Annotated in this window: 106 protein-coding genes and 1 tRNA gene (1 of these 107 running past the window's edge); 53 read left to right on the plus strand and 54 right to left on the minus strand. The window is 70.7% G+C overall.

What is annotated here, in order from left to right:
- Window positions 1-130 precede the first annotated feature (130 nt).
- From AB0959_RS10050 to bldG, 4 genes are all read right to left on the minus strand, one after another.
- Entirely contained in the window at window positions 131-724 is a 594-nt protein-coding gene (locus AB0959_RS10050; protein WP_366825849.1) for a small secreted protein, read from the minus strand.
- 203 nt (window positions 725-927) lie between these two features.
- On the minus strand, window positions 928-3,333 hold the full coding sequence (locus AB0959_RS10055) for a sodium-translocating pyrophosphatase (RefSeq protein ID WP_366825850.1): 2,406 nt from the start codon (window positions 3,331-3,333) through the stop codon (window positions 928-930).
- 364 nt (window positions 3,334-3,697) lie between these two features.
- Complete coding sequence (locus tag AB0959_RS10060; protein ID WP_366825851.1) at window positions 3,698-4,129, minus strand: ATP-binding protein; 432 nt, start codon at window positions 4,127-4,129, stop codon at window positions 3,698-3,700.
- Window positions 4,130-4,235: 106 nt separating this feature from the next.
- Entirely contained in the window at window positions 4,236-4,577 is a 342-nt protein-coding gene (bldG, locus tag AB0959_RS10065; RefSeq protein WP_005475923.1) for an anti-sigma factor antagonist BldG, read from the minus strand.
- A gap of 80 nt (window positions 4,578-4,657) precedes the next feature.
- Between bldG and AB0959_RS10070 the strand changes: the two genes are divergently transcribed.
- Window positions 4,658-7,111 carry a DEAD/DEAH box helicase gene (locus tag AB0959_RS10070; RefSeq protein WP_366825852.1) on the plus strand — a complete coding sequence of 818 codons (2,454 nt, stop codon included), beginning with the start codon at window positions 4,658-4,660 and terminating at the stop codon, window positions 7,109-7,111.
- Here AB0959_RS10070 and AB0959_RS10075 read toward each other — a convergent pair.
- The 7 genes from AB0959_RS10075 to ssd all read right to left on the minus strand — a co-directional run bounded on the left by AB0959_RS10075 (window position 7,077) and on the right by ssd (window position 12,262).
- Window positions 7,077-7,547, minus strand: coding sequence for an Rv3654c family TadE-like protein (locus AB0959_RS10075; RefSeq protein ID WP_366825977.1), 471 nt, complete (start codon window positions 7,545-7,547; stop codon window positions 7,077-7,079). The genes AB0959_RS10070 and AB0959_RS10075 overlap by 35 nt on opposite strands.
- Before the next feature lie 23 nt (window positions 7,548-7,570).
- Window positions 7,571-7,969, minus strand: a complete 399-nt coding sequence (locus AB0959_RS10080; RefSeq protein WP_366825978.1) for a TadE family type IV pilus minor pilin — start codon at window positions 7,967-7,969, stop codon at window positions 7,571-7,573.
- 10 nt (window positions 7,970-7,979) lie between these two features.
- Entirely contained in the window at window positions 7,980-8,216 is a 237-nt protein-coding gene (locus tag AB0959_RS10085; protein WP_366825853.1) for a DUF4244 domain-containing protein, read from the minus strand.
- Between the two features lie 104 nt (window positions 8,217-8,320).
- A complete protein-coding gene (locus AB0959_RS10090) occupies window positions 8,321-9,130 on the minus strand; it encodes a type II secretion system F family protein (protein WP_366825854.1) in 810 nt (269 codons plus the stop codon).
- Window positions 9,127-9,987 carry a type II secretion system F family protein gene (locus AB0959_RS10095; RefSeq protein WP_366825855.1) on the minus strand — a complete coding sequence of 287 codons (861 nt, stop codon included), beginning with the start codon at window positions 9,985-9,987 and terminating at the stop codon, window positions 9,127-9,129. The genes AB0959_RS10090 and AB0959_RS10095 overlap by 4 nt, the downstream gene beginning before the upstream one ends.
- Complete coding sequence (locus AB0959_RS10100; RefSeq protein ID WP_366825857.1) at window positions 9,984-11,171, minus strand: TadA family conjugal transfer-associated ATPase; 1,188 nt, start codon at window positions 11,169-11,171, stop codon at window positions 9,984-9,986. Before AB0959_RS10100 ends, AB0959_RS10095 begins: the two co-directional genes overlap by 4 nt.
- The gene (gene ssd, locus AB0959_RS10105) at window positions 11,168-12,262 is read right to left on the minus strand and encodes a septum site-determining protein Ssd (protein WP_366825859.1); all 1,095 of its coding nucleotides are present in this window, start codon (window positions 12,260-12,262) and stop codon (window positions 11,168-11,170) included. The genes AB0959_RS10100 and ssd overlap by 4 nt, the downstream gene beginning before the upstream one ends.
- Window positions 12,263-12,856: 594 nt before the next feature.
- On the opposite strand from ssd, the gene AB0959_RS10110 reads away from it, so the two are divergent.
- On the plus strand, window positions 12,857-13,681 hold the full coding sequence (locus AB0959_RS10110) for an HAD-IB family hydrolase (protein ID WP_366825860.1): 825 nt from the start codon (window positions 12,857-12,859) through the stop codon (window positions 13,679-13,681).
- A gap of 415 nt (window positions 13,682-14,096) precedes the next feature.
- Here AB0959_RS10110 and AB0959_RS10115 read toward each other — a convergent pair whose 3' ends face one another.
- Window positions 14,097-14,921 carry an oxidoreductase gene (locus tag AB0959_RS10115; protein WP_366825861.1) on the minus strand — a complete coding sequence of 275 codons (825 nt, stop codon included), beginning with the start codon at window positions 14,919-14,921 and terminating at the stop codon, window positions 14,097-14,099.
- Window positions 14,922-14,973: 52 nt separating this feature from the next.
- Window positions 14,974-16,272 carry a hypothetical protein gene (locus AB0959_RS10120; RefSeq protein WP_366825863.1) on the minus strand — a complete coding sequence of 433 codons (1,299 nt, stop codon included), beginning with the start codon at window positions 16,270-16,272 and terminating at the stop codon, window positions 14,974-14,976.
- 341 nt (window positions 16,273-16,613) lie between these two features.
- Here AB0959_RS10120 and AB0959_RS10125 point away from each other — a divergent pair, with 341 nt between their 5' ends.
- The 6 genes from AB0959_RS10125 (at window position 16,614) to AB0959_RS10150 (ending at window position 24,908) form a co-directional block, all read left to right on the plus strand.
- Window positions 16,614-18,974: a SulP family inorganic anion transporter gene (locus AB0959_RS10125; RefSeq protein WP_366825864.1), complete on the plus strand. Its 2,361-nt coding sequence runs from the start codon at window positions 16,614-16,616 to the stop codon at window positions 18,972-18,974.
- Between the two features lie 301 nt (window positions 18,975-19,275).
- Complete coding sequence (gene acs / locus AB0959_RS10130) at window positions 19,276-21,231, plus strand: acetate--CoA ligase (protein WP_366825865.1); 1,956 nt, start codon at window positions 19,276-19,278, stop codon at window positions 21,229-21,231.
- A gap of 249 nt (window positions 21,232-21,480) precedes the next feature.
- On the plus strand, window positions 21,481-22,887 hold the full coding sequence (gene nhaA / locus AB0959_RS10135) for a Na+/H+ antiporter NhaA (protein WP_366825866.1): 1,407 nt from the start codon (window positions 21,481-21,483) through the stop codon (window positions 22,885-22,887).
- Window positions 22,888-23,025: 138 nt separating this feature from the next.
- Complete coding sequence (locus tag AB0959_RS10140; RefSeq protein ID WP_366825867.1) at window positions 23,026-23,505, plus strand: phage holin family protein; 480 nt, start codon at window positions 23,026-23,028, stop codon at window positions 23,503-23,505.
- A 143-nt stretch (window positions 23,506-23,648) separates the two neighbouring features.
- Window positions 23,649-24,602 carry an alpha/beta hydrolase gene (locus AB0959_RS10145; protein WP_366825868.1) on the plus strand — a complete coding sequence of 318 codons (954 nt, stop codon included), beginning with the start codon at window positions 23,649-23,651 and terminating at the stop codon, window positions 24,600-24,602.
- A 126-nt stretch (window positions 24,603-24,728) separates the two neighbouring features.
- Complete coding sequence (locus AB0959_RS10150) at window positions 24,729-24,908, plus strand: hypothetical protein (protein WP_366825869.1); 180 nt, start codon at window positions 24,729-24,731, stop codon at window positions 24,906-24,908.
- 117 nt (window positions 24,909-25,025) lie between these two features.
- Here AB0959_RS10150 and AB0959_RS10155 read toward each other — a convergent pair whose 3' ends face one another.
- The 3 genes from AB0959_RS10155 to nth all read right to left on the minus strand — a co-directional run bounded on the left by AB0959_RS10155 (window position 25,026) and on the right by nth (window position 28,194).
- On the minus strand, window positions 25,026-26,225 hold the full coding sequence (locus AB0959_RS10155) for a MarP family serine protease (protein ID WP_366825870.1): 1,200 nt from the start codon (window positions 26,223-26,225) through the stop codon (window positions 25,026-25,028).
- A gap of 129 nt (window positions 26,226-26,354) precedes the next feature.
- Window positions 26,355-27,017 carry a CoA pyrophosphatase gene (locus AB0959_RS10160; protein ID WP_366825979.1) on the minus strand — a complete coding sequence of 221 codons (663 nt, stop codon included), beginning with the start codon at window positions 27,015-27,017 and terminating at the stop codon, window positions 26,355-26,357.
- Window positions 27,018-27,213: 196 nt separating this feature from the next.
- Complete coding sequence (gene nth / locus AB0959_RS10165) at window positions 27,214-28,194, minus strand: endonuclease III (protein WP_366825871.1); 981 nt, start codon at window positions 28,192-28,194, stop codon at window positions 27,214-27,216.
- Window positions 28,195-28,535: 341 nt separating this feature from the next.
- On the opposite strand from nth, the gene AB0959_RS10170 reads away from it, so the two are divergent.
- Together AB0959_RS10170 and AB0959_RS10175 are read left to right on the plus strand one after the other, a co-directional pair.
- The gene (locus AB0959_RS10170) at window positions 28,536-29,210 is read left to right on the plus strand and encodes a Crp/Fnr family transcriptional regulator (RefSeq protein ID WP_054215949.1); all 675 of its coding nucleotides are present in this window, start codon (window positions 28,536-28,538) and stop codon (window positions 29,208-29,210) included.
- Window positions 29,211-29,336: 126 nt separating this feature from the next.
- A complete protein-coding gene (locus tag AB0959_RS10175; protein WP_366825872.1) occupies window positions 29,337-30,164 on the plus strand; it encodes a nucleotidyltransferase domain-containing protein in 828 nt (275 codons plus the stop codon).
- Window positions 30,165-30,251: 87 nt separating this feature from the next.
- Here the strand turns inward: AB0959_RS10175 and AB0959_RS10180 are convergent, their stop codons facing one another.
- The 4 genes from AB0959_RS10180 to AB0959_RS10195 all read right to left on the minus strand — a co-directional run bounded on the left by AB0959_RS10180 (window position 30,252) and on the right by AB0959_RS10195 (window position 32,855).
- Window positions 30,252-31,082, minus strand: a complete 831-nt coding sequence (locus AB0959_RS10180) for an MBL fold metallo-hydrolase (RefSeq protein WP_366825873.1) — start codon at window positions 31,080-31,082, stop codon at window positions 30,252-30,254.
- Between the two features lie 25 nt (window positions 31,083-31,107).
- On the minus strand, window positions 31,108-31,989 hold the full coding sequence (locus AB0959_RS10185; RefSeq protein ID WP_366825874.1) for an NUDIX hydrolase: 882 nt from the start codon (window positions 31,987-31,989) through the stop codon (window positions 31,108-31,110).
- A 240-nt stretch (window positions 31,990-32,229) separates the two neighbouring features.
- Complete coding sequence (locus AB0959_RS10190; RefSeq protein WP_366825875.1) at window positions 32,230-32,697, minus strand: RidA family protein; 468 nt, start codon at window positions 32,695-32,697, stop codon at window positions 32,230-32,232.
- Window positions 32,694-32,855, minus strand: coding sequence for a DUF4177 domain-containing protein (locus AB0959_RS10195; RefSeq protein ID WP_366825876.1), 162 nt, complete (start codon window positions 32,853-32,855; stop codon window positions 32,694-32,696). The genes AB0959_RS10190 and AB0959_RS10195 overlap by 4 nt, the downstream gene beginning before the upstream one ends.
- 106 nt (window positions 32,856-32,961) lie before the next feature.
- On the opposite strand from AB0959_RS10195, the gene AB0959_RS10200 reads away from it, so the two are divergent.
- Both AB0959_RS10200 and AB0959_RS10205 read left to right on the plus strand, forming a co-directional pair.
- Complete coding sequence (locus tag AB0959_RS10200) at window positions 32,962-33,939, plus strand: ArsA-related P-loop ATPase (RefSeq protein ID WP_366825877.1); 978 nt, start codon at window positions 32,962-32,964, stop codon at window positions 33,937-33,939.
- Window positions 33,936-35,588 (plus strand): ArsA-related P-loop ATPase, encoded by a 1,653-nt coding sequence (locus tag AB0959_RS10205; protein WP_366825878.1) that lies wholly within the window; start codon window positions 33,936-33,938, stop codon window positions 35,586-35,588. Before AB0959_RS10200 ends, AB0959_RS10205 begins: the two co-directional genes overlap by 4 nt.
- Before the next feature lie 188 nt (window positions 35,589-35,776).
- Here AB0959_RS10205 and wblA read toward each other — a convergent pair whose 3' ends face one another.
- Window positions 35,777-36,115, minus strand: coding sequence for a transcriptional regulator WblA (wblA, locus tag AB0959_RS10210; RefSeq protein WP_194238732.1), 339 nt, complete (start codon window positions 36,113-36,115; stop codon window positions 35,777-35,779).
- A gap of 408 nt (window positions 36,116-36,523) precedes the next feature.
- Between wblA and AB0959_RS10215 the strand changes: the two genes are divergently transcribed.
- Window positions 36,524-38,791 carry a transglycosylase domain-containing protein gene (locus AB0959_RS10215; protein ID WP_366825879.1) on the plus strand — a complete coding sequence of 756 codons (2,268 nt, stop codon included), beginning with the start codon at window positions 36,524-36,526 and terminating at the stop codon, window positions 38,789-38,791.
- A gap of 197 nt (window positions 38,792-38,988) precedes the next feature.
- Here AB0959_RS10215 and AB0959_RS10220 read toward each other — a convergent pair whose 3' ends face one another.
- Window positions 38,989-39,456: a GatB/YqeY domain-containing protein gene (locus tag AB0959_RS10220; protein WP_366825880.1), complete on the minus strand. Its 468-nt coding sequence runs from the start codon at window positions 39,454-39,456 to the stop codon at window positions 38,989-38,991.
- A 133-nt stretch (window positions 39,457-39,589) separates the two neighbouring features.
- On the opposite strand from AB0959_RS10220, the gene AB0959_RS10225 reads away from it, so the two are divergent.
- From AB0959_RS10225 to AB0959_RS10235, 3 genes are all read left to right on the plus strand, one after another.
- Window positions 39,590-40,516, plus strand: coding sequence for a metallophosphoesterase (locus tag AB0959_RS10225; RefSeq protein WP_366825881.1), 927 nt, complete (start codon window positions 39,590-39,592; stop codon window positions 40,514-40,516).
- An 85-nt stretch (window positions 40,517-40,601) separates the two neighbouring features.
- The gene (locus tag AB0959_RS10230) at window positions 40,602-41,402 is read left to right on the plus strand and encodes a Pr6Pr family membrane protein (RefSeq protein ID WP_366825883.1); all 801 of its coding nucleotides are present in this window, start codon (window positions 40,602-40,604) and stop codon (window positions 41,400-41,402) included.
- A 91-nt stretch (window positions 41,403-41,493) separates the two neighbouring features.
- Window positions 41,494-41,567 (plus strand) — tRNA-Pro (locus AB0959_RS10235).
- A 104-nt stretch (window positions 41,568-41,671) separates the two neighbouring features.
- Here AB0959_RS10235 and AB0959_RS10240 read toward each other — a convergent pair.
- Window positions 41,672-42,379: an alpha/beta hydrolase gene (locus AB0959_RS10240; RefSeq protein ID WP_366825884.1), complete on the minus strand. Its 708-nt coding sequence runs from the start codon at window positions 42,377-42,379 to the stop codon at window positions 41,672-41,674.
- A gap of 126 nt (window positions 42,380-42,505) precedes the next feature.
- Between AB0959_RS10240 and AB0959_RS10245 the strand changes: the two genes are divergently transcribed.
- From AB0959_RS10245 to AB0959_RS10255, 3 genes are all read left to right on the plus strand, one after another.
- Window positions 42,506-43,075: a helix-turn-helix domain-containing protein gene (locus AB0959_RS10245; protein ID WP_366825885.1), complete on the plus strand. Its 570-nt coding sequence runs from the start codon at window positions 42,506-42,508 to the stop codon at window positions 43,073-43,075.
- Between the two features lie 219 nt (window positions 43,076-43,294).
- Window positions 43,295-43,798 (plus strand): NUDIX hydrolase, encoded by a 504-nt coding sequence (locus AB0959_RS10250; protein WP_366825886.1) that lies wholly within the window; start codon window positions 43,295-43,297, stop codon window positions 43,796-43,798.
- 93 nt (window positions 43,799-43,891) lie between these two features.
- Entirely contained in the window at window positions 43,892-44,230 is a 339-nt protein-coding gene (locus AB0959_RS10255; RefSeq protein ID WP_366825887.1) for a hypothetical protein, read from the plus strand.
- A gap of 23 nt (window positions 44,231-44,253) precedes the next feature.
- Here AB0959_RS10255 and AB0959_RS10260 read toward each other — a convergent pair whose 3' ends face one another.
- Window positions 44,254-44,841: an ATP-binding protein gene (locus tag AB0959_RS10260; RefSeq protein WP_366825888.1), complete on the minus strand. Its 588-nt coding sequence runs from the start codon at window positions 44,839-44,841 to the stop codon at window positions 44,254-44,256.
- A gap of 179 nt (window positions 44,842-45,020) precedes the next feature.
- Here AB0959_RS10260 and AB0959_RS10265 point away from each other — a divergent pair, with 179 nt between their 5' ends.
- From AB0959_RS10265 to AB0959_RS10290, 6 genes are all read left to right on the plus strand, one after another.
- Window positions 45,021-45,938, plus strand: coding sequence for a helix-turn-helix transcriptional regulator (locus AB0959_RS10265; protein WP_366825889.1), 918 nt, complete (start codon window positions 45,021-45,023; stop codon window positions 45,936-45,938).
- On the plus strand, window positions 45,898-46,017 hold the full coding sequence (locus tag AB0959_RS10270) for a DUF397 domain-containing protein (RefSeq protein WP_366825980.1): 120 nt from the start codon (window positions 45,898-45,900) through the stop codon (window positions 46,015-46,017). The genes AB0959_RS10265 and AB0959_RS10270 overlap by 41 nt, the downstream gene beginning before the upstream one ends.
- A 276-nt stretch (window positions 46,018-46,293) precedes the next feature.
- On the plus strand, window positions 46,294-47,193 hold the full coding sequence (locus AB0959_RS10275; RefSeq protein WP_366825890.1) for a hypothetical protein: 900 nt from the start codon (window positions 46,294-46,296) through the stop codon (window positions 47,191-47,193).
- Window positions 47,194-47,306: 113 nt separating this feature from the next.
- Window positions 47,307-47,714 carry an NUDIX domain-containing protein gene (locus tag AB0959_RS10280; protein WP_366825892.1) on the plus strand — a complete coding sequence of 136 codons (408 nt, stop codon included), beginning with the start codon at window positions 47,307-47,309 and terminating at the stop codon, window positions 47,712-47,714.
- 110 nt (window positions 47,715-47,824) lie between these two features.
- Window positions 47,825-48,436 carry a TetR/AcrR family transcriptional regulator gene (locus AB0959_RS10285; RefSeq protein WP_366825893.1) on the plus strand — a complete coding sequence of 204 codons (612 nt, stop codon included), beginning with the start codon at window positions 47,825-47,827 and terminating at the stop codon, window positions 48,434-48,436.
- A complete protein-coding gene (locus AB0959_RS10290; RefSeq protein WP_366825894.1) occupies window positions 48,433-48,795 on the plus strand; it encodes a DoxX family protein in 363 nt (120 codons plus the stop codon). Before AB0959_RS10285 ends, AB0959_RS10290 begins: the two co-directional genes overlap by 4 nt.
- A gap of 107 nt (window positions 48,796-48,902) precedes the next feature.
- On the opposite strand, the gene AB0959_RS10295 is transcribed toward AB0959_RS10290, so the two are convergent.
- Window positions 48,903-49,331, minus strand: a complete 429-nt coding sequence (locus AB0959_RS10295; protein WP_366825895.1) for an ATP-binding protein — start codon at window positions 49,329-49,331, stop codon at window positions 48,903-48,905.
- A 153-nt stretch (window positions 49,332-49,484) separates the two neighbouring features.
- Between AB0959_RS10295 and AB0959_RS10300 the strand changes: the two genes are divergently transcribed.
- From AB0959_RS10300 to AB0959_RS10310, 3 genes are all read left to right on the plus strand, one after another.
- Entirely contained in the window at window positions 49,485-50,600 is a 1,116-nt protein-coding gene (locus tag AB0959_RS10300) for a substrate-binding domain-containing protein (RefSeq protein ID WP_366825896.1), read from the plus strand.
- Window positions 50,601-50,811: 211 nt separating this feature from the next.
- The gene (locus AB0959_RS10305; RefSeq protein ID WP_366825981.1) at window positions 50,812-51,957 is read left to right on the plus strand and encodes a sugar ABC transporter permease; all 1,146 of its coding nucleotides are present in this window, start codon (window positions 50,812-50,814) and stop codon (window positions 51,955-51,957) included.
- Between the two features lie 492 nt (window positions 51,958-52,449).
- Window positions 52,450-56,607 carry an AAA family ATPase gene (locus AB0959_RS10310; protein ID WP_366825897.1) on the plus strand — a complete coding sequence of 1,386 codons (4,158 nt, stop codon included), beginning with the start codon at window positions 52,450-52,452 and terminating at the stop codon, window positions 56,605-56,607.
- Between the two features lie 262 nt (window positions 56,608-56,869).
- Here the strand turns inward: AB0959_RS10310 and AB0959_RS10315 are convergent, their stop codons facing one another.
- The 3 genes from AB0959_RS10315 to AB0959_RS10325 all read right to left on the minus strand — a co-directional run bounded on the left by AB0959_RS10315 (window position 56,870) and on the right by AB0959_RS10325 (window position 61,960).
- Window positions 56,870-57,673 (minus strand): glycosyltransferase, encoded by an 804-nt coding sequence (locus tag AB0959_RS10315; protein ID WP_366825898.1) that lies wholly within the window; start codon window positions 57,671-57,673, stop codon window positions 56,870-56,872.
- Between the two features lie 78 nt (window positions 57,674-57,751).
- Entirely contained in the window at window positions 57,752-58,972 is a 1,221-nt protein-coding gene (locus tag AB0959_RS10320) for an amidohydrolase family protein (RefSeq protein ID WP_366825899.1), read from the minus strand.
- A 267-nt stretch (window positions 58,973-59,239) separates the two neighbouring features.
- On the minus strand, window positions 59,240-61,960 hold the full coding sequence (locus AB0959_RS10325; protein WP_366825900.1) for an FG-GAP-like repeat-containing protein: 2,721 nt from the start codon (window positions 61,958-61,960) through the stop codon (window positions 59,240-59,242).
- A gap of 300 nt (window positions 61,961-62,260) precedes the next feature.
- Between AB0959_RS10325 and AB0959_RS10330 the strand changes: the two genes are divergently transcribed.
- Window positions 62,261-62,980 carry a DUF4142 domain-containing protein gene (locus tag AB0959_RS10330; protein WP_366825901.1) on the plus strand — a complete coding sequence of 240 codons (720 nt, stop codon included), beginning with the start codon at window positions 62,261-62,263 and terminating at the stop codon, window positions 62,978-62,980.
- A 218-nt stretch (window positions 62,981-63,198) separates the two neighbouring features.
- On the opposite strand, the gene AB0959_RS10335 is transcribed toward AB0959_RS10330, so the two are convergent.
- Window positions 63,199-64,374 (minus strand): helix-turn-helix domain-containing protein, encoded by a 1,176-nt coding sequence (locus tag AB0959_RS10335; RefSeq protein ID WP_366825902.1) that lies wholly within the window; start codon window positions 64,372-64,374, stop codon window positions 63,199-63,201.
- Between the two features lie 361 nt (window positions 64,375-64,735).
- On the opposite strand from AB0959_RS10335, the gene AB0959_RS10340 reads away from it, so the two are divergent.
- Both AB0959_RS10340 and AB0959_RS10345 read left to right on the plus strand, forming a co-directional pair.
- Entirely contained in the window at window positions 64,736-65,662 is a 927-nt protein-coding gene (locus AB0959_RS10340) for a dienelactone hydrolase family protein (RefSeq protein WP_366825903.1), read from the plus strand.
- A 123-nt stretch (window positions 65,663-65,785) separates the two neighbouring features.
- The gene (locus tag AB0959_RS10345) at window positions 65,786-67,882 is read left to right on the plus strand and encodes an NAD-binding protein (RefSeq protein WP_366825982.1); all 2,097 of its coding nucleotides are present in this window, start codon (window positions 65,786-65,788) and stop codon (window positions 67,880-67,882) included.
- Window positions 67,883-68,101: 219 nt separating this feature from the next.
- Here the strand turns inward: AB0959_RS10345 and AB0959_RS10350 are convergent, their stop codons facing one another.
- Window positions 68,102-69,925, minus strand: coding sequence for a prolyl oligopeptidase family serine peptidase (locus tag AB0959_RS10350; protein WP_366825904.1), 1,824 nt, complete (start codon window positions 69,923-69,925; stop codon window positions 68,102-68,104).
- 116 nt (window positions 69,926-70,041) lie between these two features.
- On the opposite strand from AB0959_RS10350, the gene AB0959_RS10355 reads away from it, so the two are divergent.
- Window positions 70,042-70,467 (plus strand): nuclear transport factor 2 family protein, encoded by a 426-nt coding sequence (locus tag AB0959_RS10355; protein ID WP_366825905.1) that lies wholly within the window; start codon window positions 70,042-70,044, stop codon window positions 70,465-70,467.
- 44 nt (window positions 70,468-70,511) lie between these two features.
- Window positions 70,512-71,321 carry an SURF1 family protein gene (locus tag AB0959_RS10360; protein WP_366825906.1) on the plus strand — a complete coding sequence of 270 codons (810 nt, stop codon included), beginning with the start codon at window positions 70,512-70,514 and terminating at the stop codon, window positions 71,319-71,321.
- Window positions 71,322-71,400: 79 nt separating this feature from the next.
- Here AB0959_RS10360 and AB0959_RS10365 read toward each other — a convergent pair whose 3' ends face one another.
- From AB0959_RS10365 to AB0959_RS10380, 4 genes are all read right to left on the minus strand, one after another.
- A complete protein-coding gene (locus tag AB0959_RS10365) occupies window positions 71,401-72,636 on the minus strand; it encodes a hypothetical protein (protein ID WP_366825907.1) in 1,236 nt (411 codons plus the stop codon).
- Window positions 72,633-73,229 (minus strand): SigE family RNA polymerase sigma factor, encoded by a 597-nt coding sequence (locus AB0959_RS10370; RefSeq protein ID WP_366825908.1) that lies wholly within the window; start codon window positions 73,227-73,229, stop codon window positions 72,633-72,635. Before AB0959_RS10370 ends, AB0959_RS10365 begins: the two co-directional genes overlap by 4 nt.
- A gap of 475 nt (window positions 73,230-73,704) precedes the next feature.
- Window positions 73,705-74,778 (minus strand): aspartate-semialdehyde dehydrogenase, encoded by a 1,074-nt coding sequence (locus AB0959_RS10375; RefSeq protein ID WP_366825909.1) that lies wholly within the window; start codon window positions 74,776-74,778, stop codon window positions 73,705-73,707.
- On the minus strand, window positions 74,778-76,070 hold the full coding sequence (locus tag AB0959_RS10380) for an aspartate kinase (protein WP_366825910.1): 1,293 nt from the start codon (window positions 76,068-76,070) through the stop codon (window positions 74,778-74,780). The genes AB0959_RS10375 and AB0959_RS10380 overlap by 1 nt, the downstream gene beginning before the upstream one ends.
- Window positions 76,071-76,434: 364 nt before the next feature.
- Between AB0959_RS10380 and AB0959_RS10385 the strand changes: the two genes are divergently transcribed.
- Together AB0959_RS10385 and AB0959_RS10390 are read left to right on the plus strand one after the other, a co-directional pair.
- Window positions 76,435-77,130, plus strand: a complete 696-nt coding sequence (locus tag AB0959_RS10385) for a response regulator transcription factor (RefSeq protein ID WP_366825911.1) — start codon at window positions 76,435-76,437, stop codon at window positions 77,128-77,130.
- Complete coding sequence (locus AB0959_RS10390) at window positions 77,127-78,530, plus strand: HAMP domain-containing sensor histidine kinase (RefSeq protein ID WP_366825912.1); 1,404 nt, start codon at window positions 77,127-77,129, stop codon at window positions 78,528-78,530. The genes AB0959_RS10385 and AB0959_RS10390 overlap by 4 nt, the downstream gene beginning before the upstream one ends.
- 3 nt (window positions 78,531-78,533) lie before the next feature.
- Here AB0959_RS10390 and AB0959_RS10395 read toward each other — a convergent pair whose 3' ends face one another.
- Window positions 78,534-79,037 carry an SgcJ/EcaC family oxidoreductase gene (locus AB0959_RS10395; protein ID WP_366825913.1) on the minus strand — a complete coding sequence of 168 codons (504 nt, stop codon included), beginning with the start codon at window positions 79,035-79,037 and terminating at the stop codon, window positions 78,534-78,536.
- A gap of 468 nt (window positions 79,038-79,505) precedes the next feature.
- Here AB0959_RS10395 and AB0959_RS10400 point away from each other — a divergent pair, with 468 nt between their 5' ends.
- Window positions 79,506-79,637, plus strand: coding sequence for a hypothetical protein (locus AB0959_RS10400; protein ID WP_366825914.1), 132 nt, complete (start codon window positions 79,506-79,508; stop codon window positions 79,635-79,637).
- Window positions 79,638-79,670: 33 nt separating this feature from the next.
- Window positions 79,671-80,408, plus strand: coding sequence for a sulfite exporter TauE/SafE family protein (locus tag AB0959_RS10405; protein WP_366825915.1), 738 nt, complete (start codon window positions 79,671-79,673; stop codon window positions 80,406-80,408).
- Between the two features lie 99 nt (window positions 80,409-80,507).
- Here the strand turns inward: AB0959_RS10405 and AB0959_RS10410 are convergent, their stop codons facing one another.
- The 3 genes from AB0959_RS10410 to AB0959_RS10420 all read right to left on the minus strand — a co-directional run bounded on the left by AB0959_RS10410 (window position 80,508) and on the right by AB0959_RS10420 (window position 82,257).
- On the minus strand, window positions 80,508-81,170 hold the full coding sequence (locus AB0959_RS10410) for a DUF5063 domain-containing protein (protein WP_366825916.1): 663 nt from the start codon (window positions 81,168-81,170) through the stop codon (window positions 80,508-80,510).
- Window positions 81,163-81,762 carry a recombination mediator RecR gene (gene recR / locus AB0959_RS10415; RefSeq protein WP_131563726.1) on the minus strand — a complete coding sequence of 200 codons (600 nt, stop codon included), beginning with the start codon at window positions 81,760-81,762 and terminating at the stop codon, window positions 81,163-81,165. Before recR ends, AB0959_RS10410 begins: the two co-directional genes overlap by 8 nt.
- 153 nt (window positions 81,763-81,915) lie before the next feature.
- Window positions 81,916-82,257 carry a YbaB/EbfC family nucleoid-associated protein gene (locus AB0959_RS10420; RefSeq protein WP_322723206.1) on the minus strand — a complete coding sequence of 114 codons (342 nt, stop codon included), beginning with the start codon at window positions 82,255-82,257 and terminating at the stop codon, window positions 81,916-81,918.
- Window positions 82,258-82,567: 310 nt separating this feature from the next.
- Between AB0959_RS10420 and AB0959_RS10425 the strand changes: the two genes are divergently transcribed.
- Window positions 82,568-83,323 carry an SLATT domain-containing protein gene (locus AB0959_RS10425; RefSeq protein WP_366825917.1) on the plus strand — a complete coding sequence of 252 codons (756 nt, stop codon included), beginning with the start codon at window positions 82,568-82,570 and terminating at the stop codon, window positions 83,321-83,323.
- 209 nt (window positions 83,324-83,532) lie between these two features.
- Here AB0959_RS10425 and AB0959_RS10430 read toward each other — a convergent pair whose 3' ends face one another.
- The 8 genes from AB0959_RS10430 to AB0959_RS10465 form a co-directional block, all read right to left on the minus strand.
- Window positions 83,533-84,195 (minus strand): response regulator transcription factor, encoded by a 663-nt coding sequence (locus AB0959_RS10430; protein ID WP_366825918.1) that lies wholly within the window; start codon window positions 84,193-84,195, stop codon window positions 83,533-83,535.
- Window positions 84,192-85,430 (minus strand): histidine kinase, encoded by a 1,239-nt coding sequence (locus AB0959_RS10435; RefSeq protein ID WP_366825919.1) that lies wholly within the window; start codon window positions 85,428-85,430, stop codon window positions 84,192-84,194. Before AB0959_RS10435 ends, AB0959_RS10430 begins: the two co-directional genes overlap by 4 nt.
- Before the next feature lie 13 nt (window positions 85,431-85,443).
- The gene (locus tag AB0959_RS10440; RefSeq protein WP_366825983.1) at window positions 85,444-86,478 is read right to left on the minus strand and encodes a DUF418 domain-containing protein; all 1,035 of its coding nucleotides are present in this window, start codon (window positions 86,476-86,478) and stop codon (window positions 85,444-85,446) included.
- A gap of 328 nt (window positions 86,479-86,806) precedes the next feature.
- A complete protein-coding gene (locus tag AB0959_RS10445; protein ID WP_366825920.1) occupies window positions 86,807-88,243 on the minus strand; it encodes a M28 family metallopeptidase in 1,437 nt (478 codons plus the stop codon).
- 100 nt (window positions 88,244-88,343) lie between these two features.
- Window positions 88,344-90,305: a protein kinase gene (locus tag AB0959_RS10450; protein WP_366825921.1), complete on the minus strand. Its 1,962-nt coding sequence runs from the start codon at window positions 90,303-90,305 to the stop codon at window positions 88,344-88,346.
- Window positions 90,306-90,537: 232 nt separating this feature from the next.
- A complete protein-coding gene (locus tag AB0959_RS10455) occupies window positions 90,538-91,329 on the minus strand; it encodes a hypothetical protein (RefSeq protein WP_366825922.1) in 792 nt (263 codons plus the stop codon).
- A 17-nt stretch (window positions 91,330-91,346) separates the two neighbouring features.
- Window positions 91,347-91,877 (minus strand): sigma-70 family RNA polymerase sigma factor, encoded by a 531-nt coding sequence (locus AB0959_RS10460; RefSeq protein ID WP_366825923.1) that lies wholly within the window; start codon window positions 91,875-91,877, stop codon window positions 91,347-91,349.
- A gap of 105 nt (window positions 91,878-91,982) precedes the next feature.
- Entirely contained in the window at window positions 91,983-92,750 is a 768-nt protein-coding gene (locus tag AB0959_RS10465; protein ID WP_366825924.1) for a hypothetical protein, read from the minus strand.
- Window positions 92,751-93,020: 270 nt separating this feature from the next.
- On the opposite strand from AB0959_RS10465, the gene AB0959_RS10470 reads away from it, so the two are divergent.
- The 3 genes from AB0959_RS10470 to AB0959_RS10480 all read left to right on the plus strand — a co-directional run bounded on the left by AB0959_RS10470 (window position 93,021) and on the right by AB0959_RS10480 (window position 96,232).
- A complete protein-coding gene (locus tag AB0959_RS10470; protein ID WP_366825925.1) occupies window positions 93,021-94,376 on the plus strand; it encodes an aspartate aminotransferase family protein in 1,356 nt (451 codons plus the stop codon).
- Between the two features lie 277 nt (window positions 94,377-94,653).
- Entirely contained in the window at window positions 94,654-95,370 is a 717-nt protein-coding gene (locus AB0959_RS10475; RefSeq protein ID WP_366825926.1) for a hypothetical protein, read from the plus strand.
- A 70-nt stretch (window positions 95,371-95,440) separates the two neighbouring features.
- Window positions 95,441-96,232, plus strand: coding sequence for a hypothetical protein (locus AB0959_RS10480; protein WP_366825927.1), 792 nt, complete (start codon window positions 95,441-95,443; stop codon window positions 96,230-96,232).
- Between the two features lie 136 nt (window positions 96,233-96,368).
- Here the strand turns inward: AB0959_RS10480 and AB0959_RS10485 are convergent, their stop codons facing one another.
- Window positions 96,369-97,058, minus strand: coding sequence for a response regulator transcription factor (locus tag AB0959_RS10485; protein ID WP_366825928.1), 690 nt, complete (start codon window positions 97,056-97,058; stop codon window positions 96,369-96,371).
- A gap of 237 nt (window positions 97,059-97,295) precedes the next feature.
- Here AB0959_RS10485 and AB0959_RS10490 point away from each other — a divergent pair, with 237 nt between their 5' ends.
- From AB0959_RS10490 to AB0959_RS10500, 3 genes are all read left to right on the plus strand, one after another.
- Window positions 97,296-98,000: a GntR family transcriptional regulator gene (locus AB0959_RS10490; RefSeq protein WP_366825929.1), complete on the plus strand. Its 705-nt coding sequence runs from the start codon at window positions 97,296-97,298 to the stop codon at window positions 97,998-98,000.
- A complete protein-coding gene (locus AB0959_RS10495; protein WP_366825930.1) occupies window positions 97,997-100,441 on the plus strand; it encodes a dolichyl-phosphate beta-glucosyltransferase in 2,445 nt (814 codons plus the stop codon). The genes AB0959_RS10490 and AB0959_RS10495 overlap by 4 nt, the downstream gene beginning before the upstream one ends.
- 119 nt (window positions 100,442-100,560) lie before the next feature.
- The gene (locus AB0959_RS10500) at window positions 100,561-101,211 is read left to right on the plus strand and encodes a hypothetical protein (protein WP_366825931.1); all 651 of its coding nucleotides are present in this window, start codon (window positions 100,561-100,563) and stop codon (window positions 101,209-101,211) included.
- A 24-nt stretch (window positions 101,212-101,235) separates the two neighbouring features.
- Here the strand turns inward: AB0959_RS10500 and AB0959_RS10505 are convergent, their stop codons facing one another.
- Entirely contained in the window at window positions 101,236-101,526 is a 291-nt protein-coding gene (locus AB0959_RS10505) for a DUF3303 family protein (RefSeq protein WP_366825932.1), read from the minus strand.
- Between the two features lie 160 nt (window positions 101,527-101,686).
- On the opposite strand from AB0959_RS10505, the gene AB0959_RS10510 reads away from it, so the two are divergent.
- A complete protein-coding gene (locus AB0959_RS10510) occupies window positions 101,687-102,232 on the plus strand; it encodes a hypothetical protein (protein ID WP_366825933.1) in 546 nt (181 codons plus the stop codon).
- Window positions 102,233-102,276: 44 nt separating this feature from the next.
- Window positions 102,277-102,648: a peptidase inhibitor family I36 protein gene (locus AB0959_RS10515; protein ID WP_366825934.1), complete on the plus strand. Its 372-nt coding sequence runs from the start codon at window positions 102,277-102,279 to the stop codon at window positions 102,646-102,648.
- Window positions 102,649-102,703: 55 nt separating this feature from the next.
- Here the strand turns inward: AB0959_RS10515 and AB0959_RS10520 are convergent, their stop codons facing one another.
- The 4 genes from AB0959_RS10520 to AB0959_RS10535 all read right to left on the minus strand — a co-directional run bounded on the left by AB0959_RS10520 (window position 102,704) and on the right by AB0959_RS10535 (window position 104,749).
- A complete protein-coding gene (locus AB0959_RS10520; RefSeq protein WP_366825935.1) occupies window positions 102,704-103,117 on the minus strand; it encodes a hypothetical protein in 414 nt (137 codons plus the stop codon).
- Window positions 103,114-103,377: a hypothetical protein gene (locus tag AB0959_RS10525; protein WP_366825936.1), complete on the minus strand. Its 264-nt coding sequence runs from the start codon at window positions 103,375-103,377 to the stop codon at window positions 103,114-103,116. The genes AB0959_RS10520 and AB0959_RS10525 overlap by 4 nt, the downstream gene beginning before the upstream one ends.
- A gap of 117 nt (window positions 103,378-103,494) precedes the next feature.
- Window positions 103,495-104,124 carry a hypothetical protein gene (locus AB0959_RS10530; RefSeq protein WP_366825937.1) on the minus strand — a complete coding sequence of 210 codons (630 nt, stop codon included), beginning with the start codon at window positions 104,122-104,124 and terminating at the stop codon, window positions 103,495-103,497.
- Window positions 104,125-104,353: 229 nt separating this feature from the next.
- Complete coding sequence (locus AB0959_RS10535; RefSeq protein ID WP_366825938.1) at window positions 104,354-104,749, minus strand: hypothetical protein; 396 nt, start codon at window positions 104,747-104,749, stop codon at window positions 104,354-104,356.
- A 124-nt stretch (window positions 104,750-104,873) separates the two neighbouring features.
- Here AB0959_RS10535 and AB0959_RS10540 point away from each other — a divergent pair, with 124 nt between their 5' ends.
- From AB0959_RS10540 to AB0959_RS10555, 4 genes are all read left to right on the plus strand, one after another.
- Window positions 104,874-105,710 (plus strand): helix-turn-helix transcriptional regulator, encoded by an 837-nt coding sequence (locus AB0959_RS10540; RefSeq protein WP_366825939.1) that lies wholly within the window; start codon window positions 104,874-104,876, stop codon window positions 105,708-105,710.
- On the plus strand, window positions 105,707-105,904 hold the full coding sequence (locus AB0959_RS10545) for a DUF397 domain-containing protein (protein WP_366825940.1): 198 nt from the start codon (window positions 105,707-105,709) through the stop codon (window positions 105,902-105,904). Before AB0959_RS10540 ends, AB0959_RS10545 begins: the two co-directional genes overlap by 4 nt.
- A gap of 125 nt (window positions 105,905-106,029) precedes the next feature.
- A complete protein-coding gene (locus AB0959_RS10550; RefSeq protein ID WP_366825941.1) occupies window positions 106,030-106,632 on the plus strand; it encodes a TetR/AcrR family transcriptional regulator in 603 nt (200 codons plus the stop codon).
- An 83-nt stretch (window positions 106,633-106,715) separates the two neighbouring features.
- On the plus strand, window positions 106,716-107,219 hold the full coding sequence (locus tag AB0959_RS10555) for a hypothetical protein (RefSeq protein ID WP_366825942.1): 504 nt from the start codon (window positions 106,716-106,718) through the stop codon (window positions 107,217-107,219).
- Window positions 107,220-107,374: 155 nt separating this feature from the next.
- Here the strand turns inward: AB0959_RS10555 and AB0959_RS10560 are convergent, their stop codons facing one another.
- A complete protein-coding gene (locus AB0959_RS10560; protein ID WP_366825943.1) occupies window positions 107,375-107,842 on the minus strand; it encodes an SRPBCC family protein in 468 nt (155 codons plus the stop codon).
- A 40-nt stretch (window positions 107,843-107,882) separates the two neighbouring features.
- Window positions 107,883-108,920, minus strand: coding sequence for a LacI family DNA-binding transcriptional regulator (locus AB0959_RS10565; protein ID WP_366825944.1), 1,038 nt, complete (start codon window positions 108,918-108,920; stop codon window positions 107,883-107,885).
- A gap of 234 nt (window positions 108,921-109,154) precedes the next feature.
- Here AB0959_RS10565 and AB0959_RS10570 point away from each other — a divergent pair, with 234 nt between their 5' ends.
- The 3 genes from AB0959_RS10570 to AB0959_RS10580 all read left to right on the plus strand — a co-directional run.
- The gene (locus tag AB0959_RS10570) at window positions 109,155-111,125 is read left to right on the plus strand and encodes a beta-L-arabinofuranosidase domain-containing protein (RefSeq protein WP_366825945.1); all 1,971 of its coding nucleotides are present in this window, start codon (window positions 109,155-109,157) and stop codon (window positions 111,123-111,125) included.
- Window positions 111,126-111,219: 94 nt separating this feature from the next.
- Window positions 111,220-112,470 carry an extracellular solute-binding protein gene (locus AB0959_RS10575; RefSeq protein ID WP_366825946.1) on the plus strand — a complete coding sequence of 417 codons (1,251 nt, stop codon included), beginning with the start codon at window positions 111,220-111,222 and terminating at the stop codon, window positions 112,468-112,470.
- A gap of 11 nt (window positions 112,471-112,481) precedes the next feature.
- Window positions 112,482-112,886, plus strand: partial view of a sugar ABC transporter permease gene (locus AB0959_RS10580; RefSeq protein WP_366825947.1) — the beginning only. 570 nt of this gene lie beyond the right edge of the window; only the first 405 of its 975 coding nucleotides appear in the window; it begins with the start codon at window positions 112,482-112,484; its stop codon lies beyond the right edge, outside the window.

A 112,886-nucleotide genomic window follows, 5' to 3' on the forward strand; every position in this document is an offset into this window, starting at 1 on the left:
CGTCCACCTCGGGACGGCTGGGCGTCCACCTGGGAACGGCGCGTGCCGAAGGTCCGGCACGCGCGCGTACCGGACCATCATGAGGTTGGCGAAAGATCGCCCTCCCTGAGGGCGCCCTCTCCCTGGAACGTCAGCTCTTCGTCGCCGAGGACGAGCCGGCGGCGGTCTTGCAGCTCTGCTGCTTGGCCATCGCCTTGCCCACGTCGCCCTCCTCCAGCTTGGCGAGCGCGTCGCTGCCGCTCTTGCTCAGCTTCTCCAGCTCCACGGCGACACCCTTGAGGCCCTCGGCGAACTTCGCCTGGTCCTTGACGTCGAGGGCGTCCGACTTCTTCTTCAGATCGGCGTAGGCGGTGGAGAGGGTGTTGAGCTCCGAGACCGCGGCCCGCATCTTGGTCTTGCCGTTCTCGACGTCCGGCGCCCCGGCCTTCTGCACGGCGGTCGACATCGCCTTGTAGGCGTCGGAGATGTCCTGGAAGGCCTGGGAGTCCACCTTCTGCACGGCCTCCGGCGCGCTGTCGTCCGAGGTCTCCTGCTGGATCGAGGCATTGGCGGCCGTGATCTTCTTCGTCTGCGGCTGCACGGCGTCGCAGACCTGCTTGGCCCAGGAGTTCAGCTTTTCGCTGTTGTCGTCGCTGCTGCTGCATCCCGACAGCGCCAGTACCAGTACCGCACCGCCGGACAGTGCGGCCGTGAGCTTCTTGTTCACCGGATTGGTCCCTTCCATGGCTCTCGGCCCCGGAACATACACGCCGAACGAGCGACACCCCTATTCCGTATGACCGTAATCACACTGATTAGAGTGATTTACACCGGGCGAGAGAAGGCTCACGAACAGGGCGCGCACACGGCAGAGCGGGCGGACGACGCGCCAACACGCGCCATCCGCCCGCCCGTTGGCCGGCGCGAAGCCGACCCTCGTACCGCCGCCTACGAAACCACCGCGGGATCCACCGACTTGGCAACCCGCTCGGAGTTGTCCTCGTCACCCACAGCGATACCGCGCCGCTTGGACACGTACACCGAGCCGACGATCACGACGAGCGCCAGCACCGCGATGAGCACGCGGAGCCCGACGCTCTTGTCCTCGCCGTAGCTGAACTTGACGACCGCGGGCGCGATGAGCAGCGCCACCAGGTTCATCACCTTCAGCAACGGGTTGATCGCGGGACCCGCGGTGTCCTTGAACGGGTCGCCCACGGTGTCGCCGATGACGGTCGCCGCGTGGGCCTCACTGCCCTTGCCGCCGTGGTGGCCGTCCTCGACGAGCTTCTTGGCGTTGTCCCAGGCGCCGCCGGAGTTGGCGAGGAACACCGCCATCAGCGTGCCCGTGCCGATCGCACCCGCGAGGTAGGCCCCGAGGGCGCCGACGCCGAGCGTGAAGCCGATCGCGATGGGCGCCATGACGGCGAGCAGACCCGGTGTGGCCAGCTCCCGCAGGGCGTCCTTGGTGCAGATGTCGACGACCCGGCCGTACTCGGGCTTCTCGGTGTAGTCCATGATCCCGGGCTTCTCGCGGAACTGCCGCCGCACCTCGTACACGACCGCACCGGCGGACCGCGAGACGGCGTTGATCGCCAGCCCCGAGAAGAGGAAGACGACCGCGGCGCCCGCGATGAGCCCGACGAGGTTGTTGGGCTGCGAGATGTCCATCATCAGGTTCATCGGCGCGCCCGCCCCGGAGACCTTCTCGCCCACGTCGTTCGCGGCCGAGAGGATCGCGTCGCGGTACGACCCGAAGAGCGCCGACGCCGCGAGCACGGCCGTGGCGATGGCGATGCCCTTGGTGATGGCCTTGGTGGTGTTGCCGACGGCGTCCAGGTCGGTGAGCACCTGCGCGCCCGCGCCCTGGACGTCGCCGGACATCTCGGCGATGCCCTGCGCGTTGTCGGAGACCGGCCCGAAGGTGTCCATGGCGACGATGACGCCGACCGTGGTGAGCAGACCGGTGCCGGCCAGCGCCACCGCGAACAGGGCGAGCATGATCGACGTACCGCCGAGCAGGAACGCCCCGTACACGCCGAGGCCGATCAGAAGGGCCGTGTAGACGGCCGATTCGAGACCGATGGAGATACCGGCGAGGACGACGGTGGCCGGGCCGGTCAGCGAGGTCTTGCCGATGTCCCGCACCGGGCGGCGGGTGGTCTCGGTGAAGTAGCCGGTCAGCTGCTGGATCAGCGCGGCCAGCACGATGCCGATGGCCACCGCGACGAGCGCGAGGATCCGCGGATCGCCGCCCTTGCCGAGGATCGCCTCGTCCGTGACCCCGTCCAGGTCGGCGTACGACGAGGGCAGGTAGACGAACACCGCGATCGCGACCAGCGCCAGCGAGATCACCGCGGAGATGAAGAAACCGCGGTTGATGGCGCTCATCCCGCTGCGGTCGGTGCGCCGCGGGGCCACGGCGAAGATGCCGATCATCGCGGTGAGCACACCGATCGCGGGCACGAGCAGCGGGAAGGCGAGCCCGGAGTCACCGAACGCCGCCTTGCCGAGGATCAGCGCGGCGACGAGGGTCACGGCGTACGACTCGAAGAGATCGGCCGCCATGCCCGCGCAGTCGCCGACGTTGTCGCCCACGTTGTCGGCGATGGTCGCGGCATTGCGCGGGTCGTCCTCCGGAATGCCCTGCTCGACCTTGCCGACCAGGTCGGCGCCGACGTCGGCGGCCTTGGTGAAGATGCCGCCGCCGACACGCATGAACATCGCGATGAGCGCCGCACCGAGACCGAAGCCCTCCAGGACCTTCGGTGCGTCGGCCGCGTACACCAGCACCACACAGGAGGCGCCCAGCAGACCGAGCCCCACCGTGAACATGCCGACGACGCCGCCCGTGCGGAAAGCGATCTTCATTGCTTTGTGCGAGACGGCGGTGAGATCCTTTTCCGGCTCTCCAGGCGCCGGGGTCGCCTCACGCGCCGCGGCGGCGACCCGCACATTGCTGCGTACGGCCAGCCACATCCCGATATAACCGGTGGCCGCCGAGAACGCGGCGCCGATCAAGAAGAACACCGATCGGCCGATCCGCTGATTCCAGTCGTCCGCGGGCAACAGCATGAGCAGGAAGAACACGACGGCGGCGAATACGCCGAGCGTGCGCAGCTGCCGGGCCAGATAGGCGTTGGCACCCTCCTGGACCGCTGCCGCGATCTTCTTCATGCTGTCGGTGCCTTCGCCTGCCGCGAGCACCTGGCGCACCAGGACTCCGGCGACCGCGAGCGCGGCCAGCGCGACGATCCCGATGACCATCACGATGAGCCGATTGTCGTCGGTCAGTACTGCGGCTGCGAAGGTTGTGGGGTGATCAATCTGCTGAGGGGTAGAAAGCCCCGCCATTCGTCCTCCTTGACGCTTGGGCTGAGCTCAAGATGTGGACGGATTCTAGGGATCTGAACCTGATCAAAACAGTACGCGGCCATCGGAATTAGCCTTCACATGCCCATCAGCAAATGATCGCCGGGGAAGCACAGAACCCGAAAGCGGTAATGCCTCAAAAGCGTTGACCTTGATCAAATGACCGCATGTATGATCGCCCGATTGATCGTGAATTCCTTCACTAATTCAGATGCATCGTCGGAAAGTCATCGCCGAATGATCGGCAGAACGACGAAGGGCCCTGCTCAGCAGGGCCCTTCGAAGAGATGTGAGGACGGAGGCGCTACGGCGGTGCTCCAGTGGAGCTTGCGACGGGACGCGACCGTCAGCCGACCGCGACCGGCGGAGCGGTGGGCCAGCTCATACGGATCTGGCCGCCGTGCTCGTCCGCGGTGACCTCCACGTCGTCGACGAGGCCGCTGATGACCGCGAGGCCCATCTCGTCCTCCTCGGCCTCCACGTCGGCGTCCTCGTGGGCCCCGTGCGTCGTGCCGCCCGGCACGGCACGCGGCGCCTCGTCGCCGACCTCGATGGAGAACTGTTTCTCCTCCTCGATCAGCAGCACCCGCACCGGCGCCGAGATGCCACCGTTCTGATGCAGTCCGACGGCCCGGGTGCAGGCCTCACCGACGGCAAGCCTCACCTCGTCGAGGACGGCCTCGTCCACCCCGGCCTTGCGTGCGACGGAAGCGGCCACCAGGCGGGCGGTCCTGACATGTCCTGGGACCGCGCTGAAGCGGAGTTCAACGGTGGCCATGCATCCCCCTCGGAACTACGGGCGTGCTGTCAGGGGGGCCGGGCCGTCGCGGGCCCGGTCCCCCTCCTGTTGTCTCAGCCGTCATGGGCACACGCCCACCGACGGATCAGTCCGTCGCCGCAACCGCTTCGTCCACCGAGGTGTGGATCGGGAACACCTTGGTGAGACCCGTGATACGGAAGATCTTCAGAATGCGCTCCTGGTTGCACACGAGGCGCAGCGAGCCCTCATGGGCCCGAACGCGCTTCAGGCCGCCCACCAGCACGCCGAGCCCGGTGGAGTCGAGGAAGTCGACGCCCTCCATGTCGACGACGAGGTGGAAACTCCCGTCGTTCACCAGCTCGACCAGCTGCTCGCGCAGCTTGGGCGCGGTATATACGTCGATTTCGCCACCGACCTCGACGACCGTACGATCGCCGACGGTACGGGTCGACAGGGACAGGTCCACGGATCCTCCAGCACCTTGCTAATCGAGCGGTCGTCCCTCGGGACACCTCGGCGGAGCCCCAGGACGGTTCGCCAGCCGCAATGGCATTCAATCACTTACCGGCAGGCGTGCACGACGCCTTCAGACCATTGTCCGTCACGCCAGTGACACACTCGGTGCCGATGGCCAAGAATCACCGATCCGATCGATCCCCGACGGACGCCGCCCTCCGGCCCGCACCAGGGGCGGTACTGGACCGTCTCGCCTCCGTGCCGGGCCGGGCTTCGCGCATCACTCATACGGAGCACTTGCCCCCGCGCGAGGGCCGCCATGCCGTCTGGCCCGACCGGATCCGCACGGAAGTCATCTCGGCCGTACAGACCAAGGGCATCGAACACCCCTGGGCCCACCAGGCACGCGCCGCCGAACACGCGCTGGACGGCGATTCGGTGGTCGTCGCCACGGGAACCGCCTCCGGCAAGTCGCTCGCCTATCTCGTGCCGGTCCTCTCCGGCCTTCTGGACGGCTCCGAGGCGCCCAACGGCCGTGGAGCAACCGCCCTTTACCTGGCCCCGACGAAAGCGCTTGCGGCGGATCAGTGCCGATCGGTGAAGGAAATTTCACATCCGCTCGGTACTTCGGTCCGCCCCGCCGTCTACGACGGCGACACGCCCGTCGAGGAACGCGAGTGGATCCGTCAGTACGCCAACTACGTCCTCACCAACCCCGACATGCTGCACCGCGGCATCCTGCCCTCCCACCCCCGCTGGTCGGCCTTCCTGAAGGCCCTGAAGTACGTCGTGATCGACGAGTGCCACACCTACCGCGGCGTCTTCGGGTCCCACGTCGCCCACGTACTGCGCCGCCTGCGCAGGCTGTGCGCCCGCTACGGCGCCTCGCCCGTCTTCCTGCTGGCCTCGGCGACGGCCGCCGAGCCCTCGGTCGCCGCGTCCCGGCTCACCGGCGTGCCGGTGGTCGAGGTGGCGGACGACGCCTCACCTCGCGGGGAACTGGTGTTCGCCCTCTGGGAGCCCCCGCTCACCGAACTGCACGGCGAGAAGGGCGCTCCCGTCCGCCGTACCGCCACCGCCGAGACCGCGGACCTCCTGACCGACCTGGCCGTCCAGGGCGTCCGCTCGGTCGCCTTCGTACGCTCCCGGCGCGGCGCCGAACTGATCTCCGTGATCGCCCAGGAACGCCTCGCCGAGGTCGACCGCACCCTCGCCCGGCGCGTCGCCGCGTACCGCGGGGGCTACCTCCCCGAGGAACGGCGCGCCCTGGAGCGCGCCCTCCACTCGGGCGAGCTCCTCGGCCTCGCCGCCACCACCGCCCTGGAGCTGGGCATCGACGTCTCCGGCCTGGACGCCGTGGTGATCGCCGGCTACCCGGGCACACGGGCCTCCCTGTGGCAGCAGGCGGGCCGGGCCGGCCGCTCGGGGGAAGGCGCCCTGGCCGTCCTGGTGGCCCGCGACGACCCGCTGGACACGTTCCTCGTGCACCACCCGGAGGCCCTGTTCGACCAGCCGGTCGAGTCGACGGTCCTCGACCCTGACAACCCGTACGTCCTCGCCCCGCACCTGTGCGCGGCCGCCGCCGAGATCCCCCTGACGGACGACGACCTTGCGCTGTTCGGCCCCGCCGCCGAGGACCTGCTGCCGCAGCTGGAGGCCGCGAAGCTGCTCCGGCGCCGCACCAGGGCCTGGCACTGGACGCGCCGCGAGCGGGCCGCCGACCTCGCGGACATCCGCGGCCAGGGCGGACGGCCGGTCCAGATCGTCGAGGCCGGCACCGGGCGGCTGCTCGGCACGGTCGACGCGGGCGCCGCGCACACGACCGTCCACGAGGGCGCGGTGCACCTGCACCAGGGCCGTACGTACCTGGTGCGCGAACTGGACCTGGACGACTCCGTGGCGCTGGTCCAGGAGGCCAACCCGCCGTATTCGACGGTCGCCCGCGACACCACGTCGATCTCCGTACTGGAGACGGACACCGAGGTCCCCTGGGGCTCCGGACGCCTGTGCTACGGCTCCGTCGAGGTCACCAACCAGGTCGTCTCCTTCCTGCGCCGAAAGCTGATCACCGGTGAAGTGCTCGGTGAGACGAAACTCGACCTCCCTCCTCGTACGCTGCGCACCCGTGCCGTGTGGTGGACGGTCACCGAGGACCAGCTCGACGCGGCCCGGATCAACCCGGAGATCCTCGGCGGCGCCCTCCACGCCGCCGAGCACGCCTCGATCGGCCTGCTGCCCCTCTTCGCGACCTGCGACCGCTGGGACATCGGCGGTGTCTCGATCCCGCTGCACCCCGACACGCTCCTGCCGACGGTCTTCGTCTACGACGGCCATCCGGGTGGCGCGGGCTTCGCCGAGCGCGCCTTCCACACGGCCCGCACCTGGCTCACCGCCACCCGCGAGGCCATCGCCTCCTGCGAGTGCGACGCCGGCTGCCCGTCCTGCATCCAGTCCCCCAAATGCGGCAACGGCAACGATCCCCTGCACAAGCGGGGAGCCGTACGGCTCCTCACGGAGCTGCTGCGGGAGGCTCCGGGGGGCTGAGTGCCGCGGTCTCGGGGGCTCTGGGTGCCGCTGGTGCCGAGGGGTGCGGCGCCGTCTGCCCGGATGCGTCCGGTCCCGCCGGTCCGGCTCTCGATCTGACCTCCGCGCTGAACGGTCCCTTCCCCGACGCCGCCGTGACGTCCGAGATCTCGCCCTCGATCGCGCACCGCACGAGCCAGGTGCCCTGGGCCCGGGCAACGCGCTCCGCCGTGGCGCAGGCCGCGTCCGTCCCCTCCGCCCAGTGGTCGGCTGCCGCGAGCGCCGCGAGGTCGGCCGCCCCGGCCGCACGGTGCCGGATCACGACGGCCTGGCCCATGGCCAGCAAGGCCCCGAAGATCACACACAGCACGGCGATGGCACCTACGGCCCAGACGGTGGCGGATCCTCGGTCGGAGCGATGGTCTGTCCGGCGCGATCTGTTCGTGCCCCGCGCCAACGCCCCTCGGCGTCCTGTGCCCGTCACCCCCTCGCCCCCACTGTCTCCTCCGCGAGCGCCACGGCCTCATGCCTCAGGTCGAGGCTGAGTGCGTCCGGCCCCGGTGGGTTCGCCGCGACCACCACGTGCACCAGGTCGCCCTCTCGGCTCACGGTGACCCGTGCCCCGTCGGGCGCCAGCCGGCGGGCCATCGCCACGACCGCGCCGGGTGGATCCTGGCGAGCCGCCGCCCGGGCGCCCGCTCTCGCCGCGTCCACGCACTGGATCTGCGCACACGCGGCGAGCAGTGCCCACACCAACGCCATCGCGAACAGCACCAGCACCGGCAGGGCGACCGCCGCCTCGGCGCTCACGAAGCCACGGTCGCCGCTCCGTTCGGCTCCCGCGCGCGACGGCTCCCTGCCACCACCGCCCGGTCGCACGGCCCACCGCTCAAGCCCCACCGTCGAGCGCCCTCTGCACGATGTCCTGCAACTCCGTCTGCACCTGACCGCTGGTCACCACCTTGTAGAGCACCGCGGCGAAGGCCACCGCCGCGATGATCCCCACCGCGTACTCGGAGGTCACCATCCCCGCGTCCCTCGGCGCCCGGCGCACCCTGCGCGCCAGGGCGCTCATCCGTCCTCGTACCGCCTCTGCCACGCGTACCGCCCATGCCACCTTGTGCATCTCAACCCCCGTAAGGATCCGTTCCGTTCATCGCCTGTAATGCCGCATTGCCGTACTGCCGTACTGCCGTAGTGCCGCTCGTGCTGTCGTCCCCGGTCACCCCGTCATCCGGCGCCCCCTTCCAGCAGCCCGTCCGCGAGCCCGATCACCACCGGGAGCACCCCGATCGCGATGAACGCGGGCAGGAAGCACAGCCCCACGGGTGCGGTGACCATGACGGCCGCCCGACGGGCCCGCTCGGTCGCGGCGCGTGCCCCTGCGGCGCGGGCCTCTGCCGCCAGTCGGGCCACCGGGGCGGCGGCGGGGACGCCCGACTCGTCGGCCCGTTCCAGGAGCCGTGCCAAGGGGCCCGCCCCGGGGAGCCCGGCCAGCGCCCGCCATGCCTCGGCGGGTTCGCCCCCGAGCCGCGCCTCCGCCGCACCGCGGGCCAGGCGTTCCCCGACGGGTCCTCCCAGGGCTTCGCCCACGGCGCGTGCTGCCGCGACCGGGCCGGCTCCGGCGGTGATGCAGGCGGCCAGCAGGTCGGCGGCGAGCGGGAGCCGGCGCGCCACCTGAGCCGGGTCGTACTCCTCGTCCGACGGTTTCCCCGTCGACCCGCTGACCCGCTCCCGCTGCCGCCGCCACCTCCACCGCCAGAGCCCGCAGCCGACCGCCAGCCCCAGCAACAGCCCCACGAGGCCTCCCACCAGCACCCACCCGGCGCAGACAGCCCCCACGACCGGCAGCCACCCACGTACGGCTTCCCGTACCGCCGTTCGCCGGGCCGACGGCACAGCCTCCAGGAGCACTACCGCTGCCAGCCGTCTGCGCAGCCTGCGTTCGCGGCGAACGGTGTCCAGGGACCGGAACAGCCACCACGCTCCCAACGCGCCGCACACGAGCGCCCCCAGCCTGTGGAGAACTTCCGTGCTCATGCCTCCTCCGCTCCCCGTACGATCCGCAGCGCCCACCACAGGCCGGCGCCCTCCAGCACCCCGCCGACCAGCAGGCAGCCCAGCCCGGCGGCGCTGTGCAGCACCACGTGCAGCGGGTCGGCGCCCAGCGCGGTGCCCAGCAGCAGGCCGAGCACCGGAAGCCCGGCAAGCATCACGGCCGTGGACCTGGCGCCCGCCAACTGGGCTCGCAGGTCGGCCCGTTGGTCCCGCTCCGCACGCAGGGCGCCTTCCAGCCGGTCGAGTCCGGCCGCCAGGCCCGCGCCCCGGTCCACGGCCACCTGCCAGCACGCGGCGAGTCCGAGCAGGCCGTCGGCGCCCGGTTGCCGTGCCACGTCAGCGAGCGCGCCCGGCACGTCCCCGCCGAACCGCGCGGCCGCCAGCACGACCGCCTGCGCCTCGCCGAGCCCGCCCGAGTCCCGGGCGGCCCGCAGCAACGCCTCACCCGGCTGCCGGCCGGCGCGGACCTCTCCGGCGAGCGCCCCGCAGAGCGCGATCACGGCGTCACCGCACCGCTCGCGCGCCCGCTGTGCCTCGCGGGCCCGGCGCGCCCGGCGCAACAGCGGCACCCCGAGTGCCCCGGCGAGCACCGGCAGCACGGACGCGCCCAGCACGCCGATCACCACTCCGAGCGCCGGCGCCCACCACTCGACCGGCAGCCGCCGCACGCGCAGGGCCGCCCTCTCCCAGGGCGGCGGCCCCACCGCGCCTCCACCGGCGAGCAGTAACTGCGCCCGCCGTGTCCCTGCGCCCGGCCCGCCGAGGAGCCAGGCCGCCGCTCCGGCACACACGGCGGCCACCCCGGTCAGCCCGGCGTGCAACTCGTCGACCCCCGTCACAGCGCTCCGCTCCCTTCCTTGATCAGCTCCCGCAGCCGCTCCCAGCCCCGCTCGTACGTGAACGCCTCGGCGCCCCACCGCAGCGCGGGCACCGTCACCACCAGCCCCGAGGAAGCCCGCTCCAGCACGTGCACCTCGGCGATCCTGCGCCGCCCGTCGCGGTCGCGGACGAGATGAAGGACCACCGACAGCGCGGCCGCCAACTGGCTGTGCAGGGCCGCCCGGTCGAGCCCCGCGGCCGTGCCGAGCGCCTCCAGCCGTGCGGGCACCTGGGCCGCCGCGTTGGCGTGCAGAGTCCCGCAGCCGCCCTCGTGCCCCGTGTTCAGAGCGGCCAGCAAGGACACGACCTCGGGCCCGCGCACCTCGCCGACGACCAGCCGGTCGGGCCGCATCCGCAGCGCCTGCCGCACCAGGTCCTGGAGCTCGACGAGCCCCACGCCCTCCTGGTTGGCCGGTCTGCCTTCCAGCCGGACCACGTGCGGGTGATCGGGCCGCAACTCCGCCGAGTCCTCGGCCAGCACGATCCGCTCCCCCGGGTCGACCAGGCCCAGCAGCGCACTCAGCAACGTCGTCTTGCCCGTTCCGGTGCCGCCGCTGATCACGTACGACAGGCGGGAGGTGATCAGCGCCCGCAGCACCCGGTCACCGCCCGGAGGTACCGTCCCGGCCCTCACGAGTTCGCCGAGGGTGAACGCCCGCGGTCGTGCCACCCGGAGGGACAGGCAGGTCGAACCCACGGACACCGGTGGGATCACCGCGTGCAGGCGTGTGCCGTCCGGAAGGCGTGCGTCGACCCAGGGGCGCGCGTCGTCGAGCCTGCGGCCGGCCACCGCGGCCAGACGCTGCGCGAGGCGCCGTACCGCCACCGCGTCCGGGAAGGAGACCTCCGTCAGCTCCAGGCCGCCACCCCTGTCCACCCACACCCGGTCGGGTGCCGACACCAGGACGTCGGTGACCGAGGGGTCGGTCAGCAGCGGTTCCAGTGGCCCGCTGCCGATCAGCTCGGAGCGCAACCGCTCGGCGGCGCCCAGGACTTCGGCGTCACCGAGTACCCGGCCCCGCTCCCGCAGGGCCTGTGCCACGCGCGCCGGTGTCGGTTCCGAGCCGCTCTCGGCGAGCCACTGCCGCACACCGTCCAGCAGCTCGCAGTCGGTCCCGGGCGCCGGATCCCATCCGCCGCTCATGCGGCCTCACCCCTGGCCCGTGCCCGCTCCCAGAACGTCGTGCAGAAACGCGCGAGTGGTCCGCGCGCGACTCCTCCAGGGGGTGCCGCGCCGTCCACAAGCCCCGATTCGGCGGGCACTTCGCCCGCCAGGGGCAGCCCGAGGAGCCGTGCCACCTCGCGGTCGTCCAGGCCGGGTGCGTACGGGCCCCGCACGGCCACCCGCAGATCGCGCAGGACCATCCCGAAAGCGGACGCCACCCGTGCGGCCGCGGCGACCGCGCGCAGCTCGGCGGGGACCACCAGCAAGCCGAGATCGATCTGGGCGAGGGCCTCGGCGACGCCTTCGTCGATCCGGCGCGGCAGATCGACGACCACCGCACCACCGCGCCGCCGGCCGGCCGCCAGGACCGCTCGTACGGCCTGGGCCGGAATCGCGACGGCGTCGCCGCGGTCCCAGCTGAGCACTCCGAGGGAGTGCAGTTCGGGCAGCGACTCCTCCAGGGCTCCGCCGCCGACCCGGCCGCGCGAGGCGGCGAACGCCGGCCAGCGCAGTCCCTCGGCCGCCTCGCCGCCCAGGAGGACGTCGAGACCACCGCCCAGCGGATCCGCGTCCACCAGGAGGGTGCGCCTGCCCTGCCGCGCGGACGTGACCGCCAGCGCGCAGGCCAGGGTGGACGCTCCGGCGCCGCCCCGGCCGCCGATCACACCCACGGTGAGGGCGGGCCTGCCCACGCCCTCGGCCACGTCGGCGATGCGGTCGACGAGCCACTGCTCGCCGTCCGGCAGCACCAGCACATGGTCGGCGCCGATCTCGACGGCCCGCCGCCAGACCCCGGAATCGTCCTGGTCCCGGCCGACCAGCACCACCCCTCGTCTGCGCGCGGCACCGCGCACACGCCGTGCCGCGTCGTCGCCGACGAGGACGAGCGGTGCCGCCTCCCAGCTGCCCCTGCCCCGCGGCACCCCGTGGTGGACCTCGGGTCTGGCACCCGCGGCCGCGCACAGGCGCAGCAGGTCGTCCAGCAGTTCCGCGTCCTCGGTGACGATCAACGGCCTGCCCTGCCGCCCTTCGGCGGCGGGCGGCAGCTCGTTCGTGATGGCTCCCGCCACGATCTCCAGCCCCCTTCGCTGCTCCTCGCGCGGAGCCCGCGAGGTCGTCTGCCGCCTCGCGTTTCCCGCCCGTGGTGAAGTCCCGTGTGAAGAACCGGCAACCGGCCTCCATATGCAAGGCCGATAGGAACCGGCCAAACGCGCATCAACAAACCGATCCGGCCAGGAACTCACCTGATCGGTGCGCGCTGGAATCACGGTGCAGCGATCCCGGAAATCGTGTGGATCTTGGTCGATTACTGTGGACAACGCGGGGGTTGTGAATATCGCCGTCACCCAAACAGGCGACACCTGCGCGACTTCCACAGCGCAGCGCCGCGGCTACACAGGGTGACGGATCATGCGTGCGGACCGAGAAGCCGCTGCGCGGACGCGAGGTCGGCGGCCGATCATGAAAGAGGGAAGAAAACGCATCCGGACATGCGACGACCCCCGCCGGGGGGGAGAGCGGGGGTCGTCCCCACGGCCGACTCGGGGGGGGAGGAGTCGGGCCGGGTTAGCACGGTCGCGAACGATCCGTGACTTCCATGGTGTACCCGAGAGCCCTCTCAGGCAAACCCACGCGCCCCACACTAGCCCGAATGGTGGGCGCATATGCTCAGGCTCGTGGAAAACCACTCCTTGCCTCGCACAGCGGCCTTCTTTGACCTGGACAAGACGGTCATTGCGAAGTCGAGCACGCTCACGTTCAGCAAGTCGTTCTACCAAGGCGGTCTGATCAACCGCAGAGCCGTCTTGCGTACCGCATATGCCCAGTTCGTCTTCCTGGCGGGCGGCGCCGACCATGACCAGATGGAGCGCATGCGTGAGTACCTGTCCGCACTGTGCCGCGGCTGGAACGTCCAACAAGTGAAGGAGATCGTCGCCGAGACCCTTCACGACCTGATCGATCCGATCATCTACGACGAGGCCGCCTCCCTGATCGAGGAGCACCACACCGCCGGGCGCGACGTCGTCATCGTCTCCACGTCCGGCGCGGAGGTGGTCGAGCCGATCGGGGAACTCCTGGGCGCGGACCGCGTCGTGGCGACCCGCATGATCGTGGGCGACGACGGCTGCTTCACGGGCGAAGTGGAGTACTACGCGTACGGCCCCACCAAGGCCGAGGCGATCAGGGAGCTGGCCGAGTCCGAGGGGTACGACCTGGAGCGCTGCTACGCCTACAGCGATTCCGCCACGGATCTGCCGATGCTGCAGACGGTCGGCCATCCGCACGCCGTGAATCCGGACCGCTCCCTGCGGCGGGAGGCCCTCGCGCGCGGGTGGCCGATTCTGGACTTCCACCACCCGGTGCGACTGAAGCAGCGGCTGTCGGTACCGCCGCGTCCCGCCCTGGTCGCGGCCGCCGCCATAGGCGCCGCGGCGGCCACCGCCGGACTCGTCTGGTACGCGAGCCGGCGCCGGCCCGCCGCCATGTGATCTCCGGCGGCCACCCCGACGCCCGATTAACACCCGTTAACGACTCTTTGAACCCAAAAGTAAAGAAGCGCATCCGGGGGTTCCGCTTGCCCGGGTCCTGGAGTACAAAGGATTCAACGGCCCGCGAGACCAAAGGAACATCCGAAAGGATCACCTTTATAACGCATTTTGGCCCCACGGACCGAGCATGGACATTGGGCACCCACGCGACGTCGACCCGTCGATTACGGGCCAGCCGCACCAGGTGACGGGCAACAGTTCCCGACCTGATGGGCAATATATCGAGGACGCCTGGTAACCCGGTGAACATGCCAGCGGCGGTACGAACCCTCGTACCGCCGCAACCCTGTTCAAGGCCCTCTTCAGGAGGGCCTTTTCTTCTGCCGACGCTCGCGCGCGGAGCTACGCCGCCCCGCTACGCCGCCCCGCGCTGCAGCGCCTCGCACACCGCCGTCGACTCGCGGGCACCGAGCTCCACCGCCCTGCCGCAGTGGGCGATCCAGGCGGCCATGCCCTCGGGGGTGCCGGACACGTACCCCTCCAGGGCCGCGACGTAGGCGGCGCGTCCGAGTTCCGCGTGGCCGACCTCCGCCGGGCAGACGGACTTGGGGTCGAGTCCGCTGCCGACCAGGACGATGCGCTCGGCCGTGCGCGCGACGAGACCGTTGTGGGAGCCGAAGGGGCGCAGGGCGAGCAGCTCGCCGTGGACGACGGCCGCGGTCACCAGGGCGGGCGCCGAACTCCCGGCGATGATCAGCTCGGCGAGTCCTTCGAGTCGGCCGGAGACCTCGGCGGCGTCGGGCAGCTCCAGTTCGACGAGCGGTTCGTCGACCGGTTCACCGTCCTGACGCGGACGCCCCACGCGCGCGTCGTCGCCGGCCGCCGCCACCAGGTGCAGCCGGGCCAGCACCCGTAGCGGCGACTGCCGCCAGATGGACAGCAGCTGGCCCGCCTCGGCGGTCAGCCTGAGGGCGGCGCCCATCAGCCGGGCCTCGTCGTCACCGCTGAAGTCCGTGCGGCGGCGCACCTCTTCGAGAGCCCAGTCGGCACCGGACAGCGCGGCGGAACCGCGTGCGCCGCGCAGTGCCGCCTCGGCGGTGATCTCGTTGCTGCGGCGGCGCATGATCCGGTGCCCGTAGACCCGGTCCACGGCCTTGCGCACGGACTCCACGGACTCGGCCACACCCGGGAGCTCCCCCAGGGCGGCGAGCGGATCTGCGGTCGCGCCTGTCGTACTCATGAGTACGACACTACGCGCCCGCTTCCGCACGCCCGCCACCCCCGCCGGACGACTACTGGCCGGCCGCCGGCGCGCCGGGCACGCCCCTCGGGGCGGGGGCGGGTCCGCCCGTGAGGAAGGCGGTCCAGCCCTGCGCCGGGGCCTCACCGACCCTGAGGGTGCGCAGTCTGTCGAGGGTCTCGGGGTCCTGGGCGTCCAGCCAGTCGGCGAGCTGCCGGAAGGAGACGCAGCGCACCTCGGCCTTCGTGCAGACCGTCTTGACGGTCTCCTCGACGGATCGCATGTAGGCACCGCCGTTCCACGACTCGAAGTGGTTGCCGATGATCAGGGGCGCGCGGTTGCCGTGGTAGGCGCGCTCGAAGCCCCTCAGCAGGCCGTCACGGAACTGTCTGCCCCAGTAGGCGTGCCTGGACGGGGCGCCGGCGCGGGCCCCGGACTGGTTCGCGTAGAAGTTGTAGTCCATGGTCAGCGTCTCGAACGCACGGCCGGGGACGGGGACCAGCTGCATCGACAGCTCCCACAGGCCGCTCTTCCTCGCGGGCCAGACCTGGTCGGCGACGCCACTGGTGTCGTAGCGGAAGCCCAGCTCGCGGGCCGCCCTCATGAAGTTCTCCTGCCCTTCGAGGCAGGGTGTACGGCCGCCCACGAGTTCCCTGTCGTAGTCGAAGGGCAGCGGTTCCTCCTCCACCAGGCCCGTGTTGGTCTTCCAGGACTTCACGAAAGCCTTGGCCTGGGCGATCTCGCTCTTCCAGTCGGCGACCGACCACTCGCCCACCCCGCCCCCGGGGCCGCAGAAGTGGCCGTTGAAGTGGGTCCCGATCTCGTTGCCCTCCAGCCACGCGCCGCGCAGCTGGGCCACGGTGTCCCTGATGCCACGGATGTCGTTGAAGCCGATGTCCGAGCGTCCGGGCTCGTGCCGCGGCGGCCGGTACAAGTCACGCTTCGCCCCCGGCAGCATGTACACGCCGCTCAGGAAGTACGTCATCGTCGCGTTGTTGGCCTTGGCCACCTCTCGGAAGTGGGAAAAGAGCCTCTGGCTGTCCTCGCCCGCGCCGTCCCACGAGAAGACCACGAACTGCGGTGGCTTCCGGCCCGCTTCCAGCCGCTGCGGTCCGGGCCGGCCGGGCCGGGCGGGCTGTGGACCCGTGTACGCGGTGGAGCCGTCTCCGATCAGCCGTACGGCACGCTTGGGCGCCGGGGCCGGAACGGCCTGCTTCTCGCTGTACGCGCCTTCCTTCGACCCCCTGTCACCCGTGCGTGCGCCGGTGTCGCCGGTCGAGCAACCGGCGAGGGCCGTGGAGCAGGCCGCGGCGAGTGCGACACCCGCGGCGATCCTGAGGGTGGCAACCATCGCGGGCCCACCTTCTTCCTTCCGTCGGGGCAACGCCGTGAGGGAGTTCCGCCGCGCCGGGCAAACAGGCACGCCGACTCCCCCGGGCAGACAAAGTCGCACGACGACCGAAAAGAATTTGTATGACAAGCCGATGAAAATCCGCATTCACTCGACAGAGTGATCAACTCACCCATTTGCCGCTTTTAACACCACTCCTCCTTTACTCTGCATTACGATTCGTTTACTGAGTGTTGAGATATCCCGCCGCTGCACGCCGTGACCCACGGCCGCGACCCGACCCCGCCAAGAGCGGGGACCACCTGTTCCGCGACCGCGCCGCCCCGGAGGAGACGGGAACCATGTCAGCCTGCGTCCCCACCCGCGCCGAAGACCCGACTCGGGCCAAGAGCGCCCATCCGCCCCACAGCCCCCCGCCGTCCCCACGACGCCCCTTCCGCATCGCGGGCGCCGACCTCTCCGCCTCACTCGCGGTCTTCCTGATCGCGCTGCCCCTGTCCCTCGGTATCGCCCTCGCCACGGGCGCGCCCCTCCAGGCCGGCCTGGTGGCCGCCGCCGTCGGCGGACTCGTCGCCGGGCGACTCGGTGGCTCGCCGCTCCAGGTCAGCGGCCCCGCCGCCGGGCTCACCGTCGTCACCGCCGAGCTCATCCACCACTACGGCTGGCGGGCCACCTGCGCCATCACCGTCCTCGCCGGACTCGCCCAGCTCGGCCTGGGCTGTCTGCGTGTGGCCCGCACGGCGCTCGCCGTCAGCCCCGCGATCGTGCACGGCATGCTCGCCGGCATCGGCATGACCATCGCCGTCGCCCAGCTGCACATCGTGCTCGGCGGCACCCCCCAGAGCGCCGTCCTCGACAACCTCCGCGCGCTGCCCGCACAGTTGGCGGCCCTGCGTCCGGCCGCCGTGTCGATGAGCGTGCTGACCCTCGCCCTGCTGTTCGCGTGGCCGCGGCTGCCCGGGCGCGCAGGCCGGGCGCTGCGCAGAGTCCCGGCCGCGCTCGTCGCCGTCGCCGTGGCCACCGCGACCGCCTCCGTGGCCGGGCTGAGCCTGCCCAAGGTCGACCTGCCGTCCTGGCGCAGCCACGCCCTGGCCGGCATGCCCGAAGGGCCGGTGCTCGGCCTGGTAGCCGCCGTCCTCACCATCACGCTGGTGTGCAGCGTGCAGTCCCTGCTCGGCGCCGTCGCCGTGGACAAGCTGGCGGCGGGGCGACCGGGCGTGGCGCGCTCGGACCTGAACCGTGAGCTGCTCGGGCAGGGCGCGGCCAACATCGTCTCGGGAGCGCTCGGCGGCCTGCCCGTCGCCGGGGTCGCCGTGCGGAGTTCGGCGAACGTGCAGGCCGGCGCGGTCAGCCGGAACTCCACGATGCTGCACGGCGTTTGGGTGGTAGTAGCCGCGCTGCTGATGGTCCCCGTGCTCGAGCTGATCCCCCTCGCGTCGCTCGCCGCCCTGGTGATGGCCGTCGGTATCCAGATGGTGTCCCTGCACCACATCCGCACGGTCACCCGCCACCGAGAGGTGCTGGTGTACGCCGTCACCACGCTCGGCGTCGTCCTCCTGGGCGTCCTGGAGGGCGTGATCCTGGGCATCGCCGTGGCCGTAGGCGTCTCGATGCACCGCCTCGCCCGCACCCGCATCACGCACGACGAGAGAGGGGGAGTCCATTACGTACAGGTCCGGGGCCAGTTGACGTTCCTCGCGGTTCCCCGCCTCAGCCGGGCCCTGCACCTCGTGCCCCAGGGGACGGCAGCCGTCGTGGAGTTGGACGGTTCGTTCATGGACCACGCGGCGTTCGAGACGCTGCAGGACTGGCAGAAGACGCACACCGCGCAGGGCGGCGCCGCCGAGATCACCGGGCGTGCTGGCACCCGTATCGCGGAACCCACCGATGTCTCCGGATGCCGGTGCGGCCCCTGGACGCCGTGGCGCAACCACCACTGCGAGGACCCGGAGTCCAAGGAGCCGGGTGACCGGCAGGGGGACGACGGCGACGGTTCCGCCCGGCCCAGCGGGCACCAGTTGGCGCGCGGCATCAGCGCCTTCCAGCGGCACACCGCCCCACTGGTGCGCGGTGAGCTGGCCCGGCTCGCACGCGAGGGACAGCAGCCCGCGCAGCTGTTCCTGACCTGCGCGGACTCGCGGCTCGTCACGTCGATGATCACATCCAGTGGTCCCGGCGACCTCTTCGTCGTCCGCAATGTGGGGAACCTCGTGCCCCTGCCCGGCGAGGAGAGCGGAGACGACTCGGTGGCCGCGGCGATCGAGTACGCGGTGGACGTACTGAAGGTGCGGTCCATCACGGTCTGCGGGCACTCCGGCTGCGGTGCGATGCAGGCCCTGCTGAACACGGAGCCCGGGGGCACCCGGACGCCGCTCAAGCGGTGGCTGCGGCACGGACGGCCCAGCCTGGAGCGCGCCTCGGACATGGGCCGGCCCGGCGCGCGGCTGGCCGGACGGGCCCCGGCCGACGCGGTGGAGCAGCTCTGCCTGACCAATGTGGTCCAGCAGCTGGAGCACCTCCGGGCGCACGAGTCCGTGGCGCGAGCCCTCAGTAAGGGGGCGCTGGAGCTGCACGGGATGTACTTCCACGTGGGCGAGGCGCAGGCGTATCTGCTGACCGGAGCAGACGGGGCGGAGGTGTTCGAGCACGTCGGCGCGTTCGAGAACGTGAGCCTGATGGAGGACCTGCACCGTTCCGCGTAACTCCAGGAGGACACCGCGAGGAGAAAGGGTGCGCGGCCCCGGCACGACGGACCGCGCACCGCTTGTCGCCCGCCTCGGCAGGGCACCCCGGCAGCCGTCGTTTCTCCGGCCCCGCGCAGGCAAGGCTCGCCCGGGCGGGTGAACCCCGCACACGCGCCGTCCGTGAGCATGGGTGGCACCCGTAAGGGAGCCACCCACCCACAGGTCTAAACCAATCGGCCGACGGCCCTTGTCATCAGGGGTCCCGGTCTGATGAGCTGTGGCCCGGGACACAACGGACACCCTGGGAAAGGGAGATGTCGTGAGCAACGAATCCTTGGCCAACCTGCTGAAGGAAGAGCGCAGGTTCGCGCCTCCCGCCGACCTGGCCGCGAACGCCAACGTCACCGCGGAGGCGTACGAACAGGCCAAGGCTGACAGGCTCGGCTTCTGGGCCGAGCAGGCACGCCGGCTGACCTGGGACAAGGAGCCCGCCGAGACCCTGGACTGGTCGAACCCGCCATTCGCCAAGTGGTTCCAGGACGGCAGGCTCAACGTCGCGTACAACTGCGTGGACCGGCACGTCGAGGCCGGACACGGCGACCGCGTCGCCATCCACTTCGAGGGCGAGCCCGGCGACGGCCGCGCCATCACCTACGCCGAACTCAAGGACGAGGTCTCCAAGGCCGCGAACGCGCTGCTGGAGCTGGGAGTCCAGGCGGGCGACCGGGTCGCCGTCTACATGCCGATGATCCCCGAGACCGCGATCGCGATGCTCGCCTGCGCCCGCATCGGCGCCGCGCACTCCGTGGTCTTCGGCGGCTTCTCCGCGGACGCGCTCGCGACCCGTATCCAGGACGCCGACGCGCGTGTCGTCATCACCTCCGACGGCGGCTACCGCCGCGGCAAGCCCTCCGCTCTCAAGCCCGCCGTCGACGACGCCGTCGACCGCGTGGACAACGTGGAGCACGTCCTCGTCGTCCGCCGCACCGGCCAGGAGGTCGCCTGGAACGACGACCGCGACGTGTGGTGGCACGAGATCGTGGAGCGCCAGTCCTCCGCGCACACCCCCGAGGCCTTCGACGCCGAGCACCCGCTGTTCATCCTCTACACCTCGGGCACGACGGGTAAGCCGAAGGGCATCCTGCACACCTCCGGCGGCTACCTCACCCAGACGGCCTACACCCACCACGCCGTCTTCGACCTCAAGCCCGAGACCGACGTGTACTGGTGCACGGCCGACGTCGGCTGGGTGACCGGCCACTCGTACATCGTGTACGGGCCGCTGGCGAACGGCGCGACGCAGGTCATGTACGAGGGCACCCCGGACACCCCGCACCAGGGCCGCTTCTGGGAGATCGTGCAGAAGTACGGCGTCACGATCCTCTACACGGCGCCGACGGCGATCCGTACGTTCATGAAGTGGGGCGACGACATCCCCGCGAAGTTCGACCTGTCCTCGCTGCGCGTCCTGGGCTCGGTCGGTGAGCCGATCAACCCCGAGGCGTGGATCTGGTACCGCAAGAACATCGGCGGGGACAGGACGCCGATCGTGGACACCTGGTGGCAGACCGAGACCGGCGCGATGATGATCTCGCCGCTGCCGGGCGTGACCGAGACCAAGCCCGGTTCCGCGCAGACGCCGCTGCCCGGCATCTCCGCGACCGTGGTGGACGACGAGGCGCACGAGGTGCCGAACGGCGGCGGTGGCTACCTGGTCCTCACCGAGCCGTGGCCGTCGATGCTGCGCACCATCTGGGGCGACGACCAGCGGTTCCTCGACACGTACTGGTCGCGGTTCGCGGGCAAGTACTTCGCCGGTGACGGCGCCAAGAAGGACGACGACGGCGACATCTGGCTCCTCGGGCGCGTCGACGACGTGATGCTCGTGTCGGGCCACAACATCTCGACCACCGAGGTGGAGTCGGCTCTCGTGTCCCACCCGTCGGTCGCGGAGGCCGCCGTGGTCGGCGCGGCCGACGAGACCACCGGGCAGGCCATCGTGGCGTTCGTGATCCTGCGCGGCACGGCCGCGGAGACCGAGGACCTGGTGGGCGAGCTGCGCAACCACGTGGGCGCGGCCCTCGGCCCCATCGCCAAGCCCAAGCGGGTCCTGCCGGTGGCCGAGCTGCCCAAGACCCGCTCCGGGAAGATCATGCGGCGCCTGCTGCGCGACGTGGCGGAGAACCGGCAGCTCGGTGACGTGACGACGCTGACGGACTCGACGGTGATGGACCTGATCCAGGCCAAGCTGCCGGCGGCGCCGAGCGAGGACTGAGTACGGGTTCGTACAGGTCCGATTCGTAACGTCCCGAGGGGGCACCCGGCATCACATCGGGTGTCCCCTTGGCGTCCCGCCCATCAGTCGTCACGTCGGTCCACCCGGAATGCGAGCTTCACGGAAAGGATCCCGCCACACCTTAGGTAAGCTAAGAACCCCGTCAACAACGCGACAAGATCCTCAAGGTGCGCCGGGAAGTCTGGTCGGCATGCGCTTCGCCGTGCCCACCGACCGGAGGTTCCCGCCATGTCCGCCCCCCGCCCCGTCACCAGCACCCGCAAGTTCCTCGGGCGCCTGTCGCTACCGGAGCGGAACTTCGTCGCGGACGCGCTGCGGACGGAGACGGTCGGCGGTGTGCTGCTTCTCGCGGCGGCGGTCACCGCGCTGATCTGGGCCAACGTGCCCGCCCTGCACGACAGTTACGAAAGTGTGCGCGACTTCCATCTGGGGCCGGGCGCAGTGGGCCTGCACCTCTCGATCGAGCACTGGGCCGCCGACGGACTGCTCGCGGTCTTCTTCTTCGTCGCCGGCATCGAACTCAAGCGCGAGCTGGTGGCCGGTGACCTGCGGGACCCGAAGGCGGCTCTGCTCCCCGTCGTCGCCGCGCTCTGCGGAATGGCCGTACCCGCCCTCGTCTACACACTCACGAACGTCACCGGCGGCGGCTCACTCGTCGGCTGGGCCGTGCCCACCGCCACCGACATCGCCTTCGCACTCGCCGTTCTCGCGGTCATCGGGACCTCGCTGCCCTCCGCCCTGCGGGCCTTCCTGCTCACCCTCGCCGTCGTCGACGACCTGTTCGCGATCCTGATCATCGCCGTCTTCTTCACCTCCGACATCGACTTCGTCGCGCTCGCCGGTGCCTTCGTCGGCCTCGCCGTCTTCTGGCTGCTCCTCAGGAAGGGCATACGCGGCTGGTACGTGTACGTTCCGCTCGCGCTCGTCATCTGGGGGCTGATGTACAACAGCGGCATCCACGCCACGATCGCCGGTGTCGCGATGGGACTGATGCTGCGCTGCACGCGGCGCGAGGGCGAGGCCCACTCTCCCGGCGAGCACGTCGAGCACCTCGTACGGCCTCTGTCGGCGGGGCTCGCCGTGCCGTTGTTCGCCCTGTTCAGCGCGGGTGTCGCGGTCTCGGGAGGCACGCTCGGCGAAGTGTTCACCCGGCCCGAGACCCTCGGTGTCGTCCTCGGGCTCGTCGTCGGCAAGGCGATCGGCATCTTCGGGGGCACCTGGCTGACGGCCCGTTTCACCAGGGCCTCGCTCAGTGAGGACCTCTCCTGGCCGGACGTCTTCGCGGTCTCCTCGCTGGCCGGCATCGGCTTCACCGTCTCGCTGCTCATCGGTGAACTCGCCTTCGACGGCGATCCGGACCTCACCGACAAGGTCAAGGCCGCCGTGCTCACCGGCTCCCTGACAGCGGCCGTCCTGGCGACCGTGCTGCTGAAGATACGGAACGCCAAGTACCGGGCCCTGTACGAGGCGGAGGAGCGCGACGAGGACCTCGACGGCATCCCCGACATCTACGAACAGGACAACCCCGCGTACCACCTGCGCATGGCCGAGATCTACGAACGCAAGGCCGCCGAACACCGGAGGCTTGCCGAAGTGGCGGGCAGGGCAAGCGAGGGGGACGACGGTCCGGCATGATCTGACAGGACCGTACAAACCGCAGGCCCCCTCCCCGGGACCGTGCGAAGGACCGCGCGCGACGAACGGCCCGGTCCGCATGACGGCCCCACGGTCCCGGGGAGGCCGAGGACGCAGAAGAGGAAGAGGGAGACTTCGATGAGCGCACCCGACGGCAGCCCGGTCGGCGCCGAACGCAGCATCGGCCAGCTGTTCGCCACGGCGACCACCGAGATGTCCGCGCTGGTGCACGACGAGATCGCGCTGGCCAAGGCCCAGCTCAGGCGGGACGTCAAGCGCGGTGCGGTGGGCGGCGGGGCGTTCGCGGCGGCCGGGGCGGTGCTGATCTTCTCCCTGCCGATGCTGAACTTCGCCCTCGCGTACGGCATCCGGACCTGGAGCGACTGGAACCTCGCTGTCTGCTTCCTGCTGTCGTTCGCGGCCAACGTGCTCGTCGCCGGACTTCTCGCGCTGATGGGGGTCTCCTTCTCCAAGAAGGCCAAGAAGGGGAAGGGCCCGCAGAAGGTCGCCTCCTCCATGAAGGAGACGGCGGGCGTCCTGCAGAACGCCAAGCCGCACCCCCGTCAGCCCAGCCCGTCCGACGGCCCGGTCGATGCTGTGGCACGCTCGTCCTCATGACGGACCCCGCCACTTCTTCGGACACTCCGGCATCCTCGGCGTCTTCCGACTCGCCGACCTCGCCGACTTCACCGACCACTGGGGCCTCGTCGGTCTCACCGGCTTCGCCGGTCTCGCCGGTCTCGCCGGTCTCGCCGGTCTCGTTGACCACTGCGGCCTCCGGGACTTCGGCGGCGCCGCCCCCCTCGGTCGTACGGCCGGACGTGCCCGGCGCGAAGGTGGCGCACCGGGACGTCGCCGCCAACGGGGCGCGCTTCCACATCGCCGAGCTGGGTGACGGACCGCTGGTCCTGCTGCTGCACGGTTTCCCGCAGTTCTGGTGGACCTGGCGGCACCAGCTGGTCGCGCTCGCCGACGCCGGTTACCGGGCCGTGGCGATGGACCTGCGGGGCGTCGGCGGCAGCGACCGTACGCCCCGGGGCTACGACCCCGCCAACCTCGCGCTCGACATCACCGGAGTCGTGCGGTCCCTCGGCGAGCCCGACGCCGCTCTGGTCGGCCACGACCTCGGCGGTTACCTGGCGTGGACGGCGGCCGTGATGCGCCCCAAGCTCGTACGACGGCTCGCGGTCGCCTCGATGCCGCACCCCAGGCGCTGGCGCTCGGCCATGCTGCGGGACGCCAAGCAGACGGCCGCGGGCTCCTACATCTGGGGCTTCCAGCGGCCCTGGATCCCCGAGCGGCAGCTCACCGCCGACGACGGGGCCCTGGTGGGCCGGCTGATGCGGGACTGGTCGGGGCCGCGGCTGCCGGACGACGAGGCCGTGGAGACGTACCAGCGCGCGATGTGCGTCCCCTCGACGGCGCACTGCTCGATCGAGCCGTACCGCTGGATGGTCCGCTCGATGGCCCGCCCGGACGGCATCCAGTTCAACCGCCGTATGAAGCGCCCGGTCCGCGTGCCCACCCTGCATCTGCACGGCTCGCTGGACCCGGTGATGCGCACCCGCAGCGCGGCCGGTTCCGGAGAGTACGTGGAGGCCCCGTACCGCTGGCGTCTCTTCGACGGTCTGGGACACTTCCCGCACGAGGAGGACCCGGTCGCGTTCTCGACCGAACTGATCAACTGGCTGAAGGATCCCGAACCCGACCGGTGACAGTCCGAAGGCGCCCCGCGCCCGGTGCGAACACCTGTCCTACGAACGGCCACATGCCTGACGCATAGGCCAATTGGGGGCCTCGGGAGCGGTTATCGACCTTGGGGCGGGGGCACACGTCGGGGTATGGGCTGGACGCACGACTACAGTGACGCAGCACGCAACCGCCGCTCGGCCGCGGGCCTGAACTCCCACCAGAGGGGTGCCCCGCAACTTGCGGGTTCCGATCCCCGGCTGGGCATCCCGCGCATTCTGCGCCGCCGGGCCCGCTGGGTCTCGGCGCGGCTGCGTCATACGCGCCCCTGACCCGTCCCACCGCCGTTCGCGCCGCTCCAGCCGGCCGCCGGTTCCGTGACCGGCCGCCGGCTCGGTGACCGGCTGCCGGCTCGGTGACCAGCGACCGCTCAGTGACTGGCTCAGTGCCTAGAGGGCGCAGCTGTCGCTGTCCACCTGCTGGTTGGCCGTACGGCCCTTGGTGATGTCCTCCTGGACCTCGTCCACGGTCAGCGCGTACCCCGTGGCGGGGTCGTCGAGGGACTTCGCGAAGACCACGCCGTAGACCTTGCCGTCGGGCGTGAGCAGCGGGCCGCCGGAGTTGCCCTGGCGGACGGTCGCGTAGAGCGAGTACACGTCGCGGTTGACGGTGCCGCGGTGGTAGATGTCCGGGCCGTTGGCGTCGATGCGGCCCCGTACACGCGCGGGGCGCACGTCGTACGCCCCGTTCTCGGGGAAGCCCGCCACGATCGCGCTGTCGCTGCTGTTGGCGTCCTTGGCCGAGAACTTCAGCACGGGCGCGTTCAGGTTGGGCACGTCCAGTACGGCGATGTCGCGCTCCCAGTCGTAGAGGACGACCGTGGCGTCGTACCTGCGGCCCTCGCCCCCTATCTGGACGGTGGGCTCGTCGACGCCGCCGACCACGTGGGCGTTGGTCATCACGCGGCGCTGGCCGAAGACGAATCCGGTGCCCTCGAGGACCTTGCCGCAGCTCTCGGCGGTGCCCATGACCTTGACGATGGACCTCTTGGCCTGCTGGGCGACCGGGCTGTTCGCCAGCTTCGGGTCGGGCGGCTCGACATCGGTGATCTTCTCGTTCGAGAACGGGCTGAAGACCTGCGGGAAGCCGTTCTGCGCGAGGACCGAGGAGAAGTCGGCGAACCACGTGTTGGCCTGGTCCGGGAGGGCATTCGACACGCCGTGGAGCACCTTGGAGCCCCGCACCTCCTTGCCGAGCGTGGGCAGCGTCGTCTGGGCGAGCGCGGAACCGATCAGCCAGGCGACCAGGAGCATCGCCACCACGTTGACGAGGGCGCCGCCGGTGGCGTCGAGGGCGCGGGCCGGGGACCAGGTGATGTACCGGCGGAGCTTGCTGCCCCAGTGCGTGGTCAGCGCCTGGCCGACGGACGCGCAGACGATGACGACGATCACCGCCACGACGGCGGCGGTCGTGCCCACCTCCGCGTCGTTGGTCAGCGCGTCCCAGATGACCGGGAGCAGATAGACCGCGACGAGGCCGCCGCCGAGGAAGCCGATCACCGAGAGGATGCCGACGACGAAGCCCTGGCGGTAGCCCACGATCGCGAACCACACGGCGGCGACCAGCAACAGGATGTCCAGCACGTTCACTGCTTCAAGCCTCGCCTCGTCACCTTGCGCGCCTCGCGTTCGCCGATCCCCGGGCGGGGGACGGGCCCACCGCACAACAACACACGGGCGCGGCGTCCCCCGGAAAAACACACCACGGGTGCCACCCTGTCATGCGCGCCAGTCGAGCGGGACCTGCTTGTCCCGGTCCCAAGGTCGCTCCCAGCCCGCGAAGTGCAGCAGACGGTCGATGATTCCGGCCGTGAATCCCCACACCAGGGCCGATTCGACCAGAAATGCCGGGCCTCTGTGGCCGCTGGGGTGGACGGTGGTGGCGCGGTTGGCGGGGTCCGTGAGATCCGCCACGGGGACGGTGAAGACGCGGGCGGTCTCGTTCGGATCGACGACTCCCACCGGGCTCGGCACCCGCCACCAGCCCAGAACAGGAGTGACCACGAAGCCGCTCACGGGGATGTACAGCGCGGGCAGCACGCCGAACAGCTGGACGCCGCTCGGGTCCAGCCCCGTCTCCTCCTCGGCCTCGCGGAGAGCGGCCCGCAGCGGCCCTTCGGCCTTCGGGTCGCCGTCCTCGGGGTCGAGGGCACCGCCGGGGAAGGAGGGCTGGCCCGCGTGCGACCGCAGTGAGCTCGCCCGCTCCATGAGCAGCAGTTCGGGCCCGCGCTCACCCTCGCCGAACAGGATGAGCACGGCGGACTGCCGGCCCGCTCCGTCCGCGGGCGGCAGGAACCTGCTGAGCTGCGGCGGCTCCACCGTCTCGACAGCGTGGACCACCGGGTCCAGCCAGCCAGGGAGGCCGTCCTTGCTCAGCACCAGCTGTCCGGTGTGCGTTTTGCTCGTTGTCGTGTTGCTCGTTGCCGTGTCGCTCGTGTGCGTGCTGCTCGCGCGCGTCATCGCCACCCCCGTCGCTCTGCCGATCCCAACGCACACGTGACCGCGGATCGTTCCGCGGGTCCCTCGTGTGGGTGGCGTGCCCTACGGGCACCGTCCAGGGTTCCTGCCGTACGGGCCGTCATCCGGCCCCCAGCGCCGGTGCCGGGATGCCGCCCGCGTCCAGGTACGCCTGCGGGGGCTTGAGGCGCTGGCCGGGGAAGCCGCCCTTCTCGTACTTCAGGAGCTTCCTCGCCTTCTCCGGGTCCGTCTCGCCCTCGCCGTAGGCCGGGCAGAGCGGTGCGATGGGGCAGGCGCCGCACGCGGGCTTGCGGGCGTGGCAGATACGGCGGCCGTGGAAGATCACGTGGTGCGAGAGCATCGTCCAGTCGCTCTTCGGGAAGAGCGCGCCGACGGCTGCCTCGATCTTGTCCGGGTCGGTCTCCTCGGTCCACCGCCAGCGCCGGACGAGCCGCTGGAAGTGCGTGTCCACGGTGATCCCGGGCCGCCCGAAGGCGTTGCCGAGCACCACGAAGGCGGTCTTCCGGCCGACGCCGGGCAGCTTGACCAGGTCCTCCAGCCGCCCGGGCACCTCTCCGCCGAAATCCTCCACGAGGGATTTCGACAGCCCCATGACCGACTTGGTCTTGGCTCGGAAGAAGCCGCACGGCCGCAGGATCTCCTCGACCTCCTCGGGGTTGGCCGCGGCCAGGTCCTCCGGGGTCGGGTACTTCGCGAAGAGCGCCGGCGTCGTCTGGTTCACGCGCAGATCGGTGGTCTGGGCCGACAGGACCGTGGCCACGATCAGCTGGAAGGAGTTCTCGAAGTCCAGCTCCGGGTGGGCGTACGGGTAGACCTCGGCGAGTTCGCGGTTGACGCGGCGGGCGCGGCGCACGAGCGCGGTGCGCGACTCGTTCTTCGGTGGCTTCTTGGCGCCGCCGGTCCTGCCGCCCGGCGCTTCCCCGGTGGAGGTCTTCTTCGGGGCGGCGGCTTCCTTGGCGGCGGCTTCCTTCGCGGCGGCGGCCTTCTTCGCGGCGGAGGCCTTCTTCCTGGCCGGAGCGGCCTTCTTCGCGGCGGCTCTGCGGACGACCTTCTCGGCAGCCTCCTCAGCAGCGGCGGCCATCGCGCCCGGCCCCGCCTTTGTCGCCTTTGCCGTTTTCTCCGTTGCCGCGGGACCTTGTTCGCCCACAGCGGAATCGCGACGTACAACCACCCGCCCAGCCCCCTTGGCCTGTGCTCTCACCGGCGATTTGGATACCCGGCCAGCCTAAAGCCCGGCACCGACATCCGCCCCGGACCCACAAGATCGGCCGCCAATTGGACCCCTGCCGGGCATGGGGGCACACCTGTGCGGCATCCTTGTGACAGATCACACTGTTTGGACCGTCCGGCAAAATGGGGAGCACGGTCCCCTGGTACCACGGGGAGCAAGATCCCCTGAGCAGGTCGACAAGGAGAGAACTCGTGGACGACGTTCTGCGGCGCAATCCGCTCTTCGCGGCGCTCGACGACGAGCAGGCCGCGGAGCTCCGCGCCTCCATGAGTGAGGTGACCCTCGCGCGCGGTGACGCCCTGTTCCATGAGGGCGACCCGGGTGACCGCCTGTACGTGGTCACCGAGGGCAAGGTCAAGCTCCACCGCACGTCCCCCGACGGCCGCGAGAACATGCTGGCCGTCGTCGGACCCGGTGAGCTCATCGGCGAACTGTCGCTGTTCGACCCGGGCCCGCGTACGGCGACGGCCACCGCACTCACCGAGGTCAAGCTGCTCGGCCTCGGCCACGGCGACCTCCAGCCCTGGCTGAACGCCCGCCCGGAGGTGGCCGGAGCCCTGCTGCGCGCGGTCGCCCGCCGACTGCGCAAGACCAACGACCAGATGTCCGACCTGGTGTTCTCGGACGTCCCCGGCCGCGTGGCCCGTGCGCTCCTGGACCTCTCGCGCCGCTTCGGCGTGCAGTCCGAGGAGGGCATCCACGTCGTGCACGACCTCACGCAGGAGGAGCTCGCGCAGCTGGTCGGCGCTTCGCGCGAGACGGTCAACAAGGCTCTCGCCGACTTCGCCGGCCGTGGCTGGCTGCGCCTGGAGGCCCGCGCGGTGATCCTCCTGGACGTCGAGCGCCTCGCCAAGCGTTCCCGCTGACCTCCGGTATCCGGACGGGGTCCCGCCTCTTCGAGGGTGGGGCCCCGTTCTGGTTCCAGCGGCGGACAGGGGTCGTACGGCGAAAATCACCTGTCCGCCAGCCCCCACCAGAGGCACAGTGGGCACATGGCCGAAACAGAGCGCCCCAGAGGACTCGACAGCCAGGGCTGCATCGAGCGGGAGGGGTCGCTCGGGCGGACCCCCACCGCGTTCCGTCCCGTGGTCGCCACCGCACGCGACCGGATCCTCGACACCTTCGGCGCCCGCCTGCACAGCGCGTACCTCTACGGTTCGATCCCGCGCGGCACCGCACGGGTGGGACGCAGCGACCTCGACCTGCTCCTGGCCCTCCACCAGGAACCCGCGGACGCGGACCGCGCGGCGGCCCGCGCCCTCGACGAGGCGCTCGACAAGGAGTTCCCGCAGATCAACGGCTCCGGCACCCTGCTCGTCAGCCGTACGCAGGTGCTGAGCGACCTGGAGCGCTACGACCTCGGCTGGTTCGTCGCCTGCCTGTGCACGCCTCTCCTGGGCGAGGACCTCGCCGAGTTCCTCCCGCGCTACCGCCCGGACTCCCTCCTCGCGCGCGAGACCAACGGCGACCTCGCGCTGTACCTGGAGCGGTGGCGCAGGCGGATCGAGGAGGTGACCGGGGACGCGGCCGGAGAGGATGCCCGCCGCGCCCTGGTCCGCGGCGCCTCCCGCCACCTGGTCCGCACCGGATTCACCCTGGTCATGCCCCGCTGGAACGGCTGGACCAGCGACCTCCACGAGATGGCCGACGTGTTCGGGCAGTACTACCCGGAGCGTGCAGGGCAGATGCGGTCGGCGGCGATCGCGGCGTACGAGCCGAGCGCCGATCCGGCCGTCGTGCGTTCGTACGTGGACGACATCGGGCCATGGCTCACCGAGGAGTACGCGCGCGTGCACGGCGTCAAGGCACCGCGCCCCTGAACCCCACTCTCCGCAGCTCTGCTCGGCTCTCGGCGGCTCTCGGCGGCTCTCCGCGGCTCTCGGCGGCTCTCCGAAGGATTGCTGCCCTCAGATCAGCCCGTGCTCCGACAGGTAGTCCAGCTGCGCCCGCACCGACAGCTCGGCCGCCGGCCACAGCGACCGGTCCACGTCCGCGTACACGTGGGCCACGATCTCACCCGCCGTGCGGTAGCCGTCCTCGACCGCCGTCTCGACCTGGGCGAGCCGGTTGGCGCGATGGGCGAGGTAGAACTCCACGGCACCCTGGGCGTCGTCGAGGACGGGACCGTGGCCCGGGAGGACGGTGTGCACGCCGTCGTCGGTGGTCAGCGACCGGAGCCGCCGCAGGGAGTCGAGATAGTCCCCGAGACGGCCGTCAGGGTGGGCCACGACCGTCGTTCCGCGCCCCAGGATGGTGTCACCCGTCAGAACGGCCTGATCGGCCGGGAGATGGAAGCACAGCGAGTCGGCGGTGTGCCCGGGGGTGGAGACGACCCGCAGCTCCAGTCCGCCGACGGTCACCACGTCGCCCGCGCCCAGGCCCTCGTCCCCGAGCCGCAGCGCCGGGTCCAGTGCGCGCACCTTGGTCCCCGTCAGCTCGGCGAACCGCGACGCGCCCTCCGCGTGGTCGGGGTGCCCGTGGGTGAGCAGTGTCAGCGCGATCCGTTTTCCGGCCTTCTCCGCCGTGTCGACGACGTTCCGCAGATGCCCGTCGTCCAGTGGCCCGGGGTCCACGACGACCGCCTGCGCGGAGTCGGGTTCGGACAGGATCCAGGTGTTCGTGCCGTCGAGGGTCATCGCGGACGCGTTGGGCGCGAGCACGTTGACCGCCCGCGGGGTGGCGAGGCCTGAGAGGACCCCGCCCCTGGGCTGGCCGGGAAGCGCGGCGGCGTCCGTCATGCGAAAGCCTCTTCCAGGACGTTGCTCATGCGGAGGTTCCCCCCGTCGGGATGTGCTTGGTGAACTCGTCGTGACCGGGCCAGGACAGGACGATCTCGCCGTCCTCCAGGCGTGCCTCGGCCAGGACCGGGGTCATGTCACGGCCGGGCGCGGCGGCCAGCGCATCCGCGGCCGTGGCGTACGGGGCGAGCTGGCGCAGGGTCGCGATGGTGGGCGGCATCATCAGCAGCTCGCCCTTGTCGTAGCCCTCGGCCGCGTCCCGGGGACGGATCCACACGGTGCGGTCGGCCTCCGTGGAGGCGTTGCGCGTGCGCTGCCCCTCGGGGAGGGCGGCCACGAAGAACCAGGTGTCGTAGCGGCGGGGCTCGAACTCCGGGGTGATCCACCGGGTCCACACGCCGAGGAGGTCCGAGCGGAGCACCAGTCCCCTGCGCTCCAGGAACTCCGCGAAGGACAGGTCACGGGCGGCCACGGCGGCGCGGTCCGCCTCCCAGTCCTCCCCCGTCGTGTCGCCGACCACGGAATCGGCGGTCGGGCCCGCGAGGAGGACGCCTGCCTCCTCGTACGTCTCCCGTACGGCCGCGCAGACGACGGCCTGGGCGCCGGTCTCGTCGACCCCCAGCCGGTCCGCCCACCACGCGCGCGTGGGGCCCGCCCAGCGGATGTGGCGCTCGTCGTCGCGGGGGTCCACGCCACCGCCCGGGTACGCGTACGCGCCTCCGGCGAAGGCCATGGAGGCGCGTCTGCGCAGCATGTGCACCACGGGGGTGCCGGCGGTGTCCTTGAGCAGGATGACCGTGGCCGCCCTCTTCGGGACGACCGGGGTGAGGGTGCCCTCCGCCAGCGCGCGGATGCGTTCCGGCCACTCCGGCGGGTACCACTGACCGTTCGCCTGAACGTTCGCCATGGCCGGAGGCTATCCCGTAGTGCGCTGATGTTCGAGAGGCAACAATCGGTTGCTCCAGAGACCCGGGTTAAGGACTGATGCTCCTGGTCACGCGTCTCCCGCTGCGGACGCTCACGCCCGGCACGCACCCGCCACGAACGCTCACGCCCGGAACACACCCGCCACGAACCCTCACGCCCGGAACACATCCACCACGAACGACGGCGCCGCGCCCGGCAGGGCTGCCGCCGGAGCCGGCGGTCAGCCCTCGGTCAGCTCCACCTGGATCTCGACCTCCACCGGCGCGTCCAGCGGGAGCACGGCCACGCCGACGGCGCTGCGGGCGTGGACGCCCTTGTCGCCGAGGACCGCGCCGAGCAGTTCGCTGGCGCCGTTCAGGACGGCGGGCTGGCCCGTGAAGTCGGCGGCCGAGGCGACGAAGCCCACGACCTTCACCACGCGCGCCACGCGGTCGAGGTCACCGGCGACGGACTTGACCGCGGCGAGCGCGTTGAGCGCACAGGTGCGGGCCAGTTCCCTGGCCTCCTCCGGGGTGACCTCGGCACCGACCTTGCCGGTGACCGGCAGCTTGCCGTCCACCATGGGCAGCTGGCCGGCCGTGTACACGTACACGCCCGACCGCACGGCGGGCTGGTACGCGGCGAGCGGCGGGACGACCTCCGGCAGCGTCAGTCCGAGCTCGGCCAGCTTCGCCTCGACGGCGCTCACGCCTGCTTCTCCCGCTTCAGGTAGGCCACGAGCTGCTCGGGGTTGTTCGGCCCGGGCACGACCTGGACGAGCTCCCAGCCGTCCTCGCCCCAGGTGTCCAGAATCTGCTTCGTGGCATGGACGAGCAGCGGCACGGTTGCGTATTCCCACTTAGGCATGTGGTCGACTCTAGCCGCTGCGCCGTACGGCTCATGCGGCCGACCGCAGCCACGTTATCCACAGCCTCCCGCGTAGCCCGGACACGGACTGGTTAGGCTCGAAGGCGTGAGCAGGCTCCAGGTCGTCAGCGGCAAGGGCGGTACCGGCAAGACCACGGTCGCCGCAGGACTCGCGCTCGCCCTCGCGACCGAGGGCAAGCGCACTCTCCTCGTCGAGGTGGAGGGCAGACAGGGCATCGCGCAGGTCTTCGAGACGGAAGCGCTGCCGTACGAGGAACGGAAGATCGCCGTGGCCCCGGGCGGTGGTGAGGTGTACGCGCTCGCCATCGATCCCGAACTGGCCCTTCTGGACTACCTCCAGATGTTCTACAAACTGGGCGGCGCGGGTCGTGCCCTGAAGAAGCTCGGCGCCATCGACTTCGCCACCACCATCGCGCCGGGCCTCAGGGACGTGCTCCTGACCGGCAAGGCGTGCGAGGCGGTGCGCCGCAAGGACAAGAACGGCCGCTTCGCATACGACTACGTGGTGATGGACGCGCCGCCCACGGGCCGCATCACCCGCTTCCTGAACGTGAACGACGAGGTGGCGGGCCTGGCCAAGATCGGCCCGATACACAATCAGGCCCAGGCCGTGATGCGCGTCCTGAAGTCCCGCGAGACCGCCGTGCACCTGGTGACGCTCCTGGAGGAGATGCCCGTCCAGGAGACCGCGGACGGCATCGCGGAGCTGCGCTCGGCCCGGCTGCCGGTGGGCCGGATCATCGTGAACATGGTGCGTCCCGCCGTGCTCGACGGCGGGGACCTGGAGTTCCTTCAGGGCGCGTCCCGTCCCTCCCTCGCCAGGTCGCTCTCTGCGGCCGGGCTCGGCGGAGCGCGGCGCGGCGGCAACGCCGAGCGGCTCGTGGAGCCGCTGCTGGAGCAGGCCGCCGAGTACGCCGAGCGCCACACCCTGGAGCACGAGCAGCGGGCCGTGCTGCGGGAGCTGGGCCTGCCACTGCACGAACTCCCGCTGCTCGCCGAGGGCATGGATTTGGCGGGCCTGTACGAACTGGCCACGGAACTGCGTCAGCAAGGGATCTCATGAGTCCGGACCCGGCCTCCACGCACAGCTCGGCCTCCACGCACGACTCGGCACACCCGCACGACCCTCACGACCCTCACGACCCGCACGACCCGCACGACCCGCACGACCCGCATCGAGCGATCGACTCCACGCGCGCCCTGGCGGTCGATCCGCTGATCGACGACCCGAAGACCCGCATCGTGGTGTGCTGCGGCTCGGGGGGCGTCGGCAAGACGACCACCGCGGCGGCCCTGGGCCTGCGTGCCGCCGAGCGCGGCCGCAAGGTCGTGGTGCTCACCATCGACCCGGCCCGCAGGCTGGCGCAGTCCATGGGCATCGACTCGCTGGACAACGTGCCGCGCCGGGTGAAGGGCATCGCCGACACCTCCGGCGGCGAACTGCACGCCATGATGCTCGACATGAAGCGCACCTTCGACGAGATCGTCGAGGCGCACGCGGACCCCGAGCGGGCGGCCGCCATCCTGGGCAACCCCTTCTACCAGTCGCTCTCGGCGGGCTTCGCGGGCACGCAGGAGTACATGGCGATGGAGAAGCTGGGGCAGCTGCGCGCGCGGGACGAGTGGGACCTGATCGTCGTCGACACGCCGCCGTCGCGCTCCGCGCTGGACTTCCTGGACGCCCCGAAGCGGCTCGGGTCCTTCCTGGACGGGAAGCTGATCCGGGTGCTGCTGGCGCCGGCGAAGGTGGGCGGGCGCGCGGGGATGAAGTTCCTGAACGTCGGGATGTCGATGATGACGGGCGCCCTGGGCAAGCTCCTGGGGGGCCAGCTCCTGAAGGACGTTCAGACCTTCGTGGCCGCCATGGACTCGATGTTCGGCGGGTTCCGCACGCGCGCGGACGCCACGTACAAGCTGCTGCAGGCGCCCGGTACGGCGTTCCTGGTGGTGGCGGCTCCGGAGCGGGACGCGCTGCGCGAGGCCGCGTACTTCGTGGAGCGCCTGGCCGCCGAGGACATGCCGCTGGCCGGTCTGGTGCTCAACCGGGTCCATGGCAGCGGCGCCGCCCAGCTGTCCGCCGAGCGCGCGCTCGCCGCCGCGGAGAACCTCGACCTCGCCGTCGACCCCGCGGATCGCCCAGACCTCACGGATCACCCGGATCGTCCAGACCTCACGGATCGTCCAGACCTCACGGATCATCCGGACCCCGCGGATCACCCGGACCTCGCCGCGCCGGAGCCGGCGACAGCCGGTACGAGCACGGCCGATTCCGCCGACCCCGCCGATCCGGCCGATCCCGTCGCCGCGGAAAATCTTGCCGATCCCCGCATTGTCGATCAGGTTGACGGGAAAGTAGGACTTCGTAACTCTCCCGACACGTACGGCAGTTCAGAATCTCCCGCATCCGAGGGTCACGAATCCGAGGTTCCCGCACCCGAAGCAGGCTCCCCCGCCGCAGACCGGGCCACCGCGGACCGGACGGACCGGACCGTCGACCAACTCGCCGCAGGCCTTTTGAGGTTGCACGCCGAGCGCATGCAGCTGCTCTCGCGCGAGCAGCGCACACGCGACCGCTTCACCGCGCTCCACCCCGAGGTGGCCGTGGCCGAAGTGGCCGCGCTGCCCGGCGACGTCCATGACCTCGCGGGACTGCGGGACATCGGGGACCGACTCGCGGCCATACGGCCCGAGCTTCCCACCACCGGCGCCTGAGCGTCCGGCACACGTCGGCACATACGCCCGGTACACACCGGTACACAACCGCTTCGGAGACCTACGGACGGTTCGGAGACCTACGGAGACCTGGGGCACCCGGAAGCCGGCACACCTGCCCGACGCGCCGGCACCACAAGGGCGCCCTCAGTGAATCCGGCAGCGAACTCAGCCCGCTCTCGGCTCGCTCAGCTCACCGCCGCGTAGTTCTCGTACACCTCTTCCTCGTCGAGGGGCAGCAGGCCCGCACCGCGCTCGTACTCCGTACGCGCGGTCTCCAGCAGCCTGCGCCACGACGTGACGGTCGGACGCCTGCGCAGCAGTGCGCGGCGCTCGCGCTCCGTCATGCCTCCCCACACGCCGAACTCGACGCGGTTGTCGAGCGCGTCGGCCAGGCATTCCGTGCGTACCGGACATCCGGTGCACACCGCCTTGGCCCTGTTCTGCGCTGCTCCCTGAACGAACAGTTCATCCGGATCGGTAGTGCGGCAGGCAGCCTGCGCACTCCAGTCGGTTACCCAGCCCATACCGGCGCCGTCCTCTCCCGAATCGAGGCTCCCCCACGGCGGCAGCGGCATATTCACCGCCGCCAGTTGAGGACGTTACGGAAGGTGGGCACAGCGCAACACCCCCTTCGGGCCCAATCTTGAATGGCCCGAACGGACTATGGGTAAGCGGCAGATCACCCGCGGGAGTGACCTGAGGACATACGTGACTTTCCCGCCAGAACGGGACAGTTGCACTGCGACACAACGGACGCCAGGTAACGCATGAGGCGGATTCGGACACGCCCCCGGAAAAAAATGGGGAGAACGTCGCAACGATTCGGGTTCGCCAGACGTACTTGATACGTGGGCCTATTGCTGTGACAGCCGAGAGCAGCTTAGGCCAAGGCATATACGCGTGTCCGGCGAATGAGAACGTAGGCTGCCCTCATGCCAAACAAGCGCTCGGGCGGTGGCCTGTCCTCAACGCAGGCGGCCGCCAAGTTCCTCGGTGTCAGCGTGCTCGCAGGGGCCGTCATGGCGGGCATCGCGCTGCCCGCGGTCGGCGCCCTCGGGCTGTCCGCGAAGGGGTCGGTCGAGGGGTTCGACGAGCTCCCGGCCAATCTGAAGCGCCCACCGCTGAGCCAGCGCACGACGATCCTCGACAGCGACGGCGGCCAGATCGCCACGGTCTACTCGCGTGACCGCACGGTGGTCGAGCTCAAGGACATCGCACCCTCCATGCAGAAGGCGATCGTCGCGATCGAGGACTCGCGCTTCTACCAGCACGGCGCCGTCGACCTGAAGGGCATCCTCCGCGCCCTCAACAAGAACGCGCAGAGCGGTGGTGTCGAGGAGGGCGCGTCCACGCTGACGCAGCAGCTCGTGAAGAACGTCGAGGTGGAGGAGGCCGGCGACGACCCGACGAAGGTCGCGCAGGCCACCCAGCAGACCCTCGGCCGCAAGATCCGCGAGCTGAAGTACGCGATCCAGCTCGAGGAAGAGCTCGGCAAGAAGCAGATCCTGGAGAACTACCTCAACATCACGTTCTTCGGTCAGCAGGCGTACGGCGTCGAGGCCGCCGCCCGGCGCTACTTCTCCAAGTCCGCGAAGGACCTGGACCTCGAGGAGTCCGCGCTCCTCGCCGGCATCGTCCAGTCGCCGACGCGCTACGACCCGATCAACGACGAGGCCGAGGCCAAGAAGCGGCGCAACGTGGTGCTGCAGCGCATGGCCGAGGTCGGCGACATCACCCGGGCGCAGGCGGACAAGGCCCAGAAGGCCCCCCTCGGACTCGACGTCAGCAAGCCGAAGAACGGCTGCATCACGGCGGTCAAGGGCGCCGGATTCTTCTGTGACTACGTGCGCCAGGTGTTCCTGAACACCCCGGTCTTCGGCAAGACCAAGGAGGCCCGGGCCAAGATCTGGAACCAGGGCGGCCTGACGATCCGGACGACGATGGACCCGCAGGCCCAGAAGTCGGTCCAGAACTCGATCAAGGAGCACGTCAACCAGAGCGACAGCGTGGCGACCGCCGCCTCGATCGTCCAGCCCGGCACCGGCAAGATCCTCGCGATGGGCCAGTCCCGCCCGTACGGCATCGACGTCAAGGACAACGAGACGACGCTCAATCTCTCGGTCGACAAGGACATGGGCGGCGGCGCCGGCTACCAGCCCGGTTCGACGTTCAAGCCGATCGTCGCCGCGGCCGCCATCGAGGGTGGCACGCCCGCGACGAAGCGGTTCTCGTCGCCGTACGAGATGGCCTACCCGAGCCCGATCTCGGCCTGCGGCGGCAAGAACTGGGTGAACACCGACGGCGCCAAGCTCACCAACGAGAACAGGGCGGAGGTCGGCCCGTACGGCATGAAGGAGGCGACCGCGAAGTCGGTCAACACCTACTACGTGCAGCTGATCTCCGACATCGGCATCTGCCCGGTCACGAAGATGGCCAAGGAGATGGGCGTGAACCGGGCGGACGGCGGCAAGATGGGCCAGAACCCGTCGATCGCCCTCGGCACCCAGGAGATGTCGCCGCTGACGATGGCGAACGCGTACGCGACCTTCGCCTCACGCGGCATGTACTGCACGCCGGTCGCCATCGAGTCGATCAAGCAGCGCGTCGGCGGGAAGACGAAGTCCCTCCAGGTCCCGAAGTCGACCTGCCACCGCGCGATGTCGGAGACCACCGCCGACACGATCAACACCCTCCTCAAGGGCGTGGTCGAGGACGGTACGGGTACGCAGGCGGGCCTCGGCAGCCGCCCCAGCGCCGGTAAGACCGGTACGACGGACTACCGCTACGCGGCCTGGTTCGTGGGCTACACGCCGAACATGGCGGGCGCCGTCTGGGTCGGCGACCCGGCGCACAAGCGGCGCATGGTCGACATCACCATCGGCGGCGTCTACCGCTCCAAGGTGTACGGCGGTGAGGTTCCCGGCCCGATCTGGCGCGACATGATGTCCGGAGCCTTGCAGGGCTGGGAAGCGCCCAACTTCAACCTGATCAACATCCCCGACGAGCGCAAGCGCGACCGTGACCGCAACAGGGATGACAACAACAACGGAAACGACAAGGGCAACGGCGACAGCGGCGGCCTGGTCGACGGCGGCACCGGCGGTGACTTCCCCACCCCGTCCTTCTCCATCCCGGAGAACCTCTTCCAGGGCCAGGGGAACGGCGGCGGCAACGGGAACGGCGGCGGGTTCGGCCGATAGGCCAACCGGCCGGCGGCTCGTCGGTCCCGATACGGCGGTGGGGCGCCCCTTGCGACAAGGGGCGCCCCACCGCCGTATGGACCGGGCCTCACGGGCACGGGCTCATGGGCACGGGCTCATGGGAACGGGCTCATGGGAACGGGCTCATGGGCACGAACCCACGAACTCATGGGTGGGCCGCCGCCCGGAAGCGCTGCTCAGCCGCCCGCGAGGAGCTGCTTGACCACCGCGGCGACGCGGCCGCCCTCGGCCTGACCGGCCACCTTCGGGTTGACGATCTTCATGACCTGGCCCATGGCGCGCGGCCCCTCGGCACCAGCCGCCTTCGCCTCCTCGACGGCCTGGGCGACGATCTGCTGGAGCTCCTCGTCCGAGAGCTGCTTGGGCAGGTACGTGGCGAGGACCTCGCCCTCCGCCTTCTCCCGCTCGGCCTGCTCGGCCCGGCCACCGTGCGCGAAGGCGTCCGCGGCCTCACGCCGCTTCTTCGCCTCCTTGGTGATCACCTTCAGGACCTCGTCGTCGGAGAGCTGGCGCTTCTCCTTGCCCGCGACCTCCTCCTTGGTGATCGCGGCGAGCGTCAGCCGGAGCGTCGAGGAGCGCAGCTCGTCGCGCTCCTTGATCGCGGCGTTGAGGTCTTCCTGCAGCTTCGACTTGAGCGTGGTCATGGGGTTGATTGTCGCAGGCTCGCGGGGACAAGTGCTCACTGATTTCAGTTGGGGCCACCCGCGACCGGCCGTGATGGTCCACGGTTGTCCACAGGCTGCGCGACGTGTCGTGCGCGTCTGACACGATGGACGTATGCGAGCGCGATACGGAGTACCTCTGAGGATCGCGGCGGTCGGCGCCGCCGGTCTGGTCTATGCGGCGGGGATCGAGCCCCGCTCCTTCCGGCTGCGCCGGGTGACGGTGCCGGTGCTGCCGTCCGGCATGCGGCCGCTGCGCATACTCCAGATCTCCGACATCCACATGGTGAGCGGACAGCGCAAGAAGCAGCGCTGGCTGCGTTCGCTGGCCGGGCTGCGCCCCGACTTCGTCCTCAACACCGGGGACAACCTCTCCGACCCGGAGGGCATCCCCGAGGTACTCGACGCACTGGGCCCGCTGATGGAGTTCCCGGGGGCGTACGTCTTCGGGTCGAACGACTACTACGGCCCGAAGCTCCGCAACCCCGCCCGCTACCTGCTGGAGAAGGCCCAGGGCCGGCACGGCCTGAACGGCAACCCGCCGGCGGTGGGCGTCATCCACAACCCCTGGGAGGAGCTGCGCGACGGCTTCGACACGGCGGGCTGGCTGAACCTCACGAACACGCGCGGGACGCTGAAGATCGACGGCATGCCGGTGGAGCTGACCGGCCTTGACGACCCGCACATCAAGCGGGACCGGTACGCGCGTGTGGCGGGCGGCCCCTCGGAGTCGGCCGACTTCTCGATGGGCGTCGTGCACGCCCCGTACCTGCGCTCCCTGGACGCGTTCACCGCGGACGGCTACCCCCTCGTCCTCGCCGGCCACACGCACGGCGGCCAGCTCTGCATCCCCTTCTACGGCGCGCTCGTGACCAACTGCGACCTGGACACGGACCGTGTGAAGGGCCTGTCCACGCACACGGTGGACGAGCGGACGGCGTACCTGCACGTGTCGGCGGGCTGCGGCGCGGGCCGCTACACGCCCGTACGGTTCGCCTGCCCTCCTGAGGCATCGCTGCTGACGCTGGTGGAACGGAACTAGGGACGGCCCTTGGGCGTCCCCTGGCGTCCCCCAAACGGAGTGCCCCATTTAGCCGGTTTCGTTCCACGCGACCTAGCGTGAACGCATGACCGCACCGATGCCCCGGGACATCCCCGACCTGCCCGCGATACCGGGCATACCCGCGCCGCTGCAGTCCTTCGTCCCCGCCAGCGCGGTACTGACACCCACCCGCCGCCCGATGGCAGCCGCCTTCCGCATGGCGGTGGCACTGACGGCGGCAACGGGAGTGGGCATCGAGCTGTTCCGGGGCAGCCCGCTCCACGTCCTGAGCTACTTCATGATCCAGACCGGCGTCCTGGTGGCGGTGGTCTTCACCCTCTCGGCCTCGCGGGCAGGCAGGGCCCGCCGCCCCCTGCCTCCCCTGGTGACGGGCGGGACCTTGCTGTACGCCGTGATCGCGGCCCTCGTGCACCACGTGATCCTCACCAGGGGCTCGAGCGCGTTCGTCATGACGGGAGCGACCCCGAGCACGGGAACCGGTACAGCGACAGACAAGATCGCCGCACTCGCGGACTGGCCCGTACCGGCCAACCCGCTCCTCCACACGGTGCTCCCCCTCGCGGTGGCCGCGGACTGGCTGCTCCTCACCCGCCCGGCTCCCCTGCGCCCGGCCCACGCGGCGACCTGGCTGCTCTACCCCCTGGCCTACCTGACCTTCACGCTGACGCGCGGCGCGCTGCCCGACGGCTCGCCGGCGTCGTACCTCTACCCGTTCCTGGACGTGGACCAGTACGGCTACAAGAGCGTCCTCGCCAACGCGCTCCTCATCGGCCTCGCCTCCTACGCCCTGGGCCTCCTCCTGGTCGCCCTCGACCACCTCCGCCCCAACCCGGTCCGCCACCGCCACGGCCGCCTGGACTGGTGAGACCACCACGCCTGCCTCCCCTAAAACCGGATTTCGTCTCCGGCCACCAGTGGGCTAAAGTAAACGACGTCGCCGCGACACGCAGCGACATCGGGGTGTAGCGCAGCTTGGCAGCGCGCTTCGTTCGGGACGAAGAGGTCGTGGGTTCAAATCCCGCCACCCCGACAGAGAATCACCAGGTCGGGCAGGTACTCATGCGAGTACCTGCCCGACCTGTTTGCTTCCGCCCTCACTGGAGCCGAAAGTGGCCGTGGTGGTGGCGGGGAGGGTCAGCGGGTGGCCTTGGCGGCCTCGATGATGAGGTCGGCCACGGCGTCGGGCTGCGAGATGGCTACCGCGTGCGACGCCTCCGTGCGTACGACGTGCGATCCGGCGCGCTCGGCCATGAACTCCTGCGCCTGGCTGGGGATGGCATTGTCCTGAGTCGCGATCACTGCCCACGACGGCAGCGTGCGCCAGGCCGGCCGGCCGGAGAGCTCCGCCGTCAGGGCCTGCACGCGCACCGAGCGCTGGGTGACCGCGAGGAGGTCGGTGACCTCGGCAGGCAGGTCACCGGCGATGACGTCCCGGTAGTGCTCAGGCAGGATGCGCAGCTCCGGTTCGCCCTCGTGCTCGGTGGCGATGGTGGTGTCCGGGCCCATCTTGGCGCCCGGGAAGCGAGAGGCGTTCTCCAGGCAGCTCTCGCCCTCGTCGGGCTGGAAGGCGGCCACGTAGACCAGGGCCTCGACGTTCGACGCGTCGCGGGCGGCGCGGGTGATGATCGCGCCGGCGTAGGAGTGGCCGACCAGGACGACCGGGCCGTCCACGGTCTTGGCGACGGTGGCCGCGTAGTGGGCGTCGGACTCCAGGCCGCGGAGCGGGTTCGAGACGGCGAGGGTGGTGTAGCCCTGTGCCTGGAGCTTGGCGATGACGCCCTTCCACATGCCGGAGTCACCGAAGGCGCCGTGGACCAAAACAATCGTGGGGGTGGTACTCATGGGTTCCGTACCTCTCGGAGAGAATGATCGGTCTTTCTGCGAGAAAGACTAGTCGTTCTCCCTGAGGGGCGGCAACGTGACGAGGGCGACCGCCCAGAACGACTGGTCTTTCTCTACGATGGGTGTATGACGACCGCCTCGGAGCTCCACCCCAAGGACCGGCTGCTGCGCACCGCGTCCCGCCTGTTCTACGCGGAGGGCATCCACGCTGTCGGTGTCGAACGCCTCATCACCGAGGCCCAGGTCACGCGCGCCACCTTCTACCGGCACTACCCCAGCAAGGACGACCTGGTCTCCGCTTACCTCACGACGACCGCCGAGGGGATCCGGGACGCCGTCGGCCGTGCGCGAGACGGGAAGTCACCGCGCGAGGCGATCCGTGCGGTGATGGCCGTCCTCGGCGACGCGACCCTCGAAGACGGCTTCCGCGGCTGCCAGTTCCTCAACGCGGCCGCCGAGTACCCCGACCGCACCCATCCGGTGCGCGCGGTCATCGACGACCAGCGCACCTGGCTGTTCGAGGTGTTCCGCGAACTCTCCACCGACCTGGGCCATTCGGACCCCGAGCACGCCGCGCGCCTACTCGTCCTGCTGCACGACGGCGCGTTCCAGGCAGCAGAACTCGGCGACCCGGCGGTCGTCCGCGAAACACTGCGCCGAGCTGTCGACGAGGTGTTCCCGGTTGAGGAGGTCTGACCGAGGCACTGGCATTGGTCGTCAAGCCACTCTCTCTGCCTGACACCACCGCCTGACGCCAACAGCCCGGTACGGTGGCGGTTCAGTACGGGCGCCGGCCGCGTGCTGGTGGGCGCGGACGATCCTAAGTCCACACAGCTCGCGATGATCAACGGTGGCGCCCCCTTCTCCGCCCCGGCACGGCTACCGGCGAACTGGCCATCACGTACGGTCTGCGGCATGACGGCAGAGGATTCGAAGGCCCCAGCGCCCCGGGTGCAGCTGGTCATTGGCATCATCCGCAGAGGCAACGAGGTCCTGCTCGTGCGAGAGAGCCTAGGTACCGACGGCGAGATGCTCTGGTCCCTCCCCGGTGGCGGGGTCGAGGACGGCGAGCTCATGCACGAAGCCCTCCGGCGCGAGCTGCAGGAAGAGACCGGGCTGGTGGTGGGCGACCCGGTACGGACCGCATTCCTCATGCACATCGACTCCGAACAGCACCCTTCGGCGCTGGCCGCCGCCTTCGAGATCGACGAGTGGTCGGGGGACATCGCCCCGGAGGACGACGACATCAAACAGGCCGCCTTTTTTCCCTTGCCCGAGGCCCTGAAGCTGCTCGGCGAGCTGGACAGCGCAACGCAGCGGGAGCCCATCGTCGGCTATCTGACCGGGGCCATCGCTCCGGGGACCACCTGGCTGTACCGCAACCGGGGCAAGCAAGAGACGCTCGTCGCCCGATGGTGACGCCGGACAGTGGCCACCATATGAAGATCACGATCTACAGCCGGAGTACTGAGGTCGTCCTGGCCTCGGCGGACAGCGCGATGCACAACCGTGATGACTGACCCCTCCGCCGACTGGGGCGGGCAGCAGGAATACACGGACGTATTCCTGCGGTCCGCCCGCCGGGCTGTCCAGGATCTCTGCGAACGACGGGGCAGTGAACTGGAGTCACTCACCTGCGAAGTCGTGTCCGGCGCTACGGGCGACATGGTCGTCGTCGCCACCACAGTGGTGCTCTTTCGCGGTCGCCGCTGCGTCTTCCGCCGAGGAATCTGGCCGCCGAGCCACCCCGCCGCCACCCGAGCCGCCATCTACGCATCCGTCCTGGAAGAGCGCCTGATGACCCGAGTGGTCCCCCGGCTCGGCGCCGACGCGTCGCCAGTCGACCTCTGAGGCGCGCACTGCCGAGTGTCGACTCAAGGGCGTTCCGTCATGGCGTTCTCCGCCCCGGGGCACCGCCGGGCCTGCGCGGAGAATGCTGGTGAGGTGATGGACACTTCCGCCCACACCGTTTTGCCCAGCGGGTGACGCGGCACCGAACCCCAGCGCACAGCCAGGGCATCCACCAGGAGCAGCCCTCGGCCCGACTCGCCCTCAGGGGTCGGCGCCGGCGGGGCCTCGGGGGGCCGTTTCGCGGAGGCCGCGTCCGCGACCTCGACGCGAACCAGGCCCGCCGCCGTATCGAGAGCGAGTCGGAGGCCGAAGTCCCGTCCTGGCACACGGCCGTGCCGCACAGCGTTCGCGGCGAGTTCGGCGACGACGAGGGCGACCGCGCACGACACGTCCGACGCCGGCGGATACCCCCACTCCTCCATGCGACGTACGGAGAGCCTCCGGGCCAGTCGCGCACCCTGCGGAGAGGGGGCGAACTGCGCTACAAGAGGCGCCAGTTCGCTTTGTACGTCGGCAAGAGCACCTGCACCCGCCCCCGCATCCACCTCCACCGCCAGGGGCGCGGCGCCACGCCCCGGTTCGTCCGCCGGGACGGTCGTTTCTGTCAGCACGGGGTGTTCCGTCCTTGTCCGTCGAGCACTGAGATGTCGCACGATGTGCACGATCCATCACTTTCCGCACTCAAGAGTCGCCTGATCGCCCTACGCTCGACAGGTGACACAGCCTTACTTTTCATCCCGTAAGGAACGGAAGTGACGCTTTGGCCAACGGAATTGACCCCAGTACGTCAATGGCGGCCCTGTTCGGTGCACGGGTGCGCAGGCTCCGTACGGCGGCCGGACTGACCCAGGCAGAGCTCGGCGACAGAACGCACGTGGTGAGCACGCGGATCACGCAGATCGAGCGGGCGTCCGGAGCCAAGCCGACGCTGGAACTGGCTCGTGCGCTGGACGCGGCACTGGGGGCGGATGATCTGCTGGTCGAGTTGTGGCCATACGTGTACCGGGAGGCGTTTCCGGACTGGTCGCGGAAGTTCATGGAGTACTCGGAGCGGGCGGTGGCCATCCGCGAGTACGCGTCCCACGTGGTGCCGGGCTTGCTGCAGACAGAGAATTACGCACGGGCCGTACTGAGCGTCGGTCGAACGCTCGGTAGCCAGGAGCAGTTGGAGGAGCGGGTCTCCCTTCGCCTGGGACGACAGGAGCGGCTCGTTACTCCCGGTCGGCCCGAGCTGTGGGTGGTCCTCGACGAGGCGGTGCTCCGGCGTCCGGTCGGCGGCCAGACCGTGATGGGTGAGCAGTTGGCGCGGCTGATCGGGACAGTGACGGTAGCTCACATCACCGTGCAGGTACTGCCGTTCCACCGGGGCGAGCACGATGCCATGGGTGGTTCGCTCACGGTGCTCACCATGCCGGACGGCTCGGAGATCGCCTACACCGAAGGCGCGCACTACGGCCAACTCATCGAGGATCCGGACGAGGTCAGGAGTTTCACGCTGGCCTACGATCGGCTGCGGGCGGCAGCTCTGCCCCCGCTCATGTCGCTCGACATGATCCGATCCGTGATGGAGGACAACCACCGTGGAGCGAAGGTCCCATCCCGATCTGAACGGCGTCGTCTGGCGCAAGAGCAGCTACAGCAATCAGGAGGGCGGCAACTGCGTGGAGGTGGCCGACGGGTTCCGGGCAACCGTCGTCCCCGTCCGTGACAGCAAGGTCCCGCACGGTCCGGCGCTGTGTTTCGAAGCCGGCTCCTGGGCCGCGTTCATAGGCGAGTTGAAGGCCTGACACCACCGTCCGGTTTCCTGGTCCTCCAGGCTCACCGGGCCCTTGTCCGCGAGGGTCCGGCGGGCCACTGACCTCCTCAAAGAACCGGGGGAAAGAACTACCCGCCCACCCACCCTCCCCGGCCAGAAAGCCCTCGTCACCCGTCCGAGTGACCAGCTTGCAGGCGTGGGATGCGGGCGGTTACGTTCACCGCGACAACCCCAGACAGACGACGGCCCCCGCCGGGACTGGCATCCCGAACGAGGGCCTGACCGATCAGGAAGAGAACGCTTCCCGATGGCTGACCCGCAGTCTAACGCGCCCCTGCGCGCCGACGCCGGAGCTCCGACCTCCGGCGTGATCCACGTACGCACCCGCCTCACCGCCGACTTCACCGTGATCTCCAACGACCTCGCGCAACGGCGCGGCAGCGCGGTTACGGTGGGTGTCGCGGCGTACATCTCCTCCCTGCCCGACGGCTACCCCGTGACCATCGCCGCCCTGTGCGAGCACTTCAGCGAGGGCGAGATCCTCATCTCGCGGGCGCTCAGAGAACTCGAAGCGGCCGGACACCTGGAGCGCCGACGCGAGCGGACGCCCACCGGGCAGGTCCGCACCCGGACGTACTTCTACGACGTGCCCGGCGGCGGTTCCGACCCCGATCCGGACAGCCCGCCCGAGCCGCCCGAGCCGCCCACACCGCGGCGGTCCCGGAAGCGGCCCGCCGCTGCGGCCGTCACGCCCGCGACGGCGACCGTGCCGGAAACGGCGCAGGCCCCCGCCCCGACCAAGGCGGAGTCACTGACCGAGCTCACCGAGACCGACCCACAGGCCATCGCCGTACTCGCCGCCCTGCGCCGGGTGGACCCCCGCCTTGTCCTGTCCGAGCAGGAGGCTGCCCGCCTCGCCCCGGGCGTCACCCGGTGGCTCGCGGCAGGCCTTCTACCCACACAGATCACGGACCACCTCACCGCGAGACTCCCGGGCCAACTCCTGACCCGCCCGGCCGGCATCCTCGCCTACCGGCTCAAGGAGACTCCCCTGGCCACACCGAGGAGAAGCGCGGAACTCCCAGCGGGTCCGGCCGTCGTACCCATGCGGAACTGCGACGGCTGCGACCGGGGATTCCGCTCGGCCGAACCCGGCCGCTGCCGGGACTGCCGACGGCGCGAGCAGCGCCTCTCCGACGCCGCCTGAGCCGATGGCTGGGCGTGCGGTCCATCCGCAGGTGGGAGGCTGCTTCACCCGAGCTTCCCAAGCTCAGTGTGCGGACGGCTGACGCAGGCGATGCCCTCCGATACGTTCCCGCCATGATGAATGGCAGCGGGGTGCCGGAGAAGGTGGCGTGGGTCCTGGTTCGGGACGACCTGGTGTTGGTGACGCGTAGTCACGGCAGAGATCGCTTCTACTTCCCGGGCGGTCATCGTGAGCCGGGCGAGTCCGACAGCCAGACCCTGGTGCGGGAGATCGACGAGGAACTGCAAGCGGTGATCAGCCCCGGCTCCATGGTGCACTTCGGCACTTTCGAGATCGGCGAGGGCCATCCCGAGCACGGCCCCTTCCGGATGATCTGTTACACCGCCGATCACCGCGGTGAGCTGACTCCGTCGCGGGAGATCGCCGAGAAGGCGTGGTTCCGCTACGCCGATCGGAAGCGGGTCTCGGTCATCGACGCGATGGTCTTCGACGCGCTTCACGAGGCCGGGCGGCTTTCCTGAACCCTGTGACCGCTGTACAGCAGCGGAGTGCAGCAACTGCCACGACTGCCCGTTGACCAACTGCGCCCATCCGGCGCGTGCTTGTGATCGGGTCCAGTCCGCGCTAGGTTGTGAACGTGTTCAGTGAACGTGTTCAGTCTCGCGCCGAGCGCCGGCGGATCTCGCGGGAGAAGGTGCTCGCGGCGGCGGAGCGGCTCTTCCGTGAGCAGGGTTTTGACGCGACGACCGTCCGGCAGATCGCCGCCGAGGCCGGGCTCAGCTCGGGCAGTGTGATGGCGGTGGGCGACAAGCAGGGGCTGCTCGTGGCGATCTTCGACGGCTGGATCGACGCCGTGCACCAAGAGCGCGACCGAGGCCGATCCGAGCAGCCGTCGGCCGACGCGGTCGACGCGGTCGACCACGTCATCGGGCTGATCGAACCGTTCCTCGAATACTTCGCGCGCGACCTCGAGCTGTCGCGCGAGTACGCGGCGACGATCGTGCGTGGCCGACACGAGTCCGCGATCTTCCTGAACCTCGGACTGACCCTGATCGGCGAGATCCAGCAGTTGCTCTCCCGAGCGGGGCACGACGAGGACCAGGCGGGCGGGGCAGCCCGAGCGATCTACTTCGCCTACCTCGGCATCCTGATGACGATGTCGAACGGCGCGCTTCCCGAGGACGTCGGACGCCAGCAGTTTCGCGACGTCGTCAGCCTCATCGTGAACCGACCGGAGAAATGATGTTCCACGTCCCCAGCCTTTGGTGGCCCACGGCGCTGCTGGCCCTCGCCCTGCTTGTCGACGCACTGCTGTCGATCCGTCCGCCGGCCTTCATCCAGGGCTGCCTCGACGGGGTGGGCCTGCCCCGCGAATGGTGGTGGACCCTCGTCGTGATCAAGCTGCTCGCCGCGGCGGGCCTTGTCGCCGGCCTGGCGTACGACGGGATCGGTCTCGCGGCGAACGTCGGGGTCGTCGCCTACTTCCTGTGCGCCGTCTACGCCCACATACGGGCGCGGTTCCTCCGGCAGGAGTTCTGGCTGAACTGCCTGGGGATGCTCTCATTCGCGGTCGCCGTCCTGACCGTCTCGTACGCCGCATGAGAACCGCGGTGAAAAACGACGGTGAACGTCCGCAAGGTCACCGTCCCGGGAGCGGCTCGTCGAAGAGGCCCAGCTCCTGAGGGGTCGGGGCCTCGAAGAGCTGCGCGTTACCCCTCGAGCAGCTGTCGGGTGATCGGGACAGTTCCGCACTCGCCCCGTCCGTTGCGGGCTTCGAGGCGGCGACCCAGTTCGTCGATCGGCGCCCGCAGGTAGTGCAGTTCGACGGGAATGCCGAGGCCCCGGGCCCGGAGGCGTTTCTCGTCCCGCTCGGAGCGTCCCCAGAACCCGAACTCCAGGATCACCGTCTGTCCGAGCCGCAACAACTGCTGCGCGTGGGCCCAGAATCGCCTCTCGAGGCGGTCGCGTGTCCCCTCGTCGAACAGGTCGATGCCGAGATCCGCCATCCATTCGTCCGGGCACAGACGCACTGCCGGGATCTCACGTGCCAGCCGCTTCGCCAGCGTCGTCTTTCCAGAGCCAGGAAGTCCGCACAGCAGGATCAGTCTGGGCTCGTGTCCCGCGTCGGCGTCGCGCATGGCGGCATCCTGTCGTGGCCGAGGCCGCTCGACCAGCGTTCGTTCCGCCCGGTGGGAGGTGGCCGTCGGTGAGGGGTGTCCTACGCGGTGCCCTACGCTTGGCATTAAGTGTCTTTTATGGGGCAAAGCAGGACAGATCCTAAGGGGCCGAAGATGCGTCTCGGTGCCGGCCTTCCAGCCGTGAAACATAGGTCCCTCACCCGTGTGGCCGTGGCGGTCGCGGTGGCCGGCGGGCTCGTGCTGTCCGCGGCCTGTGGTGGGGACAGCAAGGGCGGGGGCGGCGACAGCCTCACCGTCGGTGTGCTGCTCCCGGGGGGCGGGGCCGGCCGCTTCGGGCAGTTCGACAGGCCCCTGATCGAGAAGAAGCTGAAGGAGTTGTGCCCGGACTGCCCGGCGGCGACCGTGGGGGCCACGCCCGACCCGGCGGTCCAGCGTCAGCAGCTCGAAGCCATGATCACCAAGGGTGTGGACGTCCTGATCCTCGCCGCCATCGACGCCGAGGGGCTGCGCCCGTCGGTCGTGGCCGCAGAACGGGCCGGTATCCCGGTCGTCGCCTATGACCGGCTCGCGGAGGGACCGATCTCCGGTTACGTCACCTTCGACGGTGCGAAGGTCGGCAGGCTCCAGGGCGAGGCGCTTCTGAAGGCCCTGGGCTCGAAGGCACGGGACGACCAGATCGTCATGATGAACGGCGCCACGATCGATCCCAACGCGGGCTGGTTCAAGAGGGGGTCGCTCTCCGTCCTCGACGGCAAGGTGAAGATCGGCAGGTCGTACGACACCGTCGGATGGCGGCCGGAGAACGCCTTCGTCAACATGACCGGCGCCATCGCCGCCCTGGGCGCGGGCAACATCGACGGCGTTCTGGCGGCCAACGACAGCCTCGCCGGCGCCGTGGTCTCCGCCCTCCGCGCCGCAGAGGTCAAGTCGCTGCCCCCGATCACCGGCCAGGACGCCGATCTCGCGGCGGTGCGTCGCATCGTCCAGGGCGACCAGTACATGACCGTCTACAAGCCCTTCAAGCCCGCGGCCGACGCCGCCGTCGAGATGGCCGTCGCCCTGGGGCGCGGCAAGCCGGTCGGATCCATCGCCACCGGCACCGTCGACAACGGCAGCAAGAAGGACATCCCGGCGGTTCTGCTCCCGTCGGTATCGGTGACTGTCGGTAACATCAAGGACACCGTGATCAAGGACGGTTTGTACACCGTCAATCAGATCTGTGCTCCGAATCTCCGGTCCGCCTGCGCCAAGGCCGGACTCACCGGATGAGCCCGTCCGAGGCGGAAGGAGGTGGCCCCGTGCCGGTTCGGCCCCCGCTGACGTCGTACGGCGTCCCCCGCCGCCCGGCACGCCCGGAGGAGGCGTGGCCGTGAGGGGGAGGCGGGCCCGAGCGCCCGCCTCCGATGCCGCGCCCGCCCTCGGCCGACACCCCGACGGCGGGCGACGGCTCAGGGCGTACGCCGACGCGGTACGCCGCAGACTGCGTCAAGGTGGACTCGGTCCGGTCCCGGTGCTGATCGCTCTCGCCGTGATCTGGGTGATCTTCCAGGGCCTCAACGACAACTTCCTCTCGCCGCGCAACCTGTCCGTCCTCAGCGTGGACATCGTCGGGACCGGCATGGTCGCCGTCGGCATCGTCTTCGTGCTGCTGATCGGCGAGATCGACCTGTCGGTGGGTTCCCTCGCCGGGCTGGCGGGCGCCGTGTTCGCGTCGCTGAACGTGAACCTCGGCATGCCGGAATGGCTCGCCGTGATCCTCGCGGTGGTGTCCGGCGCGGCCGCGGGAGCGGTCCACGGGTTCTTCTTCGCCAGGATCGGCGTACCCGCGTTCGTCGTCACCCTCGCGGGCCTGCTGGCCTGGAACGGCCTGACGCTCTACCTGCTGGCGCCGGAGAGCGCCATCAATGTCGGCGACAACGGGCTGGTCGCCATGCTGACCAGCCGCTACTTCGGTGCCACCGTCGCCACCTACGGGCTGGCGGCACTCGGCACGGCCGCGTACCTCCTCGTCTCGTACCACGATCGCAGGCGCCGCAGCGCCGCCGGGATGCCGTCCCGGCCCATGAGCGAGATCTGGGCACGCACCGCCCTCCTCGCGGTGGTCTCGTTCGCCACCGTCTACGTGCTGGGCCGGTTCCAGGGCCTGCCGCTCGCGCTCCTGATCTTCCTCGCGGTCATCATCGCCTCGGACCTCTTCCTGCGCCGCACGCCGCACGGCCGGAAGGTCCTCGCGCTGGGCGGCGGTGTGGAGGCGGCCCGACGGGCGGGCGTCGACGTGGCCCGCGTGCGGATCGCGGTGTTCATGGTCTCGGGGACCCTCGCCGCGGTCGGCGGACTGTTCGTCGCGTCGCGGCTCACCTCGGCGAGCCAGGTCCCTGGCTCCGGCACGCTGCTGATCAGCGCCATCGCCGCCGCCATCATCGGTGGGACCAGCCTGTTCGGCGGACGCGGCTCGGCCTGGTCCGCGCTGCTGGGGGTGCTCATCATCCAGTCGATCGCCTCGGGCATGGCGCTGCTGGGCGTCGATCCTCCGGTCCAGCTCATGATCACCGGTGGGGTGCTGCTCACCGCCGTGGCCTTCGACTCGTTGACGCGGCGCGCCACCGAGTCGCGCTGGCGGGCTTGAGGGACGTCGGATCAGGACGTCGGATCAGCGCGCGGATCGGATGGAAGGCTGCTGGCGCCGCCTTGTTCGGCGCCGGTCCCTCCCCTCGTGGGGACCGGTGCCGAACTCCGGGGCGGCGTCGATCCGCGTCGTAGCGGTGCGGATCGACGGCAGGCCGGACCCGTGGTCGACGCGGCAGCGGTCCACTGGGGACCTGCTCCACGGATCCACTGGGCTCACGCGACGAGACGGTCGCCGCCGTGTCCTGACTCCGGCGGAAGATGGCCGAGAACATGCGGCGTCATGTTGTGTCTCCGAGCGTGAGCTGATGGCCTGTTCGGGCGCCGCGCGAGTGGTTCGCTCCTGCGTCGTGATCCTTCCAGGTATGGCTCGTCCGGAGGAGGTTCCGGTGCCGGTTTGATGAATTAACCGCAGGTCAGCCGGATAAAGTGAGTTTTCCGGTCCGGATGACAGGTGCGACGCGGGTACGGGGACAGTGAGGGGAAGTGGGGAGTGGAGACCTTGAGTTCCGGCTCGGGTGCACGCACGGCCTTCGCGGAACGTCTCGCGTTGCTGTACAAGGAAGCCGGTAACCCTCCTCTCAAGAGCGTGTCCGAGGCGGTCGTCCGGCTTCAGCGGGTCGACGAACGAGGGCGCCCCGTACGGGTCTCCGCTCAGCGGATCAGCGACTGGCGGCGGGCCAAGAACGTGCCCGCCCAGTTCACCGCCCTCGCGGCGGTGCTGCACATCCTGATCCCCCAGGCACGGCGCTCGCAGCCCGCCCCCGTGTCCCCGGGCCTGTACGACCTGGGCCAGTGGCAGCGCCTGTGGGAGCGCGCGGTCGCGGACCCGGCGGCGGACCCTTCCGAGGCTCCGGCGGAAGAGGGGCGAAAGGAACGGACTCCGGCCGAACCCCCGGCCGTTCCCGGTGCTGTGTGCCCCTACCGGGGTCTGGCCTCGTACCGTCAGCAGGACGCCCGGTGGTTCTTCGGCCGGGAGCGGAGCACGGACTCCCTCGTCGCCCTGTTGCGCGCGGCGGAGGAACCGGGCGGCCTGGTGATGCTCGTCGGCGCCTCGGGGGCGGGGAAGTCGTCCCTGCTGAACGCCGGACTGGTGCCCGCGCTGCGGAGCGGCGCCCTGGACGGGGACGGCCGGCCCAGGGAGGTCCTCCAGCTCGTGCCGGGAGCTGATCCTCTGGGGGAGCTGACGCTCCGGATCCCCGAGCTCGCCCACCTCGTCTCCGCGCAACAGAGTTCCACGGTCGGCACTCCCACGGAGAGGACCCCCACGGAGAGGACCCCCACGGAGAGGGCCCCCACAGCAGGCACCCCCACCGCAGCGACCTCCCCGGCGGGCACCCCCATCGCCCCACAGCCCGGTACCCCCGAGTTCGCCCACGCCGCCCGGAAAGCCGTCGCCGCCTGGGCGCACCGCGAGGCCGCCGAGTCCGCCGCGCGGCCCGTCGTCATCGTGGACCAGTTCGAGGAGGCGTTCACCCTCTGCTCCGACGAGGCGGTCCGGAGCACCTTCATCCAGATCCTCCACGCCGCGTCCACGCCCCCCGATGTACTCGATGCCCCCCATGCCCCCGACGCCCCCGTCCTCGTCGTCCTCGGCATCCGCGCCGACTTCTACGAGCAGTGCCTCGGGTATCCGGAGCTGGCCGACGCGCTGCAGCACCGGCACATGGTGCTCGGGCCGCTGACCACCGCGGAGTTGCGGGAAGCGGTGACCGGGCCGGCCAAGGCCGTGGGGCTGGAGCTCGAACCCGGGCTGGCGGAGCTGATCGTCCGGGAGGTCAGCGCCGACGGCCCGCGAGGGGCGCACGACGCGGGGGTGCTGCCGCTGCTCTCCCACGCCCTGCTCGCCACCTGGCAGCGGCGGAAGGCGGGACGGCTGACGCTGTCCGGCTACCGCGCGGCGGGCGGCATCCAGGGGGCGGTGGCGGCGACCGCCGAGCGGGCCTGGTCCGGGCTCGACCCGGCGGCGCGTACGGCCGCGCGGCTGCTCCTGCTCAGGCTCGTGCGGCTGGGCGAGGACACCCAGGCCACCCGCAGGCGGGGGACGCGGCGCCAGCTGGCGGCGGAGTCGACGGACCCGGGCAAGACGGAGGAGTCCCTGGAGGCTCTGGTGCGCGCCCGGTTGGTGACCCTCGACGCGGAGACCGTGGAGATCACCCACGAAGCACTGCTGCACGCCTGGCCCCGGCTGCGCGACTGGATCGACGAGGACCGGGGCGGCAACCTGCTGCGGCAGCGGCTGGAGGAGGACGGCAGGGCCTGGGAGGGCTCGAACCGCGACTCGTCGCTGCTCTACCGGGGTTCGCGGCTGGAGCAGGCCCACACCTGGGCGAAGTCCGCGACGTCCGCGAGGGACGCCGGTGGCACCTTTCTGACCCGGAGCGCGGTGGAGTTCCTGGCCGCGTCGGTCAGGCTGCGCCGACGCACGGTGTGGGTCAGGAGGAGTGCGGTGTCGGCCCTGATGGTCCTGGCGATCGTGGCCGTCGGTGCCGCGGTCGTCGCCTGGCAGCAGCGCAACGACGCTGTGTTCGAGCAGGTCGTCGCGGAGGCCGACCGCGTCCAGTACACGGATCCGTCGCTGTCCGCCCAGCTCGACCTGGTGGCACACCGTCTGCGCCCGGACGACGAGGACGCGGGCAACCGGCTGATCTCGATAGTCAACGCGCCGCTGGCCACGCCCCTGCTCGGTCACACCGGCGCCGTCTATCTCACCTCGTTCAGCCCGAACGGCCAGACCCTCGCCACCGCCAGCTACGACCGGACCGTCCGTCTGTGGGACGTGAGCGACCGGAGCCGCCCCAAGCAACTGGGCAAACCCCTCACCGGCCACACGAGCTGGGTGAGCAGCGCGGTCTTCAGCCCGGACGGCCGTACCCTCGCCAGCGCCGGCGACGACGGCACGATCCGGCTCTGGGACGTGCGGGACCCCCGCCACCCGTCCCCCCTCGGTGAGCCCCTGGCCGCCCACAAGGGCACGATCTACCTGATCGCCTTCAGCCCGGACGGACGCACCCTCGCCTCCGTCGGCGAGGACCACACGGTGCGCCTGTGGAAGGTGGACGACCCGAGCCGGCCGAAGGCGCTCGACACGCTGACCGGCGCCTCCGCCGCCGTACGCTCCGTCGCGTTCAGCCCCGACGGCCGCACGCTGGCGGCGGGAGGCGACGACGACAGCATCCGGCTGTGGAACGTGGCCGACCCGTCCCACGCCGAGCGGGTCGGCTCCCCCCTCACCGGCCACACGGATCTGGTCCACTCCGTGGCCTTCAGCCCCGACGGCCGTACCCTCGCCAGCGGCAGCGCGGACGACACGATCCGGCTGTGGGACGTGGCGGACCCGGCACACGCCAAGCCGGTCGGCTCCCCCCTCACCGGCCACACCGGTCCCGTCTGGTCGGTGGCCTTCAGCCCGGACGGGCAGCAGCTCGCCGCCGCCAGCGCGGACAGCACGGCGAGCCTGTGGAACGTGAGCGATCCGGAGTACCCGTCGCAGGTCGGCGAGCCGCTCGCGGGCAGCAGCGGCGAGATGTACGCCCTCGGCTTCAGCCCCGACGGCCGGACGCTCGCCACGGGGAGCGGCGACAGCAAGGTCCGGCTGTGGTCGATTCCGGCGTCGGACATGATCGGCCGCAGTGGGGAGTTCCGCCCCGACGGGCGGGTGCTGGCCACGGCCGCGCGCGACGGCGGGGTCCGGCTGTGGAACGTGGAGAAGCCCGGCCGGCCGGTGGCGCTGAGCGAGCCGCTCATGCGCGCGGAGGGCGGCCAGGAGGTGCTGTTCTCCCCCAACGGCCGCACTCTCGCGGTCCTCACGGGCAACCGGACGGTGTACTTGTGGAACGTCACCGATCCGGCCCGGCCGGTCCCCTACGGGCGGCCCCTCGAGCTGCGGACACGGTTCATGGGCGCCGACTCGCTGGCGTTCAGCCCGGACGGGCGCACGCTGGGCACCGCATACGACGACCGCCGCTTCCAGTTGTGGAACGTGACCGACCCGTCCCACGCCGTTCCGTACGGCGCACCGGTCAGAGGCCACAAGGGCTACATCAACTCCCTCGAATTCAGCCCTGACGGCCGCACACTGGCCAGCGGCAGCGCCGACGGCACGATCCGGATGTGGAAGGTGACCGACCCGGCGCACATCACGTCGATCGGCTCACCGCTCAGGGGGCACGCCGGACCCGTCAACGCGCTCGCCTACAGTCCGGACGGCCACACGCTGGCCAGCGGGGGCGACGACGACACGGTCCGGCTCTGGAACGTCTCCGACCCGGCCGAGGCGACCCGGCTGGGCTCCCCTCTGACCGGCCACACCGAAGCGGTCGTGTCGCTGACGTACAGCCCGGACGGGCGCATGCTGGCGAGTGGCGGCAACGACAACACGGTCCGGCTGTGGAACGTCTCCGACCCCGCCGGGGCCGCTCCCATCGGCCAGTCGATGAGCCCGAACGCCAAGACAGGGAATTTCCTCTCCTTCAGCCCCAAAAGCCACATGCTCGGCATATCGAGCGGAACCGATACCGTCCGGCTGTGGAATCTGGACGTCGACGCGGCCATTCACCGCATTTGCTCGACCACGAGAGGGGTCCTGACCGCGGAGAAATGGAACGAGTATCTGCCACGTCTGTCGTACGACCCTCCGTGCGCTCAGTAACGGAGTGCGCGCTTTCCGTTTCCGTCGCCGCCGTGTTCGCCGACCGGCGTCGAGTGATCCCGATCACATGTCCTCGGTGCAGCTGAGGAGTGGGCTCCCGCCGGACCAGCAGCCTTGTTAGGCTGGGTGACAGCCCGATCGCTGGTGCATCCCCCGTCGCCAGCGATCGGGCCCTTTGTATGTCCGGCGATATGTCCGGTGGCACGCCCGGTGGCATGTCCCGTGCCCGGCCGCACGGAAGGCGCCGGGCCCCGGCGAACGATCACTGGCCGCCGCGCAGTTCGCGGAGGGGGGCGACGAGCGCCTGGGCCTCCGGATCGACCGCGATGCCGGACCACGCGCGAAGGGCGTTGGCATGCTCCTGGATCAACGACATCCGGGCTTCCCATTCCGCACCGGCCCTGTGGTTCGGGTGTGTGGTGATCTGTCCCGGGTGCTTGCGGTAGACGAGGCCGGTGTCGCCGATGAACCATCCGTCCGCCAGCGCGTCGAGTCCGAGCAGAAGGCCCGTGTCGCCGGAGGCCGGCAGGGCCATCCACCCGCCGAGCAGCGCCAGGAGCGGGCGCCGGACACACAGCGTGGCGGGATGGATCCGGGGCCGGCGGTGCTCGGCCCAGAATCCGTACGCGCTCCCTCGCGGGAGGCGGCCGGGTTCGGGGTCGCCGTCGAAGGAGACGGTGTTGCCGTCCTCCAGGAGGTCGATCGCGCGGGACGTGGTCCAGCCCACCGCGGGGTGCTCCTCCAGCACGGCGATGTCGCGCGCGAGGGCTCCGGCGGTGAGCTGGTCGTCGGCGTCCAGGTTCTTCACGTACACACCGGTCGACCGGGCGAACGCCAAGGTGCGCGCCACGTGGGGGCCGCCGTGCCGGGACGCGGAGACACGGACGCGCGGATCGTCCGCCGGAAGGTACGCGGCGGCCTCGACGTCGCTTCCGTCCTCCTGCACACACCACTGCCATGACCAGCCGTCAGGAAGGTCCTGGGAGCGAAGAGACGCGTACGCCTCCGGCAGGAAACGCGCGCCCTCGCCGTGGACGGGGGTGACGACGGAGATGGTCTTGTTCATGCGGGCCCTTCCGGGGTGGCGCCCCCACGAGGGATCGGTGAGCACCCGTACCGGAAGTGTACGAACTGATCTCGAAGGCTACTTCGCCTGATCGAAGGCCAGGTCCAGCATCCTGATGGCGTTCCCCCGCAGCAGCTTGTACGTCACGTCGTCGGGGAGGCCCGCCACGTGCTCCGCGGCCACCTTCTTGGTCTCCGGCCACGTCGAGTCGACGTGGGGATAGTCCGTCTCGAAGGTCGCGTTGTCCACGCCCACGGTCTCGATCGCCTCGATGCCGTGCTTGTCGCGGAAGAAGCAGCAGAAGATCTGCCGGTAGTAGTACGTCGACGGCGGCTCCGGGATCAGGTCCTTGACCCCGCCCCAGGCGCGGTGCTCCTCCCAGACGTCGTCGGCGCGCTCCAGGGCGTACGGGATCCAGCCCATCTGCCCCTCGCTGTAGGCCAGTTTGAGGCGCGGGAACTTCACGAGCACGCCCGAGAAGAGGAAGTCCATCATCGACGCCATCGCGTTGTTGAAGCTCAGCGAGGCCTGTACGGCGGGCGGCGCGTCCGGTGACGCGGCCGGCATCTGCGACGACGACCCGATGTGCATGTTGACCACGGTCCCGGTCTCCTCGCACGCCGCGAAGAACGGGTCCCAGTAGCCGGAGTGGATCGACGGGAGCCCGAGGTAGGTGGGGATCTCGCTGAAGGTCACCGCCCGCACCCCGCGGGCCGCGTTGCGCCGGATCTCCTCGACGGCCAGGTCGACGTCCCACAGGGGGATCAGGCACAGCGGGATGAGACGGCCGCCGCTGTCACCGCACCACTCCTCGACCATCCAGTCGTTGTAGGCGCGGACGCACGCGAGACCGACCTCCTTGTCCTTGGCCTCCGCGAAGGTCTGCCCGCAAAAGCGCGGGAACGTCGGGAAGCACAGCGAGGCCTCGACGTGGTTGACGTCCATGTCCTCCAGCCGGGCCTTCGGGTCCCAGCAGCCGCGCCGCATCTGCTCGCGGGTGATCCCGTCGAGGGTCATCTCGTCGCGGGAGAACCCGACGGCCGCGATGATGCGCTTGTACGGGAAGAGGGTGCCCTCGTACTCCCACCAGTCGGTGAGCTGGCCCTCGGGGTCGGTGGTGAACCGGTACTTCCCGCCGATGTACTGCAGCTCGCCGATGCCGGCGGTCAGGGGTTTCGGTCCCCTGTCCCGGTACTTGGCCGGCAGCCATGTCTCGAAGAGGTGCGCGGGCTCGATCACGTGATCGTCCACGCTGATGACCCTGGGCAGGTCCTTTGTGCCGCCGTCCTTGCCGACCATTCCCGTGCCCCTCCCTGTGCCGCACCACAGTATCTGACGATCCGTCAGTTTCAAGTTAGGGGTCACCCATCGCGACCGCAAGGGGGTGGGTGGGTGCGGGTGTGTGGGGGTGGGGGTGGGCCCCCCAGACCCCCGCATCGGCCTTGCGGCCTCGTCCTCGAACGCCGGACGGGCTGAAAACCAGACTCGTGGGCCCGGCGGGTCAACATGCCGCGACCGGCCAGGACGTGTGGTCGTCCTGGCCGGTCGCTGTCACGGGAGGAGGGGTTATGGCGTCAGAGTCTGCCCCAGGTGCGCGCCCGTGGGCGTGCCCAGGGTGTCGGGGCCGTAGTAGACGCCTCCGCTCGTGTCGATGCCCGAGCTGCCGCTGTCGAGCTGGAGGATCGTGCCGTCGTAGGCGTTCTCGCCCTCCGCTCCGATGGCGAGGTCGGCGCGGCCCCAGCCGGACAGGTCCTGAAGGACGACGGCGGAGCCGAACTTGTCGTTCGGTTCCGTCCAGCCGGTGATGCCGGAGGTGTCCTGGTTGAACTCCAGGGCGCCGGAGCCGGTCAGACCGGAGGAGGTGCCCTTGAGCAACAGGGTCGTACCGGCGTTCGACTGGTTCGCGCCGCTGCGGGTGATGTCCTCGTTGGGGGCGCCCGCGAGGACGTCCGCGTAGCCGTCGCCGTTGTAGTCGCCCGCCGAGACGGACCAGCCGAGCGCGTCGCCGTCCTCGGCCGTACCCGGGACCCCGGTCGTGTCCTGGGTGACGGTCTTCATGCCGGTCGTGGTGAAGCCCGTCGAGGTGCCGGGCACGACCGTGACCTGGCCGCCCTTGTACGCGCCGGACTCCGCCGTGTACGGCTGGCCGATGACGATGTCGGCGTAACCGTCGCCGTTGACGTCGCCCGCCGCGATCGAGCGGCCGCCCTTGACGGACAGGACGCTGACCTTGACGAGCCCGGTGGCGGTGCCCTTGAACCAGGTGACCCTGCCGATGCCGGACTGGTCGCGGTAGTTGAGTGCCACGTCCGCGTAGCCGTCACGGTTGAAGTCGCCGGTCGCGGCGTCGGTGTACGCGACGGACCCGGTGGCCGTGGTCAGCTTGCCGTACTGGGTGGCGCCGCCGGTCAGGTGGACGTTCCAGGAACCGCCGCCCCCGGTACCGGCCGAGAAGACGTCGGCCTTGCCGTCGGCGTTGAAGTCGCCGACGGTGACGGCCGAGCCGAGCCTGGCGCCCGCGCTCGTCACACCGGTGGTGGCCCACGAGGTGCCGGTGTTCAGGCCGGGACCGTACAGGACCGTGATCGCGCCCCGGTCGGCGTTCCCGGACGTGTCGTCCTCACCCGGTGCGCCGATGGCCAGGTCGGCGTAACCGTCGCCGTTGACGTCGCCCCACGCGGTCGCGGCGCCGAACTCGTCGCCGGACTCGGAGGTGCCGGGCACGCCCGGGCTGGACTGGGTGATCTTCAGCCTGGCGCTGCCGACCGGTCCGTCCGTGCCGCCCGGTACGACGACGACGTTGCCGACGCTGCCCGACGCCTTCGGCACACCCGCGACCAGGTCGGTGACGCCGTCGCGGTTGAAGTCGGCGGTCGGGATCGCGGAGTTCTTGCCGACGCTCGCGGCGAAGCGGCGGATCTCGCCGAGCTGGGAGTACAGGTTCGTGCCGGGGCACTCGGTCGCGTACGCGTCGCGGTGCCCGGAGATGGTGTTGAGGGCGGCCTCCTGGCCGTCCTTCCACACCCCGGTGTCGCCCTTGGCGGTCAGCGTGACCTTGCCCAGCGGGTCGCCGCCGTACTGGCCCAGCTTCCAGGCCGCGATGCGGGCCACCGACTCCAGGGCCGCCCGGCTCGGCTTCCCCGCCGGGACGCCGTTGGCCGCGTCGCCCTCGTAGTCACCGAGGACCGCGATACCGGTGGAGTAGCTGTTGAAGCCGTACGTGTGCGCGCCGAGCACCGGCAGGTCGACGCCGCCCGCGCGGCCCTCGAAGATCTGGCCGCACTTGTCGACCAGGAAGTTGTAGCCGATGTCGTTCCAGCCGTTGGCGTCGATGTGGTACGCCATGATGCCGCGCACGAGCGAGGCGGACTGGGCGCAGCTGTAGCTGTTCGAGCCGACCGTGTGGTGCACGAACACGGCGCTGATCTTGTCGATGTACTGGGGCGGGTCGTCGACCTTCGACTCGTCCGCGCCCCAGCCGGCCCGGCTGATGATCGGGGGTTCGGTCACCGTGGACGGCGGGGCGACCGGCTTGGTCTCGCTCGGCGAGGGAGAGACCGAGTCGGACGGAGAGTCCGTGGGTGCGGGCGCGGTGGCCGTGTCGCTGGGGGTCTCGGTGGGCGTCGCGGTCGCGGTGTCGGTGGCCGTGACGGTGTCCGTCGGGGTCGCGGTGGCCGTGTCGGTCGGGGTCGCGGTGTCCTCGGCCACGTACGCGGCCGGTTCGATCTCGGTGCCCACCGACTTGGTCTCGGCGGTCGTCACGACACCCGGGTCGACGAGGTCGACCTGGAGGCCCTTGGGCAGGACGGCACTCGTGGTGCCGTTCTTCCGGACGACCTGCACCTCCACGCCGTCGGACGGCCCCACCCACAGCGGCTCCGAGGCCCCGCGCATACCGGGCTGGACGCTCTCCGGCGGATCCGTGTCGACCTCCAGCCGCTGCCAGCCGCTCCACTCGCCGGTCTCGCTGCTGCGGACGCGTACCTGCGCGGTCCCGTCGACCCGCTTCGTGGCGCCGGTCCACGAGACGCCGAGCAGGGAGAACTGCTCCGTGCCGGTGCGCGCCAGTTCGCGCTTGCCGCCCGTGCCCTTGAGAGCGAGCTCGTGGACCTTCACCGGCCGCTTGGCCCTGGCGGTCGCGCCCGCGTCGTCGGAGGGGCCGGCGACGGCGTAGGTGACGACGCCCGCACCTCCCAGAAGCACGACGCCGAGGGTCAGCCAGGCTCTTCGCTTGACGCTCAGTGGTTGGTACGCGTGTGACGTACGGCGACTCAAAGGTCCCCCCATGTCGTAATCACCCTGTCGAAAGCACTTGTTTCGAAAGCGCTTGTTCCGAAAGCACTTGGGGCCCATCCGTCACATGGATGGCCCGAGATACCCAGCGCACCCACCTCGGCAAACATCACAGCCGCGACCCGCGAACATCACAGCCGGGGCCCCTCCCTGACGGAGTCTTTGCCGGGGACAGAGGATTTCCTGGTTCGAACCTCCCGTACTGCCCGGCGTACGAGCCGCTCCGCGCCCTTGTGCGGCGCGAGGCGGCCCGTGCGTGTCGTTCCAGGAGTCGTCGCGGACGGGAGGGATCTCATGCCGATGTCGCGCAGTGCGGCGGGCACGGTGTTCATGGTGGGTGCGCTGGGGCTGACGCTGACCGCGCTCGCCTATCCGGCGATGCTCGGGGTGCAGACCACCAGCAGTTCGCCGTCGCGGATCATCGCCAACACGCAGTGGGGGCCACTGACCGAGGCCGACCGGGATTTCGTGGTGAAGGTGCGGGCGGCCGGGCTGTGGGAGTTCCCCTCCGGCGAGCTGGCCCTGCAGAAGGGGACCTCGGCCGCCGTACGGACCGCCGGGCAGCACCTGGTGAGCGGGCACACCGCGCTCGACGCGACCTGCCGGAAGATCGCCCCCAAGCTGGGGATCACGCTGCCCAACCAGCCGAGCCCGCAGCAGCAGGGGTTCGTGGCGACCCTGACCTCGGACAAGGGCGAGAAGTTCAACTCCGATCTCGCCAACATCCTGCGGGTCACCCACGGCACGATCTTCTCCACCATCGCGAAGATCCGCGCCACCACCGAGAACACGCTCGTCCGTCAGCTGGCCGACCAGGCCAACGACACCGTGCTCGACCACATCACGGTCATGGAGAAGACCGGGCTCGTGGACTACGACCAGGTCCTCTTCCAGGAGACCGCCCCGCCGAAGCTGCCCGCCGCCGACGTCACTCCACCCGCTCCACAACCGGGAGAGCCGGTCGCGGCGCTCACTCCGCCGCCGAACGCGGCGACGACTCCTCCGGCACCGTGACCAGGGCCCCAGCCCCTGGGCAACGGGGTACGGGGGGCGTCTCGGGTCCGGGGTTCTGTTTCGCCCCCGCCGCCCCTCCCCGTCCCATCACTGGGGGCTGCGCCCCCAGCCCCCTCGGGGACGGCGGGGTGGGTGGTTGTGTGCGGGTGGGTGGGGGCTGGTCGCGCCGTTCCCCGCGCCCCTGAGAACCGCGCAGTACCCCGCGGCCCTCAAACCCCTCACCGCTCCTTCGGCGCCTCCCGGCCCTCCGCGTGGATCAGCCACGTGAGGGTCAGCATCAGGTCCAGGCGGTGGGCCGGGTCGTGGCCGGTGTGGCCGGTGAGTTCGGTGATGCGGCGCAGGCGGTAGCGGACGGTCTGTTCGTGGATGTGGAGACGCTCACCGGTGAGGACCGCGTTGTCGCCGCACTGAAGGTACGTCAGGAGGGTGACGAGCAGGGGCGTGCGGCGACGCGGGGGCAGGGCCAGGAGCGGGGCCAGCGTGTCCGTCGCCGTGGTGTCGATCAGGTCCTCGGCACACGCCCCCGCCAGCAGGGCCGTGTGGTCGGCGGCCCGGACGGGACGGTCGGCGTCGAGGATGCCGCGCTCGACGAGGGCGATCGTGTGCCGGGCCCACCTGAGGGACGTGGCCGTCCGCTCCGGCGGCACCGTGGGGCCGATCGCCGCCGGGCCGAGACGGCGCAACAGCGCGGGCAGCCAGTCACGGCCCGCCGAGTCGGGGTCGGGGACGATCAGATACGGGGCCGGCGCCTCCCAGTCGGCGAGGACGTCCGGCGGCAGGACCCGGTTGGGCGCCCGCCCGCCGTTCTGCGCGGGGAGCGGGGAGCCCGCGGGCCGCAGCGCCACCACCGCGAGCGTCGCCGGCACCTTCCACTCGGCCGACCTGGCCTGGTCCGCGATCGCCTCGGGCGCCGGGGCCGGCTCACGGACCAGCAGGTCGCGCAGCCGGGTACGACGGCGTTCCCGGTCGCTCGCCATGTGACCCTGCTGCCGGGCGTACCCCTGGGCCCCGGCGTCGGCGGCCCTGGCCAGCAGCTCGAAGAGATGGTCGGTGAGGTGGGCGAGGGTCTCCTTGGGCCAGCCGAAACGGTAGGCGTCCTTGATGAACCGGCGGCAGGCGACCTGGCTGCTCAGCCGCAGCGCCGTCTGGAGGCGGTCGAGCTCCCGGCCCCGCCGGGCCGCCTCGGTGCCCAGGCGGAAGTACAGCGCGGCCAGTTCGCCGACGTCCGGCTCCTCCTGCGCGAGCGAGTCCACGAAGAAGGCGACGGTCCGGTGGATGACCTCGTGGACGACCTGGGCGTAGTCACCGTCCAGCGGTCTGCCCGCTTTCAGGTTCTGCTGACGCACCTGACGCTCGATCTCGGCCACGGCGTCCGCGAGGTGCGGGCGGAGCATGGCCGACAGGGGCGGTCCGGTGACGGCGAGTGGTACTAACGGCGGGTCGGTGACAGTCACGTTTCCCCTCCGGGTTCCGGCGGGCTCCTCTATCCCGGGATGCTCCTCGCGTACCACCCGGCACGTCAACTCACCTTCGTGACAAGACGAGTTGGTTGGCTTGTCCCTCGCGCGCCAAATCTGCTCAGCTCCGTGCGCACCCTGTGGCGAACCGACAAGTCAGCCGCGCAACTCACCGCTTGCCCGTACTGCGCGACGCACGGCCGGGCTCCCACCATTCCTCTCGGATCAGACCGGATTTCCCCCCATGCCCATGGGACCCACGGGACTCCCCCGCACCCGTACGAGAGGACGACTTCCCATGAGAACAGCGCTGAGGAAGCGACTGGCACTGGTGGCCACCGGTGTCTCGCTGGCCGCCCTGCTGGGCGTCAACTCCGCGGCCCAGGCGAGCACGTCGGCCGACAGCCGGTACGGCGCCGCGCGCGCGGCCGTCGCCGTACAGCAGAGCCCCTACGAACGCGGGCCCGCGCCCACCGAGGCCAGCGTGACCGCCGCGCGCGGCCCCTTCGCGATCAGCCAGGTGACAGTGCCGGAGGGCAGCGGGACCGGGTTCAAGAACGGCACGATCTACTACCCGACGTCCACGGCCGAGGGCACGTTCGGCGCGGTCGCCGTCATCCCCGGCTTCGTGTCGCCGCAGGCCGTGATCCAGTGGCTCGGCCCGCGGCTGGCCTCGCAGGGGTTCGTGGTGTTCACCCTGGACACCTTCAGCGGACAGGACTTCCCCCAGGACCGCGCCAAACAGCTCCTGGCCGCGCTCGACTACCTCACGACGAGCAGCTCGGTGAAGAACCGGATCGACCCGGGCCGCCTTGCCGTGATGGGGCATTCGATGGGCGGCGGGGCCAGCCTGTGGGCGTCCGCGAACAGGCCCTCGCTCAAGGCCGCCGTACCGCTGGCGCCGTGGGAGGTCGACCACAGCTGGGAGAAGACCGACAAGGTCCCCACCCTGGTCATCGGCGGTCAGTCGGACGCGATCGCGCCCGTCGACTCGATGTCCATCCCCTTCTTCACCAACATCGCGGCACCGGAGAAGGCTTATCTGGAACTGAAGAACGGTGACCACTTCGCCCCCGCCGCCGAGGGCCCGGTCGTCGCCAAGTACGCGATCTCCTGGCTCAAGCGGTTCGTCGACCTCGACACCCGCTACGACCAGTTCCTGTGCCCGGCGCCCGCGCCGAACGCGAACATCAGCCAGTACCGGGACACCTGCCCCCACAGCTGAGCCCGTCTTCGCCGGGGGCCCGCGCGGTGACCCCGCGTGGGCCCCCGGCCCCTCGTTACGGCAGTCTTGCCCCTCGTGGGGAACGTTCCGTATCAGAGTGGACCGCCGGTGGCGGGGACGCACATGATCGTGTGCGGCGACGACGGGCTGGCGCACCGGCTGGCGGCCGAGTTGCGGACGGTCTACGGCGAGCAGGTCACCCTGGTCGTGCCGGCCGCCGAACGGGTGGCGCGGCGGCCGGTGGTCGGGCGTGCCCGGGCCTCGGCGCTGCTGGACCGGGTGTCCGACCGGGTGTCGGCGGCGGTCAACCGGGCCGCCGGGAACGGCGATTCGTCCCCTGCCTCGGGCTCGTCGAGTTCGTCAGGTTCTTCGGGTTCCTCGGGTACTTCGGGATCGTCGAGTGGCGCGGGCTCGTCGGGTTCCTCGGCCTCCTCCGGCTCGTCCCGTGGGGAGACCGGTCCTCCGACGCGCGTGCTGGAGTCCGCGGAGGCGACCGAGGCCGTGCTGTTCGAGGCCGGAGTGGAGCGGGCGGCCGCGCTCGCGCTCGTGTACGACGACGACGAGACCAACATCCGGGCCGCGCTCACGGCCCGGCGGTGCAACCCGCGGCTGCGGCTCGTCCTGCGGCTCTACAACCGGCGGTTGGGACAGCACATCGAGGAACTCCTCGACCAGGCGGCGGCGTTGGCGACCTGGACCGGCCCGGAAGGTGGGCCCGAAGGCGGGTCGGCGGGCGGGTCTGCGGGCGGACCGGCGGGTGGGCCGGCGGGTGGGCCGGGCGGCGGTGCGGACGCGGGGTTCGACGCGTCCACGACCGTCCTGTCCGACGCCGACACGGCCGCGCCCGCGCTGGCCGCCACCGCCGTCGCCGGCACCAGCAAGGTCGTGCAGACGGACGGGCTGATGCTGCGAGCGGTGGAAAAGCCACCGCTGCGGCCCGGGCAGACGGCCGATCCCGGGCTGGCCACGCTCGCGCTGCTGTCGCCGACGGAACCGTCCGCCCAGGCCGCGTCCGGCGTCCAGGAGCCACGGCTGCTGCCGGACGCGGCGGAGGTGGCGGAGGCGAGCGGGTGCGGGACCATCGTGCTGGAGCAGGTGTCCTACTCCGGGCCCTCGCTGCCCGCGGGCCGTGGGATCGTGCCGCCGCTCGCCTCGCTGTTCTCACGGCGTCTTCGGTGGTCGCTGGCGGGAATGGTGGGCTGCGTGGTGGCGCTGGCCATCGCCCTGTCGGTGGTGAGCGGGGACAACCTGCTGTACGCGACCTATCTGACGCTGCTCGACCTGTTCGCCATCAACGACCCCGCCCTCCACGAGTCCATCGGCGTCCAGGTCCTCCAACTCCTCTCCGGTCTGGTCGGGTTGCTGCTGCTGCCGGTGCTGCTGGCCGCGGTCCTGGAAGCCCTGGGCACCTTCCGGACGGCCACCGCCCTGCGCAAGCCTGCGCGCGGGCTCGGCGGGCACGTCGTGCTGCTCGGGCTCGGCAAGATCGGCACGCGTGTCCTGACGCGGCTGCGGGAACTGCACATCCCCGTGGTGTGCGTCGAGTCCGACCCCGAGGCGCGGGGCCTGGCGACGGCGCGGCGGCTCAGGGTGCCGGTGGTACTCGGGGACGTCACGCAGGAAGGCGTCCTGGAGGCCGCCAAGATCCACCGGGCGCACGCGCTGCTGGCGGTGACGAGCGCGGACACGACGAACCTGGAGGCCGCGCTGTACGCCCGGTCCGTGCGGCCCGATCTGCGGGTGGTGCTGCGGCTGTACGACGACGACTTCGCGACGGCCGTGTACCGCACCCTGCGGGCCGCGCACCCGCACGCGTCCACGCGGAGCCGCAGCGTGTCGCATCTGGCCGCGCCCGCGTTCGCCGGGGCGATGATGGGGCGCCAGATCCTGGGGGCGATTCCTGTCGAGCGGCGTGTGCTGTTGTTCGCGGCCGTGGACGTGGGCGGGCACCCGCAGTTGGAGGGGAAGACCGTGGGGCAGGCCTTCCGGGCGGGGGCCTGGCGGGTGCTGGCGCTCGACACGGGTGTCTCCGACGGTGACAGGCGGCGGGAGGAACCGGCGGCGGAGGAGGCGTACGAGGAGGCGCGGGGGTCCGGGCTGGTGTGGGATCTGCCCGACACGTATGTCCTGCGGAGCTCGGACCGGGTGGTGTTGGCGGCCACGCGGAGGGGGTTGGCGGAGTTGCTGGGGCGGCGGGGGCGGGAGCGGGCGGGGTTGTAGGCCTCCGGCGGGTGCGGGTGCGGGTGCGGGTGCGGGTGCGGGTGCGAGTGCGGGTGCGGAGGTCGGGGGCGGGAGGGTTGTCGCCCCCGCCGCCCCTACCCGTCCCATCCCTGGGGGCTGGTCGCGCAGTTCCCCGCGCCCCTGAAAACCCATCCCCCGGCCGGAGAGAATCCAGCCCCTTGGGGGCACCTCCCAGCGGTAGCTGGGGGAGTTCGAGGGCTAGCCCGGCAGGTGCCTCTCCGCGAACTCCAGTTCCAACCGCACCTGCTTGATGCGCTCGTCCACCACCAGCGAACCGTGACCCGCCTCGTACCGGTACACCTCGTGCACCGCGCCCCGCGCCTCCAGCCGCCTGACGTAGTTGTCGATCTGGCGGATGGGGCAGCGGGGGTCGTTCACGCCGGCCGAGATGTAGACCGGGGACTTCACCTGGTCCACGTACGTCAGCGGCGACGACGCCTCGAACCGCTCCGGGACCTCCTCGGGCGTGCCGCCCAGCAGCGTGCGGTCCATGGCCTTCAGGGCCTCCATCTCGTCGTGGTAGGCCGTGACGTAGTCGGCGACCGGGACCGCGGCGATGCCCAGCGTCCACGCCTCCGGCTGCGTACCGAGGCCGAGCAGGGTGAGGTAGCCGCCCCAGGAGCCGCCGGTGAGGATCAGCCGGGCGGGGTCCGCGAAGCCGGAGCCGACCGCCCACTCCCGTACCGCCGCGATGTCCTCCAGCTCGATGAGACCGACGCGGTGCTTGAGCGCGTCCGTCCAGGCGCGGCCGTAGCCGGTGGAGCCGCGGTAGTTGACGCGGATCACCGCGTACCCGTGGTCGAGCCACGCGGCGGGGCCCGCCGCGAACGCGTCACTGTCGTGCCAGGTGGGGCCGCCGTGGATGTCGAAGACCGTGGGGTACGGGCCCGACACCCCGGCCGGACGCTGGACGAGCGCGTGGACACGGCCGCCCGGGCCGTCCACCCACACGTCCTCCACCGGCAGCGAGCCCGGGCACTTCAGACCGGGCGGGTCGAGGACCACCGCACCCGACGTCGAGCGCACGACCGACGGCTCGGCGGCCGACGACCACAGGTACTCCACGCTGCCGTCCGGGCGGGCCGTCGCCCCCGACACCGTGCCCCTGGGTGTCTCCACCCGCTCCAGCACACGCGTCGCCAGTTCGTAGCGGTACAGCTCGCTGCGGGCCTCGAAGCTGTGCGCCAGCAGCAGCGCCGAACCGTCCGGGTACCACTCGGCGCTCAGATCGCCCTGAAGGTGGGCCGCCAGCCCGAGGTCGGTCTCCTCGCCCGTCTCGACGTCCCACACCAGCGGCTCCCAGCGGCCGCCCCGCTGGTGGCCGACGAGCAGCCGGGTGTCCCCCTCGACCGGCGCGAAGCCGAGCACCTCCAGGCCCAGCTCGACCGTGCCGCCCTTGGTGTCGTCGAGCTCCGCGACCGTCGTACCGTCCGGGCGGAGCACGCGCAGCGCCGAGTGCATCGCGTCGCCGTGCTCGGTGTGCTCGATCGCGATCAGCGAGCCGTCGTGCGAGAGGTCGCCGACGCCGGCCGACTCGCGGTGCCGGTAGATCACCACGGAGTCCGTGCCCGGCCGGGACAGGTGGATCGTGGAGCCGTCCTCGTCGGTCGAGCGGCCGACGACCGCCGTACGGCCGTCGCGGGCGATGGCCACCCCGGCCGGGTAGGAGGGCGCGAGGCCCGGCGCCGCCTCCTCGTCCGGCCCGCCGTGGAACGGCTGGCGGCGCCACACGCCGAACTCGTCCCCGTCCTTGTCGTCGAACCACCAGATCCACTCGCCGTCCGGCGCGAGCACGCCGTCCGTCGTGCCGTTCGCCCGGTCGGTGACCTGGCGCTGCCCGCCCGTCTCGCGGTCCCATGCGTACAGCTCGTACGTCCCCGTGGCGTTGGAGACGAACAGCGAACGGTGGGGTGCGTCCTCCGCCCAGTCCGGCAGCGACACCCTGGGCGCGCGGAAGCGCTTCTCCCAGTCGGGCATCGACCGGGTCTGCTCCTGCGGGTTGGATCCGTTGGTCTCGGTCATGGCCCCATAGTGCCCGCCCGGCCCGGACTTCCGCTGCCGAGGCCCCCAGCCTGTGGAAAACTTTTCGTCCGCGCAGGTCAGGGTCGAATGTCAGTGGGCGCGTGCACACTCGCGACATGACCTCCGACATGACCTCACCGGCGGGTGGGCCGGTGCCCGGCGTGCCGCGGACCGATCTGCGCGGGACCGTCGAGCGCTTCTGGGCCACCGCCGAGGCCCGGGACTGGACCGCGTTCGAGAGCACGCTGGCCGAGGACGTGGTGTACACGCTGCCGCAGACCCGGGAGAGAATCACCGGCCGGGACGTATACGTGCGGTTCAACCGCGAGTATCCGGGCGACTGGCACGTGCGGACCGAGCGGATCGTCTCCGAACCGGACCAGGTCGTCACGTGGATGCGTGTCACCGTCGGACCGGAGGAGATGCACGCCGTCTCGTTCTTCACGGGCGACGGATACGGGCGCATAGCCACCGTCACCGACTTCTGGCCCGAGCCGTACGAGCCCCCGGCGGGCCGGGACCACCTGACCGAGCGCTACTGACCCCGCGGCTCGGCGCCCGGTGCGCGCCCCGTACCGTTGATGGGGTGTACCGGTTCCTGCTGACGCCCCGATGGTGGGGGATCAACGTCTTCGTGCTGCTGGCCATCCCCTTCTGCCTGTTCATGGGGTCGTGGCAGCTGGGGCGGTTCGAGGAGCGCGTGGACAGCCACCGGGCGGCGGGTGAGCAGGCCGAGTCGGCGAAGCGCGAGGCGGCCCGGCCGCTGGGCGAGCTGCTTCCCGTCGACAAGGAGACGTCGGGCAGGCAGACCACGGCGACGGGCCGGTACGGCAAGCAACTGCTGGTGCCGGACCGTGAGCTGGACGACAAGCGCGGGTACTACGTGCTGACGCTGCTGCGCACCGACGACGGCAAGGCACTTCCCGTCGTAAGGGGCTGGCTGCCCGGTGACGCGGACCCGGCCAAGGCGCCCGCCGCGCCCAAGGGCGAGGTCACGGTCACGGGTGCCCTGCAGGCGTCCGAGACCCCGGGCTCGAACGGGGTGGGCACGGCTGGCGGGCTGCCCGCGGGCCAGACCGGGGCGATCAGCGCGGCCTCGCTGGTGAATCTCGTGCCGTACGACGTGTACGACGCGTGGATCACCCTCGACAAGGGCGACGCGGGTATGAAGGCCGTCCCCCCGGCCGCGGCACAGGACACGGGCCTGGACCTGAAGGCGTTCCAGAACCTCGGCTACACCGGCGAGTGGTTCGTGTTCGCGGGCTTCGTGGTCTTCATGTGGTTCCGTCTGCTGCGTCGCGAGGTGGAGTTCGTCCGGGACGCGGAGCTGGGACTCGTCGACGACGAGGAGCCGGTGCGCGAAGCCGAGCGCGCCCCGGAAACCGCCGCCTCCTAGGCGACCCGGCCCCGTCTGACGACGGGCCGCCCGGCGCGCTCACGGCGCCGGGTCCGGTCCGCTCGGCGTCCGAGCGCGCTCAGGAGCCCGACAGCAGGCCCGTGCGGTAGACCGTTCCCGCGCAGGCGTTGGGCACCGTGGTGGGGCTCGTCGCCGTGCCGGCCGCGGTCGTGTGCGAGACCACGACGCTGCCGTCGGCGACGCCGTCCTCCCTGAGGAGCTGGGGTGCCACGCCGCTGCCGCTGCCGCTGCCGCTGCTGCTGCCGTCGGTGGTGCCGCCCGAGTCGGTGGTGTTGTCCGTGGGCGACGGATCGGGCGACGGGTCCGGGTCGTTGGTGGTGGGGCACGTCTCCGAGGGCACCCAGGCGAACTTCACGACGTACGCGGCGCCCGGCTGCAGCACCATCTGGGCGGCGGACAGGGACGGGTCGGGCAGTCCGGCGACCCCGTCGCCCGCCGCGTGGTCCGCCACGAGGACCTTGGACGGGTCGGCCGCGCCCTGGGCGCTCGCAGCCACGCTTCCCGCGCCGGTGACCGTACAGCTGGTGCCGGAGACGTTGGCCACGCGAAAGCTGCCGTAGACCGTGCCGGTGGAGTCGGGGGAGGCCACGCTCGCCGAGGAACCGCCGAGCTGGGCCGCCGTACAGGCCGGGGCGCCCTCGGCCGAGGCGGTGGCCACGGGCCCGGTGGCGCCACTGGTCGCGCCCTTGTCCGTGTCGCCCTTGTGCTTGCCGCTGCCCTTGCCGGTGCCCTTGGAGGAACCCCCGGAACCGCTCGACGAGTTGGATCCGCTACTCGAACCCTTGTCCTGGGTCGCGCCGCCCTGTGCCTGTGAGCTGTTGCCCGCCATGGACGGGTCGGCGTCGGAGCCGGTGGCGTTCGACACGTGGACGAGGGCCGGGATCGCCGTGCCGATGAAGAGCGCGGCGGCGGCCATGCCGACGACGGCGTGCCGCTTGCGGGCCCGCCGGGCCGGCACCGCGCGCCGCAGATGCTCCAGGGTGCCGTCCTTGGGCTCGATCTCCTGGACGGCCTGGTGCAGCATCGTGCGCAGCGCCAGTTCGTCCGACCCGAGCCCGTCGGGACCGCCCTCGTCACCAGGGCCGCCCGAGCCGTGGGCTCCGAAGACGAGCGCCTCCAGCCTCTGGCGGCCCGGTCCCCTCTCGCCGCCCCGGCCCTCGGGACCCTGACCTTGTTCGTCGGGGCCGTGATTCACAGTTCCGTTCCCAGCGTGCGATGCGTGCTCGTCGTTCAAGTCGTGCTCGTCGTGCTCGTCGTGCCCGTCATGGTGTCCGCGCTCGTCGTGCCTGCTCATGCCGGTGCCTCCATGGCGACCCTGAGGGCCGCTATGCCGCGCGAGCCGTACGCCTTGACCGATCCCAGAGATATGCCGAGTGCCTCGGCGACCTGCGCCTCGGTCATGTCCGCGAAGTAGCGCAGGACCAGGACCTCGCGCTGTCGCCGCTGGAGTCCCTTCATCGCCTTGATCAGCGAGTCGCGCTCCAGCTGGTCGTACGCGCCCTCCTCCGCGCTCGCCATGTCCGGCATCGGCTTGGACAGCAGCTTCAGACCGAGGATGCGGCGGCGCAGGGCCGAGCGGGACAGGTTGACGACCGTCTGGCGCAGGTACGCCAGCGTCTTCTCCGGGTCGCGCACCCTCTTGCGCGCGGAGTGCACGCGGATGAACGCCTCCTGGACGACGTCCTCGCAGGAGGCGGTGTCGTCGAGGAGGAGCGCCGCGAGACCGAGCAGCGACCGGTAGTGGGCGCGGTAGGTCTCGGTGAGGTGGTCGACGGTCGTACCCGCCGCCGTGCTCTCCTCGGCGCCGTCGCGCTGGTTCGGTATGCGGGTGGACCGCGCTGCGGGCATGGGGGCGATCACCGGCATGCCGCCGGGCGCGCCGGACATGCGGGGACGGCGGGGTGGACGAAGGGCGGTGCCCCTCGCCTGTACCGCGGTGAAGTCGAGTACCTCTGCCACGCTTGTTGGACCCGTGTCCCCCCCTTGAGGTTGTACGCGACGCGCGTCACTTTTACGTCGGGCCGTGCCCCCGCCCACGCGTCCGACAGTCTGGCCGACGGTCTGTCCGTCGGCGCACCGGACGACGTGTCACATGCCCACATGCGTACCAGCTCTTCCCTTATGCCCGTATGTAAAGACGTTCGCCCCCCCGAAGGGCGTTCGCAAAGACGCTCCCCGCCCCCCGCGCGGTTGCGGAGGACGGGGAGAGAAATCGTCGAACGTCTGAGCGTTTGAATCAAGTGGTCCGGACCATTGCCTTGGCCACGGAATCCCCATAGATCCTACGGTGGCGCTCCACTGGGTTGGCGGGTATATCCCGTCTGCCGGGTTCTGTACGTGGTTATCTGCGGGTTCGTCGTGGCTAGGCGCGCAGCTCCGCCGCCACCAGTTCCGCGATCTGGGCCGTGTTCAAGGCGGCGCCCTTGCGCAAGTTGTCGCCGCAGACGAACAGTTCGAGGGCTGTGGGGTCGTCGAGGGCGCGGCGTACGCGGCCCACCCAGGTGGGGTCGGTGCCCACGGCGTCGGCGGGTGTCGGGAACTCGCCGGCGGCCGGGTTGTCGAAGAGGACGACGCCCGGGGCTGTGGCGAGGATCTCACGCGCCTTGTCGACGGTGACCTCGCCCTCGAAGCGGGCGTGGACCGTCAACGAGTGCGTCGTCACCACTGGCACCCGCACACACGTCACGGCGACCGGCAGCTCGGGGAGCCCGAGGATCTTGCGGGACTCGTCCCGTACCTTCATCTCCTCCGAGGACCAGCCGTCCTCACGGAGCGAGCCGGCCCAGGGGACGACGTTCAGCGCGACCGGCTCCGGGAAGGGCCCGGTGTCGTCGCCCACGGCCCGCCGTACGTCACCGGGGTGCGTCCCCAGTTCCGTACCGGAGACCAGCGACAGCTGCCGGCGCAGGGTCTCGACGCCCGCGCGTCCGGCACCGCTGACCGCCTGGTACGAGGAGACGACCAGCTCGCGCAGCCCGAACTCGGCGTGCAGCGCTCCCAGCGCGACGATCATCGACAAGGTCGTGCAGTTGGGGTTGGCGATGATCCCGCGCGGGCGGCGACGGGCGCAGTGCGGATTGACCTCCGGCACCACCAGCGGCACCTCCGGGTCCATCCGGAACGCGCCCGAGTTGTCCACGACGACCGCGCCCTTGGCCGCGGCGAGCGGCGCCCACCGCGCGGAGACCTCGTCGGGTACGTCGAACATGGCGACGTCGACCCCGTCGAAGGCCTCCTCCGTCAGGGCCAGAACCTCGACCTCCTCGCCGCGCACGGCCAGCTTGCGGCCGGCGGAGCGCGGCGAGGCGATCAGACGGATCTCACCCCAGATGTCCGCGTGCTGGGACAGGATCTGGAGCAGGACGGTGCCGACGGCACCGGTCGCTCCCACGACCGCGAGGGTCGGCCTGCCGGTGCGGCCGGCATCGTCGGTCATCAGCGGCCGGTGCCTCCGTAGACGACGGCCTCGTCGCTCTCCGAGTCCAGTCCGAAGGCGCTGTGCACGGCGCGCACGGCCTCGGTGACGTCGTCGGCGCGGGTGACCACCGAGATGCGGATCTCGGAGGTCGAGATCAGCTCGATGTTCACGCCGGCGTCGGACAGCGCCTCGAAGAAGGAGGCCGTGACGCCCGGGTTGGTCTTCATGCCGGCGCCGACCAGGGAGATCTTGCCGATCTGGTCGTCGTAGCGCAGCGAGTCGAACCCGATGGTGCTCTTGGCCCGCTCCAGGGAGTCGATCGCCTTGTGGCCGTCGGTCTTCGGCAGCGTGAAGGAGATGTCCGTCAGGCCCGTCGAGGCGGCCGACACGTTCTGCACGACCATGTCGATGTTGAGCTCGGCGTTGGCGATGGCGCGGAAGATCGCGGCGGCCTCGCCCGGCTTGTCCGGAACACCGACGACCGTGACCTTGGCCTCGGAGGTGTCGTGCGCGACACCGGAGATGATGGCCTGCTCCACCTTCTGTTCCCCTTGCTGCTGCGTCTTCTGTACGGGTGGCTCACTGCTGACCCACGTGCCCTGCAGTCCGCTGAAGGACGAGCGGACGTGGATCGGGATGTTGTAGCGGCGGGCGTACTCCACGCAGCGGTGGAGCAGCACCTTGGAGCCGGACGCCGCCAGCTCCAGCATGTCCTCGAAGGAGATCCAGTCGATCTTCTGGGCCTTCTTCACGACCCGCGGGTCGGCGGTGAACACACCGTCGACGTCCGTGTAGATCTCGCAGACCTCGGCGTCGAGGGCCGCGGCCAGCGCGACGGCGGTCGTGTCCGAGCCACCGCGGCCGAGGGTCGTGATGTCCTTCTTGTCCTGGCTGACGCCCTGGAACCCGGCGACGATCGCGATGTTGCCCTCGTCCAGCGCGGTCCGGATGCGGCCCGGCGTGACGTCGATGATCCGGGCTTTGTTGTGGACCGAGTCGGTGATGACGCCTGCCTGGCTGCCGGTGAAGGACTGGGCCTCGTGGCCCAGCTTTTTGATCGCCATCGCCAGCAGGGCCATGGAGATCCGCTCTCCGGCGGTCAGCAGCATGTCGAACTCACGCCCGGCCGGCATCGGAGATACCTGCTCGGCGAGATCGATCAGCTCGTCCGTCGTGTCGCCCATCGCGGAAACGACCACGACCACCTGGTGGCCGTTCTTCTTCGCTTCCACGATTCGCTTGGCGACGCGCTTGATGCCCTCGGCATCGGCTACGGAGGAGCCTCCGTACTTCTGCACGACAAGGCCCACGTGCGCTCCTCGCTCAGTCCGTCTCGGTCCGCCCATACGCGAGTACGGCGGTCGGCTCAGTCTATCGAGCGGCCGAATATCCCCTCCGGGGTATCGCATGGTGAGATGTCCCGCTCACGCCGTGATGACCCCGGATTTCTCCCGGCGTCCGCTCCGCGTCCGCCGGTTTTCATGCGGAGAGCTCCGGCCGCTCCGCACCGGTACCTGCCCAGGACCGTGCGGGCCACTCAAGAAAGTGCCCCGTGTCACACCCAGGCCTCCCGGCGGCCGATGAGGCAGAGGCCGAGCACACGATCGAGCTCGCGACGGGGCACACAATGAGGCGGCCAATGAGGCACAACTTTCAAGCATTAGTGTTCGTTCCGTGCGCGTACTCCTGGTGGAAGACGACGAGCCGGTCGCCCAGTCCCTCCGGCGCGGTCTGCTGAGATACGGCTTCGAGGTGGAGTGGGTGTCGACGGGCGCGGCGGCCCTGGCCCACGAGAGCCCCTACGACGTCGTCCTCCTGGACCTCGGCCTGCCCGACACCGACGGTCTGGACGTCTGCAAGGCGCTCCGCGCCCGCGGCGACGTCCCGATCATCGTGATCAGCGCCCGCAGCGACGAGACGGACCGGGTGGTCGGCCTGGAGCTGGGCGCCGACGACTACGTGTCCAAACCGTTCGGCGTGCGCGAGGTCATAGCCCGCATACGGGCGGTCATGCGACGCGTGCGGGCGCACGCCTCCGAGACCGCCCCCGCCGCGGGCCCCGACCGCTACGGGCCCCGCCTGACCGTCGACCGCAAGGCGGTCCGCGTCCACCTCGACGGGGAGGAGGTCGCCCTCGCGCCCAAGGAGTACGACCTGCTCGCCTTCCTCACCGAGGAGCCGGGCGCGCTGATGTCGCGCGAGCAGATCATGGAGGCGGTCTGGGACGCGAACTGGTTCGGGCCGACGAAGACGCTCGACGTGCACGTGGCCGCGCTGCGGCGGAAGCTGGCGGGCGCGATCACCATCGAGGCCGTACGGGGCGTCGGGTTCCGGCTGATCGTCAACGAGGGTGACGGCAGCCCGTCATGATCCGTCAGCTCATCCGCAGTTACGTCCTGCTCGTCGCGGTCGCCATCGCCCTGTTCACCGTCCCGGTGGCCTTCACGCTCACCGACCAGCTGCGGGGCGACACCGGGACCTCGGTCAAGCGCGAGGCGACGACCATGGCGCGGCTGCTGGGCGCCGGGAACGCCGACGCGTGCAGGGCGCTGCGGGAGATGGCCGACGCGTCCGAGGGCACGGTCCAGGTGACGCCGACGGACGACTGCGCGCCGGACCTTCCGCGCCCCTCCGGGGACGCCGCCCTGACCGGGGCCCTGGAGAAGGGCGAGACCACGACCGACTGGGGCTCGCGCTTCATCTGGGGCAAGAACCTCGTGGTCACCGTCCCCGCGCACGAGAGGGCTACGGCGGGGAACGAGAAGGGAAAGGGAAACGACGACGAGGGGCCGGCCGTCGGAGCCGTACGGATCGTCTACTCCACCCAGGAGATGACCAACCGGCTGTGGCTGATCTGGGGCTTCCGGGCGATCCTCGCGGTGCTCGTCCTGGCCGTGGCCGCCGTGATCGGCGCCGGGGTGGCCCGCCGGCTGACCCGGCCGCTGCGTCAGCTCAACGACATGGCGAGCAAGTTCAGCGACGGTGACCTGACGGCCCGTTCCCCCGTCACCGGCCCCCAGGAGACACAGACCCTGGCGCGCACGCTCAACCAGGGTGCGGAGCGCCTCGACACCCTGATCGCGGCACAGCGTATCTTCGTCGCGGACGCCTCCCACCAGCTCCGCACCCCGCTCACGGCCCTGCGGCTCTCCCTGGACAACATCGCGGACGGTGTCGACGACGAGTACGTCAAGGAGGACGTCGAGCAGGCGACGGCCGAGGTCGTCCGCATGAGCCGGCTGGTCAACGACCTGCTGGTGCTGGCGCGGGCGGAGGCCAAGGTGGCGGCGGTGGAGCCGCTCCCCCTCCGGGACGTGATCGAGGAACGGCTCGCGGTGTGGAGGCCGGCCGCCGACGAGCGCGGAGTCACCGTCACGCTCAGGGGGAGTGCCGACGGCCGGCTGCTTGTGCTGGCCAGCCCCGGCCATCTGGACCAGGTCCTGGACAACGTGCTGTCGAACGCCCTGGAGGTCTCACCGGACGGCGGGACGATCACCGTCGAGGTCGAGTCCCGGGGCGACGAGGTGGTGCTGTCGGTGCTGGACGAGGGGCCCGGCATGTCGGATGCCGAGAAGTCCCGCGCCTTCGACCGCTTCTGGCGCGGTCAGGGCCTCACCGGACGGACCGGCTCCGGCCTCGGTCTCGCCGTCGTCCGACAGCTGGTGTCCGACGACGGCGGAACGGTCGCACTGCGCGACGCGCCCGGCGGCGGGCTGTGCGTGACGCTCAACCTGCGGGGCGCGCCGCGGGGGTCTCACCGGACCGACTGACGATCAGCCTTCCGGCATCTTCGAGGAGTGGTGGTTGACGATCAGCCACGTCCCGTTCCGCTTCTCGTACTCGTACGTGTAGCGCGCCTTGACCACGCTCTTCTCACCGGACTTGGGGTCGGTGAGCGTGAACTGGTACACGCCGGTGTCGATGGCGGAGTTGCCGTCGAGGACGTTGACGTGCGTCTCGACCTTCTTGCCGACCGGCTTGTTGGCGAGGAAGTGCTCGAAGTAGTCGACGATGCCGGCGCGGTCGGTGCGGACCTTGTTGGACACGGTGGGCAGGAGCACCGCGTCCTTCGCGTACAGGTCCGCGACCTTGTCGGGGTCGCCGGTCTGCAGGGCCGCGTTCCAGTTGTCGAACAGCTTGGTGACCTGCGCCTTGGTGGGTCCGGCGTGCGCGACCTTGTCCTGGTCGGCCACACTGACGCCGACGGTCACCGTGGCGGCGGTGGCGACGGCAGCGGCGGTGACGAGTGCGGCGCGTATACGGGTCTTACGGGTCATCGCGAACTCCGGTGCGGTCTGGTGAGGTTGCTCGGATTGCTCCCTCCGCGGCCTTCGTTCGTTCTCCGCGGTGGAAGTGACTCCAGACTCGCCTGGGGCCGGTTAGGGCCCGTGCAACGGACGTACAGGGCACGTCCAGGGTGTCCCCAATGCACGTACGGTGACCGTCACATCACTCGTCTCACACGGTCGTTGTGGGTCCCTCAGCCCAACCACGCCTTGAGGGGCTCGGTGCCCGGCGTGATGTTCACGGGGTCGGGGAGCTTGACGGTGGCGCCGAAGGGGAGCTTCTCCTCGTGCCGGTGCCGGCCGTCCTCCGGCTTACCAGTACGTCCTCGTGACCCACCGCATGGAGTTGTCCTCCACGGTGATGTGCTCCTTGATCCAGCGCAGGTGGCCGGCGAGGGTGAGGGCGCCCAAGGAGCCGCGCGTGGCCTGCCGGCCGTAGTGCGGGTGCTCAGAGGAGGCGTGCGTACCGTCACGTACATCGGGATCCCCGCGCTGGACGGGAACACGTGGCCGCTGCGGTGGTACAGCGAGCCGACACCGACGGCGCCGTACGTCGATCCGGTGGCGCTGCTCGGAGTCGCGGGGGATTGATCACGTCCGCTCGGCCGGGCAGGATCCCGAGTCGTGACGGACGAGTGGGTGGGCCAACTGCTGCTGGCCGTGATCGTGTTGCTCGGATCCTCCGTGCAGTGGCTCACCGGCATGGGCTTCGCCCTCGTCGCCGTGCCCGCTCTCGTGCTCGTGCTGGGTCCGGCCGAGGGGGTCGTGCTCGCCAACTGTGCCGCCGGGGTCATCAGTGTCGTGGGGCTGACCGACGGGTGGCGGAGGGTGCGGCTCGGCGCCATGGTGCCGTTGTGCGTCGCGGCCGTGTGCACGGTGCCGGTGGGGACCTGGGTGGCGCGGCGGCTGTCCGAGCCCGCACTGATGGCCACGATGGGGGTCCTGGTCACCGCGGCCGTCGTGCTGGTGATGCGGGGTGCGCGGGTGCGGGCCCTGCGCGGGGGCGGCGGGGCCCTCGTCGCCGGAGGTGTCGGCGGGTTCATGAACTCCGCCGCCGGACTCGGTGGGCCACCCGTGTCGCTGTATGCCCTCAACGCGGACTGGACCGTGCGGGAGTTCGTGCCGAACGCCCAGTTCTACGGGGTCGTCGTCAACGCCGTGTCCATCGCGTCGAACGGGCTCCCCGACCTCGCCGCGCCCGTCTGGGGGCTCGCCGCCGGTGCGATGGCCGTGGGTGCCCTGGTCGGGAGGGCTCTCGCGGGGCGCGTACCGGAGGAGCGCGTGCGGCTCCTGGTTCTGCTGCTCGCGCTCGGCGGGGGCCTGAGCGCTCTGGGCAAAGGGCTGTGGGAGCTGTGGATGTGAGCCTCGACCGCGTGCGCGACGCCATCGAGGCCGCACTCCCTTCAGGTACCCGGCCTGATCATGAAGCCCGAGCCGGAGTCGCAGCCGGACCACCGGAGGCTACTTGACCTTGCGCAGCCCCAGCGGCCCCGCGATCTCCTCCGCCATCACCCGGCCGGCCTCGAACTCGAGCGTCTCGTCGCCCATGCTCGCCTGGTCGGTGTCCAGGCCGTCCAGCTCCGCGAGCGGCTGGTTCAGGCGTACGTGGGCCAGCAGGGACTGGAGGGCGCGGAGTGTGGCCGACGCCGTGGAGCCCCAGTTGGAGAAGTACGAGAACTGCCACCACCACAGCGCCTCCGTGGTGCGGCCCGCGCGGTAGTGGGACATGCCGTGGCGGAGGTCGGTGATGACGTCGGTGAGGTCGTCGGAGATACGGGCCGGAACCGGGGCCTTCCGGGGCTCGTAGGGGTCGAAGACCTCGGAGTAGACGTCGATCGGGTCCAGCAGCCGCGCCAGGTTCTCGCGGAGCTCGTCCACGTCCGCCTCCGGGCCCATGTCCGGCTCGTACCGCTCCTCCGGCACGAAGTCCTCGTGCGCGCCGAGACGGCCGCCGGCCAGCATGAGCTGCGAGACCTCCAGGAGGAGGAAGGGGATCGCCGATTCCGGCTCGTCGCCCTTCGCCACCTCCGTGACGGCGACGAGGAAGCTCTCTACCTGGTCCGCGATCTGGACCGCGAAATCGTCGGGGTCCTGGTTGGTCGCGTGCAGCGTGGCGTCAGACATCTAGGAGTCGTCTCCCCTCGAAGGCGCGGCCGAGAGTCACCTCGTCCGCGTATTCCAGGTCGCCGCCCACCGGGAGGCCGCTGGCCAGGCGGGTGACCTTGAGGCCCATGGGTTTGATCATGCGGGCGAGGTACGTGGCGGTCGCCTCGCCCTCCAGGTTCGGGTCCGTGGCCAGGATGAGCTCCGTGACCGTACCGTCCGCCAGGCGGGCCAGCAGCTCCCTGATCCTCAGGTCGTCCGGACCGACTCCCTCGATCGGGCTGATCGCTCCGCCGAGCACGTGGTAGCGGCCGCGGAACTCACGGGTGCGCTCGATCGCGACCACGTCCTTCGGCTCCTCCACCACGCAGATCACCGCGGGGTCGCGGCGCGCGTCGCGACAGATGCCGCACAGCTCCTCCTGCGCCACGTTCCCGCAGGTCGCGCAGAAGCGGACCTTGGCCTTGACCTCCATGAGGGCCTGCGCGAGGCGGCGTACGTCGGTCGGCTCGGCCTGGAGGATGTGGAAGGCGATCCGCTGCGCGCTCTTGGGACCGACGCCGGGGAGCCTCCCCAGTTCGTCGATGAGGTCCTGGACCACGCCTTCGTACACGGACTGCCCGCCCTTCGTGGAGTCTTTCAGTTCGTACGGTAGTTGGCCCTCGCCCGTCTGAGAAAGGCAGGTCGGGGATCGCGTCGAGGGCGCCCGGGAGCGCCGGTGCCGGACGGCGCTCCCAAGAACGGTCGTCCTGTCAGAACAGCTCCGTCAGAACGGCAGGCCGGGGATGCCGCTGCCGCCCAGGCCCTGGGCGAGAGGGCCCAGCTTCTGCTGCTGGAGCGCCTGCGCGTTCTCGTTGGCCGCCTGGACCGCCGCGACGACCAGGTCCGCGAGGGTCTCGGTGTCCTCCGGGTCGACGGCCTTCGGGTCGATGACCAGGCCGCGCAGCTCGCCGGAGCCGGTGACCGTGGCCTTCACCAGGCCGCCGCCCGCCTGGCCGTCCACCTCGGTCCTGGCGAGCTCCTCCTGCGCGTTCGCCAGGTCCTGCTGCATCTTCTGGGCCTGCTGAAGCAGCTGCTGCATGTTGGGCTGGCCACCACCGGGGATCACGATCAGCTCCCTTTGCGGGTTCTCTGCTACGGGTTGCACGTTGCGGGTTCTACCGGTCCTGCTACGGGTTGCGGGGCCCTTTCGGGCCGTTTCCCGCCTGGCACGAGCCTACGTGGTCTGCGTGGCCGTCGCCCAAGCACTCTTTCGAGTGACGCGTACGGGATCCGATACCTGATCAAGGGCCTCGTCCGGGCGGAAAAACGACGAAAGCGCCGCCTTTGCCGTCCGTGGGGCGCTAGGAACGGAGCGTTACGCCCCGTCGGCCGTGTGCCGACGTCGTCAGCAGTAGTGCAGCAGTAGGGAGTGCCGGGTGAGCCAGCCGGAGATGCAGCCCGAGGGAGCGTCCCAGGAGGGGCGGGGCGACGGGCGGGGCGATGGCGCGGGGCTGTGGGCGGGGGGTCGTGATCTGACCGGGAGGCCGTTCCCCACGGGTGACTGGGGGGAGCCCGCGGAGCGGCTGGAGGAGCTGTACCGGTGGGTCGAGCGGGGTGCGCTGGAGACGGTGACGTGGTACCTCGCGGACCGGGTGTGGAAGCGGCGGGCGGCGCGGGTGCTGCGAGTGGGGGCCGCGTGCGGGGCGGTCGCGGGTGCGGCGCTGCCGCTGCTCGATCTGACCGGGGTGATCGGCGGGGTGGTCCCCTGGGGCTATCTGTCGCTGCTGCTGTGCGCCGCGTGCGTGGCCGGGGACCGGTTCTTCGGGGTCACGTCCGGCTGGATACGGGATGTCGCCACGGCTCAGGCCGTGGTGCGCCGGCTTCAGGCGCTGCAGTTCGACTGGGCGGCCGAGAGCGTGCGGGAGGTGCTGGGACCCACGGAGGGGACGGCGAGCGAGGCGGCGGAGCGGTGTCTGGGGGTGCTGCGGAGGTTCTCCGAGGACGTCACGGAGCTGGTGCGGGTCGAGACGGCGGACTGGATGATCGAGTTCCGGACGGGGGCCGCGCCGTTGGGGATCCAGACGGCGGGTGTGGGTGTGGGCCGGGCCGAGGCGTCCCCGAACGGCCGTCTCCCCATGCCGCCGGCGGCACGCCCGAACATGCCGCGGCAGCGGCCGCCGGAGGCGCGGTGACGGGGGTGGGTGCGTGCGGGGATGGGTGCGTGCGGGGGGGGTGGGTGCGTGCGGGGGTGGGTGGCTGCGTGCCGGGGTGGTGCGTGCCGGGGTGGTGCGTGCCGGGGTGGTGCGTGCTGGGGGTGGGTGGGCTGGTGCGGGTTGGGGGTGGCTGGTCGCGCAGTTCCCCGCGCCCCTGAAAGCCGTGCGGTTCCCCGCGGCCCGCGCCCCTATGAACCGCGCGGTCCGGGGTCGTCGACCAGTCCGGCTCGGCTCGCTACGAGGGCCGCCTGGACTCGGGTCCGGACGTCCAGCTTGGTGAGGACGCTCTGGACGTGGGTTTTGACCGTGCTCTCCTCGATGTGCAGCCTTCGGGCGATCTGCGTGTTGCTCATCGCCTGCCCGAGGAGGGCGAGTACGTCGCGTTCCCGGGGAGTCAGGCCGTCGGGCAGGGACACGGGATCGGAGGCGTCGTTCGCCACCCGGGTGATCAGTCTGCGGGTGGGGCCCGGCGAGACGAAGCCCTCCCCTCGGGCGACCGCCCGGATGCCCTCCAGGAGGGTGGTGGCCGGGTCGTGCTTGAGGACGAAGCCGGCGGCGCCCGCGCGGAGGACGCCGAAGAGGTACTCGTCGAGATCGAAGGTCGTCAGCGCCAGGACGGCCGGGGCATCCGGCCGATTCGTGATCTGGCGTGTGGCGGTCACGCCGTCCGTGTGCGGCATCCGGATGTCCATGACCACGACATCCGGGCGGAGGCGGGCGGCCAGTTCCACCGCGAGGTGTCCGTCGGCGGCTTCGCCGACCACTTCCAGGTCGGGTTCGACATCGATCATGATGCGCATGCTGGTGCGCACCATGTCCTGGTCGTCGGCGAGGAGTATCGAGACTGTCACATGGTCCTCTCGGGCAGGGGCAGTGTCGCCTCGACGGTCCAGCCCCCTTCCGGGCGGGCTCCCGCGGTGGCACTGCCGCCGCACAGTGCCGCGCGTTCGCGCATCCCGATGATTCCATGGCCCGGCGGCTCGGCCGGTCCCCCGTGCGGACCCCCGTGCGTTCCTTCGTCATCGACACGGAGGTACACACCGTCCTGCTGGTAGTCGATCGTGACGGTCGCGTGCGGCGGCCGGGCATGGCGGCTCACATTGGCGAGGGCCTCCTGGAGGACTCGGTAGGCGGTCAGGTCCAGCATGCTCGGCAGCGGCACCGCGGTTCCCTTGATGACGACGTCCACCTCGGCGCCGGTCCGGCGGGCGAGGTCGGCGAGTTCCCCCACGTTCCGCAGCGAGGGTGGGGCCGCGGTGTCCGCGCCCCCTCGGTCGCTGCGCAGGGTGCCCAGCATGCTGCGCAACTCGCCGAGTGCGGTGTCGATCTCCCTTCCGATCTCGTCGAGGACCTTGCTCTCAGAAGTCGCGGGAAGGCTGCGGACATGGCCGGCCGCGGTGATCCGCATGGCCACCGCGCTCAGTCTGTTGGCGACGACGTCGTGCAACTCGCGGGCGAGGCGGAGCCGTTCGTCGTGTGCGGCGGCGTGTGCGTCCAGTTCCCGCAGCCGCTCTGCCTGCGCGGCCTGCGCGGTGGCCAGTTGGACCCGGCCCCGTACGGCGTCGGCGGCGGCGCACAGGACGAGCGGGACGAATGTGGAGGTCATGGCGCCGAAGAGGACCATCGCCAACGGGGTGTCGCTTTCGTCGAACAGCCAGATGTTCTGCAGTGCTTCCAGAGCGACACAGGCGCCGAGCACGGCGATGGCGATGAGCCGCATCCTGCTGGTGCCCTCGGCGACCTGACTGAACGCCACCACCCACACGGCGGCCTGCGCCATGGTGGGCAGCAGCCCCGGCTCGGGAAGGGAGACGTACCCCACCCACGCGACCAGGTACCCCAGACCGGCCACCGCGAGAGCCGCCACGGGACGCGTACGGCGCCACGTCACGGACACACCCAGTGCGGCCCCGGCGACGACGATGACGACCGGCCAGTACGCCGTGAACCCCAGCCAGTAGACGTCGCCCAGGTCGATCGCCGCCGCCACGGCCACCAGCGCGGCCACCGTCACACGGTGCGAACGGGACGCGTCGGCCATACGGCGGTCCACGGCTGCGGGCGGACTGCTCGACGTGTGGGGCATGAGGGCTCTTTCGTTACGGCGCCCCTGACGGGACGTTGCTGTCGTGGGGATGCCGGCCCGTCGACTCCCGTTGCTGCCGTGCCACGGCCTCGTCGGCGCGCCTGCGGTCCCGGCGGCGGAACGGCGCCTCGACCGCGGCCTTCCACACCAGCTCGAACGGCCCCTGCGGGAAACGCCGTAGCCAGACGGACGCGGCGAGCATCAGTATCCCGCTGATCACCGCCCAGGCGACGATCGTTCCGACACTGTCCAACGGGCCCAGGCGGAGACCCCACGCGTTGAAGGCGACCATGGCGATGACGTTCTGCAGCATGTAGCAGGACAGAGCGGTCCGGCCCACCGCGGCCAGTTGGCGGGAGAGGAAACCCTTTCCGCCGCCGCGCCGCAACAGGACAAGGACGAGTCCCAGATATCCGAAGGCCACGATCGGGGCGACGGTGTACCGGGACAGGGACTCGAGGACCACGGAGCCGGGCAGCCCGAAATAGGTCCACAGCATCAGCGGCACGCCCACGCCCAAGCCGCCCACGGCCAACCAGTTGCTGAGCCGTTTGGCGCGCTCGTCCGCCTTGAACAGCCCCGCGCGCCACAGCAGGGCCCCCATGATGAACAGGAAGGCCGACAGCGGGGGAGCGATCTGGAATGCCTCGAACCGCAGCTCCCAGAAATTGCCGACCCGGTACGCGACCTCATCGACATAGGTGAGGGGCTGGGACCAGGATTCGCCACCCCCGACACCGGCGGGGAGTTCCGCCGGCAAGCGTTCCTCGGACACGGGGAGGGGGGCCAACGACGCCCTCACATCGCGGATCTGCATGTACAGATGGAACGCTGCGGCCAGTACCGCGGCGAGGACCAGCCAGCGGGTCCGCAGCCTGAGGAGAGGAGCGACCACTATCGCCACCAGCGCGTAGCCCATGAGGATGTCGAATTCCACGACCAGCGCGAAGTGCAGGAAGCCGTCCGCCAGGAGCAGCAGCGAACGCCACTCGTAGCGCCATGGCCACCGATGTCCGTGGCGGAGCGCCGATTCGAACTGTATGGCCATTCCCACGCCGAAGAGAATCGACAGGAGGGAAAGGAACTTCCCGTTGGAAAGCATGGTCGAGACATCGGATATGCCCGTTTGCCAGGCTTCCCCGAACAGGCCGGTCCAGGCTTCACCTCTGATCTCCGACGAGCCCCACGACTGGGAAGCGAAGATCCAGATGTTCGTCAGCAACGTACCAATGATCGCTGTTCCACGGAGCACGTCCAAGGAGTGAACACGCCCGGCTGAATTGGCCTTTCGCATGTCCGGAGGCTAGGGCGACCGAGCCGTCGGGCGCCTCGGCAGAAAGAGCGGAACATTCCTCATCACTTTGGGGGAGGATCTCTCAGGTCTGCGGTGCCGGGAACGCCACCGGGCCGCGCAGCCCCGACCGGTTCACCGCTCGTACGCCGAAGAAGACGTTGTCCTTGGACAGATCGACCTCGTACGACGTGACGTCGCCCGCCGCGACCACATGCGTCCACTCGGGCGCCGTCGTCTCGCGCCAGACGATCTCGTACCCCGCGAGATCGGGCTCGGTGCCCCGGCTCCAGGTCAGCTGCGTGGCATTCGTGAGAGTGGACGTGACGATCCTGGCGTCACGCGGGACCCCGGGGGCCTGCGCCAGCGTCCACAGGGCGGCCGCGTTCACCCTGGCGACGCGCGCGGTGAAGGCGAAGTCGCAGAACTCCGGGAGGTCGCCGTACTGCTTGCCGCCCTCCACTCGCACGTCCTGGTGCTGGTGGGCGAAGTCCTCCGCGGGTTCCGTGAAGCGGGCCGCGGGATAGGCCCGTTCGAGGAAGGGGATGTGGTCGCCGCCCCGGCGGTAGCGGTCACGGCGGTAGATCACACGGACGTTCATGCCCGTCGCGTCGTTGTCCGCCACGTCCCGGACGAAGCGGGCCAGTTGGCGGGACGGGGAGTCGTTCTCGCCGCCCACCGAGCGGCGGACGGCCGCCTCCTCCGGGGTCTCGGACGACGGCACACCCTCCGCGAAGAGGCGGATCGTGTACGGGTCGCGCGTCCCGTCGTCCGCCGTCGAGCTGCCCACGATGTCGTTGGTGAACATGCCCTGGACGTCCGTACCGGCCGCCTTGTACTGCTGCGCCATGTACGCCGCCCCGTACAGCCCCTGCTCCTCCCCCGCCACCGCCGCGAACACGATCGTCGAGGCCGGCCGGCGCCGCGCCATCACCCGGGCCAGCTCCATGGCGACGGCCACCCCGGAGGCGTCGTCGTCCGCGCCCGGCGCGTCGGAGGTGGCGTCCATGACGTCCGACGCCCGCGAGTCGTAGTGCCCCGACACGACGTACACCCTCTCCGGGGTCACCGAACCCCGCAGCGTCGCGACCACGTTGGTGATGCGGGTCGCCACCGGGATACGGCTCGCCGGCTCCTGGACGTACGACTGGAGGTCCACCGTCATCCGGCCGCCCGAGGCCGCCGCGTACGACCGCATCTCGGCCGCGATCCAGTCGCGTGCCGCGCCGATGCCGCGCTCGGGGTCGTCCTGCGTCGACAGGGTGTGGCGGGTACCGAAGGAGACCAGCTTGCGGACCGTCGCCTCGATGCGGTCGGGGTCGATCTCCCGTAAGAGGGCGCGGAGTTCGCCGGAAGGGCGTTGGGCGGTGGCCGGTGGGCGGTCCGTGTTCGCGTCCGCTGTCCTCGCTGCCGCGGAGGCGGAGGCGGAGGCGGATGCGGTCGCGGATGCGGCCGTGGTCGCCGTGGTCGTCACCCCCGCGGCGGCGGTGGCCGTCAGAACCGTTCTCCTGCTGGGGCGCATGCGTCCTCCGCGAGCAGCCGGGGCGTGCCAACGGTGCCATGGTTGTGGACGCGTCCAGCCGGAGCAAGAGTGCCTCAAGTGGCCTGCGGTGCAGGGGACTTCAGCCCGCCTTCGCGTACGTCAGCGCGTCCCCCGAGTCCGAGTTCACGCGGCGCAGACGGCCGTCGGGGCGGATCGTGACCTCGGAGGCGGCGCCCGGGGAACAGGTGGTCGCCGGGCCGACCGTGACGGTGGAGGGGCCGATCTCCAGAGGGCCGCCGCCGCTCGGGGCCGACGCCAGTTCGGCCTCGAACACGCAGTGGTACGTGCCGCTCCCGGCCGGCCCGTCCGCCGTGAGGGAGAGGACCCTGTCGCCGACCTCGCCCTGCCGGATGACCAGGCGGCGTGTGTGGTGCCCGCCGGCGTTGTCGATGGCCGCGTCCCAGGTGCCGAGGTACTCGGCCGGGACCGTGCCGTCCTCGGGGCCCGGGGTGGTGGGGTTCCCGCCGGCCGGTGAGGTCGAGGGCCCGGACGTGCCCGGGCCTGGGGTGGTGGGCGCGCTCGTCGTCGGGGACGCCTTGTCGTCGTCCTTCTGGCCGGAGCCGCCCTTCATCAGCGCGTACACCGAACCGCCGGCCCCGAGCGCGACGACCAGCGCGACCGCGACGAGCGCCGCCGTGGAGCGGCCGTCTCTGCGCGGGGGCCCAGGCTGCGGGAGGGTGCCACCCGGCCCGTACGGCCCGTACGGAGGAGTCGGCCCGAGCGGGCCCGCCGGGGGGCCGTAGGGCGGGGTCGACCCCATGGCGGGTGCGTACGGACCGTAGCCGCCGTGTTGCGGGGACTGCTGGGGATAGCCGTACGCGGAGGGTTGCGGGTGCTGCTGGGGGTAGCCGTACGCGGCGGGCGGCAGCGCCGGCGGGGGCGTCTGGCCGGGGCCCGCGACCTGGGTGGGCAGCCGGTCCAGTCCGCCCGCGCCGGGCTGCCCGGGCGGGGGCGGGGCCGGGGCGTGTTCGGGGGACGCCTCCGGGGATGCGGCGGAGGCGTGCTCCGGGGATGAGGCGGGGGCTTCGGGGGCGGCGGGTGCTGCCTCTCCTGTCGCCGCTGCCCGGCCCGTGTCCGGCCGGCCCGTGTCCGGCTGTCCCGTGCCCGGTCCGGCGGGCTCCTCCGGGTTCTCCGTGTCCAGCAACCGCACCGCGTGCCGCCCGAGTTGGGCGACCAGGGCGCTCGGCAGCCACGGGTCCCGGGAGCGGCCGGCCAGGACCGTGTCCTCGGCGCCCGTGCGCGCCAGGATCCGGTCGAGCGTGGGCCGGGCCGCGGGGTCCTTGCGCAGACAGTCCCGTACGAGGTCGGCGAGCCCCTCCGGCAGGTCCGACAGGTCGGGCTCCTCCTGCGCGATGCGGAACATCAGCGCGTGCACACCGGAGGTGGCGGCCCCGAAGGGGAGGGCGCCGGTCGCGGCGTACGCGAGGACGGAGCCCAGGCAGAAGACGTCGCACGCGGGGGTGATCCGGTCCCCGCGCACCTGCTCGGGCGCCATGAACCCCGGTGACCCGACGAGCGCGCCCGTCCGTGTCAGCCCGCCGTCGGTGACGGTCTCCAGGGCGCGGGCGATCCCGAAGTCGATGACCCGGGGCCCGTCGATGGTCACCAGCACGTTGGACGGCTTGAGGTCGCGGTGGACGATCCCGGCCGCGTGGATGTCCTTGAGCGCGTGGGCGAGCCCGGCGGCGAGGATCCGCACGGAACGCTCGGGCAGGGCACCGTGGTCGTGCCCGACGACGGTCTGCAGGCTCGGCCCGGCGACGTACCCGGTGGCCACCCAGGGAATGGCGGCCTCGGTGTCCGCGTCGAGAACCGGGGCCGTCCAGTACCCGCCGACCCGCCGCGCGGCCTCGACCTCCTGCCGGAACCGGGCCCGGAACTCCTCCTGTTCGGCGAGTTCCTGCCGGACCAGCTTCACGGCGACGGTACGTCCGCGGTCGGACCGGGCCAGGTACACGTGGCCCATCCCGCCCGCGCCCAGCCGCGCTAGCAGCCGGTACGCACCGATCCGTTGCGGTTCCCCGGCGCCGAGCTTCTCCATCGCCGCGCCACCTTCCCCCCGAGCATGTGCAACAGACCGAGGATAGTGCGGCGGTCCGGGGAGATGAGGTGGGTGGTTTCGACGGTTTCGTAACAGCCGGGGACGGGGCCGGCGCCTGGCCCCCTCCCGACGTCACTTCACCTTCGCGGCGGCGTCACTTCACCTTGGCGGCGTCACTTCACCTTGGCGGCGTCACGTCAACCTTGGCGGCGTCACGTCAACCTTGGCGGCGTCACGTCACCTTGGCCGCGTCGATCGTGCGGGTCGTGCCGTCCTTGAAGGTGAGGGTGAACGTTCCGGTGAGCAGGCCCGTGGGGTGGCCCTTCGGCCACCAGGCGGTCCACCGGCCGTCCTCCACCAGGGCGCGGATGGTCTTCCCCCGGTCGTGCAGGGTGACCTCCTTGACGTCGGAGCCCGCCGACCCGAGCGCGTAGTTCAGCAGTCCCTCGTCCTCGCCCCGGGAGCCGTAGGTGTCCAGGTCGATCTGGTCGGCGGGGAGCTTCACGACCGGGCTGACGGCCATCCCGATGCCGGAGCCGTCCGAACCCATCAGGCAGTACACGGCGTTGCCCGCCCGCGTGATGATCATGGAACCGACGGATCCGCGGATCTCCGCGTTGCTGATCCCGGGGCGGGCCCCGGCGCCGGCGAAGTCCTTCGTGAAGTCCAGGCACCGCTTCTCGGCGGCCGACCCTTCGCTGCTCGCGGGGTCCAGGCTGTGGGGAGAGCTGGTCCAGCTGGCCAGTTCCGACGAGGACAGCGGTCCGCCACCGCCGCGGAGCAGGCCACCCCCCAGCGTCGCCGCCACCACGGCCGCGCCCGCGGCGAGCGCGCCGACCGCCGTGAACGCGAGGCGCCGCACGAGCGGGCGGCGGAACGCGGCGCCGGCCGGGCGGCCGGGCTTCTCGGTGTCGCTCAGGATGGTCCGCAGCAGCCGCTCCTCGCGGTCGATGTCGGCGGCGGACGGTTCGGGGCGCGATGCGGCGTCGAGCTCCGCGAGGCGGGAGAGAAGGTCGTTGTTCATGAGTCTTCGGTTCCTGTTCAGTGCGTCGGGGCGAGGACGGGCGAGGCGGTGGATGCGGTGAGCCGGCCGGCGAGACGCCGCCTCGCGCGGGTCAGGCGCATGGCGTAGGCGGCGCGGGTGCAGCCGAGGACCTTCGCCGCGTCCTTGGCGGCGAGCCCCTCCCAGACGTGCAGCGCGAGGACCTCCTGGTCGGCCGGGAGCAGTTCCTTCCAGGCGGCGACGAGATCCATCCGGCTGTCCACCTGGGCCGTCGTGTCGAGCGCCCGGGCGTGGGAGCCGGTTTCGGTGGTCTGCTGGATGTGCACCACGAGCGCGGACTGCCGGCGCATGCCGCGGTGCGCGTTCAGCATCACCATGCGTGCCGTGCCGAACAGCCAGGGCCGCGGGTTCTCCGGCAGCTCGCGCCGGCGGCGCCACGCGGTGAGGAACGTCTCTCCGACGATGTCGTCGACGTTCATCGGGTGGGCACGCCGGCGCACGAACCGCAGCACGTCCTCGTAGTGCGCCCGGTACACGTCCGTGAACTGGGCCTTGGTCTCGATGGGCATGGCTTCCTTCCGTAGCTTCTGCCCCTACGTGTCCGCGACCGAGGCGTGTGCAACAGGAGTTGTGCGACAGGAGTTGCGACAGGAGTGAGGACGAGACCTTTCGCGCTACGACCCGATGACCGCGAGGTCCCGCGGGCCGCGCGGGTCGATCTCGTAGTGGGTGCCGAACTGGCTGCTGAAGCCGGTCACGCGCACCACGTCGCCCTGCTTCAGGCCGGAGACGTCGATGTCCGTCTCCACATTCACGAAGACCAGCAACTCGCCCGAACCGTCGTCGACGGAGAACTTGTAGCCGTAGGGGAGGTCGCTCGTCGGGGCCTGGGTGACCCTGCCGGCGACCGTGACGAGCCGCCCCTCGGTCCGCTCGCCCACCGCCGCGGTTCTGACCCACCTCGGTTTCACCGCCCGGCCCCGGTCGCCGAGCTCCACGTCGGACCGGCCGGACGGCACCAGGGTGAGCAGCCCCGACTTGTCCTGGAGCGTGCCGGTGACGCGCACGTGCCGATAGGGGGCCGCGTCCACGTCGGTCGGCAGGCTGACGTAGATGCCGGCGGTCCTGTCCTGGAGGCCGAAGCCCTGGTCGCCGAAGCTCGACGCGAAGGCTCCGGAGGGAGTGGTCACCGAACCCTCCACGGTGACCACCGTCCCGAGCGGCAGACCGCGGGCCCGGGCGACCGAGAGCGCTCCTGGCCGGGGTGTGGCGACCGCGGAACCGGCCCTCGGCCCGTCCGGCGCCTGGACGGCGGTCCGTTGCGCCGTGCAGCCTTCGGTCAGGCAGGGCTGGGCGGCGATCGGGGCGGCGGCGCCCAGCAGAGCGCCGGTGGTCAGCAGCGCGGCGGCAGCCGACCGGCCGATCCGGGACGACAGGAACATGCAGACACCTCACGAGGTTCCGATGATCAGGGATGATCAGGACAGGTTGACAGGTCCAGGCTGACACCGGTCCCACCGATCGCGCCGCGAAACACGGCCGTTCGGGTCCGGTGAGCGCGGTCCGGAGGGCCTACGGCCCGGGTGCGGTCGGCTGGTTTCCGTCACTCCGACGACCGAGCCGCCAAGCCCGACACACTGTCGCGTTCCCGGCCTCACCGCAGACAGGACGCCCATGTCGCGGCTCACTTCCCGGCTCCTACGCTCCCCGGCATGAGCCCTCAGTCGAATCCCGAGGTCGGCGCCGCCGTGAAGGCCGCGGACCGTGCGCATGTGTTCCACTCCTGGTCCGCGCAGGAGCTGATCGACCCGCTCGCCGTGGCCGGCGCGGAGGGTTCCCGCTTCTGGGACTACGACGGCAGGCGGTACCTGGACTTCAGCAGCGGGCTGGTGTTCACGAACATCGGCTACCAGCACCCGAAGGTCGTCGAGGCGATCCAGCGGCAGGCCGCGCACATGACCACCTTCGCGCCCGCGTTCGCGGTCGAGGCGCGGTCGGAGGCGGCGCGGCTCATCGCCCAGCGGACGCCGGGCGACCTTGACAAGATCTTCTTCACCAACGGCGGGGCCGACGCCGTCGAGCACGCCCTGCGCATGGCCCGCCTCCACACGGGCCGTCCGAAGGTGCTGTCCGCGTACCGCTCGTACCACGGCGGCACCCAGCAGGCCGTCAACGTCACAGGGGATCCGCGGCGTTGGGCGTCGGACAGCGGGACGGCGGGTGTCGTGCGCTTCTGGGCGCCGTTCCTGTACCGCTCGCGGTTCTACGCCGAGACCGAGGAGCAGGAGTGCGCGCGGGCGCTGGAGCACCTGGAGACGACCATCGCCTTCGAGGGGCCGGGCACCATCGCGGCGATCATCCTGGAGACCGTGCCGGGTACGGCCGGGATCATGGTGCCGCCGCCCGGATACCTCGCCGGTGTACGGGAGATCTGCGACCGGCACGGCATCGTCTTCGTCCTGGACGAGGTCATGACCGGCTTCGGGCGGACCGGCGAGTGGTTCGCGGCGGACCTGTTCGGTGTGGTGCCCGACCTGATGACCTTCGCCAAGGGCGTGAACTCGGGGTACGTGCCGCTCGGTGGCGTCGCCGTCTCCGAGAGGATCGCCGGGACGTTCGCCACGCGGCCCTACCCGGGCGGACTGACGTACTCCGGGCATCCGCTGGCCTGTGCGGCGGCCGTCGCCACGATCAATGTGATGGCCGAGGAGGGCGTGGTCGAGCACGCGGCCGATCTCGGGGTGCGCGTCCTCGGGCCGGGGCTGCGTGAGCTGGCCGAGCGGCATCCCTCGGTGGGCGAGGTGCGCGGGGTCGGCATGTTCTGGGCGCTGGACCTGGTGCGGGACCGGGGGACGAGGGAGCCGCTCGTGCCGTACAACGCGGCCGGTGACGCGGCCGCTCCCATGGGCGCGTTCGCCGCCGCCGCGAAGGCCAACGGTCTGTGGCCCTTCGTCAACATGAACCGCACCCACGTCGTGCCGCCGTGCACCATCACGGAGGCCGAGTTGAAGGAGGGGCTGGCGGGGCTGGACGCTGCGCTGACTGTTGCGGACCAGTACACGGAGTAGGACACCAGCAGAAGCAGCAAGGCAGGTTCGGGCGGGCCGGAGAATCGCGGCCCGCCCTTCCGTGTGATCCAGCTCATGCGGCGTGCCGTGAACACTGACGTACGAGGTCACGTGGCCTTCCCGAGCCACCCGCCAAAGTCGAAACCCGCGGGTAGGGACATTTGACTCTGTTGACCTCCCCTTTACCCCCGCCAAACTCCCGGAGGCCGGGACGGGAACACCCGATCCCGCATCCTGCGGCCCACCCGCACGGACCCCCCACCTCCGGGAGCCCCCCATGAAGAAGATCCGCCTCGTGGCCATCGGTTGTGCCCTCGCCACCGGTGGCGCCATCGTCACCCTGCTGCCCTCGGCCGACGCCGCCGAGGAGGAGAAGACCCCCGAGCAGATCGTGAGCATGTGTCAACGATCCGCGGTGCTCAACGGAAAACAGCAGTCGGTGAGCGACTTCGGCGGCGGCTTCGCGGACGGTTTCGCGGCCGACAACTGCGATTTCGTCGAGACGAAGTTCGAGACCTTCGACGGCCCCACGGACAAGGTCACCGTCGACTTCCCCAACTGTGAGCCGAACGCCACCGAACCGTCGAAGGTGACCACCGAGTACTCCCAGGCGGTGGCTCAGGGCCAGGGCAAGTACACCGTGACCCAGCAGGGCGCCGCCGGTGGTCTCTTCGGCGCGCTGAGCGGTTCCTGGCTGAAGCACAAGGCCACGCTGGACATGACCATCAAGTCGGCCACCGCGACCGAGTCGGAGCAGCGCGAAGTGCCCGTCGGGAAGATCCTGCACGTCACCTTCACGCCCAAGATGCAGCGCATGACCGGTGAATGGCGGGTGCGTATCGACGCCCGCGAGGCGACCACCGTCACCAACGCCACGCCCGAGAAGAACTTCGTGGCGGAGGACGTCGTCGAGGGCCCGGTCATCCGGCCGGGGGCCGCGGGCACGCCCGGACTCGTGGACGGCACCTCCAAGGCCGTACTCGAGGACTGCTGACTCCCACCCGCACCCGACCATCCGGTCACCCGACCGTCCGGCATCCCCTCACACCCAGCAGGAGACACGCATGACACGCACCGGGCGCCGCGGCAGCCACCGCGGCAAGAAGAAGCGCATCACCCTCGCCCTGGCACCGGTCGCGGCCCTCGGCCTGGCCGTCCCCCTGATGTACAGCGCGGGCGCCGCCACCCCCGACGAGGTGGCCACCGACTGCCGTACGGACTCCGACAAGCTGGAGAACTGCGAGTTCGTCGACGTCCAGAACAAAGCCGACAGCCTCGGCCCCAACGAGCGGGTCACCACGGTGACGGACAACTGCGGCATCAGCACCGCGGCGACGAAGACCTTCAGCGGCACCGCGTCCGTGACACGTGTCGTTCAGCTGGAGGACGGCTTCGCCGTGGACGGCGGTACGAAGCTGGGGAACTCGTTCTTCGAGATCGGCCTCAAGTTCAACACGCAGGAGATCAACATCAAGCGTGACGACACCACGTCCTCGTTCTCCTTCAGCAGAAGCGACACGGTGAAGGCCGACCACATCGCCTTCTTCATGTGGTCCCACAAGCGCACCGACGTGAGCGGCTTCCTCCGGGCCACCTACAAGGAGGAGCAGAACGGCCAGAAGGTGTTCTTCTCGCCCAGCGAGGGAGCGGCCACCGTGCACGTCTTCTATCCACAGCTGTTGAAGAACGGCACCCCGGACGGCCGCCTCTGGCTGCGCAACGTCAAGTGCGGCACCCCGCAGGCCGACGGCATCCTCAAGAACGGCAACAGCGTCCGCGCCGAACCCGGGTTCGAGGAGGGCGGCGCCAACGTCACCGACGTCGAGGTCCCGCTGTCCGAGGTCGACATCACGTAACCGTCCCGTGGAACCACCCCGGGCCGAGGGCAGGGGCCTCCCCCTCCCGCCCTCGGAGGCCCTCCGTGCGCGTACCCGCGCGGAGGGCCGTTCCCGTGGGCGCGTCAGCCCGTGTGCGCGTCAGCCCGTGTGCGCGTCACCCCACCGACTGCCCCCGCCGCGGTGTGACCCCGAGCCATAACAGGACGGCCTCCGTGCTGCCACGGACCCCCAACTTGGCGTAGATGTTGCTGAGGTTGTTCCGCACCGTCTTCTCGGTCAGGCTCAGCCGCCCGCCGATCTCCAGCGCGCCGAACCCGTTCGCCAGGAGGTCCATGATCTCCCGTTCCCGCGGCGACAGGGAGTGCCGGGGCATCTCCTCCGCGGAACTCTCCTCGGGCTCTGCGTCGCAGTTGACCCGTTTCAGCATGGTGGTGGCCCGCGGGGACAGGTGCGTATGCCCGTGCAGGGTGCCGCCCACGGCCGCCGACAGAGCGCTGCGGGTGAAGTCACCGGCGACCAGGTAGCTGGTGGCCCCGAGCCGGAAGGCGCCACCGACCTGGCTTATCTCGGCGGAGGGGCTGATGACGAGCACCGGCGGCACCACATGCCCGACGTGGTCGATCAACCGGGCCAGTTCCCTGGCCGGTTCCTCGCAGCACAGGACGATCGCGTGCCACGGTCTCGCCCTGAGTTCCCGGTACGGCGGTGCCACCCGGGTCACGGCCACCGAGGTGTAGGTGTCGAGCCAGTCGTCGTGCGTGAGGTCGTCGATACTGCAGGCCAGTGCCACCTCGGCGGTGTCGGTCTCGCGCAGAGCCGTGATGAGGCGCCTGGAAGTTCGCACTGCTCTGTCCTTCCGTCGGACCGGGGACACTTGTTAGTACGCGGCCGACACGGAACGTGCTCAAGCGTTCAAGAACTCGCATATGACACGGCCCGCCCGACCCCGCACACCGTTCGACCTCCGAGCAACCCCGAACGCGTAAGGTGGCGTGCTCGTAGAAAAGTACGTACGCACCCCCATACGAACGCGTAACCGCACCCGCAGACGTACCCGCACACCAAGGGGAGGGCCCCGACCATGCCCGGCACCGGTGGCGCCAGGCCGAGCCGCAACGGCAACGGCGCCGTGACCCGCAGCACCCTGCGACAGCAGATCGCGGACGCGCTCCGCGACGAGGTGCTGGCCGGCCGGCTCCAGCCGGGTCAGGAGTTCACGGTGAAGGAGATCGCCGACCAGTACGGCGTCTCCGCGACACCCGTCCGCGAGGCACTGGTCGACCTGTCGGCCCAGGGGCTGCTGGACGCGGTGCAGCACCGCGGATTCCAGGTCCACGAGTACTCCCTGACGGACTATCGGGAGATGATCGAGGCCCGCGCCATGGTCATCGACGGCATCTTCCGCGCCGACAAGGAGTACGACACCGGCCCCCGCACCGCCGCCGTGCTGTCCGCCGTGCGCCGTCGCGGCGAGGAGGCACAGCGCGCCGCCACCGCCGGCGACCTGACCATCCTCATCGGCTACGACCTGAGGTACTGGCGTGAGTTGAGCGACCTGTTCGGCAACCCGTACCTCGCGGACTTCCTGCACCGGCTGCGTGTGCAGGCCTGGGTGTGCGCGGTCCAGCACCTGCAACGCCTGTCCGACCTGCGCGGTCAACTGTGGGCCCGTCACACCGAGCTCGTCGACGCCCTCTCCCGTGGCGACGCGCAGGCCGCGCACGAGATCGTGACCGCCCACAACGCCCACTGCCTCGCCCTCGTCGAACGACTGGCGGCCGGATGAGCGGCGCGACGCGCGCCACCGGCGCGCACGAGGTGGACCTCTCGGTCGTCATACCCGCCTACAACGAGGAGAAGAGACTCGGTCCCACCCTCGACGCGATCACCCACCACCTCCGTGCCGCCGGCGACGGCACCACGTGGGAGGTCATCGTCGTCGACGACGGCTCCACCGACGGCACCCGGGACGTCGTCGCCGCCGCCACCGAGGCCGAGCCCCGCGTCCAGTTGGTCACCAGCCCGGCCAACCGCGGCAAGGGCAACGCCCTGCGCCTCGGTGTCTGCGCCTCCTACGGGCGCCGCGTGCTCGTCACGGACGCCGATCTGGCCGCCCCCATCGAGGAGTTGGAGCACCTCGACAAGGCGCTGGCGGACGGTCAGGCGGCGGCGATCGGCTCGCGCGCCACTCCGGGCGCCACCATCGAACGCCATCAGCACCCCGTGCGCGAGGCGTTGGGCCGGGCCGGCAACTTCCTCATACGGGGCCTCGCGGTCCCCGGGATACGCGACACGCAGTGCGGCTTCAAGCTGTTCGAGGGCGACCGGGCCCGTGAGGCCTTCGCCGCTTCCCGGCTCAACGGCTTCGGCATAGACATCGAGATACTCCAGCACTTCCGCCGCTCCGGCTGGCCGGTCGCCGAGGTCCCGGTCCGCTGGGCCCACCAGTCCGGGTCGAAGATCGGCCCCTGGGACTACGCGCGTGTACTGGCCGAACTCACCGTCCTCAAGGCCCGTTCGGTCCGCCGCGCCGACCTCCTCGCCGTCCTCGCCTTCGTGCTGATGGCGGTGCTCCTGTACGCCGGCCGCTGGATCGACCCCGACCACCGCTATCTGCCGGACTCCCTCCAGGACCAGAACCAGTGGGAGTGGTTCCTCGCGGTGACGGCCGACAACGTCGCCCACCTCCGCAACCCGCTCTTCACCGACCTCCAGGGCTTCCCCGACGGCGTGAACCTCATGGCCAACACGGTCATGCTGGGCCTGTCCGTCCCGTTCACCCCGATCACCCTCGCGCTCGGCCCGGCGGTCTCCCTGGCCCTGCTGATGACGCTGGGCCTCGCCGCGACGGCGACCGCCTGGTACTGGCTGATCGTCCGCCGCGTCGTACGCCACCGGGGTGCGGCCTTCGTCGGCGCCGCCCTCGCGACCTTCGCCCCGCCGATGGTCAGCCACGCCAACGCGCACCCGAACTTCGTCGTCCTGTTCATGATGCCGCTGATCATCGACCGGGCGCTCAGGCTGTGCGAGGGCACCCGGGTGCGGCGGGACGGCGTCGTGCTGGGCCTGATGGCGACGTATCAGATCTTCCTGGGCGAGGAGCCGTTGCTGCTCGCGGCGATGGGCATGCTGCTGTTCGCGGCGGCGTACGCGGTGGCCCGGCGGGACGTGGCGAAGGAGTCCTGGCTGCCCCTGCTCAAGGGCCTCGGGGTGGCCGCCCTGGTCTGTCTCCCCCTGGTCGCCTTCCCGCTCGCCTGGCAGTTCTTCGGCCCGCAGAGCTACAAGAGCGTGCTGCACGGCGACAACGCGGGCAACAGCCCCCTGGCGCTGTTCTCCTTCGCGGAACGCTCCCTGGTCGCGGGCGACGAGAAGACGGCGAGCGCCCTCGCCCTCAACCCCACCGAGCAGAACGCCTTCTACGGCTGGCCGCTGGCCGCACTCGCCTTCGCGATCGTCATCCGCCTGTGGGAGCGGACCCTTGTCAAGGCGCTGGCGTTCACGGGCGTGGCCGCGGCGCTGCTGTCCATGGGCCCGAAGGTCCGCATCCCGCTGACGGACACGGTGGTTCCGGGCCCCTGGGCGCTGCTCGCGAAGAAGCCCCTCTTCGAGTCGGTCATCGAGGGCCGCGTGGCCATGGTCTGCGCGCCCGTGCTGGGCGTGCTGCTGGCCCTCGCGATCGACGCCCTGGTGAAGTCACCGAACATCGGCACCCAGTTCGTGGGCTTAACCGCGGTCGCGGCCGCCCTGATCCCGATCGTCCCCGCCCCGCTGAAGTCGGTGGAGCGCTCCGAGGTGCCCGCCTTCATCGCGGACGGGACGTGGAAGTCGTACGTCGGAAAGGACGAGACCCTCGTACCGGTGCCGCTGCCCGACCCGGGCAACGCGGAGGCCCTGCACTGGCAGACCGCGGCGCACCTGCGGTTCCGTATCCCCGGCGGATACTTCAACGGCCCCTACGGCGAAGAGCGCATCGGCATCTACGGCGCCTCGCCCCGCTACACCTCGAATCTGCTGCGTGACGTGCGGTACTCGGGTTCCGTGCCCGAGATCGGCGACGACTGGCGGGCCCAGGCGCGCAAGGACTTCGCCTACTGGAAGGCGGGCGTGCTCGTGCTGGCCCCGCAGGGGTACGACGAGCAGCTGCGCGAAACCGTGGACAAGCTGGTGGGCCGGCCGGGTAAGTGGGTCGACGGGGTGTGGGTATGGGACCTGCACGAAGAGGGCTGAAAGGGGGCCGACACAAGAGGGGCCCAAGCCGCCCCCACCCATTACGCTTCCCTGACCACTGTGCGCCGAATTGCCTGCCCGCCGAATTGCCTGTCGCCCGTTACATGAGGAGCTCTCTGTTGGCTTGTGACCTGTGGCTGGTCCCGCTCGTCGACGTGTTGTGCCACACCCCCGACAACCCCTTCGCCGAGGAACTGGCGCTCTACAACAAGGTGCTCGGTGAGGCCGGGCTGCCGCCGGTGCCGGTGTACCAGTACATGCCGGGCCTGACCGGGGACGTGGCCCCGGTCGCGGGCTTCGACTACGACGCGCTGCACTTCCTGCGGAGGGCGTACCTGCTCCAGGTGTGCGGCCTCGCCGTGACCCCGGTCGACGAACTCGGCGGCGACTACGAACAACTCCTGGAGATGTTCGAGACGACGGCCCAGCAGTCGCACCTGGTCTGGCACTACGACCACGCGGGGGCGTACGTGCCCGTGGACTTCCCACACCCGCTGGCCAACGACGAGCTGCTGGCCGGAGGCGGTCCCCTGGGCTCCTCCCAGACCCTGCTGCGGGAGCTGGAGCTCGTGGCCCCCTCGATCGGCATCGACCCGGCGAACCCGCCCGTCGCACCCGACGCGCCGCTCGCCCCCACGGAGCTGGAGGAGCCGGCCGTGCCCGCCCCGTACGACCCGAGCCCCTTCGCCCGGGAACGGCATGTCTGGCTGGGGCTCCACGCCGCGGCGACGCGGAGCCTGGCCCAGGGGTCGATGATCGTGTTCAGCTGACTCGGTCTCCGTCGGCTCGGAGGGTCAGCGGATCTGCGACAGCCCCTTCTGCAGGTCGTCCTGGTTCATGACCGGGAAGACCTCGATCTCGGCGTTGAACTGGGAGAAGAACGGTTCGGCCGCCGGGGGCAGCTGCGAGCTGTCCTGCATGTCGAACACCAGGAAGCAGGTACGCCGACCCTCCTCGGGGCCGTAGTAGGCCGCCTCCGGCTGGAGACGCTCTATCGTCTCCTGGAGCAGTTCCGGCAGCTTGCCACTGCGGATGGCCTCGTTCGACTTCTCGGTCTCCATCGTGGCCTTCAGCATCACGCGCATCGCACTCACCTTCTTCCAGCGCGTACACCATCAGGATATGTCCGTCATACCGGACCATCTTCTTGATCACTCGAATGGGCGACGTACCGCATAGCCGGGGCGAACGCAGGGGAGATCACGGTCACCGTACCGTCACCATCCGTAACAACGGGGCCCTGTCATGCGCCAACTCGGCACCTTCACTTCGGCTTTTGCCGCGGGCACCCTGCTGCTTACCGCCGGACTGACCGCCTGCGCGAACACCGACGCCGCCCCTCACCCCTCTCCGGACGACGTCATCAAGGCCGCGACCCTGCACCTGACGGACGTCTGCCTCACCCGCCGGGGCCTCACTCCGCCCGTGCCCGGCCGTGGAAAGCCGTCGGCCGACGATCAAGAGCGCATCGCCGACGCCCTGTTCGGCGCGGGCAGGACGGAGCTGTCCGTGCGCCTGCCCACGGGGTACGTCGTCCGCGCCCACACCGACGGCTGCCTGGCCACCGCGCAACAGCGGCTGTACGGCGACCAGCGCCGCTGGTTCCGCTCCTCGGCGATCGTCAACAACCTCGGCCCCGAGGCCGCGCACACCCACAGCACACTCGCCGAGGTCCGGGCCCGGCACCGCGCCGAACTGGCCGACTGGCGCCGCCTGCGCGCCCACGCCCTGAAGTCCGCGAAGACGGTCCTCGCCACCGCCACCGCCATCGACCCGTCACCGAACCAGTGACCGCACCCGTCACCGCACCCGCCACCGAAGGGAACCGCCCACGCATGAACCGCCTCACCGCCCTCCTCGCCGCCACCCTGATCTCGGCGGGAGCCGTCCTGGCCACGTCCGCCACCGCGCAGGCGGCACCGTGCCGCAGCGGCTACTTCTGCGTCTGGACCGACGCCAACTTCGACGGCCTGAAGATCGAGCACAGCGGTGACGACCGCTGGTGGGAGGGCGACATGTACCACTACGACTCGTCCTGGGCCAACCACGGGGTCTCCGGCCCCGGCGTCCCCGACCACGTCAAGGTCTACTCGGGCCGCGAGCTCACCGGCCGCGTCACCCTCTGCCTCGCCCCCGGCCAGGAGATCGGCTACAACGCGGGCGCGAACGACCGGGGTGGCTCCCACACGTGGTCGGTGCGCTGCTGATCGGGGACTCGGACGCATGAAGGGCGCCCGCCTGGCGTGCGCCCTTCGTTGTGGGTCAGCGCTGACGCGGCAACCCGATGGTGCGTACGAGAGGCATCTCGGCGTACAGGCCGGGGTCGGCGGTCAGGACATGCCGTCCGTCGGGCCAGTCGACCGTGGGCCGGGACAGATGGACCGCGTGGCCGAGCCGCCACTCCACCCCGTCGCGCAGGAGTGCGCCCACCGTGGAGGCGCCCGCGAAGTCGAGCTCGACGATCTCGACGGCGGGCAGGGACCCGACGTGCTCGGCGAGCCCTTTGCGCATACCGTCGGCGGCGGCCAGACAGAGTGCCGGAACGAACACATGGCGGGTCGGTCCATGCTCGGCGTTCGAGACGAACTGTGAGGCGAGCGAGTTCCCGGACCCAAGAGCCAACAGAGCGGACTCGTCGAAGACGACGCCGGTCGACCCGGCTGTCCCCCCGCTCACAGGCTGTCCACCGACCGGTCGGCCTCCAGGTCCTGCCACACCTTCTCGACCCGGTCGTGATCCTCGTCCGTGAGCGTCACACCGAAGTGCGTCTCGCAGTACGCCTTGGTCTCCTCGTACCGCTTCCGGAGCTCCTCCTTCGTCGGCGTGGCCCCCGCCAGCTCGGCGATCAGGTCGCGCATGGTCATCCCCCGCTCGCGGGCGAGCACCATGAGGCGGTCGCGGACAGCGGGATCGACCTTGACGGTGGTGTCAGCCATGACGGCAGTATACCTCCGGTATACCGTCTCGGGCCTGTCAAGCAACGCAGGCATTGCACCCTTCCACTGGATCGGATCATCCCGCCGCACGGGTGTGCGACGGGAGCCTGTGTGCGCCTACGCGGCCGCCGCCCGTCCCTGCAGCAGGGCCCGGAACAGTTCCCCGCCCCGCCGCGCGACCTCCCGCCAGCTGAAGGCGCTCGGCCTTCGGGCGCTCTCGACCTCGACGGTGACGGCGGGCACGGCGGTCCGCACCACCGGGCGCCTGCGCCGCAGACGGTCCTCGATGACGGCCCTCGCCGAGGGCACCTGCCGCAGCCAGCCGTCCGTCAGCGCCGCCCGCACCTGGGCACTCGTCGCGCCCAAGTGCCACCACTCCTCGACGAGTGGCGCGAGTCGCCGCGCCTCGGCGGCACTGAGGGCGAGCCGGTAGTCGACCCGCGCGAGCGAGAGGAGCAGTCGCGTGGCGAGCATGGTGCGCCTGCTCGGCGCATGCCGGCGTTCAACTTTTTCGGTTTCACCCATAGGTGACTCAGCTTCGAACGGGGCGTCGAACACCTCGTAAACGGCGACGAGTTGGCCCGCCCCCGCTCCCGCGCACACCACCCGCCGCAGATATCGCCGTTCCTCCAGCTCACGCAGGGCGGCGGCGATCCGTGACCGCCCTTCCGGACGGTGCTCGGCGAGCGTACGGAGGGTGACGCGGGCCTGGTTCGGGAGGGTCAGCAGGTACATCAGTACGCTCACCGCACACCAGGAGATGCTCCGGTCGCGGAGGAGAGCGGGCGAGAAGCCTGAAAAGGCGCGCGCGGGCGCCGTACCATGGGCACGCATTGGGAGGTCGATGCTCCTGATGTCGAGCCCCCGGGTGTTGGCGCACCGCGGGGGTATTTCGTTTACTGCGGTGACTCTATGGCCACGGAGAGCAACGAGCGCAAGTCGGAACGGCCTTTTCCTGGGCGGACGTTCGCGCATTTCACTCCGGGGAGTGAAGGACGGCGCGCAGGAGCATCACATGGACGAAGTGGTCGGCGGCCGTCGGGCGATAACGCCAAGTCAGCGGCCAGGTGGGACCGTTGAGCGCCGGGACCGGGATGTACGAAATGCGGTTCGGGCTGGCGGTGAGGCGGGTGACTCCGTCCGGCCAAGCACGATGGGACGTGCTGCCGACGGGCACGAGGAAGTAGACCGCGCGCCGGCCGTTGGCCTCCTCGACGATCGGCCCGGGCCTCCCGCCCGTCATCCGTGCGAGATGGTCGGCGAGGGCGCGACCGTGGTCGCCGACGACCCGGACCGCATCGAACTGGACGCCCGCCTTGCGGAGTTGGATGCCCGTGCGAGGGACCCACTCCAGGTCACTTTGCGTGTTCATGGGGCCAGTCTCCGCAGGCCGGACTACCGTCGTCCATAACTCCGTGTCAACCGTTCATTACGGTAGGAAATCGGCACGGATCAGTTGTGACCGGTTGAGTTCGGTTGAGTCCGGGGGTGACCGTATGGCGCGGGTGGAGAACAAGGCGGAGGCGAGCGGAACGGCGTATCTGATCGCCACCCTCGCGAAGGCGCTGCGCGAGCAACAGCAGCTGTCGCAGGAGGAGCTGGGCAAGAAGATCGGCTACACGGGGTCTGCGGTCAGCGCGATGGAGACGTGTGCGCAGCCGGCCAGTGACCAGATGCTGGTCAGGCTGGAGGAGGTGATCGGGGCGGGGTTGGGGGTGTTCGAGAAGGCGCGGGAGTGCGTGCGGTTGGACAAGTACCCCGCGCAGTTCAAGAACTTCGCGCCGCTGGAGCAGAAGGCACTGACTCTCCAGTCGTACGCCACGCTGGTCATCCACGGCCTCTTCCAGACCGAGGCATACGCCCGCGCGCTGATCGGCGGAGGCTATCCACCGCTCTCGGAGCAACGCGTCGCGGAACTGGTCGAAGCGCGCATGGTCCGCAAGGCGCTGCTGAACCGGGACCCGCCTGCTCTGATCGAGGTCGTACTTGACGAGGCCACCTTGCTGCGCAAAGTGGGCAGCGAGGAGATCATGCGTCAGCAACTCCTTTACCTCGTCGAGTGTGCCCAGCGGCGCAACGTGACACTCCAGGTGATGCCGTTGGCCAGAGGGCTGCGTGGAGAACACGCGGGCCTTCATGGAGAGATCACCTTGTTGGAGACGCCCGGCCACGAGCGCCTCGTCTACGTACAGCCCCAGGACGAAAGCCTGCTGATCAGCGACCCGGCAAAGGTGACGACATACAACCACCGTTATGCGAAGATCCGGGCACAGTCCCTGGGCCCGGACGAATCGCTGGGACTCATCAAGCAGTTGGCAGGAGAGCAACCATGATCGGCACCCTGCGGTGGTTCAAGTCCAGCTACAGCAATGCGAGCGGCGGCGAATGCCTCGAAGTCGCCCACGATCGCGAACTCCGCACCACCCACATACGCGACTCCAAGAACCCCACCGGCCCCGCTCTCACCGTCTCCGGGGCAGCCTGGTCCGGGTTCCTCGCGCTGGCGGGCACCCCCACCACTCCCTAGTCGACCCGAAAAGATGTGTCACTTTCGCCGAAACCGTCACATCTTCTCGTGGCAACACCCCCACACCGGGTGACCTGCGACCGAATCTCGGCCATCGCCCGCCCGGCTGCGCGACGCTGATCCCCATGAGTGGCTTCCTCAACGTCAAGGCGCCGCCCGGGATGGGCACGGTGCATCGGGCGACCCTGGACGCGCTGGCACGGTACGGACCCCGGCGCGCCGGAATGACACAGATCGCGCGCCTCGCCGACACCAACCGGCCCTATCTCTACCGGAACTGGGCGAGTCGCGATGCGCTGGTCCGCGAGGTCACACGGAGGGAGCTGAAGCGACTGCTGTCCGTGGCGCGCGACGTGATGGAGCCCTTGCCGTCTCGTTGCCTGGGAGCGCTCATCGTGGTGCGTGCGGCGCGTCTCGTGCGGGAGCATCCGGTCGTCAGGACGATGGCGCGCACCTGTCCGGAACTGGTGCACACCGCGATCCTGACGCCGCGCACCGACTGGCACCTGATGGCGTGGGAGTGGCTGCGCAACCACGTGACCGTGCATCTCGCGGCAGGCGCGGAGCAGGACAGGGCCACCCTGGCCGTCCTCACGACCGCGCTCCCCTACGCCCTCACTCCGCCCGTCGGCTCCTCGGATCCAGCGGAACGCGCCAGGATCGACGCCCGGCTGAACACGGCCGTGCACTCCTGCCTCAGCGCTCCTCACCCGTGCACCGACTGCTGACACGATCAGTCGCTCCATGGGCATGGGTTCAAGGCGCTTGCTGACCAGCACAAAGTGATGGGCACTGCAGTATGGTTCGTGGGGTGGGAAACATCGTCATGCCGCATTCGACCGCACGGCGATGGGTTGCCGGATGCGCCCTGGCGGCGTCGGTGTTCCTCCTCGTCTCGTGCACGTCGGACACCAGTGACGGGAAGCCGGCCAAGACGCCCTCGCTGCCCGCTTCGAGTTCCTCCCGGGCAGCAGCCGGTTCCGCAGAAGAGCGCCAGAAGGAGCAGGCCCAGACCGCCCTCGCCGCGGTTCGGACCGGGCAGTTGGCCGAGTCCGGCGCGGAACGTCTGACCAACGGCATTCACACCGAACCCAGCCTGCAAGCGGGCAAGAACTTCGAGCTCAAACTGGTCTGCGTCGGCCACGGCACGGCGCATCTGAGTTTCAAGCCGACGGATACCGGCACACCGGCCAAGGTTCCTTGTGATCAGTCCGTGGTCCGGCAGCGGATCACCGCAGGCAAGCAGATCCACATCGGCGTCGATGCCACCCAAGGATCGAACGGCGTGATCGCCTGGGAGATCGACTCCATCTGACACAGGCGTAGCGGCCGTCGGAGGTCACGCTGATCGACGGGACCTCGCGGTCGAGCCGTAGCGGGTCGCGTCCACGCCGGGCCCGTGATGCGGATGCCGATGCGCGGAATCCGCCCGCAGCCAAGGCGAGCCGAACCGAACAGGACCCAGCCGAGTCAGCCCGCCGCTTCGACGTACGACGCCAGGTTGGCCAGCGAGGAGGCGATCCCGGCCTCGTGGTCCGTCTGGTCGATGCCGGGTGGTACGTCCGTGGCGGTGACGGTCACCTCGGTCACGTCGCCGGCGGCGGCGAGGTGCCAGGTCATCGTCATGGTGCCCGCGTACGACGGGTCGTCGGACTCGAACACCGCCCTCTGCACCACACACTCCGCCGGGACCAGGTCGGCGAACCCGACGTCGACGACATCCGTCGCGTCCGAGGTCTTGCCGGGGCTGTCGGTGGGGTCGAGGTAGGTCAGGACCATCCGGAACCCGCCACCGGGCCGGGGATCCCACTGTTCGATCCGCCCGCGCATGCCGTCCGGCGGCATCCACGCCTCGAGGGACTCCCGGTCGAGGAGGGCGCCGTAGACAGTCGCCGGTGGTGCGCTGATCACCCTGCTGGCACGGTCGGTCCTGGGCATGGCCCGAATTCTAGGGCCCGAGGGTCGGCCTGGCCGCCCCTTACGTCGACTCCCGCACCACCAGTCGGCACGGCACCGTGTGCGCCCCGGGAGCCACGTCGTCCTCGATGGCCTCCAGGAGGCGCAGCGCGGCGATGCGGCCGATCTCGGCGAGGTTCATGTCGACGGTGGTGAGGGGCGGGCGGGAGGCGAGGGCCATGGTGTCCCAGTTGTCGTAGCCGACGACAGCGATGTCACCGGGGACGCCGACGCCCCGCTCCCGCAGGGCGTCGGCGACGCCACGGGCGATCTGGTCGTTGCCGCAGAAGAAGGCGTCCGTGTCCGGGGCGGTGCGCAGCACGGCGTCGGCGGCGCGGCGGCCCCAGGCCTCGCTCCACTCACCGAAGTGGACCCGCCCGGTCGACAGGCTGAGCCCGGCCCCGTCGAGGTGGTCCACGGCGTGGCGGGCCCGGTCGCGGGCGGCCGCATGGTGTTCCGGGCCGGTGACGTGGGCGATCCGGGTGCGGCCACCCGCCAGCAGGTGGTCGACGGCGAGCGCGGTCCCGCCCGGGTCGTCGGAGACGACGGAGGTGTCGGCGGGGTCCGTGGACGGCGAGAGCGCGTAGACCACGGGTATGTTCTCCAGGCCGTCGACGCTGGTCAGCGGTGGGCGCGCGTCGGTGCGGCGACCGGTGACGATGATGCCGTCCACCCGGCGGTCCAGCAGGTTGCGCAGGTGGTGCTGCTCCCGGATGGTGTCGCCGCGCGTGTCGCAGAGCAGGACCGAGATCTTGCCGGCGCCGAGCGCGTCCTCGGCGCCCAGCAGCACGGGGGTGCTGAAGCGGCCGATGCCGTCCGTCGTCACCAGGCCGACCGTCCAGCTCCGCCCGGTGTGCAGGCTCTGCGCGTGCTGGTTGGGACGGAACCCGAGCGTCGCCACGGCGTCGAGCACCCGCTGCCGGGTTTCCGGGCGCATCCGCCCGCTGCCGTTCAGCGCCTTGGAGGCGGTGCCCACGCTGACGCCCGCGAGGGCGGCGACGTCGGCGAGCCTGGCACGGCCGGCGGGGGAAGAGCCTGGAGCACCTGCGGGAGCGGTCACTGAGCAAACCTTTTCCTGGGGATGATCGGCGCGTCCCATCGTGGCAGGCCCGGAAGTTGAGCGCCAGCCCGTGGGCAACAGAGCAAGGGCAAAGGAAAAATATACCGCCGCGAGCCTTGACCGCGGCCCCCTCCTACCCTCTATTTTCTCGCCAGGAAAACGATTGCTCAATTGAGCTCCGCTTCCTCCCTCCCACCGGTCCGCCCGCCTGCCGCCGTACACCCCCGGAGAGCCATGCCCCGCACACGCTCCGCCCTGCCCCCCACCGGCCCCGTCCGTCTAGGGCCGGAAGCCCGTACCGCGCTGCGCCCCGCCACCGCCGGTATCGACGCGGGCTTCTGGCACACCCGGCGCACGGTCAACGCGCGCACCTCCGTGCCGCAGGGTCCCGAACTGCTCCGGGTGGCGGGAAACCTGCACAACCTGCGGCTCGCCGCCCCAGCACCGGAGGCGCTGTCGGACGCGGCGGTCGAGGGCGAGTTCCAGGGCGCGTACCCGTTCGTCGACACGGACGTCTACAAGTGGCTGGAGGCCGCCTCCTGGCAGCTCGCCCAGGGGTCCGACGAGGACCTGCAAGCGCACGTCGACCGGATCGTCGCCCTGGTGGCCGCCGCCCAGCAGCCCGACGGCTACCTCAACACCTGGTTCCAGCTGCTCAAGGGCGGCGAGCGGTACAAGGACCTGCGCTGGGGCCACGAGCTGTACTGCGCGGGACATCTGATCCAGGCCGCCGTCGCCCATCACCGGGCCACCGGCCGCCCCGAACTCCTCGGCGTCGCCCGCCGCTTCGCCGACCACATCGACTCCGTCTTCGGCCCGCCCGGCAGCGGCAAGGAGATCGACGGCATCGACGGCCACCCCGAGGTGGAGACGGCCCTCGTCGAGCTGTACCGGGAGACCGGCGAGCGCCGCTACCTGGACCTGGCCGGCTACTTCGTCGACCGCTACGGCCACGGCCTGCTCGGCGGCGAGGCGTACTGCCAGGACCGGATCCCCGTGCGCGAGGCCGAGAACGTCGAGGGTCACGCCGTACGCCAGCTGTATCTGCTGGCCGGCGCGACCGACCTGGCCACCGAGACCGGGGACGCCGGACTGCGTGCCGCCGCCGAACGGCTCTGGCGGGCCATGACCACCACCAAGACCCACATCACCGGCGGCCTCGGCGCCCACCACGACAAGGAGGACTTCGGCGACCCGTACGAGCTGCCCAACGAGCGCGCGTACTGCGAGACCTGCGCCGCCATCGCCTCCGTCCAGTGGAGCTGGCGCATGGCCCTGCTCACCGGCGAGGCCCGCTACGGCGACCTGATCGAACGCACCCTGTACAACGGCTTCCTCGCCGGTGTCTCCCTGGACGGCGAGAGCTGGCTGTACGTCAACCCGCTCCAGGTCCGCGACGGCCACACCGACCCCGGCGGCGACCAGTCGGCCCGCCGCACCCGCTGGTTCCGCTGTGCCTGCTGCCCGCCCAACGTGATGCGGCTGCTGGGCAGCCTGGAGCACTACCTCGCCACGAGCGACGAGGGCGGCCTGCAGATCCACCAGTACGTCACCGGCTCCTACACCGCCGAGGGCATCTCCGTCCGCGCGGAGACCGACTACCCCTGGCACGGCACGATCGCCTTCACCGTCGAGGCGACTCCCGAGGAGACCCCCGAGGAGACCCCCGCCGGCCGGCCCTGGACGCTGTCGCTGCGCATCCCGCACTGGTGCCGCGAGTTCCGCGTGCGGTGCGCGGAGCGGACGTACGACCAGACCGACGCGCCCGTCACCGACGGCTGGCTGCGGCTGGAGCGCACCTGGGCCCCCGGCGACCAGGTCGTCCTCGAACTCGGCCTGGAGCCACGGCTGACCGCGGCCGACCCGCGCGTGGACGCCGTGCGTGGCTGCGTCGCGATCGAACGCGGACCGCTCGTCCACTGCCTGGAGCAGGTCGACCACCACGGCGGCGGCCTGGACGACGTCGTCCTCGACCCCACCCGTCCGCTCGCCGTGAAGCACCGCCCGGACCTGCTCGGCGGGGTCACGACGGTCGTGGCCGCCGGTCGGCGCCGGCACATCCCGGACGCGGGCTGGTGGCCGTACACCGCGGCCGAAGGCCCCTCCCAGCAGGACGGCGAACCCGTCGAGCTGACCGCCATCCCCTACTACGCCTGGGCCAACCGCGAGGACGGCAGCATGCGCGTCTGGCTCCCCACCTCCTGAGCGCCTGCCACCTCCTGAACACCTTCTGTACGCCCCTTCTGTACGCCCCTTCTGTACGCCCCTCCTGAAGCCCTTCCACGACAACGAGGTCACCGTGATACCCACCCGCCGCACCCTGCTGGCCGCGCTCGCCGCCGTCGGCACCCTCGCCTCGCTGACCGCCTGCGGAGGCGGCTCCGACTCCTCCTCGAACTCCTCCTCCGGGGCACCGAAGGGGACGTACACCTTCTGGGACCCGTACCCGCAGTTCGACGCCTCCTCGCCCTGGGGCAAGCTCATCACCGCCTGCGGGACCAAGGCCGGAGTGAAGGTCAAGCGCACCGCGTACGACACCTCGGACCTGGGCAACAAGGCGCTGTTGGCCGCGCAGCAGGGCAACGCGCCCGACGTGATGCTCGTGGACAACCCGGTCGTCTCGACGATGGTGGAGGCGGGGATCCTCAACAAGACGAGCGACCTCGGCCTCGACACGAAGGCGATCCAGAAGAACATCATCGGTGCGGGCACCCTCGACGGCTCGGCGTACGGCGTCCCGATCGGCGCCAACACCCTCGCGCTCTACTACAACAAGAAGGTGCTGTCCGCGGCCGGTGTCGATCCGGCGTCGGTCAAGGACTGGGCCTCGCTGACGGCGGCCCTGAAGAAGGTCAAGGCGGCCGGGAAGAAGGGCATCACCTTCTCCGCCATCAACACGGAGGAGGGCAGCTTCCAGTTCCTGCCCTGGTTCTGGGGCGCGGGCGGTGACCTCACCAAGCTGAACTCGGCCGACGGCGAGGCCGCGCTGTCGCTGTGGAAGGGCTGGGTCGACGACGGGTACGCGCCCAAGGACGTCCTGCAGAACACGCAGACCACGAGCTGGCAGGAGTTCGCCACCGGGGACTACGCGTTCAGCGAGAACGGCACCTGGCAGCTCGGCAACGCGGAGAAGGCCGGCTTCGGCTACGGCGTCATCAACATCCCGGCGCGCAACGGCGGTTCGGCACCGGTGCCGACGGGCGGCGAGTTCGTGACCGTACCCGTGCAGAAGGACACCGCGCGCTACGACGTCACCAAGAAGATCGTCACCTGTCTGACGAGCTCGTCGAACCTGCTGCCCACCGACATGACGCTGACGTACGTGGCGCCCACGGCCGAGGTGCAGGCCCAGCAGGTGAAGCAGAACCCGAAGCTCAAGCCGTGGGTGGATGCCGTGGCCTCGGCGCGCGGTCGCACGAGCGGGGGCCTGGGGACGAAGTACCCGACCATCTCCCAGCCGATGTGGACGGCCGTCCAGGCGGCCCTGTCCGGGAGCAAGAGCCCGAAGGCCGCCCTGGACACGGCGCAGGCGAGCGCGCAGAAGAACTGAGGCCTACCACCATGACCATCGCCCGCGTCGACCGTCCGCGGCGGGCACCGGCGGTGGCGGAGGCGAAGGTGAGCGGATCCGGCCCTCTGGCGCTGCGGCGCAGACAGAGGCGCCGGAGCCGGCTGACCGCACTCGCCTTCGTCGCCCCGCTGATCGCCTACCTCGCCGCCTTCTACCTCTATCCCCTCTACCGCAACCTCGACCTGAGCCTGCGCGACTACACCGTCCGCTCCTTCGTGGCCGGGGACGCGCCCTTCACCGGCTGGGACAACTTCCAGAAGGTCCTCGACGACCCGACGTTCGGCCCGGCCCTGCGCCACACGATGGTCTTCACCTTCGTGTCCATCGCCTTCCAGTACGTCATCGGACTCGCCCTCGCCGTCTTCTTCAACCGCCGCTTCCGGCTCGCCCCCACG

Source organism: Streptomyces sp. NPDC046862, from assembly GCF_040704615.1.
In the GTDB taxonomy this organism is placed as follows: Bacteria; Actinomycetota; Actinomycetes; order Streptomycetales; family Streptomycetaceae; genus Streptomyces.

Excerpts from the sequence above, each read along its gene's own strand:
- AB0959_RS10050 (WP_366825849.1), bottom strand. The coding sequence starts at position 724 with ATGGAAGGGACCAATCCGGTGAACAAGAAGCTCACGGCCGCACTGTCC.
- AB0959_RS10055 (WP_366825850.1), bottom strand. The coding sequence starts at position 3,333 with ATGGCGGGGCTTTCTACCCCTCAGCAGATTGATCACCCCACAACCTTC.
- AB0959_RS10060 (WP_366825851.1), bottom strand. The coding sequence starts at position 4,129 with ATGGCCACCGTTGAACTCCGCTTCAGCGCGGTCCCAGGACATGTCAGG.
- AB0959_RS10070 (WP_366825852.1), top strand. The coding sequence starts at position 4,658 with ATGGCATTCAATCACTTACCGGCAGGCGTGCACGACGCCTTCAGACCA.
- AB0959_RS10085 (WP_366825853.1), bottom strand. The coding sequence starts at position 8,216 with ATGCACAAGGTGGCATGGGCGGTACGCGTGGCAGAGGCGGTACGAGGA.
- AB0959_RS10090 (WP_366825854.1), bottom strand. The coding sequence starts at position 9,130 with ATGAGCACGGAAGTTCTCCACAGGCTGGGGGCGCTCGTGTGCGGCGCG.
- AB0959_RS10100 (WP_366825857.1), bottom strand. The coding sequence starts at position 11,171 with ATGAGCGGCGGATGGGATCCGGCGCCCGGGACCGACTGCGAGCTGCTG.
- AB0959_RS10110 (WP_366825860.1), top strand. The coding sequence starts at position 12,857 with ATGCTCAGGCTCGTGGAAAACCACTCCTTGCCTCGCACAGCGGCCTTC.
- AB0959_RS10115 (WP_366825861.1), bottom strand. The coding sequence starts at position 14,921 with ATGAGTACGACAGGCGCGACCGCAGATCCGCTCGCCGCCCTGGGGGAG.
- AB0959_RS10120 (WP_366825863.1), bottom strand. The coding sequence starts at position 16,272 with ATGGTTGCCACCCTCAGGATCGCCGCGGGTGTCGCACTCGCCGCGGCC.
- AB0959_RS10125 (WP_366825864.1), top strand. The coding sequence starts at position 16,614 with ATGTCAGCCTGCGTCCCCACCCGCGCCGAAGACCCGACTCGGGCCAAG.
- nhaA (WP_366825866.1), top strand. The coding sequence starts at position 21,481 with ATGTCCGCCCCCCGCCCCGTCACCAGCACCCGCAAGTTCCTCGGGCGC.
- AB0959_RS10140 (WP_366825867.1), top strand. The coding sequence starts at position 23,026 with ATGAGCGCACCCGACGGCAGCCCGGTCGGCGCCGAACGCAGCATCGGC.
- AB0959_RS10150 (WP_366825869.1), top strand. The coding sequence starts at position 24,729 with ATGGGCTGGACGCACGACTACAGTGACGCAGCACGCAACCGCCGCTCG.
- nth (WP_366825871.1), bottom strand. The coding sequence starts at position 28,194 with ATGGCCGCCGCTGCTGAGGAGGCTGCCGAGAAGGTCGTCCGCAGAGCC.
- AB0959_RS10175 (WP_366825872.1), top strand. The coding sequence starts at position 29,337 with ATGGCCGAAACAGAGCGCCCCAGAGGACTCGACAGCCAGGGCTGCATC.
- AB0959_RS10180 (WP_366825873.1), bottom strand. The coding sequence starts at position 31,082 with ATGACGGACGCCGCCGCGCTTCCCGGCCAGCCCAGGGGCGGGGTCCTC.
- AB0959_RS10185 (WP_366825874.1), bottom strand. The coding sequence starts at position 31,989 with ATGGCGAACGTTCAGGCGAACGGTCAGTGGTACCCGCCGGAGTGGCCG.
- AB0959_RS10195 (WP_366825876.1), bottom strand. The coding sequence starts at position 32,855 with ATGCCTAAGTGGGAATACGCAACCGTGCCGCTGCTCGTCCATGCCACG.
- AB0959_RS10205 (WP_366825878.1), top strand. The coding sequence starts at position 33,936 with ATGAGTCCGGACCCGGCCTCCACGCACAGCTCGGCCTCCACGCACGAC.
- wblA (WP_194238732.1), bottom strand. The coding sequence starts at position 36,115 with ATGGGCTGGGTAACCGACTGGAGTGCGCAGGCTGCCTGCCGCACTACC.
- AB0959_RS10215 (WP_366825879.1), top strand. The coding sequence starts at position 36,524 with ATGCCAAACAAGCGCTCGGGCGGTGGCCTGTCCTCAACGCAGGCGGCC.
- AB0959_RS10220 (WP_366825880.1), bottom strand. The coding sequence starts at position 39,456 with ATGACCACGCTCAAGTCGAAGCTGCAGGAAGACCTCAACGCCGCGATC.
- AB0959_RS10225 (WP_366825881.1), top strand. The coding sequence starts at position 39,590 with ATGCGAGCGCGATACGGAGTACCTCTGAGGATCGCGGCGGTCGGCGCC.
- AB0959_RS10230 (WP_366825883.1), top strand. The coding sequence starts at position 40,602 with ATGACCGCACCGATGCCCCGGGACATCCCCGACCTGCCCGCGATACCG.
- AB0959_RS10240 (WP_366825884.1), bottom strand. The coding sequence starts at position 42,379 with ATGAGTACCACCCCCACGATTGTTTTGGTCCACGGCGCCTTCGGTGAC.
- AB0959_RS10245 (WP_366825885.1), top strand. The coding sequence starts at position 42,506 with ATGACGACCGCCTCGGAGCTCCACCCCAAGGACCGGCTGCTGCGCACC.
- AB0959_RS10250 (WP_366825886.1), top strand. The coding sequence starts at position 43,295 with ATGACGGCAGAGGATTCGAAGGCCCCAGCGCCCCGGGTGCAGCTGGTC.
- AB0959_RS10255 (WP_366825887.1), top strand. The coding sequence starts at position 43,892 with ATGACTGACCCCTCCGCCGACTGGGGCGGGCAGCAGGAATACACGGAC.
- AB0959_RS10265 (WP_366825889.1), top strand. The coding sequence starts at position 45,021 with ATGGCGGCCCTGTTCGGTGCACGGGTGCGCAGGCTCCGTACGGCGGCC.
- AB0959_RS10275 (WP_366825890.1), top strand. The coding sequence starts at position 46,294 with ATGGCTGACCCGCAGTCTAACGCGCCCCTGCGCGCCGACGCCGGAGCT.
- AB0959_RS10280 (WP_366825892.1), top strand. The coding sequence starts at position 47,307 with ATGATGAATGGCAGCGGGGTGCCGGAGAAGGTGGCGTGGGTCCTGGTT.
- AB0959_RS10290 (WP_366825894.1), top strand. The coding sequence starts at position 48,433 with ATGATGTTCCACGTCCCCAGCCTTTGGTGGCCCACGGCGCTGCTGGCC.
- AB0959_RS10295 (WP_366825895.1), bottom strand. The coding sequence starts at position 49,331 with ATGCGCGACGCCGACGCGGGACACGAGCCCAGACTGATCCTGCTGTGC.
- AB0959_RS10300 (WP_366825896.1), top strand. The coding sequence starts at position 49,485 with ATGCGTCTCGGTGCCGGCCTTCCAGCCGTGAAACATAGGTCCCTCACC.
- AB0959_RS10315 (WP_366825898.1), bottom strand. The coding sequence starts at position 57,673 with ATGAACAAGACCATCTCCGTCGTCACCCCCGTCCACGGCGAGGGCGCG.
- AB0959_RS10320 (WP_366825899.1), bottom strand. The coding sequence starts at position 58,972 with ATGGTCGGCAAGGACGGCGGCACAAAGGACCTGCCCAGGGTCATCAGC.
- AB0959_RS10325 (WP_366825900.1), bottom strand. The coding sequence starts at position 61,960 with ATGGGGGGACCTTTGAGTCGCCGTACGTCACACGCGTACCAACCACTG.
- AB0959_RS10330 (WP_366825901.1), top strand. The coding sequence starts at position 62,261 with ATGCCGATGTCGCGCAGTGCGGCGGGCACGGTGTTCATGGTGGGTGCG.
- AB0959_RS10335 (WP_366825902.1), bottom strand. The coding sequence starts at position 64,374 with ATGCTCCGCCCGCACCTCGCGGACGCCGTGGCCGAGATCGAGCGTCAG.
- AB0959_RS10340 (WP_366825903.1), top strand. The coding sequence starts at position 64,736 with ATGAGAACAGCGCTGAGGAAGCGACTGGCACTGGTGGCCACCGGTGTC.
- AB0959_RS10345 (WP_366825982.1), top strand. The coding sequence starts at position 65,786 with ATGATCGTGTGCGGCGACGACGGGCTGGCGCACCGGCTGGCGGCCGAG.
- AB0959_RS10350 (WP_366825904.1), bottom strand. The coding sequence starts at position 69,925 with ATGACCGAGACCAACGGATCCAACCCGCAGGAGCAGACCCGGTCGATG.
- AB0959_RS10355 (WP_366825905.1), top strand. The coding sequence starts at position 70,042 with ATGACCTCCGACATGACCTCACCGGCGGGTGGGCCGGTGCCCGGCGTG.
- AB0959_RS10365 (WP_366825907.1), bottom strand. The coding sequence starts at position 72,636 with ATGAGCAGGCACGACGAGCGCGGACACCATGACGGGCACGACGAGCAC.
- AB0959_RS10370 (WP_366825908.1), bottom strand. The coding sequence starts at position 73,229 with ATGTCCGGCGCGCCCGGCGGCATGCCGGTGATCGCCCCCATGCCCGCA.
- AB0959_RS10375 (WP_366825909.1), bottom strand. The coding sequence starts at position 74,778 with ATGACCGACGATGCCGGCCGCACCGGCAGGCCGACCCTCGCGGTCGTG.
- AB0959_RS10390 (WP_366825912.1), top strand. The coding sequence starts at position 77,127 with ATGATCCGTCAGCTCATCCGCAGTTACGTCCTGCTCGTCGCGGTCGCC.
- AB0959_RS10395 (WP_366825913.1), bottom strand. The coding sequence starts at position 79,037 with ATGACCCGTAAGACCCGTATACGCGCCGCACTCGTCACCGCCGCTGCC.
- AB0959_RS10410 (WP_366825916.1), bottom strand. The coding sequence starts at position 81,170 with ATGTCTGACGCCACGCTGCACGCGACCAACCAGGACCCCGACGATTTC.
- AB0959_RS10435 (WP_366825919.1), bottom strand. The coding sequence starts at position 85,430 with ATGCCCCACACGTCGAGCAGTCCGCCCGCAGCCGTGGACCGCCGTATG.
- AB0959_RS10440 (WP_366825983.1), bottom strand. The coding sequence starts at position 86,478 with ATGGCCATACAGTTCGAATCGGCGCTCCGCCACGGACATCGGTGGCCA.
- AB0959_RS10445 (WP_366825920.1), bottom strand. The coding sequence starts at position 88,243 with ATGCGCCCCAGCAGGAGAACGGTTCTGACGGCCACCGCCGCCGCGGGG.
- AB0959_RS10450 (WP_366825921.1), bottom strand. The coding sequence starts at position 90,305 with ATGGAGAAGCTCGGCGCCGGGGAACCGCAACGGATCGGTGCGTACCGG.
- AB0959_RS10455 (WP_366825922.1), bottom strand. The coding sequence starts at position 91,329 with ATGAACAACGACCTTCTCTCCCGCCTCGCGGAGCTCGACGCCGCATCG.
- AB0959_RS10460 (WP_366825923.1), bottom strand. The coding sequence starts at position 91,877 with ATGCCCATCGAGACCAAGGCCCAGTTCACGGACGTGTACCGGGCGCAC.
- AB0959_RS10465 (WP_366825924.1), bottom strand. The coding sequence starts at position 92,750 with ATGTTCCTGTCGTCCCGGATCGGCCGGTCGGCTGCCGCCGCGCTGCTG.
- AB0959_RS10470 (WP_366825925.1), top strand. The coding sequence starts at position 93,021 with ATGAGCCCTCAGTCGAATCCCGAGGTCGGCGCCGCCGTGAAGGCCGCG.
- AB0959_RS10475 (WP_366825926.1), top strand. The coding sequence starts at position 94,654 with ATGAAGAAGATCCGCCTCGTGGCCATCGGTTGTGCCCTCGCCACCGGT.
- AB0959_RS10480 (WP_366825927.1), top strand. The coding sequence starts at position 95,441 with ATGACACGCACCGGGCGCCGCGGCAGCCACCGCGGCAAGAAGAAGCGC.
- AB0959_RS10490 (WP_366825929.1), top strand. The coding sequence starts at position 97,296 with ATGCCCGGCACCGGTGGCGCCAGGCCGAGCCGCAACGGCAACGGCGCC.
- AB0959_RS10495 (WP_366825930.1), top strand. The coding sequence starts at position 97,997 with ATGAGCGGCGCGACGCGCGCCACCGGCGCGCACGAGGTGGACCTCTCG.
- AB0959_RS10505 (WP_366825932.1), bottom strand. The coding sequence starts at position 101,526 with ATGCGCGTGATGCTGAAGGCCACGATGGAGACCGAGAAGTCGAACGAG.
- AB0959_RS10510 (WP_366825933.1), top strand. The coding sequence starts at position 101,687 with ATGCGCCAACTCGGCACCTTCACTTCGGCTTTTGCCGCGGGCACCCTG.
- AB0959_RS10515 (WP_366825934.1), top strand. The coding sequence starts at position 102,277 with ATGAACCGCCTCACCGCCCTCCTCGCCGCCACCCTGATCTCGGCGGGA.
- AB0959_RS10525 (WP_366825936.1), bottom strand. The coding sequence starts at position 103,377 with ATGGCTGACACCACCGTCAAGGTCGATCCCGCTGTCCGCGACCGCCTC.
- AB0959_RS10535 (WP_366825938.1), bottom strand. The coding sequence starts at position 104,749 with ATGAACACGCAAAGTGACCTGGAGTGGGTCCCTCGCACGGGCATCCAA.
- AB0959_RS10540 (WP_366825939.1), top strand. The coding sequence starts at position 104,874 with ATGGCGCGGGTGGAGAACAAGGCGGAGGCGAGCGGAACGGCGTATCTG.
- AB0959_RS10545 (WP_366825940.1), top strand. The coding sequence starts at position 105,707 with ATGATCGGCACCCTGCGGTGGTTCAAGTCCAGCTACAGCAATGCGAGC.
- AB0959_RS10550 (WP_366825941.1), top strand. The coding sequence starts at position 106,030 with ATGAGTGGCTTCCTCAACGTCAAGGCGCCGCCCGGGATGGGCACGGTG.
- AB0959_RS10560 (WP_366825943.1), bottom strand. The coding sequence starts at position 107,842 with ATGCCCAGGACCGACCGTGCCAGCAGGGTGATCAGCGCACCACCGGCG.
- AB0959_RS10570 (WP_366825945.1), top strand. The coding sequence starts at position 109,155 with ATGCCCCGCACACGCTCCGCCCTGCCCCCCACCGGCCCCGTCCGTCTA.